The sequence below is a fragment of the Ottowia beijingensis genome (assembly GCF_013423955.1).
GTDB lineage: Bacteria > Pseudomonadota > Gammaproteobacteria > Burkholderiales > Burkholderiaceae_C > Ottowia > Ottowia beijingensis.
Window position 1 is genome coordinate 1,021,800 of the sequence record NZ_JACCKX010000001.1, and the last position, 115,343, is coordinate 1,137,142.

The 115,343-nt window shown below is 68.7% G+C and carries 79 protein-coding genes, 1 tRNA gene and 32 pseudogenes (2 of these 112 cut by a window edge); 46 read left to right on the plus strand and 66 right to left on the minus strand.

Annotation, left to right across the window (positions count from 1 at the left end; all coding sequences use genetic code 11):
- Nucleotides 1-664 carry the 5' portion of a sensor histidine kinase gene (locus tag H0I39_RS05160; protein WP_308645774.1) on the minus strand. The gene continues 593 nt to the left of window position 1, outside the view, so only the first 664 of its 1,257 coding nucleotides appear in the window; it begins with the start codon at nt 662-664; its stop codon lies off the left edge, out of view.
- A 413-nt stretch (nt 665-1,077) separates the two neighbouring features.
- On the opposite strand from H0I39_RS05160, the gene phnD reads away from it, so the two are divergent.
- The 5 genes and pseudogenes from phnD to H0I39_RS05185 all read left to right on the plus strand — a co-directional run bounded on the left by phnD (nt 1,078) and on the right by H0I39_RS05185 (nt 7,008).
- Nucleotides 1,078-2,133 (plus strand): phosphate/phosphite/phosphonate ABC transporter substrate-binding protein, encoded by a 1,056-nt coding sequence (gene phnD / locus H0I39_RS05165; protein ID WP_180549798.1) that lies wholly within the window; start codon nt 1,078-1,080, stop codon nt 2,131-2,133.
- A 68-nt stretch (nt 2,134-2,201) separates the two neighbouring features.
- Nucleotides 2,202-3,421, plus strand: a pseudogene (gene gspF, locus H0I39_RS05170) (type II secretion system inner membrane protein GspF).
- A 131-nt stretch (nt 3,422-3,552) separates the two neighbouring features.
- A pseudogene (locus H0I39_RS05175) lies at nt 3,553-4,499 on the plus strand (5'-nucleotidase).
- Nucleotides 4,496-4,909 carry an EF-hand domain-containing protein gene (locus tag H0I39_RS05180; RefSeq protein WP_180549799.1) on the plus strand — a complete coding sequence of 138 codons (414 nt, stop codon included), beginning with the start codon at nt 4,496-4,498 and terminating at the stop codon, nt 4,907-4,909. The pseudogene H0I39_RS05175 and the gene H0I39_RS05180 overlap by 4 nt, the downstream one beginning before the upstream one ends.
- A 267-nt stretch (nt 4,910-5,176) precedes the next feature.
- Nucleotides 5,177-7,008 (plus strand): annotated as a pseudogene (locus H0I39_RS05185) (ABC transporter ATP-binding protein/permease).
- A gap of 215 nt (nt 7,009-7,223) precedes the next feature.
- On the opposite strand, the pseudogene H0I39_RS23940 reads toward H0I39_RS05185, so the two are convergent.
- The 7 genes and pseudogenes from H0I39_RS23940 to H0I39_RS05220 all read right to left on the minus strand — a co-directional run bounded on the left by H0I39_RS23940 (nt 7,224) and on the right by H0I39_RS05220 (nt 13,978).
- A pseudogene (locus H0I39_RS23940) lies at nt 7,224-7,942 on the minus strand (acyloxyacyl hydrolase).
- Between the two features lie 90 nt (nt 7,943-8,032).
- Nucleotides 8,033-8,813 (minus strand): annotated as a pseudogene (locus H0I39_RS23945) (SDR family NAD(P)-dependent oxidoreductase).
- Between the two features lie 25 nt (nt 8,814-8,838).
- Nucleotides 8,839-9,582, minus strand: coding sequence for a 7-cyano-7-deazaguanine synthase QueC (gene queC / locus H0I39_RS05200; protein WP_180549801.1), 744 nt, complete (start codon nt 9,580-9,582; stop codon nt 8,839-8,841).
- Nucleotides 9,583-9,662: 80 nt separating this feature from the next.
- Nucleotides 9,663-10,241, minus strand: a complete 579-nt coding sequence (locus H0I39_RS05205) for a nitroreductase family protein (RefSeq protein ID WP_373368255.1) — start codon at nt 10,239-10,241, stop codon at nt 9,663-9,665.
- A gap of 35 nt (nt 10,242-10,276) precedes the next feature.
- Nucleotides 10,277-11,524, minus strand: coding sequence for an NnrS family protein (locus H0I39_RS05210; protein ID WP_308645776.1), 1,248 nt, complete (start codon nt 11,522-11,524; stop codon nt 10,277-10,279).
- Nucleotides 11,525-11,702: 178 nt separating this feature from the next.
- A pseudogene (locus tag H0I39_RS05215) lies at nt 11,703-12,703 on the minus strand (tripartite tricarboxylate transporter substrate binding protein).
- Nucleotides 12,704-12,721: 18 nt separating this feature from the next.
- Nucleotides 12,722-13,978: a glycoside hydrolase family 3 N-terminal domain-containing protein gene (locus H0I39_RS05220; protein WP_180549802.1), complete on the minus strand. Its 1,257-nt coding sequence runs from the start codon at nt 13,976-13,978 to the stop codon at nt 12,722-12,724.
- A 252-nt stretch (nt 13,979-14,230) separates the two neighbouring features.
- Between H0I39_RS05220 and H0I39_RS05225 the strand changes: the two are divergent.
- A pseudogene (locus tag H0I39_RS05225) lies at nt 14,231-15,501 on the plus strand (TIGR03862 family flavoprotein).
- A gap of 21 nt (nt 15,502-15,522) precedes the next feature.
- Here the strand turns inward: H0I39_RS05225 and H0I39_RS05230 are convergent.
- Together H0I39_RS05230 and H0I39_RS21695 are read right to left on the minus strand one after the other, a co-directional pair.
- Nucleotides 15,523-16,254 carry a hypothetical protein gene (locus H0I39_RS05230; RefSeq protein WP_180549803.1) on the minus strand — a complete coding sequence of 244 codons (732 nt, stop codon included), beginning with the start codon at nt 16,252-16,254 and terminating at the stop codon, nt 15,523-15,525.
- A gap of 114 nt (nt 16,255-16,368) precedes the next feature.
- Nucleotides 16,369-19,993: pseudogene (locus H0I39_RS21695) on the minus strand (ribonucleotide reductase barrel domain-containing protein).
- Between the two features lie 370 nt (nt 19,994-20,363).
- Here H0I39_RS21695 and H0I39_RS05245 point away from each other — a divergent pair.
- From H0I39_RS05245 to groL, 4 genes are all read left to right on the plus strand, one after another.
- The gene (locus tag H0I39_RS05245) at nt 20,364-20,714 is read left to right on the plus strand and encodes a hypothetical protein (RefSeq protein WP_180549805.1); all 351 of its coding nucleotides are present in this window, start codon (nt 20,364-20,366) and stop codon (nt 20,712-20,714) included.
- 91 nt (nt 20,715-20,805) lie between these two features.
- On the plus strand, nt 20,806-22,140 hold the full coding sequence (gene miaB / locus H0I39_RS05250) for a tRNA (N6-isopentenyl adenosine(37)-C2)-methylthiotransferase MiaB (protein WP_180549806.1): 1,335 nt from the start codon (nt 20,806-20,808) through the stop codon (nt 22,138-22,140).
- Between the two features lie 147 nt (nt 22,141-22,287).
- Nucleotides 22,288-22,578 (plus strand): co-chaperone GroES, encoded by a 291-nt coding sequence (gene groES / locus H0I39_RS05255; protein ID WP_180549807.1) that lies wholly within the window; start codon nt 22,288-22,290, stop codon nt 22,576-22,578.
- 101 nt (nt 22,579-22,679) lie between these two features.
- A complete protein-coding gene (gene groL, locus H0I39_RS05260) occupies nt 22,680-24,323 on the plus strand; it encodes a chaperonin GroEL (RefSeq protein ID WP_180549808.1) in 1,644 nt (547 codons plus the stop codon).
- An 89-nt stretch (nt 24,324-24,412) separates the two neighbouring features.
- Here the strand turns inward: groL and pgi are convergent.
- The 10 genes and pseudogenes from pgi to H0I39_RS05310 all read right to left on the minus strand — a co-directional run bounded on the left by pgi (nt 24,413) and on the right by H0I39_RS05310 (nt 36,007).
- Nucleotides 24,413-26,007 (minus strand): annotated as a pseudogene (gene pgi / locus H0I39_RS05265) (glucose-6-phosphate isomerase).
- Nucleotides 26,008-26,020: 13 nt separating this feature from the next.
- A pseudogene (tal, locus tag H0I39_RS05270) lies at nt 26,021-26,967 on the minus strand (transaldolase).
- Nucleotides 26,968-26,999: 32 nt separating this feature from the next.
- Entirely contained in the window at nt 27,000-27,557 is a 558-nt protein-coding gene (locus H0I39_RS05275) for a flavodoxin family protein (RefSeq protein ID WP_180549809.1), read from the minus strand.
- A gap of 61 nt (nt 27,558-27,618) precedes the next feature.
- Nucleotides 27,619-28,604, minus strand: a pseudogene (locus H0I39_RS05280) (ABC transporter ATP-binding protein).
- A gap of 151 nt (nt 28,605-28,755) precedes the next feature.
- Nucleotides 28,756-29,730: an ABC transporter ATP-binding protein gene (locus H0I39_RS05285; RefSeq protein ID WP_180549810.1), complete on the minus strand. Its 975-nt coding sequence runs from the start codon at nt 29,728-29,730 to the stop codon at nt 28,756-28,758.
- A gap of 204 nt (nt 29,731-29,934) precedes the next feature.
- Nucleotides 29,935-30,846, minus strand: coding sequence for an ABC transporter permease (locus H0I39_RS05290; RefSeq protein WP_180549811.1), 912 nt, complete (start codon nt 30,844-30,846; stop codon nt 29,935-29,937).
- Between the two features lie 76 nt (nt 30,847-30,922).
- Complete coding sequence (locus tag H0I39_RS05295; RefSeq protein WP_180549812.1) at nt 30,923-32,491, minus strand: ABC transporter substrate-binding protein; 1,569 nt, start codon at nt 32,489-32,491, stop codon at nt 30,923-30,925.
- A 52-nt stretch (nt 32,492-32,543) separates the two neighbouring features.
- Complete coding sequence (locus tag H0I39_RS05300) at nt 32,544-33,524, minus strand: ABC transporter permease (RefSeq protein WP_180549813.1); 981 nt, start codon at nt 33,522-33,524, stop codon at nt 32,544-32,546.
- Between the two features lie 207 nt (nt 33,525-33,731).
- Nucleotides 33,732-34,676, minus strand: coding sequence for a porin (locus tag H0I39_RS05305; RefSeq protein WP_180549814.1), 945 nt, complete (start codon nt 34,674-34,676; stop codon nt 33,732-33,734).
- 389 nt (nt 34,677-35,065) lie between these two features.
- Nucleotides 35,066-36,007 (minus strand): porin, encoded by a 942-nt coding sequence (locus H0I39_RS05310; protein WP_180549815.1) that lies wholly within the window; start codon nt 36,005-36,007, stop codon nt 35,066-35,068.
- Between the two features lie 248 nt (nt 36,008-36,255).
- On the opposite strand from H0I39_RS05310, the gene coq7 reads away from it, so the two are divergent.
- On the plus strand, nt 36,256-36,888 hold the full coding sequence (coq7, locus tag H0I39_RS05315) for a 2-polyprenyl-3-methyl-6-methoxy-1,4-benzoquinone monooxygenase (protein WP_180549816.1): 633 nt from the start codon (nt 36,256-36,258) through the stop codon (nt 36,886-36,888).
- A gap of 137 nt (nt 36,889-37,025) precedes the next feature.
- On the opposite strand, the gene H0I39_RS05320 is transcribed toward coq7, so the two are convergent.
- Nucleotides 37,026-37,475 (minus strand): OsmC family protein, encoded by a 450-nt coding sequence (locus tag H0I39_RS05320; protein ID WP_180549817.1) that lies wholly within the window; start codon nt 37,473-37,475, stop codon nt 37,026-37,028.
- A 340-nt stretch (nt 37,476-37,815) separates the two neighbouring features.
- Between H0I39_RS05320 and ilvA the strand changes: the two genes are divergently transcribed.
- Nucleotides 37,816-39,387 carry a threonine ammonia-lyase, biosynthetic gene (gene ilvA, locus H0I39_RS05325; protein ID WP_180549818.1) on the plus strand — a complete coding sequence of 524 codons (1,572 nt, stop codon included), beginning with the start codon at nt 37,816-37,818 and terminating at the stop codon, nt 39,385-39,387.
- A 115-nt stretch (nt 39,388-39,502) separates the two neighbouring features.
- Here the strand turns inward: ilvA and H0I39_RS05330 are convergent, their stop codons facing one another.
- Nucleotides 39,503-40,096: a type II secretion system protein N gene (locus H0I39_RS05330; RefSeq protein WP_180549819.1), complete on the minus strand. Its 594-nt coding sequence runs from the start codon at nt 40,094-40,096 to the stop codon at nt 39,503-39,505.
- 72 nt (nt 40,097-40,168) lie between these two features.
- Between H0I39_RS05330 and gspG the strand changes: the two genes are divergently transcribed.
- The 10 genes and pseudogenes from gspG to H0I39_RS05380 all read left to right on the plus strand — a co-directional run bounded on the left by gspG (nt 40,169) and on the right by H0I39_RS05380 (nt 50,113).
- Nucleotides 40,169-40,612, plus strand: coding sequence for a type II secretion system major pseudopilin GspG (gene gspG, locus H0I39_RS05335; RefSeq protein WP_180549820.1), 444 nt, complete (start codon nt 40,169-40,171; stop codon nt 40,610-40,612).
- Nucleotides 40,613-40,846: 234 nt separating this feature from the next.
- Nucleotides 40,847-41,239, plus strand: coding sequence for a type II secretion system protein GspH (locus H0I39_RS05340; protein WP_180549821.1), 393 nt, complete (start codon nt 40,847-40,849; stop codon nt 41,237-41,239).
- Nucleotides 41,236-41,592 carry a type II secretion system minor pseudopilin GspI gene (gene gspI, locus H0I39_RS05345; RefSeq protein WP_180549822.1) on the plus strand — a complete coding sequence of 119 codons (357 nt, stop codon included), beginning with the start codon at nt 41,236-41,238 and terminating at the stop codon, nt 41,590-41,592. Before H0I39_RS05340 ends, gspI begins: the two co-directional genes overlap by 4 nt.
- Nucleotides 41,593-41,659: 67 nt before the next feature.
- Complete coding sequence (locus H0I39_RS05350) at nt 41,660-42,343, plus strand: PulJ/GspJ family protein (protein WP_257645636.1); 684 nt, start codon at nt 41,660-41,662, stop codon at nt 42,341-42,343.
- Complete coding sequence (gene gspK, locus H0I39_RS05355) at nt 42,340-43,308, plus strand: type II secretion system minor pseudopilin GspK (protein WP_308645777.1); 969 nt, start codon at nt 42,340-42,342, stop codon at nt 43,306-43,308. Before H0I39_RS05350 ends, gspK begins: the two co-directional genes overlap by 4 nt.
- A gap of 249 nt (nt 43,309-43,557) precedes the next feature.
- Nucleotides 43,558-44,775 (plus strand): type II secretion system protein GspL, encoded by a 1,218-nt coding sequence (gene gspL, locus H0I39_RS05360; protein ID WP_180549824.1) that lies wholly within the window; start codon nt 43,558-43,560, stop codon nt 44,773-44,775.
- Complete coding sequence (locus tag H0I39_RS05365) at nt 44,772-45,284, plus strand: type II secretion system protein M (RefSeq protein WP_180549825.1); 513 nt, start codon at nt 44,772-44,774, stop codon at nt 45,282-45,284. The genes gspL and H0I39_RS05365 overlap by 4 nt, the downstream gene beginning before the upstream one ends.
- A 151-nt stretch (nt 45,285-45,435) precedes the next feature.
- Nucleotides 45,436-46,244, plus strand: a pseudogene (gene gspN, locus H0I39_RS05370) (type II secretion system protein N).
- A gap of 122 nt (nt 46,245-46,366) precedes the next feature.
- Nucleotides 46,367-48,712, plus strand: a complete 2,346-nt coding sequence (gspD, locus tag H0I39_RS05375; RefSeq protein ID WP_180549826.1) for a type II secretion system secretin GspD — start codon at nt 46,367-46,369, stop codon at nt 48,710-48,712.
- A gap of 2 nt (nt 48,713-48,714) precedes the next feature.
- Nucleotides 48,715-50,113: pseudogene (locus H0I39_RS05380) on the plus strand (GspE/PulE family protein).
- A 186-nt stretch (nt 50,114-50,299) separates the two neighbouring features.
- On the opposite strand, the gene H0I39_RS05385 reads toward H0I39_RS05380, so the two are convergent.
- A complete protein-coding gene (locus tag H0I39_RS05385; RefSeq protein ID WP_180549827.1) occupies nt 50,300-50,731 on the minus strand; it encodes a pyridoxamine 5'-phosphate oxidase family protein in 432 nt (143 codons plus the stop codon).
- A 69-nt stretch (nt 50,732-50,800) separates the two neighbouring features.
- A pseudogene (locus H0I39_RS05390) lies at nt 50,801-51,098 on the minus strand (DUF1010 domain-containing protein).
- A gap of 138 nt (nt 51,099-51,236) precedes the next feature.
- Between H0I39_RS05390 and H0I39_RS05395 the strand changes: the two are divergent.
- A pseudogene (locus H0I39_RS05395) lies at nt 51,237-52,267 on the plus strand (integron integrase).
- A 406-nt stretch (nt 52,268-52,673) separates the two neighbouring features.
- Here H0I39_RS05395 and soxB read toward each other — a convergent pair.
- The 10 genes and pseudogenes from soxB to H0I39_RS05450 form a co-directional block, all read right to left on the minus strand.
- Complete coding sequence (gene soxB / locus H0I39_RS05405; protein ID WP_180549829.1) at nt 52,674-54,407, minus strand: thiosulfohydrolase SoxB; 1,734 nt, start codon at nt 54,405-54,407, stop codon at nt 52,674-52,676.
- Nucleotides 54,408-54,470: 63 nt separating this feature from the next.
- Nucleotides 54,471-55,103 carry a sulfur oxidation c-type cytochrome SoxX gene (gene soxX / locus H0I39_RS05410; protein WP_180551693.1) on the minus strand — a complete coding sequence of 211 codons (633 nt, stop codon included), beginning with the start codon at nt 55,101-55,103 and terminating at the stop codon, nt 54,471-54,473.
- A 196-nt stretch (nt 55,104-55,299) separates the two neighbouring features.
- Nucleotides 55,300-55,992 (minus strand): annotated as a pseudogene (soxA, locus tag H0I39_RS05415) (sulfur oxidation c-type cytochrome SoxA); the annotation flags it as partial.
- A gap of 199 nt (nt 55,993-56,191) precedes the next feature.
- Nucleotides 56,192-56,503, minus strand: coding sequence for a thiosulfate oxidation carrier complex protein SoxZ (soxZ, locus tag H0I39_RS05420; protein ID WP_180549831.1), 312 nt, complete (start codon nt 56,501-56,503; stop codon nt 56,192-56,194).
- Between the two features lie 144 nt (nt 56,504-56,647).
- Nucleotides 56,648-57,105: pseudogene (gene soxY / locus H0I39_RS05425) on the minus strand (thiosulfate oxidation carrier protein SoxY).
- Nucleotides 57,106-57,197: 92 nt separating this feature from the next.
- Nucleotides 57,198-58,265, minus strand: coding sequence for a c-type cytochrome (locus tag H0I39_RS05430; RefSeq protein WP_180549832.1), 1,068 nt, complete (start codon nt 58,263-58,265; stop codon nt 57,198-57,200).
- On the minus strand, nt 58,249-59,625 hold the full coding sequence (gene soxC, locus H0I39_RS05435) for a sulfite dehydrogenase (RefSeq protein ID WP_180549833.1): 1,377 nt from the start codon (nt 59,623-59,625) through the stop codon (nt 58,249-58,251). The genes H0I39_RS05430 and soxC overlap by 17 nt, the downstream gene beginning before the upstream one ends.
- A 114-nt stretch (nt 59,626-59,739) precedes the next feature.
- A complete protein-coding gene (locus H0I39_RS05440; protein ID WP_257645638.1) occupies nt 59,740-60,075 on the minus strand; it encodes a hypothetical protein in 336 nt (111 codons plus the stop codon).
- A 285-nt stretch (nt 60,076-60,360) separates the two neighbouring features.
- Nucleotides 60,361-60,819 carry a thioredoxin domain-containing protein gene (locus H0I39_RS05445; RefSeq protein ID WP_257645639.1) on the minus strand — a complete coding sequence of 153 codons (459 nt, stop codon included), beginning with the start codon at nt 60,817-60,819 and terminating at the stop codon, nt 60,361-60,363.
- Between the two features lie 2 nt (nt 60,820-60,821).
- Nucleotides 60,822-61,802, minus strand: coding sequence for an MBL fold metallo-hydrolase (locus H0I39_RS05450; RefSeq protein WP_373368256.1), 981 nt, complete (start codon nt 61,800-61,802; stop codon nt 60,822-60,824).
- A 44-nt stretch (nt 61,803-61,846) separates the two neighbouring features.
- On the opposite strand from H0I39_RS05450, the gene H0I39_RS21705 reads away from it, so the two are divergent.
- From H0I39_RS21705 to H0I39_RS23955, 3 genes and pseudogenes are all read left to right on the plus strand, one after another.
- The gene (locus H0I39_RS21705) at nt 61,847-61,978 is read left to right on the plus strand and encodes a hypothetical protein (RefSeq protein WP_257645640.1); all 132 of its coding nucleotides are present in this window, start codon (nt 61,847-61,849) and stop codon (nt 61,976-61,978) included.
- A pseudogene (locus tag H0I39_RS23950) lies at nt 61,975-62,538 on the plus strand (YeeE/YedE thiosulfate transporter family protein); the annotation flags it as partial. The gene H0I39_RS21705 and the pseudogene H0I39_RS23950, both read left to right, overlap by 4 nt.
- Before the next feature lie 95 nt (nt 62,539-62,633).
- Nucleotides 62,634-62,954 (plus strand): YeeE/YedE thiosulfate transporter family protein, encoded by a 321-nt coding sequence (locus H0I39_RS23955; RefSeq protein WP_373368257.1) that lies wholly within the window; start codon nt 62,634-62,636, stop codon nt 62,952-62,954.
- A gap of 65 nt (nt 62,955-63,019) precedes the next feature.
- Here H0I39_RS23955 and H0I39_RS05460 read toward each other — a convergent pair whose 3' ends face one another.
- On the minus strand, nt 63,020-63,529 hold the full coding sequence (locus H0I39_RS05460; protein ID WP_308645912.1) for a c-type cytochrome: 510 nt from the start codon (nt 63,527-63,529) through the stop codon (nt 63,020-63,022).
- Between H0I39_RS05460 and H0I39_RS23710 the strand changes: the two genes are divergently transcribed.
- On the plus strand, nt 63,500-63,631 hold the full coding sequence (locus H0I39_RS23710) for a hypothetical protein (protein ID WP_308645779.1): 132 nt from the start codon (nt 63,500-63,502) through the stop codon (nt 63,629-63,631). The genes H0I39_RS05460 and H0I39_RS23710 overlap by 30 nt on opposite strands.
- 62 nt (nt 63,632-63,693) lie before the next feature.
- Here H0I39_RS23710 and H0I39_RS05465 read toward each other — a convergent pair whose 3' ends face one another.
- From H0I39_RS05465 to H0I39_RS05480, 4 genes and pseudogenes are all read right to left on the minus strand, one after another.
- Nucleotides 63,694-64,977, minus strand: a complete 1,284-nt coding sequence (locus H0I39_RS05465) for an NAD(P)/FAD-dependent oxidoreductase (protein ID WP_180549834.1) — start codon at nt 64,975-64,977, stop codon at nt 63,694-63,696.
- 11 nt (nt 64,978-64,988) lie between these two features.
- The gene (locus H0I39_RS05470) at nt 64,989-65,300 is read right to left on the minus strand and encodes a c-type cytochrome (RefSeq protein ID WP_180549835.1); all 312 of its coding nucleotides are present in this window, start codon (nt 65,298-65,300) and stop codon (nt 64,989-64,991) included.
- 154 nt (nt 65,301-65,454) lie between these two features.
- On the minus strand, nt 65,455-65,745 hold the full coding sequence (locus H0I39_RS05475) for an ArsR/SmtB family transcription factor (protein ID WP_308645780.1): 291 nt from the start codon (nt 65,743-65,745) through the stop codon (nt 65,455-65,457).
- Nucleotides 65,746-65,902: 157 nt separating this feature from the next.
- Nucleotides 65,903-67,580, minus strand: a pseudogene (locus H0I39_RS05480) (ABC transporter permease).
- Nucleotides 67,581-67,637: 57 nt separating this feature from the next.
- Between H0I39_RS05480 and H0I39_RS05485 the strand changes: the two are divergent.
- The 3 genes from H0I39_RS05485 (at nt 67,638) to H0I39_RS05495 (ending at nt 70,632) form a co-directional block, all read left to right on the plus strand.
- Nucleotides 67,638-68,723 (plus strand): ABC transporter ATP-binding protein, encoded by a 1,086-nt coding sequence (locus H0I39_RS05485; RefSeq protein ID WP_180549836.1) that lies wholly within the window; start codon nt 67,638-67,640, stop codon nt 68,721-68,723.
- A 194-nt stretch (nt 68,724-68,917) separates the two neighbouring features.
- A complete protein-coding gene (locus H0I39_RS05490) occupies nt 68,918-69,850 on the plus strand; it encodes a hypothetical protein (protein ID WP_180549837.1) in 933 nt (310 codons plus the stop codon).
- Nucleotides 69,814-70,632: an IPTL-CTERM sorting domain-containing protein gene (locus tag H0I39_RS05495; protein WP_180549838.1), complete on the plus strand. Its 819-nt coding sequence runs from the start codon at nt 69,814-69,816 to the stop codon at nt 70,630-70,632. The genes H0I39_RS05490 and H0I39_RS05495 overlap by 37 nt, the downstream gene beginning before the upstream one ends.
- 74 nt (nt 70,633-70,706) lie before the next feature.
- Here the strand turns inward: H0I39_RS05495 and H0I39_RS05500 are convergent, their stop codons facing one another.
- From H0I39_RS05500 to H0I39_RS05565, 14 genes and pseudogenes are all read right to left on the minus strand, one after another.
- Nucleotides 70,707-71,459 (minus strand): lysophospholipid acyltransferase family protein, encoded by a 753-nt coding sequence (locus tag H0I39_RS05500; RefSeq protein WP_180549839.1) that lies wholly within the window; start codon nt 71,457-71,459, stop codon nt 70,707-70,709.
- 22 nt (nt 71,460-71,481) lie between these two features.
- Nucleotides 71,482-72,791: pseudogene (locus H0I39_RS05505) on the minus strand (dihydroorotase).
- 73 nt (nt 72,792-72,864) lie between these two features.
- Nucleotides 72,865-73,826: pseudogene (locus H0I39_RS05510) on the minus strand (aspartate carbamoyltransferase catalytic subunit).
- 2 nt (nt 73,827-73,828) lie between these two features.
- Nucleotides 73,829-74,343 (minus strand): annotated as a pseudogene (gene pyrR / locus H0I39_RS05515) (bifunctional pyr operon transcriptional regulator/uracil phosphoribosyltransferase PyrR).
- A complete protein-coding gene (gene ruvX, locus H0I39_RS05520; protein WP_180549840.1) occupies nt 74,340-74,756 on the minus strand; it encodes a Holliday junction resolvase RuvX in 417 nt (138 codons plus the stop codon). The pseudogene pyrR and the gene ruvX overlap by 4 nt, the downstream one beginning before the upstream one ends.
- A gap of 119 nt (nt 74,757-74,875) precedes the next feature.
- On the minus strand, nt 74,876-75,478 hold the full coding sequence (locus H0I39_RS05525) for a YqgE/AlgH family protein (protein WP_180549841.1): 603 nt from the start codon (nt 75,476-75,478) through the stop codon (nt 74,876-74,878).
- Between the two features lie 145 nt (nt 75,479-75,623).
- A pseudogene (locus tag H0I39_RS05530) lies at nt 75,624-79,775 on the minus strand (hybrid sensor histidine kinase/response regulator); the annotation flags it as partial.
- Nucleotides 79,776-79,864: 89 nt separating this feature from the next.
- On the minus strand, nt 79,865-81,739 hold the full coding sequence (locus H0I39_RS05535; protein WP_180549843.1) for a FimL-related protein: 1,875 nt from the start codon (nt 81,737-81,739) through the stop codon (nt 79,865-79,867).
- A 243-nt stretch (nt 81,740-81,982) separates the two neighbouring features.
- Complete coding sequence (locus H0I39_RS05540; protein WP_180551698.1) at nt 81,983-83,944, minus strand: methyl-accepting chemotaxis protein; 1,962 nt, start codon at nt 83,942-83,944, stop codon at nt 81,983-81,985.
- Between the two features lie 14 nt (nt 83,945-83,958).
- The gene (locus tag H0I39_RS05545) at nt 83,959-84,222 is read right to left on the minus strand and encodes a hypothetical protein (RefSeq protein WP_180549844.1); all 264 of its coding nucleotides are present in this window, start codon (nt 84,220-84,222) and stop codon (nt 83,959-83,961) included.
- A 21-nt stretch (nt 84,223-84,243) separates the two neighbouring features.
- Nucleotides 84,244-84,774 (minus strand): annotated as a pseudogene (locus tag H0I39_RS05550) (chemotaxis protein CheW).
- Nucleotides 84,775-84,780: 6 nt separating this feature from the next.
- On the minus strand, nt 84,781-85,146 hold the full coding sequence (locus tag H0I39_RS05555; RefSeq protein WP_180549845.1) for a response regulator: 366 nt from the start codon (nt 85,144-85,146) through the stop codon (nt 84,781-84,783).
- Nucleotides 85,146-85,532, minus strand: a complete 387-nt coding sequence (locus H0I39_RS05560) for a response regulator (protein ID WP_180549846.1) — start codon at nt 85,530-85,532, stop codon at nt 85,146-85,148. The genes H0I39_RS05555 and H0I39_RS05560 overlap by 1 nt, the downstream gene beginning before the upstream one ends.
- Nucleotides 85,533-85,605: 73 nt before the next feature.
- A complete protein-coding gene (locus H0I39_RS05565) occupies nt 85,606-85,776 on the minus strand; it encodes a rubredoxin (protein ID WP_180549847.1) in 171 nt (56 codons plus the stop codon).
- A 100-nt stretch (nt 85,777-85,876) separates the two neighbouring features.
- Between H0I39_RS05565 and thiD the strand changes: the two genes are divergently transcribed.
- From thiD to H0I39_RS05580, 3 genes are all read left to right on the plus strand, one after another.
- Nucleotides 85,877-86,824 carry a bifunctional hydroxymethylpyrimidine kinase/phosphomethylpyrimidine kinase gene (gene thiD, locus H0I39_RS05570; protein ID WP_180549848.1) on the plus strand — a complete coding sequence of 316 codons (948 nt, stop codon included), beginning with the start codon at nt 85,877-85,879 and terminating at the stop codon, nt 86,822-86,824.
- Nucleotides 86,808-88,112, plus strand: a complete 1,305-nt coding sequence (hemL, locus tag H0I39_RS05575; protein WP_180549849.1) for a glutamate-1-semialdehyde 2,1-aminomutase — start codon at nt 86,808-86,810, stop codon at nt 88,110-88,112. The genes thiD and hemL overlap by 17 nt, the downstream gene beginning before the upstream one ends.
- Before the next feature lie 176 nt (nt 88,113-88,288).
- A complete protein-coding gene (locus H0I39_RS05580) occupies nt 88,289-88,540 on the plus strand; it encodes a hypothetical protein (protein ID WP_180549850.1) in 252 nt (83 codons plus the stop codon).
- A gap of 205 nt (nt 88,541-88,745) precedes the next feature.
- On the opposite strand, the pseudogene purH reads toward H0I39_RS05580, so the two are convergent.
- The 3 genes and pseudogenes from purH to dusB form a co-directional block, all read right to left on the minus strand.
- Nucleotides 88,746-90,348, minus strand: a pseudogene (purH, locus tag H0I39_RS05585) (bifunctional phosphoribosylaminoimidazolecarboxamide formyltransferase/IMP cyclohydrolase).
- Between the two features lie 204 nt (nt 90,349-90,552).
- Nucleotides 90,553-90,786 carry a Fis family transcriptional regulator gene (locus H0I39_RS05590; protein WP_180549851.1) on the minus strand — a complete coding sequence of 78 codons (234 nt, stop codon included), beginning with the start codon at nt 90,784-90,786 and terminating at the stop codon, nt 90,553-90,555.
- 2 nt (nt 90,787-90,788) lie between these two features.
- Nucleotides 90,789-91,825 (minus strand): annotated as a pseudogene (gene dusB, locus H0I39_RS05595) (tRNA dihydrouridine synthase DusB).
- A 130-nt stretch (nt 91,826-91,955) separates the two neighbouring features.
- On the opposite strand from dusB, the gene H0I39_RS05600 reads away from it, so the two are divergent.
- Together H0I39_RS05600 and alkB are read left to right on the plus strand one after the other, a co-directional pair.
- Nucleotides 91,956-92,444, plus strand: coding sequence for a YqaA family protein (locus H0I39_RS05600; protein WP_180549852.1), 489 nt, complete (start codon nt 91,956-91,958; stop codon nt 92,442-92,444).
- Between the two features lie 64 nt (nt 92,445-92,508).
- Nucleotides 92,509-93,159, plus strand: a complete 651-nt coding sequence (alkB, locus tag H0I39_RS05605) for a DNA oxidative demethylase AlkB (protein ID WP_180549853.1) — start codon at nt 92,509-92,511, stop codon at nt 93,157-93,159.
- Between the two features lie 202 nt (nt 93,160-93,361).
- On the opposite strand, the pseudogene ychF reads toward alkB, so the two are convergent.
- From ychF to H0I39_RS05620, 3 genes and pseudogenes are all read right to left on the minus strand, one after another.
- Nucleotides 93,362-94,455, minus strand: a pseudogene (gene ychF, locus H0I39_RS05610) (redox-regulated ATPase YchF).
- 133 nt (nt 94,456-94,588) lie between these two features.
- The gene (locus tag H0I39_RS05615; RefSeq protein WP_180549854.1) at nt 94,589-95,674 is read right to left on the minus strand and encodes a hypothetical protein; all 1,086 of its coding nucleotides are present in this window, start codon (nt 95,672-95,674) and stop codon (nt 94,589-94,591) included.
- 192 nt (nt 95,675-95,866) lie between these two features.
- Entirely contained in the window at nt 95,867-96,736 is an 870-nt protein-coding gene (locus tag H0I39_RS05620; RefSeq protein WP_180549855.1) for an MOSC domain-containing protein, read from the minus strand.
- A gap of 85 nt (nt 96,737-96,821) precedes the next feature.
- On the opposite strand from H0I39_RS05620, the pseudogene H0I39_RS05625 reads away from it, so the two are divergent.
- The 6 genes and pseudogenes from H0I39_RS05625 to H0I39_RS05650 all read left to right on the plus strand — a co-directional run bounded on the left by H0I39_RS05625 (nt 96,822) and on the right by H0I39_RS05650 (nt 102,244).
- Nucleotides 96,822-97,951 (plus strand): annotated as a pseudogene (locus H0I39_RS05625) (FAD-dependent monooxygenase).
- A gap of 44 nt (nt 97,952-97,995) precedes the next feature.
- Nucleotides 97,996-98,712, plus strand: coding sequence for a DsbC family protein (locus H0I39_RS05635; RefSeq protein ID WP_180549858.1), 717 nt, complete (start codon nt 97,996-97,998; stop codon nt 98,710-98,712).
- 13 nt (nt 98,713-98,725) lie between these two features.
- Entirely contained in the window at nt 98,726-99,226 is a 501-nt protein-coding gene (locus tag H0I39_RS05640) for a hypothetical protein (protein WP_180549859.1), read from the plus strand.
- Nucleotide 99,227: 1 nt separating this feature from the next.
- A complete protein-coding gene (locus H0I39_RS05645) occupies nt 99,228-100,901 on the plus strand; it encodes a M61 family metallopeptidase (RefSeq protein WP_308645782.1) in 1,674 nt (557 codons plus the stop codon).
- On the plus strand, nt 100,841-101,275 hold the full coding sequence (locus tag H0I39_RS24590; protein WP_307776777.1) for a hypothetical protein: 435 nt from the start codon (nt 100,841-100,843) through the stop codon (nt 101,273-101,275). The genes H0I39_RS05645 and H0I39_RS24590 overlap by 61 nt, the downstream gene beginning before the upstream one ends.
- 135 nt (nt 101,276-101,410) lie before the next feature.
- Nucleotides 101,411-102,244 carry a DUF3108 domain-containing protein gene (locus tag H0I39_RS05650; RefSeq protein ID WP_180549860.1) on the plus strand — a complete coding sequence of 278 codons (834 nt, stop codon included), beginning with the start codon at nt 101,411-101,413 and terminating at the stop codon, nt 102,242-102,244.
- On the opposite strand, the gene H0I39_RS05655 is transcribed toward H0I39_RS05650, so the two are convergent.
- The 4 genes and pseudogenes from H0I39_RS05655 to H0I39_RS05670 all read right to left on the minus strand — a co-directional run bounded on the left by H0I39_RS05655 (nt 102,241) and on the right by H0I39_RS05670 (nt 105,971).
- Nucleotides 102,241-103,128, minus strand: coding sequence for a GGDEF domain-containing protein (locus H0I39_RS05655; protein WP_180549861.1), 888 nt, complete (start codon nt 103,126-103,128; stop codon nt 102,241-102,243). The genes H0I39_RS05650 and H0I39_RS05655 overlap by 4 nt on opposite strands.
- 261 nt (nt 103,129-103,389) lie before the next feature.
- A complete protein-coding gene (gene paaK, locus H0I39_RS05660) occupies nt 103,390-104,691 on the minus strand; it encodes a phenylacetate--CoA ligase PaaK (RefSeq protein WP_180549862.1) in 1,302 nt (433 codons plus the stop codon).
- Nucleotides 104,688-105,155 carry a hydroxyphenylacetyl-CoA thioesterase PaaI gene (gene paaI / locus H0I39_RS05665; protein WP_180549863.1) on the minus strand — a complete coding sequence of 156 codons (468 nt, stop codon included), beginning with the start codon at nt 105,153-105,155 and terminating at the stop codon, nt 104,688-104,690. The genes paaK and paaI overlap by 4 nt, the downstream gene beginning before the upstream one ends.
- Nucleotides 105,155-105,971: pseudogene (locus tag H0I39_RS05670) on the minus strand (enoyl-CoA hydratase-related protein). Before H0I39_RS05670 ends, paaI begins: the two are co-directional and overlap by 1 nt.
- A 124-nt stretch (nt 105,972-106,095) precedes the next feature.
- Between H0I39_RS05670 and H0I39_RS05675 the strand changes: the two are divergent.
- Both H0I39_RS05675 and H0I39_RS05680 read left to right on the plus strand, forming a co-directional pair.
- On the plus strand, nt 106,096-106,875 hold the full coding sequence (locus H0I39_RS05675) for an enoyl-CoA hydratase (RefSeq protein ID WP_180549864.1): 780 nt from the start codon (nt 106,096-106,098) through the stop codon (nt 106,873-106,875).
- A gap of 49 nt (nt 106,876-106,924) precedes the next feature.
- A tRNA-Met gene (locus H0I39_RS05680) sits at nt 106,925-107,001 on the plus strand.
- Between the two features lie 48 nt (nt 107,002-107,049).
- On the opposite strand, the pseudogene H0I39_RS05685 reads toward H0I39_RS05680, so the two are convergent.
- The 3 genes and pseudogenes from H0I39_RS05685 to xdhA form a co-directional block, all read right to left on the minus strand.
- A pseudogene (locus H0I39_RS05685) lies at nt 107,050-108,183 on the minus strand (molybdopterin cofactor-binding domain-containing protein); the annotation flags it as partial.
- A gap of 320 nt (nt 108,184-108,503) precedes the next feature.
- A pseudogene (locus H0I39_RS05690) lies at nt 108,504-109,673 on the minus strand (molybdopterin cofactor-binding domain-containing protein); the annotation flags it as partial.
- Between the two features lie 272 nt (nt 109,674-109,945).
- The gene (gene xdhA, locus H0I39_RS05695) at nt 109,946-111,493 is read right to left on the minus strand and encodes a xanthine dehydrogenase small subunit (RefSeq protein WP_307776778.1); all 1,548 of its coding nucleotides are present in this window, start codon (nt 111,491-111,493) and stop codon (nt 109,946-109,948) included.
- A 210-nt stretch (nt 111,494-111,703) separates the two neighbouring features.
- Between xdhA and H0I39_RS05700 the strand changes: the two genes are divergently transcribed.
- From H0I39_RS05700 to H0I39_RS05710, 3 genes and pseudogenes are all read left to right on the plus strand, one after another.
- Nucleotides 111,704-113,257 carry an ABC transporter ATP-binding protein gene (locus tag H0I39_RS05700; RefSeq protein ID WP_180549865.1) on the plus strand — a complete coding sequence of 518 codons (1,554 nt, stop codon included), beginning with the start codon at nt 111,704-111,706 and terminating at the stop codon, nt 113,255-113,257.
- A gap of 183 nt (nt 113,258-113,440) precedes the next feature.
- Nucleotides 113,441-114,501 (plus strand): annotated as a pseudogene (locus H0I39_RS05705) (ABC transporter permease).
- Between the two features lie 171 nt (nt 114,502-114,672).
- Nucleotides 114,673-115,343, plus strand: partial view of an ABC transporter permease gene (locus H0I39_RS05710; protein ID WP_180549866.1) — the 5' portion only. 295 nt of this gene lie beyond the right edge of the window; only the first 671 of its 966 coding nucleotides appear in the window; the start codon lies at nt 114,673-114,675; the stop codon falls past the right edge of the window.

Genomic DNA, 115,343 nt, shown 5'->3' on the forward strand with positions numbered 1-115,343 from the left:
GGCGGAAGTTGCGGCTGACGTCGTCGAACAGGCGGTCCAGCGCGAAGTCCGAATGCCGCGGCTGCAGCACGCCGGCGTCGATCTGCGAGATGTTCAGCAGCTCGGCGAACAGATGGTCCAGCGAGGCCACGCATTCGCGCACATGGCGGATACGCTGCTGCCGCGCCGGGTCGGGCTCGTCCCTGGCCAGTCCTTCCGAGAACAGCGTCAGCGCGTGCAGCGGCTGGCGCAGGTCATGGCTGGCGGCGGCCAGCAGGCGCGTCTTGGCCTGGCTGGCCTGCTCGATGGCGCGGTTCTTCTCGGCCAGCTCGGCCGTGGCCTCGCGCACGCGCTGCTCCAGCAGCTGCCGGCCGTCGTGCAGGGCGGTGGCGGCGGCGTTGAAGCCTTGCTGCAGATGGCGCACTTCCGCGGTGCCCTCCAGCGTCACCTGCACCGGCTCGCCGGCGGCCAGCCGGTCGACGGCGCTGGCCAGCTTGAGCACCGGCGCGCTGATGCGACGCGCCGCCCACACGCCGGCCAGCAGCACGGCCGCCAGGCACGCCGCCACCGCCAGCAGCACGCCGGTCCAGGCGCGCGCCTCGGCGGCGCGCAACTCGTCCAGGCCGATGTCGATGCCGACCTGCCCCGGCACGCCGCCGCCCGCGCTGGCCACCGGCGCGCGCACCAGCAGGCCCTCCTAGCGCCGCAGGTCGGCGGTGTTGACGTTGGCCAGCAGTTCCCCTTCGGGCGACCACACCTGCACCTGCTGCACATGCGGTTGCGACATGGTGGCCTCGGCCAGCCGCAGCAGCGCGCGCCGGTCCTCGCGCGCCAGCGGCGCCTGCGCCGAGGCCGACAGCTGCTGCGCCAGCGTTTCCCTGCTGGCGGATGTGGTGCTCGATGCCCTGCAGGTACTGCCGCGTGGTCAGCACCAGCAGCGCCCCCACCGCCAGCACCGCCGGCACCACCGCCAGCAGCACCAGCTGCCACACCAGCGACAGCCCTGCCCGCCGATGCGATGGTGTCGATACCCCGTTCATGGCATGTAACCCAATGCGAAATGCGTGAGAATCAATGCATTGGACCGTGCCACAAACCATGAAGAATGTCCACATCACCGGCGGTACACCGTTGCCGCACACCGCCCGGGACGCTGGGCCCACGCGCCGCCAGGCGGTGCTGGCCGCCGCCGCGGTGGCCTGCTGGCCGCTGGCGCTGCGGGCCGGCGAGGACGCCCGTGCCCCGCTGCGCTTCGGCATCCTGCCGATCGGTGGCATGGTGGATTCACGCACCGGCTGGGAGCCGCTGCTGGACGAGCTGATGCAGGCGCTCGGCCGCCCCATCCACATGTTCTCGGCCACGTCCTACGAAGGACTGGGCGAGGCCGTGCGCCGCGGCGAGGTGGATCTGGCCTTCCTCTCCGGCAAGATGGCGCTGGACGCCGTGACCCAGCACGACATGCGCGCCATCGCCCAGGTGACGCGACACGACGGCCTGCCCGGCTACCGCGCGCTGCTGCTGGCGCGCGAAGGCGGCCCGGTGCGCGACCTGGAGGCGGTGCTGGTGGAGCCCGGCCGCTGGCGGCTGGCGCGCGGCGAAAAGCGCTCGATGTCGGGCTTCATCGTGCCCAAGCTGCAGCTGTTCCTGCCGCGCCAGATCGACATCGAGACCCGCTTTCAGGGCGACATCGTCGGCACGCACCAGCGCACCGCACTGGCTGTGGCCAATGGCGAGGCCGACCTGGCCACCAACAACAGCGCCGACTTCGAGCGCTTCCGCACGCAGTTCCCGGCCGAGACGGCGCGCCTGCGGGTGCTGTGGCAGTCCGAGCTGGTGCCGCACGGCTTCATCGTGCTGCGCAACGCCCACGGCGACGCCATGCGCGGCCGCGCCCAGCGCTTTCTGGCGCAATACGGGCGCGGCAGCGGCGCACAGGCCGAGCAGCAGCGCGCGGCGCTGAAAGGCCTGCACGACTTCGCCGGCTTCCTGCCCGCCGACAACCGCGCGCTGCTGCCGGTGGCCCGCCTCACGCGCCAGCTCGACCTGGACAGCGCGCACTCCGCCACCTGGATCAACGATGCGGCGCGCCAGGCCCGGCTGGCGCGCATCGAGAGCCAGTACGCCACGCAGGTGCAAATGCTGAGCGCAGACTGAGGGCGCGGGCAGCCAGCCGCTACCATTGGCGGCTTCGCGCCAGCATCGGCGCTCTGCACCACCGCGACGTGCCCGCCTACACCTTCGAAGCCCTGCAAGCCGACGGCAAGTCCCGCAAGGGCGTGATCGAGGCCGACACCGCCAAGGCTGCGCGCGCGTGCTGCGCGGGCAGGCGCTGGTGCCGCTGGCGGTGGAGCCGGTGGCGGGTGGCGCCGGCGGCTCGGTGCTGTCGCGCCCCATCGGCGGCGGCCGCGCCTTCAACAGCACGCAGCTGGCGATCTGGACGCGGCAGCTGGCCGGCCTGGTCGCATCGGGCCTGCCGCTGGAGCGCTCGCTCACTGCCCTGACCGACGAGGCCGAGGACGAACGCCAGCGCAACCTGATCGCCAGCCTGCGCTCGGAGGTCAACGCCGGCTCGCCGCTGGCCAAGGCCATGGCGCAGCAGCCGCGCGAGTTCAGCCCCGTCTACACCGCCGTCATCGCCGCCGGCGAGCAGGGCGGCCACCTGGGCACCGTGCTGGAGCGCCTGGCCGACGACCTGGAAGAGCGCCAGGCGCTGAAGGCCAAGCTGATCGGCGCTGCGCTGTACCCGGCCATCGTCACCCTGGTGGCCATCGTGATCGTGATCTTCCTGGTCAGCTACGTGGTGCCGCAGGTGGCCACGGTGTTCGCCGGCACGCAGCGCAGCCTGCCGTGGATCACGATCGCCATGCTGTCCTTGAGCGACTTCGTGCGCGGCTATGGCTGGTGGCTGCTGGGCGCTATGGTACTGATAGCTGTCGGCGCCCGCCTGGCGCTGAAAAACCCCGCTTTTCGCCAGAAGTTCGATGCCTTCTGGCTGCGCCTGCCGCTGGTGGGCCGGCTGGCGCGCGGCTACAACGCGGCGCGCTTCGGCAGCACGCTGGCCATGCTGGCCGGGGCTGGCGTGCCAATCCTGCGCGCGCTGCAGGCCGCGGCCGAAACCCTGCACAACACCGCCATGCGCGCCGACGCCGAGGACGCCCTGGTGATGGTGCGCGAAGGCGCGCCGCTGGCCAGCGCGCTGGCGCAGAAGAAGCGCTTTCCCGGCCTGCTGGCCATGTTCGCCCGCTTGGGCGAGCAGACCGGCCAGCTGCCGCTGATGCTGCAGCGCGCGGCCAACCAGCTCAGCGCCGAGGTGCAGCGCCGCGCCATGCAGCTGGCCACCGTGCTGGAGCCGCTGCTCATCGTCGCCATGGGCGTGATCGTGATGCTGATCGTGCTGGCGGTGATGCTGCCGATCATCCAGCTCAACCAGTGGGTGAAGTGATCCCCTGAGTCGCCTTCGGCGCCTTCCCCCAGGGGGACAACGCTGGTGCGCGGGGGACCCGCGCACGGCGTTCTGGCTTGGCCTGCTGCGCGGCCATGGGTTCCTCAAGCATCCACGCACTGACCTCCACCATGGCCACCACCTTGCACAACCAGCTCGTCGTCGCCATTTCCTCGCGCGCGCTGTTCGATTTCGAGGAGGAAAACCAGCTGTTCGAGGCCGGCGATGCCGAGGCCTACATGCGCCTGCAGTTCGAGCGCATCGACGTGCCGGCCAAGCCGGGCGTGGCGTTCTCGCTGGTGAAGAAGCTGCTGGCCTTCAACGAGCCAGGGCAGCAGCGCGTGGAGGTGGTGGTGCTGTCGCGCAATGATCCGGTGAGCGGCATGCGGGTGTTCCGCTCGGCGGCGGCGCACGGGCTGCGGCAGATTCAGCGCGGCGTGTTCACGCAGGGGCCGACCCGTTCCGCTACGTGCGGCCGCTGGGCGCACACCTGTTCCTGTCGGCCAACGGCGCCGACGTGCGCGAGGCGCTGGCGCTGGGCTACCCGGCGGCGCAGGTGGCCACGCAGTCGGCGCGCGCCGGCGACCGCCACCCCGACGAAGTGCGCATCGCCTTCGACGGCGACGCCGTGCTGTTCTCCGACGAGGCCGAGCGCGTGTTCCAGAGCGGCGGGCTGGACGCCTTCCAGTCGCACGAGATCGAGAAGGCCAACCTGCCGCTGCCGCCCGGCCCCTTCCAGCCCTTTCTGGCGGCGCTGCACCGGCTGCAGCACGGTGGCGCCGCGCGCATGCGCATCCGCACGGCGCTGGTCACGGCGCGCAGCGCGCCGGCGCACGAGCGCCCGATCCGCACCCTGATGCACTGGGGCGTGAGCGTGGACGAGGCCCTGTTCCTCGGCGGCCTGCCCAAGGGCGAGTTCCTGCGCGAGTTCGAGCCCGACTTCTTCTTCGACGACCAGACCGGCCACATCGAGCACGCCGCGCAGCACGTGCCGGCCGGCCACGTGGCCGCTGGTGTTACAAATTTGGCGGCGGCGCGCGAAACCCCGCGGCGCCGAGCGGACTCCAACCGGGCATGAGTGTTTCGCGCCTGCTTCTGTCGTTCGTTGTCATCGCCCTGCCCTTCGGCATGGCACCCGCCGTGGCGCAGCCTGCCGATGTGCCCGCCACCAGCCCCAAGAAACCCAGCAAGGGCGAACAGCAGGCGCTGAAGTGGTTCAGCATGCTGGATGCCAACCAGGACGGCCGCATCTCGCGCGACGAGGCCAAGGTGGCGTTCCGGCTCAGCCCGTCGCTGGCCGAGTATTTCCGCAACGCCGACCTGAACGGCGACGGCTACCTGACGCAGCAGGAAATCCGCACTGTGGCCGACCGCCGCCGCGCCGAACGGCAGGAGCGGCGCAAGCGCGAGGCCCTGCAGAAGCAGCAGGCGCAGGCGGCCGCGCTCGGGCGCGACAGCGCCACAGCGGCGCCCGACGCGCAGCGCTGAAGCGCCGCCACCGCCCGCGGCACGCTTCGCGCCGCAGCAGGACTGCCGCCGCACATGGCCCGCCGGATTGCCTGCAACAGGGGAGTATGCATCTCCAGCGCCTATCTGGCGGGCGCTTTCGCGGCGCATGCAGGGGAGTATATGAAACAGGGCGTTGGCATGGCGTGGCCACGCCCCTGATCACCCCACCCGGCGTGCCGCCCCACGCCCCCGCCCCGCCCGGGCCGCTAGCATGCGGCCTTCTTCGCCCCACAAGAAAGTCCAGTCATGGCCTGGTCCGACAAGCTCGCCCGTTTCGGGAATTTCCTGCGCCAGGTCTGGCACCTGTCCGCGCCCTACTTCCGCTCGTCCGACGAGCGCTGGAAGGCACGCGGCCTGCTGGCGGCCATCGTCGCGCTCAACCTGGGCGCGGTGTACATGCTGGTGCAGATCAACGAGTGGAACCGCGTGTTCTTCGACGCGCTGCAGAACAAGAACCAGGACGTGTTCTGGACCCAGCTGGGCCGCTTCACGTACCTGGCGATGATCTTCATCGTCATCGCCGTCTACCGCTTCTACCTCACGCAGCTGCTGCAGGTGCGCTGGCGCGCCTGGATGACGCGCGACCTGATGCACCGCTGGCTCAGCGGCCATGCCTTCTACCGCATGGAGCTGGCGCGCTACGCCGGCGCGCCCGAGCCCACCACCACCGAAGCCGGCCTGCCCCACCCCGGCCAGCGCGTGCCCGACAACCCCGACCAGCGCCTGCAGGAAGACGTGAACCTGTTCACCAGCCAGACCATCGGCCTGTCGATGGGCTTTCTGAACGCCGTGGTCACGCTGGTCAGCTTCGTCGGCGTGCTGTGGGCGCTGTCGGGCAGCTTCTCGTTCAATTTCAACGGCAGCACCACCACCACCATCCCCGGCTTCATGGTGTGGATGGCGGTGCTGTACTGCACCGTGGGCAGCGTGCTCACGCACTACATCGGCCGCCCCTGATCGGCCTGAACTTCGAGCAGCAGAAGCGCGAGGCCGACTTTCGCCACCACCTGGTGCGGGTGCGCGAATACAGCGAATCGATCGCGCTCGACCGCGGCGAGCAGGTCGAGGAGCGCAACCTGGACACGCGCTTCACGGCCGTGCTGTCCAACTACCTGCGGCTGATTGCCAAGCAGAAGCAGCTGGTCGGCTTCACCAACCTGTTCGGGCAGGCGGCGGCGGTGTTTCCCTTCATCATCGCGGCGCCGCGCTTTTTCAGCGGCGCCATCCAGCTGGGCCAGCTGATGCAGATTTCGAGCGCCTTCGACCGCGTGCAGGGCGCCCTGTCCTGGTTCGTCGACAACTACGACAGCCTGGCCGCCTGGCGCGCCACCACCGAACGCCTGACCAGCTTCGAAGCCGCGCTTTACAAGCAAAATCAGGCTTCAGCGCCCGTCCAGCAAGCGCCAGCAGCTATCAATTCAGAAGCAATCGAGACGCAGGGCCTGACGCTGCAACTGCCCACCGGCGCCACGCTGGTGCAAGGTGCCACGCTGCGCGCCGCGCCGGGCCAGCACACGCTGGTGCAGGGGCCGTCGGGCAGCGGCAAGAGCACGCTGTTCCGCGCGCTGGCCGGCATCTGGCCCTGGGCGCAAGGCCAGGTGGCGCTGCCGCAGCGCAGCATGTTCATCCCCCAGCGTCCGTACTTTCCGGACGGCGCGCTGCGCGACGCCCTGGCCTACCCCGAGCCGGCCAGCGACTACACCGACGAGCAGCTGAGGACCGCGCTGCAGGACGCGCTGCTGCCCGATCTGGCCAAACGGCTGAATGAGCGCGACAACTGGACGCAGAAGCTGAGCGGCGGCGAGCAGCAACGCCTGGCGATCGCGCGCGTGCTGCTGAAGCAACCGGCCTGGGTGCTGGCCGACGAAGCCACCAGCGCGCTCGACGTGCCGGCCGAGCAAGCCCTGTACACGCGGCTGAAGGCCATGACCGAGCGCGCCGGCGGCGCCCTGCTGTCGATCGCCCACCGGCCCAGCGTGGCGGCCTTTCATGCGCAGCGCTGGCAGCTGGAGCCCGCTGCGCCCGACGGCGCCGCGCGCTATCGCTTCAGCACCGGGTCGCTGGCCACGCCAGCTTGAATCAGAGGAAAACGGTGCAGTCGCGTGCGGACACTGCGCAATCAGCTATCCATGGCGCTGCCGCACCACCCGCGGCGCATGAAACGAAAGAGCCGAGAGGCCGCGGAGCAGGCCGGGCCAGCGACAGCCGTGCCCGGACCTGCGCCGGGCACTGGCTGTGTCCCCCTCCCGCAGGAGAGGGAAGACGCCGCAGGCGGCTCAGGGGGTGTTTCACTTCAGAAGCGGTGCGTGTAGTACAGCAGCACGAAATCCATGCCCGGGTTCGGCTTCTTGATGCCGGCGTTGGAGATGTGCTGGTAGCGCACGCCCAGCGTCGAACGCGCGTCGCGCCCCACTGCACGCCCAGCCCCAGCTGGTCGCTGAACTGGAAGGCGGTGCTGAGCGTGCGGGTGGGCGAAATGCGGGTGTGCGACAGCAGGCGCACGCCGATCGAGGCTTCGACAAAGAAGGCGATGGTGCCGCCCGAGAACGGACGCTCGATCCGGAACACGGGGAATAGCCGAATTCGATCAGGTCGCTGGCCTTGGGCACGTCCCAGGCGGACAGTTCGACCTCGTGCCGCAGCTTCAGGCGCCACTGCTGGCCCTGCCACAGCGGCTCGGCCCGCGTCCAGCCGGCGATGACGCCCAGCTTCTTGACGTCGCCCTTCTTCGCCTCGCCGCCGGTCAGCGTCCAGTCGACGCCTTGGGCCGCGGCGCCGCCGACGGCGCCAGCCCCCAGGGCCAGGGCCAGGGCCACTTGGACAAAGTGCCTGCTCGCCGGCAACGCGACCGGTACGGAAGAACGGAAGCGCGGGCCATGACCAGGCGCGCGGTGCGAATAAGAGCGCATATTGTGTTTGCGTTGTAGTGGTGGATCGTCGGCCGGCGGCTCCTCGCCGCCTTGTGCCCCGACCAATGAAGCCTTGCCCGGTGCACGGCCAGCATGATGGCATTTTTCACCCGCCGCGTCTGTCGGGCAATGACCACATGCGCGCGCAGCATTGGCCACGCACGTGCGCAGCCCGGCCGGCGCCGCAGGGCGATCAGGACTTGCCGGCCGCGTATCCGCCATCCACCAGCAGGTAGGCCCCGGTGACGAAGCTGGCCTCGTCGCTGCCCAGGAACAGCACGGCGTTGGCCACTTCTTCGTCGCGGCCCAGGCGACCGATGGGGTGCAGCCGGATCAGGGCCTGGCGCATCTCGTCCGGAAAATCCTTGAGCAGCGGCGTGTCGATGTAGCCGGGGCCGATGGAGTTGACACGCACGCCGCGCGGCGCCGCCTCGATGGCCAGCGTGCGCGTCATGTTAACCACGCCGCCCTTGGCCGCCGAATAGGCCACGGTGCCGCTCTGCCCCAGCGCGCCCAGGATCGACGCGCAGTTGATGATGCTGCCCGAGCCCTGGCGGTACATCTGTCGCAGCGCCGCGCGCGGTGCGGAACACGCCGTTCAGGTTGATGTCGATGGTGCGCAGGTAATCAGCGTCGGTGGTGTCGGCGGCATCGCCCGTGCCGCCGATGCCGGCGTTGGCGAACACGATGTCCACGCTGCCCCACTGTTCGACCGTGTTCGCCACCAGCGCATCGACCTGCTCGGTCGAGGTCACGTCGCAGGGCATGAACAGGCAGCGTGCGCCCATGGCGTCGAGCGCCTGGGCGCGCGCGGCGCCATCGCTGCCGGCCAGGTCGGACAGCACCACCTTGGCGCCCTCCTTCAGGCAGCGCTCCACCGTGGCCAGGCCGATGCCGCTGGCACCGCCGGTGACGATCATGGTCTTGCCTTGCAGTCGCATGGGTGTTCTCCTTTCGGTCAAAACGGCCAGCATAGCGCGCCGCCGAGACAGCGTGATTTCAATCGGATGACGGCGCCGCGCGCGATGGCCGCCAGCGCGCCCAGCCCTGCGCGCGCAGCTGGCACGCGGGGCAGGTGCCGCAGCCGTAGCCCCAGGCGTGGCGCCGGCTGCGGTCGCCGGTGTAGCAGGTGTGCGAGTGCTCCACGATCAGCTCGACCAGCGCATCGCCGCCGCCAGCCGCATCGCCCTGCTGGCCCAGGTCGTGCGCCAGCTGCCAGGTGGCGGCCTTGTCGATCCACATCAGTGGGGTGTCGACCAGGAAGCGCCGGTCCATGCCCAGCGACAGCGCGATCTGCATGGCCTTCATGGTGTCGTCGCGGCAGTCGGGGTAGCCGGAATAGTCGGTCTCGCACACGCCGGTGACCAGCGCCTGCAGGCCGCGCCGATAGGCCAGCGCGCCAGCGAAGGTCAGGAACACCAGGTTGCGGCCCGGCACGAAGGTGTTGGGCAGGCCGCTGCGCTCCAGCTCGATCGCCATGTCGCGCGTGAGCGAGGTCTCGCTGACCTGGCCCAGCACAGCCATGTCGATCACGTGGTCCTCGCCCAGGCGCTGGCGCCAGGCCGGAAAGCGCGCCCGCAGTGCGCGCAGCACCACCTGGCGCTGCTGCAGCTCGACGTGGTGGCGCTGGCCGTAGTCGAAGCCGATGGTCTCGACGCGCTGGTAGCGCGTCAGCGCGTGGGCCAGGCAGGTGGTCGAATCCTGCCCGCCAGAGAACAGCACGAGGGCGCTGGGGTGTGTCATGGATGCACGATGGTTTTATGAACAAAAACAGGCTTCAGCGCTTGTCTGACGGGCGCTGAAAGCTACTTTAATGATAGCAATCAACGATCCGGCAACGTGCTGACGTACTGCGCCGCCTGGGGCCGCAGGCGCACCGGCCTGGCCTTGACCACCGTGCCGATGTTGACGAAGCACAGCGCCTGCTCGTCGGGCTGCAGGCCGAACAGCGTGCGCAGCGGCGCCGACTGCAGCGCCTTGCCGCTGGTCAGCGCACCGCCAAAGCCCTGCGCGTGTGCCATCAGCAGCATGTTCTGCACCGCGCAGCCGGCCGAGACGATGCGCTCGTGCGGTTCGATCTCGGCATCGTCGTCGCGCAGGCGCACCACCGCCAGCAGCAGCAGGGGCGAGCGGTAGGCCTTCTCGCGCGCCTGCGCCACCTGCTGCGGCGTGGCGCTGGCGTCGCGTTCGAGCAGCGCCGTGGCGAACACCTCGGCCAGGCGATCGCGCGCCCCGGCCGGCACCAGCACGAAGCGCCAGGGCAGCAGCTCGTGGTGATCGGGCGCGCTGGCCGCCGCGCCCAGGATGGCCTGCAGCTGCGCGGCATCGGGGCCGGGCTCGGCCAGCCGCTTGGGCAAGATGGTCTGGCGCGTGTGGATCAGGGCGTGGGCCAGTTCCACCACCTCGGGCGGACGGGGGTGGCCCAGGGCGGGGGTTGTCAGCCGGCTTTGCCGTCGATGCGGGGTCTTCCATACCAGTTAGCGTAACGCAGCGCCCACGCGGTGAGAATCGCGGTCCACAGCAGTGCGGCCAGCGCCGTCAGCCACATGGGCATGCCCTGCACCGCCGCCAGCAGGCGCACGCCGACGGCCACCTGCAGCAGCCAGAACATGGCCCACACCGGGTTGTCGGCCACCAGCGCGCGCCCGCTGTGGCCGCACGACACGCGTGTGACCATGGCCACCATGATCGAGCCCAGGAAGCCCATCGACAGCGCATGCAGCGCGCCCAGCCCCAGCACCGGCTGCCCCGTGGCCAGCCACAGCGCCTGCGATGCCGCGCTGTACAACAGCGCCAGCCCCAGCCACACGAAGCCCACGTGCAGCATCGCCAGCAGGCGGATCTTCAGGCTCTGCACCAGGCCCCACACCACCGCCAGCCACAGCAGCACGCCGCCGGCAGCCAGCTCGACGGCGATGGCGAGCACCGTCCACGCCGGCCAGGCCTGCTGCGAGGGCGCGAAGAAGTCGACCCACAGCGCCAACACCTCGAACGCCGCCACGCCCAGCATCAGCCGCAGCACCCAGAACGGCCGCCACAGCTCGATCAGCGGCAGCACGTTGGAGGTGAAGAACGGAATCATGCGGTGCGCCACGCTGACGTACACCACCACGATGAAGCCCCACAGCGCCGTGCGCACCAGCACCAGGGCCAGCGCGTCGTGGCCGGCCAGCATGGCCAGCCCGGTGCCGGCCAGGCTGAGCACGCCGACGATGCCGCCCACGCCCACCGACTTGGCGTGCATGCGGTCTTCCGCCCGGCTGGCGCGCACCAGCTGCCAATACAGCATGAACATCCACGCCAGCCCCAGCCAGGCCAGCGCCAGCCCGGCCAGGGCCACACCCGCCTGCAGATGCGCGCCCGCCAGCCACAGCAGCCAGCCGCCCGCCTGCAGGAACAGCGGCCACTGCAGGCGCGGCACCGGCAGCGGCTCCACCCGCAGCCAGTTGGGCCCGGCGGTGAACAGAAAGCCGGCAAAGAACAGCGGCATGAAGCCGAACACCATGGCCGCCGCGTGCGTCAGCGTGGGCGACACGGCGTAGCCCAGGCCGAACCAGCCGTGCACGCGGTCTTCCTGCACCAGCAGCCACCAGCCGCTGGCCACCACCAGGATCAGCATGGCCAGCCAGAACGCCAGCCGGTGCGGCGCCACCATCAGCATCCACGGCCGCCACGGCCCAGTCACCGGCGCCGGCTTGCCGCTGCGCGCCGGGGCACCGGTGGCGCGGTGCGAACGGGAATGGTGCGGGCAGGCTGGGGCGGCGTCGGGTCGGTCATGGCACCCCTTGTACGCCGCAAGGCAAACCCCTGGCCATGACCGGGGTCAAGAGAACCGGGGGCGGCAGCCGCGCGCCAGGGTGGCGTCAGCCGTCGGCCGTCACGCCCGCGGCCTTGATCACCTTGGCCCACTTGGCGGTTTCGGCGTCGATGAAGCGGTTGAAATCCTCCGGCGTGCCGCCGCCGGGAACGGTGCCCATGGCATCCAGCCGGGCCTTGATCTCGTCGCTGGCCACCAGCTTGTTCAGCTCGGCGTTCAGGCGCTGCACGATCTCGCGCGGCGTGCCGGCGGGCGCCAGCACGCCGGCCCAGGTGCTGCCGGTGAAATCCTTGAAGCCCTGCTCGATGAAGGTGGGCGTGTCGGGCAGCGCCGCCAGGCGCTTGTCGCCGGCCACGCCGATCAGGCGCACGCGCCCGGCTTTGCCGGGCTGGATGAGGCCGGTGGCGGCATCGAAGAACAGCGGGATCTGGCCGCCCATCAGGTCGTTCAGCGCCGGTGCCGCGCCGCGGTACGGGATGTGCACCATGTGCGTCTTGGTCTGCAGCTTCCACAGCTCGGTCGTCAGGTGCGCCGACGAGCCGTTGCCCGATGAGCCGAAGCTGATCTTGCCCGGGTTGGCGCGCGCGTACTCGATCACCTCCTTGGCCGTCTTGTAGGGCGCGTTGTTGGCCACCGCCGCCACCAGCGGCGACACGCCCAGCAGTGCCACGCCGGTCAGGTCCTTGGCGGGGTGGTAGGGCAGCTTGGGATACAGCGTGGTGTTGGCCGCGTAGGCCGCGATGACGACGCCGAAGGTGTAGCCGTCGGGCGCCGACTTGGCCAGCTGGTCGACCCCCATGATGCTGTTGGCACCCGGTTTGTTCTCGATCACGATGGTCTGGCCCAGCGCCTTCTGCAGGCCCGGCTGCACCAGCCGCGCCATCTGGTCGGTGAAGCCGCCCGGCGTGTAGGGCACGATGATGCGGATCGGCTTGACGGCCAGGCGGCCTGGGCCCAGGCCGGTGCCGCAAGCGTGGCCGCGCCGGCGGCCAGGGCCAGGTTGAGGCGGCGGCGGTTCAGGTTGGGGGCAGGCAAGTGCGGGCTCATCGATGTCTCCAGTCGGGTTCAGGTCGCGCCATTGTGGGCGGGCTGCCCCGCCTTGTCCGCCCCTGGCGACACCGCGCACCGCGTGCGCTGTACCCCTAATCGCCCCCTGGCAGGTTGCCGGCCAGCGGCGGCGCCGGGTGCAGGCGCGCGCAGCCGCGCCAGGCGCTGCCACGAAGCCTCGATCTGCTGCGGCGTGAGTTCACCGCGCGCAATCGCATCCTGCACCAGCGCCGCCACGTGGGTGCCCATGTCGTAGCGCGGCGCGAAGCCCGGCACCTCGCGCGCGGCCACCGCGCTGTTGGAATACACCAGCAAATCGTTGCCAGCCTGGATGGCGCGCACCAGCGCCTCGCGCTCGCCGTGGTACTTCTGGATCGCGCCCATGTGCATATCGTCCGTCACCACCACGCCGCCGAAATGCAATCGCTCGCGCAGGTGCGGGCCGATCATCTTCTGCGACAGCGTGATCGGCCAGTCGGGGTCGATCCGGCGGTTGACCAGGTGCGCCGTCAGCACCGCGTCGGCCAGCCCGGCGCGGATGAGGTGGCGGAACGGGCGCAGCTCCATCGACTGCGCGGTGCCGGTCACGTCGACCAGGCCCAGGTGGCTGTCGTCGTGCGCCAGGCCGTGGCCGGGGTAGTGCTTAAGCGCCGTGAGCAGCCCTTCGTCGTGGTGCGCGCGGATGAAGGCGGTGGCGTAGCGCTCGGCCACCGCGGGCTCGTCGGCAAAACTGCGTCCCAGCACACCGATGACCGCCGACGCCGGCTGGTGCGTCTCGTCGTGCGGATCGCAGCGCAGGTCGACCACCGGGCCCAGGTTGAAGTTGAAACCCGCGTCCTTCACCATCGACGCCATGTGCCGGTAGGTGGCATAGGCCTGCTCGGGCGTCTGGCTGGCCGCCACCTGTTCGGGCGCCGGCGTGTCCTCGAAGCCGTTGCTGGCGCGCAGCCGCTGCACCAGGCCGCCCTCCTGGTCGAGCGCGATCAGCAGCGGCAGCGACGGCAGCGGGTTGGCCGCCTGCAGCGCCGCGTTCAGCGCCTGCACCTGCCCGGGGCTGGTGATGTTGTTGCGAAACAGGATCACGCCACCCAGTTGCCCGGCGCGGATCTGCGCCAGCGCCTGCTGCACGGCGGGCGACGCCGCATCGGTGCCGTCGATGCCCATCATCACCATCTGGCCGGCCTTCTGCGTCAACGTCAACGGCGGCTGGCCGGGCCAGGTCTGGCAGCCGGCCAGCGCGAGGCCCGCCAGGCCCAGGGCAAGGATCTTCGCCACGCGGGGCAGGCTTGGCGACGGCCACGAACGCATCATTTTCGACAGGGTCATCCGGTCATTCTGCGCGGCGCCCATCGCGCGCCGCTTGCGCCTGGTCAGCCCGCCGGCACGGGCGGTTACCATGGCCCGCCGCCGCCCCTGCCCCTGGATTGATCCGTGTCCCCAGCGCCTGAACCCCTGCCCCCTGCCGTGCCAATCAACCCCGTCCTGGCGGTCGACGTGGCCATCATCGGCGCCGGCCCGGCGGGCCTGATGGCGGCCGAGGTGCTGTCGGCCGCCGGCGTGGCCGTGCACGTGTTCGACGCCATGCCCTCGGTCGGCCGCAAGTTCCTGCTGGCCGGCAAGGGCGGGCTGAACCTGACGCACGCCGAACCCTTCGACCGCTTCGTCACCCGCTACGGCGCGGCGCAGGGCCGCGTCGAGCCCTGGCTGCGCGACTGGGGCCCGCAGCAGGTGCGCGACTGGGCGGCCGGGCTGGGCATCGACACCTTCGTCGGCACCTCGCAGCGCGTGTTCCCGGCCGGGATGAAGGCCGCGCCGCTGCTGCGCGCCTGGCTGCAGCGCCTGCGCCACCCGGCTGCGGGCGGCGCGCCGGTGTGCTTTCACATGCGGCATCGGTGGGTGGGCTGGGCCCCGCCGCCGGATACTACTGAAAACATAGCTGCCAGCGCCCGCCCCACAAGCGCTGAAGGCCTTTTTGGCTTTGAATCGCCCACTGGCGCTGTGACGGTACAGGTACGTGCCGCCGTGCTGGCGCTGGGCGGTGCCAGCTGGCCGCGCCTGGGTTCGGACGGCGCCTGGCAGGCCTGGCTGGCGGCACGCGGCGTTCAGGTGGCGCCGCTGGTGGCCGCCAACAGCGGCTTCGACGTGGTGGGGCGCGGCGGCGCGGGCTGGTCCGACTTCTTCCGCCAGCGCTTTGCCGGCCAGCCCTTCAAGTCGGTCGCCCTCACCGTGCGCGATGCATGCGGCGCTACGCTGTTCCAGCGCCCCGGCGAATTCGTCGCCACCGACACCGGCATCGAAGGCAGCCTGGTCTACGCCGCCAGCGCCCTGCTGCGCGAGCAGATCGCCGCACAGGGCCGCACCACCGTCTGGCTCGACCTGCTGCCGGCGCGCTCACCGCAGCAGGTGCTGGTGGCGCTGAAGGCGCCCCGCGGCACGCAAAGCCTGTCGAACCACCTGCGCCGCCAGCTGGGGCTGGACGGCATCAAGACGGCCTTGCTGAACGAACTGCTGCCGCGCGAAACGCTACAAAATCCTGAGCTGCTTGCGCCGATCCTGAAAGCGCTGCCGCTCGATTTGCATCGCACCCGCCCGGTGGCCGAAGCCATCAGCAGCGCCGGCGGCGTGCGCCTTGACGAGCTGGACGACGACCTGCAACTGCGCCGTCTGCCCGGCGTGTTCTGCGCCGGCGAGATGCTGGACTGGGAAGCCCCGACCGGGGCTACCTGCTCACGGCGTGCCTCGCCAGTGGCGTGCGCGCCGGGCGCGGCGTGCGGCAGTGGCTAAAGGGCGGCAGCTGAAGCCGACTGGCGGCGCGTGCTTCAGCCGCGCGAGAAGCGGCGACGCGCCAGCCAGCCCACGCCCAACGCCGCCAGCAGCAGTGCCCAGGGCGCATTGGCCGGCACCGCGACCGGCGCCGGAGGCACTGCCGGGCACGGGGTCAGGCTGACCACGGCGTTGTCGAAGTTGGTCGGGTTGGTGAAGGTGCTGACGTAGCTGTAGTCGCCCGGCGCCAGGGCCACCGTGCCGCTGAGAGTGGTCCACCCCTGGTAGCTGGCACCGGTGGCGGACTGGCTGGCCATGACGGCACCACCCACGCCAGTACCCTGCACGATCTGGATCGTGCCGGTGCCGGCGGCGCCACCGTCGCGGCCCGAGAAGGCGCCGGAGTATTGCGCGGTGCGCGGCACCGTGCTGCCCGGACAGGCAGCGACGGTGAAACCCTGGTAGACCACGCCATCGGCCAGCAGATCCAGGTAATGCTGCCGCGTGCCGGCGGGCGTGCCCTCGGCGTCGGTGGCGGGGCCGCTGTTGCCGTAATTGCAGGTGACGTTGCCGTCCACCGCCACGAGGTTGGTGGAGTTGCCGCTGGTCATCACCCACGGCGAGATCGGATAGCCGCCCGCAGGCCATGGCGGCACCGTGTAGTTGTTGCCGCACGTGGTCGGCGGCGTGGCGGCAAGCACCTCGAAACCGCCGTTGACCAGCAGGTTGGCCGGCGGCGTCTGGGCCAGCGCCGGGGCCGCCAGCGCGGCCAGGCCGAGGGCGTGCATCAGCGCAAGGCATGTGCGCAGTGCGCCACGCGCGGTGGCTGTGCTTTCATTCGGCCGCATGTTCATTTCCCACCTGACCAAGAATTACCCTCCTCGAAGGAAGGGCCAGCGATTTTAGCCGCAGCTCCCCATGTACCCGCACTGCGTGCAATAGTCGCACCCATCCTTGCGAATCATGGCGTGGGCGCCGCACTCGGGGCATTTCTTGCCGGCCATGACCGTGGTGGACACCATGGCGGCGGGCTCCACCCGGGGCTCCACGGCGGGCAGTTCGTCCGGGTCGAACAGCGAGCCCTGCGCCGCCAGCGCGCGCTGGGCGATCAGGTTCTCGATGGCGTAGCCGATCGCCGCCACTTCGCTGTCGTGCCAGCGGGGCACGTGCGTGCCGTCGGCCTTCTCGTAAGTGCCCAGGCGCACCGGGCCGCGGTCCCAGGTGACCTTGCGCATGTCGGACAGCGCGCGATCGAGGAAGCCGCCGCGCGCCGCCAGGCTGAGCATGCGCATGGTGGCGGTGATCCACTGCTGCGACTCGCCGCTCTGGCCCACGGGCATGAAGAACTCGATGGCGCGCTCGACTTCGCCCTTGCCGTCGGCCGTGGGCACGGCCAGAAAGGAGACGATCAGGTACAGGCGCTGCTGGCCTTCGTGCGTCCAGTACTCAATCTTCTCGGTGACGGAAGGCAGGCCGCCCGAGGGGCGCTTCTCGATCACCGTGCGCATCGGGTCGTAGGCCACGGGCGGCATCATGGGGCACCCGCCGGCGGCTGCGGTGCCGGCTCTTCCTTCTTGGCCGGCGTGGTTTCCAGCACGGCACCCAGGATGCTGTTGGGGCGGTAGGTGGCCAGGCCCTTCAGGCCGGCTTCCCAGGCCTGGCGATACAGGTTCTTGAAATCCTCGTAGGGGTAGTCTTCGGGGATGTTGACCGTCTTGCTGATGCTGGTGTCCACGTAGGGCTGCACGGCCTGCATCATGGCCACGTGCTCCTGCGCGGTCATCTCCAGCGCGTTGACGAAATACTCGGGCAGCGACGCCGCGTTGTCCGGCGTCACCTGGCTGTCGATCAGCGAGCGGTACAGACGGAAGGCGTGGTCTTCCACCGTGTAGGCGCTCTTGCTGCCGTCGGCCTCGCGCTTGTTGCGCTGGTAGCCCCAGCTGAACGCCGGCTCGATGCCATTGCTGGCGTTGTCGGCAAAGGCCAGGCTGACGGTGCCCGTGGGCGCGATCGACAGCAGGTGGCTGTTACGGATGCCGTGCTGGCGGATGTCGGCCTGGATGTCGGCTGGCAGGCGGCTGGCGAAGGTGCCCTTGGCCAGGTAACCGTCGGCCTTGAACTTCGGGAAGGCGCCCTTTTCCTTGGCCAGTTCCACCGAGGCGCGGTAGGCGGCGTCGCGCATGCGGCGCGCGATCTGCGTTGCCATGTCGCGGCCCTCGGCGCGGTCGTAGCGCAGTTTGAGCATGGTCAGCGCGTTGCCCAGGCCGGTGAAGCCGACGCCGATGCGGCGCTTGGCCGCGCTTTCAGCGCGCTGCTGCTCCAGCGGCCAGAAGGTGACGTCGAGCACGTTGTCGAGCGCGCGCACCTGGGTGGCGACGACCTGCTCGAAGGCGTCGAAATCGAACGTTGCATCCCCGCCGGCACCGAACGGGTGGCGCACGAAGTTGGTCAGGATGATGGGCCCCAGATCGCAGCAGCCGTAGGGCGGCAGCGGCTGCTCGCCGCAGTTGTGGACGTACAGACCATTGGCATCGAAAGCATGGACTTCGGCCACGGTCACGTCGTATACGTCTTCGTAGCCATCGGGTGTCAGCCCTTCGACAGTGGCGACGAACCGTTCACGATTCAGCCGGCGCTGGTATCCGCGCAGCGCGCGCTCAAGGGCATCGGCTTTCGCCTCGTCGGAAAAGCCGACGCGCTCAGCAACTCCGCCAGGTTGTCACCGCTGATGACCAGCTCATGCTGCGCCGCCACGACGTAGAGCCCCTGGCTGCCTTGCCCGTTGGGAAGCATGCGGGTGCCACTCGGGCGACGCTGGTCATGGAGCTTGCTGGCGATGCCCATGCGCAGCAGCATCCGTTGAACCGCTTGCAAATTGGCCAGGTCGCTCTGCGCCAGACGCACGCTGACGCCCTTGCTCTGCGTGCCCTGCACCGAACCGTCGCTGTCGAACAGGCCACGCAGCAATCCGGCATGAAACGCGCTGCTGGTGCACTCCAGCGCCGGCGTCAGCCCTTTCGCGCCCGGCGCCATGCCGTAGCGCACTGCCAAATCGCGCAGGGGCGCCGATGCCATGCGCACTTCGCCACGGTCGGCCAACGGGCGCTGCCATCCGGCGAAGTCCACCCGGTGCGGCAAGGTCTGGGCAGCGGCCAGGGCAGCAACCATCACGCCCGTGGGCGTCGGTGACGAGGCGCCATTGGCGACGGACTTAAAGCGTTCGTCCCATACGGACAGAACCGCCCTGTCAGCCTTCAGAACGCCGTCGCCGACCAGCAGGCCCAGCAGGTAACCTTCGGCCTCTGTGCCTTCGCCGTCCCAGCCATCCATCGTTCGATGGTTGTGGAGCGCCACTTCGTCACCAGGCTGAAGATCCTGCGCCTGCACCCACTCGGTGCGCATGATGTAGCGCGTGCGCGTGGCTACGCGGCGAACCTTGTGGTCGCAGGTCAGGCGCATGGCATGGCCTTCGACCGTGCGCAGTTCCAGCACAGGCCTGTGACCCGTGCGGAAGAAGCCTCGGCTCAGCACCGGATAGGCGGCCCCGTCCACGACGGCCTCGAAGGTTTTGCCAATCAGTTGCGCGACCTGGGCCGGCCCTTCCGATGTCATCACCCAGGTGTCGGCCGTCACGCAAGGGTTGGTGGCTTCGATCTTCTCGGTGTAGTTGAGGTTGTTGTCGCGGCCGATCTGGTCGAGGAACAGGATGCCCGGCTCGGCGAAGTCGTAGGTCGACTTCATGATGGTGTCCCACAGCTCGCGCGCGGGCAGCTTGCGGTACACCCACTGGCCGTCGGCGCGCTGGTAGGCGCCCTTGTCCATCACCTTGGGGCCGGGCATGGCCTTGTGCACCAGTTCCCAGTCGCTGCCGTCGGCCACGGCCTGCATGAAGGCATCGCTGACGCCGACCGAGACGTTGAAGTTGTTCCAGCGCCCCGGCGTGCGCTTGGCGGTGATGAACTCCAGCACGTCCGGGTGGTCGATGCGCAGCACGCCCATCTGCGCGCCGCGGCGTGCGCCGGCGCTTTCCACCGTGGAGCAGCTCTGGTCGAACACGTTCATGTAGCTGCACGGCCCGCTGGCCATGCTGGCGGTGCCTTTCACATACGCGCCCTTGGGGCGGATGCGGCTGAAGTCGTAGCCCACGCCGCCGCCGCGGCGCATGGTCTCGGCGGCCTCGCGCAGCGCCTCGTAGATGCCCGGATAGCCCTCGTCGTCGTGGCCCTGGATGGCGTCGCCCACCGGCTGCACGAAACAGTTGATCAGCGTGGCCTGGATGTCGGTGCCCGCCGCGCTCATGATGCGGCCGGCGCCGATGGCGCCGGCATACAGGTTGGCGAGGAACTTGCGCTCCCACTCGGCGCGCAGCTCGGGCTTCTCGACGCTGGCCAGCGCGCGCGCCACGCGGCCGTAGAGCTGGTCCAGGCTGGTTTCGCCGGGCTTGAAGTACTTCTCGGCCAGCACGTCGCGGCTGATGGGCTGCACGTCCAGCTGGTGCTCGGTGGCGGGCAGGGAATCGCGTTTCATGTTGTCTCTCCGGGGTCGATACACGGCCTGCCGGCGCGTGATCGTGCACCGGGCAGCCAAGCCCCTCATTCTTGCACCTGGCGACTTCGGCATGCGGGATGTTGGTGTGATAGCTGCCTGCGGCTGCTATCGAACCAGAAGCGTGCAGCGCTTTAAACATGGGTTCCCGATGCACTTTTGAACCCCCATGAAACGACATGTACGCGCTCCGCTGCCCACCGTCCGCACGCTGGGGCCTTGACTTCGCCGCGGCGTCAGGCCTCGTAGAATCGCCCCTTCGCCCACCGTTTTCACCAGCCTCTGGACAGACACCATGAACCGCTGCACAAAACCCCTCATTGCTTCTTTATTCATAGCTGTCAGCGCCCTGATGACGGTCGCTTTGGCCGTCTTTCCTTCAGAAGCGCAAGCCCAGCGCCTGTTCCCGCAGAAGGTGCAGCGCGGCAAGATCACTTTCGTCAATACACGCGAGGTGATGCTGAACGACCGCCCCGAGCGCCTGGCGCCCGGCGTGGTGGTGCGCAACGAGCGCAACACCATCGCCCTCACCGGCAGCCTGCGCGGCAACTCGTACACCGTCAATTACCTGCGCGACCCGATGGGCCTGGTGCGCGAGGTCTGGATCCTGTCGCCCGCCGAGGCCGAGCGCCCGGTGCGCCCCGCCTACCGCGGTCAGCCGGCTGTGCCCGCCGAAGCGGACCCGACCGTCTACGCCAACTGACGGCCCGCGCCGCGCGGCGGTCACTCGCCGCCACGGCCACGCCCTGCCGGCGCCGGCCGGCATCCCTTTTCCGTATTTCCAGGAGACGTCCATGTCTCGCAAAGTCTTCATCAAAACCTTCGGCTGCCAGATGAACGAGTACGACTCGGACAAGATGGCCGACGTGCTGGGCGCTGCCCAGGGCTACGAGCCCACCGACAACGTCGACGAGGCCGACCTGATCCTGTTCAACACCTGTTCGGTGCGCGAGAAGGCGCAGGAGAAGGTGTTCAGCGACCTGGGCCGCGTGAAGCACCTCAAGCAGAAAGGCGTGCTGATCGGCGTCGGCGGCTGCGTGGCCAGCCAGGAGGGTGAAGCCATCATCGCCCGCGCGCCCTACGTCGACGTGGTGTTCGGCCCGCAGACCCTGCACCGCCTGCCCGAGCTGCTGTCGCAACGCGCGCAGCAGCAGCAACCGCAGGTGGACATCCGCTTTCCCGAGATCGAGAAGTTCGACCACCTGCCCCCGGCGCGCGTGGAGGGCGCCAGCGCCTTCGTCTCGATCATGGAAGGTTGCTCCAAATACTGTAGCTACTGCGTGGTGCCGTACACGCGCGGCGAAGAGTTCAGCCGCCCGTTCGACGACGTGCTGACCGAAGTCGCCGGCCTGGCCGACCAGGGCGTGAAGGAGGTGACGCTGCTGGGCCAGAACGTGAACGCCTACCGCGGCAAGATGGGCGACACGGACGAGATTGCTGACTTCGCCCTGCTGATCGAGTACGTGGCCGAGATCCCCGGCATCGAGCGCATCCGCTACACCACCAGCCACCCGAACGAATTCACGCAGCGGCTGATCGACGTCTACGCCAGGGTGCCGCAGCTGGTCAGCCACCTGCACCTGCCGGTGCAGCACGGCTCAGACCGCATCCTGATGGCGATGAAGCGCGGCTACACCGCCATGGAATACAAGAGCATCATCCGCAAGCTGCGCGCGGTGCGGCCCGATTTGAGCCTGTCGAGCGACTTCATCGTCGGCTTTCCGGGCGAGACCGAGGACGACTTCGGCAAGATGATGAAGCTGATCGACGACGTGGGTTACGACGCCAGCTTCAGCTTCATCTTCAGCCCCCGCCCCGGCACGCCGGCCGCCAACCTGCACGACGACACGCCGCACGCGGTGAAGCTGAAGCGCCTGCAGCACCTGCAGGCCACCATCGAGCAGAACGTGCGCGCCATCGGCGCCAGCCGCGTGGGCACGGTGCAGCGCATCCTGGTCGAAGGGCCGTCGCGCAAGAACCCGGCCGAGCTGATGGGCCGCACCTTCTGCAACCGCATCGTCAACTTCGACGGCGGCCCGCACCGCGCGCGCTTGGTGGGCCAGATGATCGACGTGACCATCACCGAGGCGCTGCCGCATTCGCTGCGGGGGCGGGTGCTGACCGCTTGAAATCGCTCAAAACGCCTTTATCATTAGCACTCGCTGGGGTTGAGTGCTAACAGCACCTGCTCCATCGCCTTCCGGTTGCTCGACGATCCCTGCGGATGTCTGGTGAGCAGCCAAAAACCGTTGCATACCTTGAACTTAGGAGAACCCATGAAACTGCGCCCTCTCGCCGATCGCGTGATCGTCAAGCGCCTGGAGAACGAAACCAAGACCGCCTCCGGCATCGTGATTCCCGACAACGCCGCCGAAAAGCCCGACCAGGGTGAAGTGCTGGCCGTCGGCCCCGGCAAGAAGAACGACAAGGGCGAAGTCTCCGCCATGAACGTGAAGGTGGGCGACCGCGTGCTGTTCGGCAAGTACAGCGGCCAGACCGTCAAGGTCGATGGCGACGAACTGCTGGTGATGAAGGAAGACGACCTGTTCGCCGTGGTCGAGCAGTAAGTTCTCGCCAGTTTCCCGCATACTCTTATTTTTATAGCTTCTCGCGCTTGCTACACCTGCGCTAGAGCCATTTTTCATTCATATTTTCAGGAGCCACCCAAATGGCAGCAAAAGACGTTGTTTTCGGTTCTGACGCCCGTCACCGCATGGTCGAGGGCGTGAACATCCTGGCCAACGCGGTCAAGACCACCCTGGGCCCCAAGGGCCGCAACGTGGTGCTGGAGCGCAGCTTCGGCGCCCCCACGGTGACCAAGGACGGCGTGTCGGTCGCCAAGGAAATCGAGCTGAAGGACAAGCTGCAGAACATGGGCGCGCAGATGGTCAAGGAAGTCGCTTCCAAGACCAGCGACAACGCCGGTGACGGCACCACCACCGCCACCGTGCTGGCCCAGGCCATCGTGCGCGAAGGCATGAAGTACGTGGCCGCCGGCATGAACCCGATGGATCTGAAGCGCGGCATCGACAAGGCCGTGGCGCAGCTGGTCGAGCAGCTGAAGAAGGCCAGCAAGGCCACCACCACCAGCAAGGAAATCGCCCAGGTCGGCTCCATCTCCGCCAACTCCGATGAGTCGATCGGCAAGATCATTGCCGACGCCATGGACAAGGTGGGCAAGGAAGGCGTGATCACCGTCGAAGACGGCAAGAGCCTGGACAACGAGCTGGACGTGGTCGAAGGCATGCAGTTCGACCGCGGCTACCTGTCGCCCTACTTCATCAACAACCCCGAGAAGCAGGCCGCGCTGCTGGACAACCCCTACGTGCTGCTGTTCGACAAGAAGATCAGCAACATCCGCGAACTGCTGCCCACGCTGGAAGCCGTGGCCAAGGCTGGCCGTCCGCTGCTGATCATTGCCGAAGAGGTCGAGGGCGAAGCCCTGGCCACGCTGGTGGTCAACACCATCCGCGGCATCCTGAAAGTGGTGGCCGTCAAGGCGCCGGGCTTCGGCGACCGCCGCAAGGCCATGCTGGAAGACATCGCCATCCTGACCGGCGGCAAGGTGATCGCTGAAGAAGTGGGCCTGAGCCTGGAGAAAGTCACCCTGGCCGACCTGGGCCAGGCCAAGACCATCGAAGTGGGCAAGGAAAACACCACCATCATCGACGGCGCCGGCAAGGCCGAGGACATCGAGGCGCGCGTCAAGCAGATCCGCGTACAGATCGAGGAAGCCACCAGCGACTACGACCGCGAGAAGCTGCAGGAGCGCGTGGCCAAGCTGGCCGGCGGCGTGGCCGTCATCAAGGTCGGTGCCGCGACTGAAGTGGAAATGAAGGAGAAGAAGGCCCGCGTGGAAGACGCCCTGCACGCCACGCGCGCTGCGGTGGAAGAAGGCATCGTGGCCGGCGGTGGCGTGGCGCTGCTGCGCGCGCGCCAGGCCGTGGGCGACATCAAGGGCGACAACCACGACCAGGACGCCGGCATCAAGATCGTGCTGCGTGCCGTCGAGCAGCCCCTGCGCGAGATCGTCATCAACGCCGGCGACGAAGCCAGCGTGGTGGTGAACAAGGTGCTGGAAGGCAAGGGCAACTTCGGCTTCAACGCCGCCAACGGCGAGTACGGCGACATGATCGAGATGGGCATTCTGGACCCGACCAAGGTCACGCGCACCGCGCTGCAGAACGCCGCTTCCGTCGCCAGCCTGATGCTGACGACCGAAGTGATGGTCGCCGAGGCACCGAAGGACGACGCCCCGGCCGGCATGCCCGCGGGCATGGGCGGCATGGGTGGCATGGACGGGATGATGTAATCCCGCGCTGCTGGTCAGCCGACCGCTGAAGCAAAAGAGCCGCTGGAGACAGCGGCTCTTTTTGTCCGCGCCGACAAAGCGCGCGACGCTCATCGCAACTGCTTGAGCAGACCGGCTGTGGAGACATCCAGGGCCGTCACGTCACCCGAGTGCAAGGCGGCCTCGATCTCGCCCGCATGCTGTTTGCCCAGCTCCACCCCCACTGGTCGAAGGGGTTGATGCCCCACAACGCACCCAGGACAATCGTGCGATGCTCATAGAGCGATAGCAGCGCCCCCAGGCTGTGCGGCGACAAATCGGGCAGCAGCAGCACGGTGGAGGGGCGGTTGCCGGGGAAGTGGCGCTCGGGCGCATCGCCCGCCTGCCCCATCATCAGCGCGCGGGCCTGGGCCAGAGCGTTGGCGAGCAGCTTGGTGTGGTGGCCGGGCAAGGCGTGCGCGGGGTTGCGCACCAGCACGAATTCGACCGGCACCGGCTGCGTGCCCTGGTGCAGCATCTGGAAGAAGGCGTGCTGGCCGTTGCTGCCGACCTCGCCCCAGGTGACGGGCGCGGTGTGCAGCGACAAGGCACGGCCGCGCGTGTCGACGCGCTTGCCGTTGCTTTCCATCTCCAGTTGCTGCAGATAGGCCGGCAGCCGGCGCAGGCCATGGTGGTAGGGCGCCACGCAGCGGCTGCCGAAGCCGTGGAAGTGGCGGCACCAAAGGTCGAGCAGCGCCAGCTGCACCGGCAGGTTGCGCGCCAACGGCGTCTGGGCAAAGTGCGCATCCATGGCACGCGCACCCGCCAGCAGATCACGGAACGCCGCTGACCCGATGGCGATGGCGATGGGCAGGCCGATGGGCGACCACAGCGAATAGCGCCCGCCCACGCCTCCGTCGAAGGCGAAGCAGCGCCCGGCGCCAAAGGCTTCGGCGGCGGCGGTGTTCGAGCTGACAGCGACGAAGTGTCGCGCCACGTCGGTGCCGCCCTGCGCGGCGAACCAGGCGCGCGCTGAGGCAGCGTTTTGCATCGTCTCGGCCGTGCCGAAGCTCTTGGAGGCGACGATGAACAGCGTGCTGTCGACCCGCAGTTCCGGCAGCAGTTCGGCCAGTTCGTGGCCGTCCATGTTGGCCACGAAGTGCACGCGCGGGCCATTGGCCACGCCGCTGGCGCGCAGCGCCTGCACCACCAGGCGCGGCCCCAGGTCGGAGCCGCCGACGCCCAGGTTGACGACGTCGGTGAAGGCGCTGTCAGCGCGCACGGCGTCGGCGTAGGCCAGCATGGCCGACTGCGTGGCGGTGATTTCGCGCCGCAGATTGACTATGTTTTCAGGAGCTGCTGGCGCTTGCCTGTCGGGCTCTGTAGCGTCTTTTGATTCAGAACGCCAGTGCACGTGCGTGACGGCGCGCTGTTCGCTGGTGTTGATGCGCTCGCCGGCCAGCATGGCGTCGCGCAGCGATTCCACGCCGCACTCGCGCGCCAGTTGGGTCAGCAAGCGTTGCGCTTCGTCGTCGATCAGGTTCTTCGACAGGTCGGAGTGCACCTCGGCGGCATCGAAACTGAAGCGCGCGGCGCGGTCTGCGTCCTGCGCGAAAGCCTGGCGCAGGTCGAACGCAGCGGTGCCGCTGAATTGCTGCGTGAAGTGCTGCTGCAACGCCGCCCAGGCGGGCGTTTCGTCGCAGCGCGGTCGGTGGCGCCAATCCATCGGCTGGCGCGGCTCAGGCCGCCTGCATCAGGGCTTCGAGCTTTTCGGCGTCGGCGATGAAGGCGCGGATGCCCTCGGCCAGCTTCTCGGTGGCCATGGCGTCCTGGTTCAGGGCCAGGCGGAAGGCCGGCTCGTCGTACTGCACGGCGGGCAGGTCGAGCGCCCTGGCCGCGGCCGCATCCAGCGCGCGCGGCAGCGGGCCTCGGTGGCGGCCAGTTGCGCCAGCAGTTCGGGGCTGATGGTGAGCAGGTCGCAGCCGGCCAGCGCGGTGATCTGGCCCGCGTTGCGGAAGCTCGCGCCCATCACCTCGGTGGCGATGCCGTGGCGCTTGTAGTGGTTGAAGATGCGGGTGACGGACTGCACGCCAGGGTCGTTGGCACCGGCCATGGCGGCCTCGTCCCAGCCCGCGCCGGCCTGCTTCTTGTACCAGTCGTAGATGCGGCCCACGAACGGCGAGATGAGCTGCACCCTGGCCTGCCCGCAGGCCACCGCCTGGCAGAAGCTGAACAGCAGCGTGAGGTTGCAGTTGATGCCGCGCTGCTGCAGGCGCTCGGCGGCGCGGATGCCTTCCCAGGTGCTGGCAATCTTGATCAGCACGCGGTCGGTGGGCACGCCAGCGGCCTGGTACAGCTCGATCAGGCGTTCGGCGCGGGTGTAGGTGGCGTCTTCGTCGAAGGACAGGCGCGCGTCCACCTCGGTCGACACGCGGCCGGGAATGATCGACAGGATCTCGGTGCCGAAGCGCACCAGCAGGCGGTCGACCACCTCGTCCAGCGGCTTGCCGCGGTGCGCCGCCACGGTCTCCTTCAGCAGCGGCGCGTACTCGGGCTTCTGCACCGCCTTGAGGATGAGCGAGGGGTTGGTGGTGGCGTCCTGTGGCTGGAACGCCGCCAACTGCTTGAAGTCGCCGGTGTCGGCGACGACGGTGGTGAATGCCTTGAGCGCTTCGAGCTGGTTCATGAGGGGCGATTATCCCCGCCCCCGCAGCGCCTTCAGCGGCGCATGAGAAAGCCGCTGGCCACGGCCACCGCCTCGTCGTCGGCCTGCACGGCGCCGGGCGGGCCGCCCTTGCCCCACAGCACGCCGCCCCAGCCCATCGACAGGAACTCGGCGCACAGGCGCACCGAGTCGATCATGGGCTGCGCCTTGGCGCGGTCGCCGCTGGTGGTGATGAGGTGCAGGCGCTTGGCCGCCATCTGCTCCTTGAACGGCACGCCGGGCGTGCGCATCCAGCCGCTCCAGTGGTCGATGTAGGTCTTCAACTGGCTGGGGATGCTGTACCAGTACACCGGCGAGACGAACACCAGGTCGGTGCAGGCCAGTGTGGCGTCCAGCAGGGCTTTCAGATCGCCCTCGGGCGGCGCATAGGTACCGGTGGTGTGACGGCGGTCCACAAAGGACGGCAGCGCCATGCCGGCCAGGTGCAGCCATTGCTGCTGCACCTCGGGCGCCAGCGTGGCGGCGGCCTGCCGGGCCAGCCATTCGGTGTTGCCGGTGTGGCCGGGCTCGCGCGTGGAAGCCACCAGGAAAAGAAAGCGACGATCGTTCATGGTCAAAATGGCCTGCAGCGCCCGTCTGGAAGGCGCAAGCAGCTATTGAAACAATAGTAATTCAGATACGGCCTTCTTCCACCGCATGGCAGGCCACTTCGATGCCGTGCAGGCGCAGCATGGCCGGACGCTCGGTCTTGCAGCGTGCGTTGGCATGCGGGCAGCGCGGGTGGAAGGTGCAGCCCGCGGGCGGGTTCAGCGGGTTGGGCACCTCCCCTGCACAGGCGTGCGGGCACGGCCGGTGTCGTGCATCTTGGGGATCGCATCGAGCAGCATGCGCGTATACGGGTGGCGCGGCGTGCTGAAGAGCAGCGACTTGGGCGCCAGCTCGACGATGCGACCCAGGTACATCACGCCCACGTGGTCGCTCACGTGGCGCACCACGGCCAGGTTGTGGCTGATGAACAGGTAGGTCAGGCCCTGCTCGCGCTGCAGGTTCTTCATGATGTTGAGCACTTGCGCCTGCACCGAGACGTCAAGCGCGCTGGTCGGTTCGTCGCACACCAGAAACTCGGGGCTGGTGGCCAGTGCGCGCGCAATCGAGATGCGCTGGCGCTGCCCGCCCGAGAACTGGTGCGGGTACTTCACCATGTCTGCCGCCGACAGGCCCACCGACTGCAGCAGTTCGCCCACGCGCTGCTCCTGCGCCGCGCGGCCCTGCACCGTGCGGTGCTCGCGCATCGGCTCGGCAATGATGTCGCCCACCTTCCAGCGCGGGTTGAGGCTGGCGTACGGGTCCTGAAAGATCATCTGGATGCGCTCGCGCAGCTTCAGCGCGCGCTGGCCGCCGGCCTTGAAGACGGCGTGCGCGTCCTGCCCGTCGAAGTGGAAGCTGCCGCGCGTGGGCTCGTACAGGCCCACCAGCAGGCGCGCGGCGGTGCTCTTGCCACAGCCCGACTCGCCCACCAGCGCCAGCGTCTGGCCCTTCTGGATGGTGAAGGTGGCATCGTCCACCGCGTGCAGCAGCTGGCGCGGCTTGCGCTCCAGAATGCGGTTGAGCAGCGGCGGCGATACGTCGAAGGTCTTGGCCAGGCCGGCGGCGCGCACCAGCGGCTCACCCGCCGCAGGGCGCCCGGCATTGGCCCTCTCCCCGCTGGGGGAGGGCTGGGGTGGGGCCGGCCGCGCCCTGCTCGATCAGCGAAGCCCCCATCCCGGCCTTCCCCAGCGGGGAAGGAGAAAATGCCACGACGCTCGCTGTTCATGCCATCACCTCCTGCTGTACATGCAACCAACAGGCAGCACGCGTCGGGCCGGCGTCCATCAACTCGGGCCGCTCGACGCGGCAACGGTCGAACACCTTCGGGCAGCGCGGATTGAAAGCGCAGCCGCGCGGGATGGCGTTCAGGCGCGGCATGGCGCCGTCGATCTGGTTGAGCTGCTCGCGGTCGACTTCCATGTCGGGAATGGCGGCCATCAGGCCCGCCGTGTACGGGTGCGCCGGGTGGTTGATGACCTCGTGCACCGGGCCGATCTCGGCAATGCGGCCGGCGTACATCACGGCCACGCGGTCGCAGGTCTCGGCGATCACGCCCATGTCGTGCGTGATCAGCATCACCGCCGCGCCGCGCTCCTGGCACACCTTCTTCAGGAGCTGGATGATCTGAGCCTGGATCGACACGTCGAGCGCGGTGGTCGGCTCGTCGGCCACGATCAGCTTGGGCTCGGCCGCCAGGGCCAGCGCAATCACCACGCGCTGGCGCATGCCGCCGCTGAACTGGTGCGGGTAGTGGTCGATGCGCTGCTCGGCGGCGGGGATGCCGGTGTCCTTCAGCAGGTCGATGGCGCGCTGGCGCGCTTCGGCGGCGTTCATCGGCAGATGCGTCTGGATCGTTTCAACCAGTTGCCGGCCCACGCTGTAGAGCGGGTTGAGAGAGGTGAGCGGATCCTGGAAGATGGCACCGATGTGCCGGCCGCGCACGTGGCGCATCTGCTCGTGCGGCAGGTTGTCGATGCGGCGGCCTTCCAGAATGATCTCGCCACCCGCCACGCGGCCCGGTGGCTCCAGCAGGCCGATGATGGACGCGCCGGTGAGCGACTTGCCCGCGCCCGATTCGCCCACCACGCCGAGGATTTCACCGGGCGCGATGTCGAAGGAGATGTCGTCCAGCGCCCGCAGCGTGCCGCGGCGGTGTGGGAATTCGACAATGAGGTTCTTGACTTGCAGAAGCGACATGAGGCGGTTGAGGCTACAAGGTTGATAGCTGCCTGCGCTGGATGGATCGGGCATCAGGTGCAAGAACACATGAATACCGGGCGCAGAGCACGCAGAAACTACGCAGAGGACGCAAAAGATTCAAAGAAACTTTGATGGCTTTTTCTGCGTTCTCTGCGAAATCTTTGCGTCCTCTGCGTTCGGTTGTTGGTCTTCATGAGGCGGTCACCGCAGCCTGGGGTTGAGAGCATCGCGCAGCCAGTCGCCCAGCAGGTTCACCGACAGCGCAATCAGCACCAGCATGACACCGGGGAAAATGGTGATCCACCACTCGCCCGAAAACAGGTAGTCGTTGCCGACGCGGATCAGCGTGCCGAGCGACGGCGAGGTGGGCGGCACGCCCACACCGAGGAAGGACAGCGTCGCCTCGGTGATGATGGCCGTGGCCACGTGGATGGTGGCCAGCACCAGCACCGGCCCGGTCACGTTGGGCAGCACGTGCTTGAGCATGATGCGCCACGGCGCCACGCCGGTCACGCGGGCGGCCTGCACGTATTCCTTGCCGCGCTCGACCATGGTGGAGCCGCGCACCGTGCGGGCGTACTGAACCCAGCCGGTGAGCGAGATGGCGACGATCAGCACGCCGAAGGCCAGCGACTCGTTGGCGTTGGGGAACATCGCGCGCCCCACGCCGGCAATGAGCAGCGCCACCAGGATGGCCGGGAACGACAGCATCACGTCGCACAGCCTCATCAGGAAGGCATCGATCCAGCCGCCCTTGAAGCCCGCGATGAGGCCCAGCAGCACGCCCACCACCACCGAGATCAGCACCGACACGATGCCGACCACCAGCGAGATGCGCGCGCCGTACATCAGCGCCGACAGGATGTCTCGCCCCTGGTCGTCGGTGCCCAGCAGGTACCTGGCGCTGCCGTTTTCCATCCAGGCGGGCGGCAGGCGCGCGTCGGACAACTCCAGCGTGGTCAGGTCCAGCGGGTTGTGCGGCGCCACCCAGTGGGCGAACAGGGCGCAGAAGACGCAGACGAAGGCAATGGCCGCCGCCACGATGGCCGTGGGCGAGGTGCGAAAACTGTGGCCGACATCGCTGTCCCACCAACGGGCGAGTACGGTGCTCATGTATTGATAGCTGTTAGCGCAGGCTGGATGGGCGCCAGGCATGCATTCGACGCCCATCCCTGAATGATGAAAGCCGTCACTTCCGGACGGTGATCCACTTGAACGGCATGTAGTTGTCGGCGCGCTGCGTCAGCTCCACCTTCTTGTTCACGCCCCAGGCCAGCGCCTGCTGGTGCAACGGCAGGTGGCCCACGTCGTCGGTGTGGATCTTGAACGCCTCGCGGATCATGGCGTCGCGCGCGGTCTTGTCGGCCTCGGCGCCGATCTTCACCGTCAGCTCGTCCAGCCTGGCGTTGCAGTAGCTGCCCAGGTTGAACTGGCCTGCACCGGTCTTGTCATCGGGGCAGCGCATCAGCGCATTCAGCGGGTTGTGCGCGTCGTAGGTCGAGGGCGTCCAGCCCAGCATGTAGAAGCTGGTGTCGCGGCGCAGGATCTTGGGGAAATAGGTGCCTTTGGTCTCGGCCTGCAGGTTGATCTTGACGTTGATGCGCGCCAGATTGGCGGCCACGGCCTGGCAGATCTGCGCGTCGTTGACGTAGCGGTCGTTCGGGCAGTTCATGGCCACTTCGAAGCCGTTGGGGTAGCCGGCCTCGGCCATCAGCTTCTTGGCGGTTTCCACGTCGTAGGGCAGGCGCTTGTCCTGCGCCTCGCTCCAGCCGTTGATGCCGGGGCCGATCATCAGCGCCGTCGGGCGCGCGGCATCGCGCATCACCGTCTTCTTGATGCCCTCGATGTCGATGGCCTGGAAGAAGGCCTGGCGCACGCGCTTGTCCTTGAACGGGTTCTTGCCCTTCACGTTGGAGAACTGCAGCTCGTCGCGCTTCTGGTCCATGCCCAGGAAGATGGTGCGCAGCTCGGGGCCGGTCAGCACGCGCGTGGCAGCGTTGTTGTTGACGCGTGCGATGTCCTGCACCGGCACCGGTTCCATCACGTCGACCTGGCCCGACAGCAGGGCCGCGACGCGTGTGGCCGGGCTGGCGATGGGCGTGAAGATGACTTCCTGCACGTTGCCTTCGACCTTGCCCCAGTAATTGGGGTTGCGCACGAACACGGTGCGCACGTTGGGCTGGCGCTCGCGCACGTGGAAGGGGCCGGTGCCGTTGGTCTTGAACGAGGCCGTGTTCTCCACGCCCTTGCGGCGGTCGACCGGGCGCGTGGCGTTGTTGTCCTCGCACCATTTCTTGCTCATGATCATCACCTGCGTGAGGATCTGCGGCAGGATGGCCAGCGGGGTCTTGGTCTCGATCTCGATGGTGTGGCTGTCGATCTTGCGCACTTCCTTGAAGTCGTTGACGTAGGCCTTCATGTCCGAGCCGTCGCCGGCCACGCGGCCCATGGTGAACACCACGTCATCGGCCGTGAACGGCGTGCCGTCGTAGAACTTGACGTTCTTGCGCAGATCGAAGCGCCACACCGTGGGCGAGGTCTGCTTCCAGGCTGTGGCCAGGCCGGGTACCACGTTCAGCTTCTTGTCCAGATCGACCAGCGGCTCGTAGGCGTTGCCGTCGATCGACAGCTGCAGCGATTCGTTGAGCGAGTGCGGATCGAGCGACAGCGCATCACCCTGGTTGGCAATGCGCACCGTCTGCGCCGATGCTATTGAAGAAATAGCTAGCAGCGCAGTGGCGGCAAGGGCAAAAGGCATTTTTTCTTGAAACTCATGAATGTCTCCTCCGACAGGGTTGGCAGGCAAGAAATCAGTGGCCACCGGCCTTGGCCACGCGCAGGCGCGGATCGACCACGGCGTACAGCATGTCGACGACCAGGTTGATGACGACGAAGATCAGCGCGATCAGGCACAGGTAGGCCGCCATCACCGGCACATCGGCAAAGGTGACCGCCTGGATGAACAGCAGGCCCATGCCGGGCCACTGGAACACCGTCTCGGTGATGATGGCGAAGGCGATCAGGCCGCCGAGTTGCAGGCCGGTGATCGTCATCACCGGCACCAGCGTGTTCTTCAGGGCATGGCCGAAATAGATGGCGCGATCGGTCAAACCACGGGCACGCGCGAACTTGATGTAGTCGGTGCGCAGCACTTCCAGCATCTCGGCGCGCACCAGGCGCATGATCAGCGTGAGCTGGAAGATGGCCAGTGTGATGGCCGGCAGGATCAGGTGCAGCCAGCCATTCATGGTGAACAGGCCGGAACTCCACCAGCCGAACTGCACCGTCTCGCCGCGCCCGAAGCTGGGCAGCCAGCCAAGCCAGACGGAGAAGATCAGGATCAGCAGGATGCCGATCAGGAAGGTGGGCAGCGACACGCCGAGCAGCGATGCCGTCATGAACACCTGGCTCAGGAAGGTGCCGCGCTTCAGCGCGGCGTAGACACCCATCGGAATGCCGATCAACAAGGCCAGCAGGGCGGCGATCATGGCCAGCTCGAACGTGGCGGGAAAACGCTCGCCCAGCAGGCGCGACACCTTGGCACCCTGGCGCAGGCTGAGGCCGAACTCGCCCTGCGCCGCGTTCACCAGGAAATGCCAGAACTGCACGAAGAAGGGCTGGTCGAGCCCGAGGTCGGCGCGCAACTGGCGAATCTGCTCCGGCGTCGCGTCCTGCCCCAGCAGGAACACCACCGGGTCACCCACGTACTGGAACAGCAGGAAGGCAATGAAGGCCACCGACACCATCACGATGATGGCCTGGATCAGGCGGCGGAGAATGAAGGCACCCATGCGTCAAAAAATGTAGCGATCGGGCGATGCTATCAGAGGCATGGGGCGGTGCGGCATAGGTAATACGATTACATCCGGCGCGGAAAAGAGTCGTCGCAGCGCCACGGATCAACCGCGGCGGCGCTTTGATCATTCAGCCATGAAAAAGCCGCCCGAAGGCGGCTTTTTGGCTTCGATCATCGGCTGCCCATTCAGGCAGCGTCATGATCAGAAGTTGTGGCGAACACCGATACCGTAGTTGTTGGTGTCGTCGAAGCGCAGGAACGCGCCGTAGACGAAGGTGCGCTTGGACAGGGCGTACTTGGCTTCGACCAGGCCGTTGGTGTACTTGTCGCCGGTCAGCTCGTTCTTGGTGTCGCGGGTCAGGTCCAGCGTCAGAGCGAAGGCGCCGAAGGTGGCGGTGCCACCCAGGCTGAAGCCGCGGCGGCGCAGATCGCCGACGGAAGCCTGGCTGTACGACGCGGCGACCACGAAGTTGCCGAAGTTGTACTTGCCGCCCAGACCGTAGTTGGTCTTGCCATCCTTGACCTTGTTCACGGCCAGGCCGGCACCGATCGGGCCGTTGGCGTAAATCACGTTCATGTCCCACTTGGCGCGGTCGCCATTGTCGGGCTTCAGGATGTAGCCGATCTCAGCGCTCAGGCCGCCGAAGTCGGGCGTCTTGTAGCTGAACTGGCTGTTGTTACGCGGGCCGCTGCCAGCGAAGTTGTAGGTATTGCCGACCACCGAGTAGTTGGCCGCGCCGGTCAGTTCCCAGGCAGTGGTGCCGTAGAACGACGGGTTCAGGGTACGGCCCATCTTGAAGGTACCCCAGTTGCCACCCAGCCACAGGTTGGCGGCACGGCCCCAGAAGCCACCACCGGAACCCAGGTTGTTACCGTTGTCCAGGTCCAGGCCCGACTCGAAGTTGAAGCCAGCCTTCAGGCCACCACCCAGGTCTTCGACACCGCGCACGCCGATACGGCTGTTGCCGTTGTTCATCAGGCTGCCGCTGATGAATTCGGTCTTGTCGGAAGCGTCGTTGCCGGCGGGCGAGCCAGCTTCGATCTTGCCCACGCCAGCGTCGGCCACGCCGTACAGGGTCACGGAAGATTGAGCCATCGCGAAGCCGGAGGCACCCAGCACGGCCAGGGCGATCAGAGATTTTTTCATTGCAAGTTCTCCAAGGTTAAACATAGGGCTCCGGTGCGAAGGGTCCGTCTGCGATTCCCGCCGGTTCCCGGGCCAACCTCCCTACCGGGAAGTTGTTGTTATTGCACCAGACCCGTCATCAACTTGCAAAGAATTCAGTGCACGAACCGACACCCCACAGCCAATCCGTTGCAACAGGGCAACAGGACACTCTTCGTTGTTGGAAATAAGAGACAGCGACGCCAGCCACGCTGAGACACCATCTTCTGCCCCGGAATCCGCCTGCCGGCGGTGGAGGCTGCTGGGCTGATCAGGTTTTTGTGCCTGAAACAGATATCGGACCCTGAGGTCCGATATCTGACTGCTCAGGAATCGCGCGCCAGCGTGCGCGATTCCTGAGTCCGTCGTCATCAGAAGTTGTGACGGACGCCGATACCGTAGTTGTTGGTGTCGTCCAAGCGCAGGAAGGCGCCGTAAACGAAGGTGCGCTTCGACAGGGCGTACTTCAACTCGGCCACGCCGTTGGTGTACTTCTTGCCGGTCCACTCGTTCTTGGTGTCGCGGGTCAGATCCAGCGTGGCGGTAAAAGCGCCGAAGTTGGCCGAGCCGCCCAGACCGAAGCCGCGGCGGACGTTCTTGGCAACGTCAGAAGCCTGCGTGTAGGAAGCAGCCAGGGCGAAGTTGCCCAGGTTGTACTTGGCACCGACTTGGTAGTTGGTCTTGCTGGTGCTGAACTTGTTGGCCGACACGCCGACGCCGATCGGGCCGTTCTTGTACATCAGGCCCAGGTCCCAGGCAGCCTTGTCAGCACCCAGATCGGTCTTGGTCACATAGGCCAGAGCGGCGCTGAAACCGCCGAAGTTCGGGGTCACGTAGGCGAAGGCGCTGTTGGCGCGCGAGCCGATGCCGGCCCAGTTGTAGGTGTTGGACAGCACCGAGTAGTTGGCGGCGCCAGTCAGTTCATAGGTCGAACCAGCCAGGTAGCTCGGCGTGAACTGGCGGCCCAGCTTGACGGTACCCCAGTTGCCACCCAGCCACACGTTGGCTTGGCGAGCCCAGAAGTTGGAAGCGGCGGCGCCATTGTCCAGATCCAGCTGCGACTCGAACTGGAAGCCAGCCTTCAGGCCACCACCCAGGTCTTCAACGCCACGCACGCCCAGACGGCTGGTGCCGTTGTTCATGGTGCTGCCGCTGATGAACTCGGTCTTGTCGGAAGCGTCGTTGCCACCGGGCGACTTGTATTCGATCTTGCCGATACCGGCGTCGGCCACGCCGTACAGCGTGACGGAGGATTGGGCGAAAGCGACGCCGGAAGCGGCCAGAGCGGCCAGGGCGATGAGGGATTTTTTCATTGCAGGTTCTCCAAGGTGATTTGAGACACGGAAGACAGGCTTCGAAGCAACGAGGGAATCAGCACCGTGCCGCCCAAACGTCACCTCACCGGAAGCTGAAACCAATTGAACTCCCGAGGCTTTTCAATTCTATGACACTGGCGTCATAAAACCCGCGGGTTAACCCCGATTTGTTGCCAAATCGCAACGCAAAGCCAGCCTGAAACCCGGCTATCGCCGGCGCGGCCACTTGCCCTACCATCGGCATCATGAACCTGACAGACCGTCTGCTGTCGGCAGCCGACAGCACCCTGCGCACCCTGCTGGCCGCGCCACAGGCCTCCCGTCCCAGCCCGGCTGCCGGGGCCGCGCCCACCACCATGCTGACGGAGGCCGAGCGGCGCCTGTCCGGTGCGTTGATGCGCGTGAACCACGTGGGCGAAGTCTGTGCGCAGGCGCTTTACACGGCGCAGGCGCTCAGCACGCCCGACCCGACGCTGCGGCGCCAGCTGGATGCCGCAGCGCGCGAAGAAACCGACCATCTGGCCTGGACCAGGGAGCGCCTGGATGAACTGGGCGACCGCGTGTCCTGGCTGAACCCGCTGTGGTACGCCGGGGCCTTCGGCATCGGCCTGCTGGCGGGGCGGCTGGGCGGGGATGCCGTGAGCCTGGGCTTCGTGGTGGAGACCGAGCGCCAAGTCGAGGCGCACCTGGCCAGCCACATGGAGCGCCTGCCCTCCGGTGACACGCGCTCACGCGCCATCGTCGAGCAGATGAAGGTCGATGAGGCGCGCCACGCCGACGACGCGCTGCACGCTGGCGCCACACCGCTGCCGGCGCCTGTGCGCGGGCTGATGCGGCTGGCGGCCAAGGTGATGACGACCACGGCGCACCGCATCTAAACGCCTTCGCCCCGTCGAATGCTCTTATATTGAGAGCTGCTCGCGCCTATCAGACGATGATTTCAGATAGATTTTTCTCTGAAATCCTTATACAACAAGCGCAAACAGCTACTGTTAAGAGTGCAATCTGCCCGCCTTCACACCTCGACCAGCTCGAACGAGGTCGTGATCTCCGCCGTCTTGCCCAGCATGATCGAGGCCGAGCAGTACTTGTCGTGGCTCAGCTGAATCGCCCGCTCCACCGCGCTGGCGGGCACGCCCTGGCCGGTCACGGTGAAGTGCATGTGGATCTTGGTAAACACCTTCGGGTCCTCGGCCGCGCGCTCGCTGGTCAGCTTGACCGAGCAGCCGCGCACATCGTGCCGACCGCGCTTGAGGATCAGCACCACGTCGTAGGCCGTGCAGCCGCCGGTGCCGGCCAGCACCGTCTCCATGGGGCGCGGCGCCAGATTCTGGCCCCCGTTCTCGGGTTTGGCGGCGTCGGGCGCGCCGTCCATGGCGATCACGTGACCCGAACCCGTTTCGGCCACGAAACCCATGCCCGAGCGCGTGCCCGCCCCGCCCGTCCAACTCACTGTGCATTCCATGGCCACGCCCTCCGCCTGTGACAAAACAGACGCTAGCGTAGCGGATTCGGCACGCCCGCCTGCCCGGTTTGCCAACTAAATCCCGGATACCCCCGCGGGCAGTGTTGCGTTGCAGCAAAAGCTGGCGAACGAGCGTGCTTTTCGCGTACACTCCGTCCCAAGCAAGTGATTCTTCACCTGCACTGTTTGTCTCCTCCACCCCTTCAACAAGGTGGATTAAGCCCCGAACCGCAAGGTCCGGGGCTTTTTTGCTGCGCCGCCGCATTCCGGCCGCCCAGACCGCGCTGCCCGGCCAGCGGCTCTTTATGATGCCCGTCTTGCCCGCTCTCACCCGCCAGCCATGACCACCCAGACCGCCGCCCGGCGCCCCGAGCCCCTGACCGCCACCGATTACCTCAAGCAGGTACTGACGGCCCGCGTGTACGACGTCGCCATCGAGTCCGACCTGGACCCGGCACGCAACCTGGGCCGCCGCCTGCACAACAAGGTCTTCTTGAAGCGCGAGGACCAGCAGCCGGTGTTCAGCTTCAAGCTGCGCGGTGCCTACAACAAGATGGCGCACCTGACGCCCGAGCAGCTGAAGGCCGGCGTGATCTGCGCCAGCGCCGGCAACCACGCCCAGGGCGTGGCACTGGGCGGGCACAAGCTGGGCGCGCGCGCCGTTATCGTGATGCCGACCACCACGCCGCAGGTCAAGGTGGATGCCGTCAAGGCGCTGGGCGGCGAGGTGGTGCTGGCCGGCGACAGCTATTCCGACGCTTACGAGCACGCCGTCAAGCTGCAGGCCGAGGAGGGGCTGACCTTCATCCACCCGTTCGACGACCCGCTGGTCATCGCCGGGCAGGGCACCATCGGCATGGAGATCCTGCGCCAGCACCAGGGGCCGCTGCACGCGGTGTTCGTGGCCATCGGCGGCGGCGGGCTGATCAGCGGCGTGGGCGCGTACATCAAGGCCATCCGGCCCGAGGTCAAGGTGATCGGCGTGCAGATGCGCGACTCCGACGCCATGGCGCAGTCGGTGGGCCGGGGCCAGCACGTGACGCTGCCGGACGTGGGCCTGTTCGCCGACGGCACCGCCGTGAAGCGCGTGGGCGACGAGACCTTCCGCGTTGCCAGCACGGTGGTGGACGAGTTCATCACCGTCGACACCGACGCCGTCTGCGCCGCCATCAAGGACGTGTTCATCGACACGCGCAGCATCGTCGAGCCCTCGGGCGCCATGGCGGTGGCCGCCGTCAAGCAGTATGTGGCCAAGCACAAGACCAAGGGCGAGAGCTACGTCGCCATCCTCTCGGGCGCCAACATGAACTTCGACCGCCTGCGCTTCGTCGCCGAGCGCGCCGAGGTGGGCGAGGAGCGCGAGGCGCTGTTCGCGGTGACGATCCCCGAGGAGCGCGGCAGCTTCCGCCGCTTCCTGGAGGTGATCGGCAGCCTGCCCGGCGGGCAGCGCAACGTGACCGAGTTCAACTACCGCATCAGCGATGCCGCGCAGGCGCACGTGTTCGTCGGCCTCACCACCGCCGGCAAGGGCGAATCGCCGCGCATCGCCGCCGCGTTCCAGAAAGCCGGCTTCGGCGCGCTGGACCTGACGCACAACGAACTGGCCAAGGAGCACGTGCGCTACATGGTGGGTGGCCATTCCACGCTGTCCAAGGACGAGCGCCTGCTGCGCTTCGTGTTCCCCGAGCGGCCGGGCGCGCTGATGAAGTTCCTCAGCCTGATGCGCCCGAGCTGGAACATCAGCCTGTTCAACTACCGCCACGAGGGCGCCGACTACGGCCACATCCTGGTCGGCATGCAGGTGCCCAAGGCCGACGATGCGGCGTTCCGGCGCTTTCTGGGCGAGCTGGGCTACCCGTGGGTCGAGGAAACCGACAACCCGGCATACCAGCTGTTCCTGCAGGGGCGTTGACCGGCCTGGTTCGCTTCTCTATTGATAGCTGTCAGCGCCCGTCCACACTGCGCTGAAGGCCGATTTGACCTAAAACCCTTGAGCCCGCTCAGCCACCCGGCGGCGCCGGCATGGCCTACGGCTGCGGTGGCCGGGGTGTGGGCGCGATCGCGCCGGGCGGCACGCCCGGTGGCGGCAGGGTGCCGATGGCCGGCGTGAACGGCACCGCCCCCGGCGCCGGGCGCGCCGGCGCCACCGCATCGCCGGCCGACGAGCGCTGCGACAGCGGCGGCATCTCCAGCCGCGCCTCGCGGCCGTCGGCGGCAATCACCACCGCCTGCGGCGATACCGAGCGCACCGTCCAGCCGCCCTCCACCCCGTCCAGCGTGGCGCCCACGCGCACCGGCCTGGGCGGCTTGCCGTCCACAGCGATCAGCGCCGCGCCGCGCCCGTCGTGCGTCACGATGCCACGCAGCGCCAGGCGCCCCACCACATCGGGCGCCGGCGCCGCGCTGGCTGCCGGGGCCTCGGTGGCGCCCAGCGCACGCGCCACGGTGCGCGTGTCCACCGTCACGCCACCGGGCGGCGGGCCGCCGGCCACGGCCGCATCGGGCCGCATCGGGCCGCTGCCCAGGCGCAGCCCCCAGAACAGCGCGCTGCCCGCGGCCAGGGCCCAGATGGCCAGCGTCAGCAGGCCGGCCGTCAGACGGGGAGACAGGCGCCCTTTCATGGGCGTTTCGGCAGGCTGCGTGTCATGATGCGGCGATTATCATTGAAGCGAATTCGCTCCCAGGCCGTACCCATGACCGTTTCGCGCCCCTTCGTTGCCCGCCTGCGCCGCGCCGCCGGCTTCACCCTGATCGAGCTGATGGTGGTGCTGGTCATCATCGGCGTGCTGGCGGCGCTGATCGTGCCCAACGTGCTGGACCGCACCGACGACGCCCGCGCCACCGCCGCCCGCACCGACGTGCACAACATCATGCAGGCGCTCAAGCTGTACAAGCTCGACAACCAGCGCTTCCCCACCGCCGAGCAGGGCCTGCAGGCGCTCATCGCCCGGCCCACCACGGCACCGGCACCGATCAACTGGAAGCCCTACCTGGAAAAGCTGCCCAACGACCCCTGGGGCCGCCCCTACCAGTACCTCAACCCCGGCATCAAGGGCGAGGTGGATGTGATGAGCTTCGGCGCCGACGGCGCCAGCGGCGGCGACGGCAAGAACGCCGATATCGGCAGCTGGCAGTGATCCCGCGCGCGCCTTGCGCGCGCGGCTACGACTCCCCATGACCGCGAACGCGCGCCCTGTCCCAAGTCCGGCGTGCAGCGTCTGCCCGTGCCACGGCATGCCGCGGCCTGGTCGAGCGGCCGCGGAGCAGGCCATTCCAGCGGTCGCCGCGGAGCGGGCTTGGCCCGGCCGCTGGCGGCGTCCCCCTGGGGGAAGGCGCGCAGCGCCTCAGGGGGATTCACCTTGATTGAATTGATGGTTGTCGTGGCCATCATCGCGCTGGGCACGGCCGTCGCCTCGCTGGCGCTGCGCGACAACGAGGGCGCAGTGCTGGCGCGCGATGCCGAACGGCTGGCGGCCCTGCTCGAGACGGCCCGCGCACAGTCGCGCGCCGCCGGCGTGCCGGTGCGCTGGCGCAGCACAGCCAGCGGCTTCACGTTCGACGGCCTGCCGGCCAGCGCCGCGCCGCTGCCCACGCACTGGCTGGATGCGCAAACGGCCGCCATCGGCAACGCCCCGCTGATGCTGGGGCCAGACCCGATCATCGCCGCGCAGGCCGTGGTGCTGCACCGCGCCGGCACCAGCCAGCCACTGCTGCGCGTGGCCACCGATGGGCTGCGACCGTTCAGCGTGGAGCAGATCCAGTGAGCCCGGCGCGCGGCTTCACCCTGGTGGAGGTGCTGGTGGCGCTGGCCATCACCGCTATCGCCCTGGTCGCCGGCCTGAAGGCCACCGCCGCGCTGACCGACAACGCCGACCGCCAGGGCGCCGTGCTGCTGGCCCAACTGTGCGCCGAAAACACCCTGACCGAGCTGCGCCTGGCGCGCCAATTGCCCGGCGTGGGCGATTTCAACAGCGACTGCACGCAGGCCGGGCGCAGCCTGCAGGTGACCCAGACCGTGCGGCCCACGCCCAACCCGCGCTTTCGCCGCGTCGACGTGACGGTGAACGAGCGTGGCCATTCCGTGGTGCGCGTGACCACCATCGTGGGCAACAACTGAGATGCGGAGCACTTGCTTTTTGATAGCTACCTGCGCTCGCCAGACGGGCGCTGGAGCCCGATTTGGCTTGAAATCCCGTGGCTTCACCCTGATCGAGGTGCTGGTGGCCCTGAGCATCATGGCCGTGATGGCCGCGCTAACCTGGCGCGGCATCGACGGCATGGCCCGCGCGCAGGCCGCCACGCAGCGCTACACCGACGACGTGCTGACCTTGCAGGCCGGGCTGACGCAGTGGCGCGCCGACCTTGACGCCATGATGACCTGGCCCAACACCGACGGCAGCAACCCTGCGGGCCCGGCCGGCCAGCGCAGCCTGGCCTGGGACGGCAGCGTGCTGCGCATCACCCGCATGCTGACCGACACGCCCGCCGCCGGACTGCGCGTGGCGGCCTGGTCGCGCCGCGCCGGCGACGGCCAGTGGCTGCGCTGGCAGTCGGCGCCGGTGCGCTCGCACCATGCCTGGCTCGACGCCTGGGACGCCGCCGCGCGCTGGGCGCAGAACGGCGCACCGCCCGGCCCGCAGCCCGGCGGTGCGCAGGCCGTGGCGCTGCTGGCGGCGCTGGACTGGCAGCTGCACTACTACCGCGCCAACGCCTGGACCAACCCGCTGTCCAGTGCCTCGGCCGGCTTGGGCGACACCCACGCCCTGCCCGACGGCGTGCGCCTGATGATCACCCTGGCGCCGGGCCAGAGCCTGGCCGGGCCGATGGTGGTCGACTGGGTGCGGCCCGACTTCGGAGGCCGGCGGTGAAGCGCGCAACCCATGCCCAGCGCGGCGCCGCCCTGCTGGCCGCCATGATCACCGTGACGCTGGTCGCCACCCTGGCCGCCGCGGCGCTGTGGCGCCAGTGGCGCGGCGTCGAGGTCGAGGCCGCCGAGCGCGCCCGCGTGCAGTCGGCCTGGCTGCTCACCGGCGCGCTGGACTGGAGCCGGCTGATCCTGTCGGGCGACTACAGCGAGGACGAGCGCAAGCGCCAGATGGTCGATCACCTGGGCGAGCCCTGGGCCGTGCCGCTGGCCGAGGCGCGCCTGTCCACCTTTCTGGCCGCGGGCGAAAGCAGCAGCGACACCCACCGCGACGCCTTCCTCTCGGGCGAGGTGACCGACCTGCAATCGCGCCTGAACGTGATGAACCTGGCGGTCGGCGATGCCAACGGGCGGCAGGAGGCCTACCTGCGCTTCCAGCGCCTGTTCGAGCTGCTGAACCTGCGCAACGCCGAACTGGCGCTGCTGCGCGACAACCTGCAGCGCGCCGCCGACGCCATGAAGGCCGCCGCCCCCGACGGCAACGACGCCCCGCTGCTGCCGCGCCGCTTCGACCAGCTGGCCTGGCTGGGCCTGTCGCCCGAGTCGCTGCAGGTGCTGCGTCCCTACCTGACCGTGCTGCCGCTGGAAGGCAGCGCCGCCACCAAGGTCAACGTCAACACCGCGCCCGCGCCCGTGCTGGTGGCCGCGCTGGGGCTGAACCCGGCCGACGCGCAGCGCCTGGTGGGCGAGCGCGAGCGTGACTTCTTCAAGGACCTGGCCGACGCCCGCCTGCAGCGTGCCGACACCGCCTGGGCCGGCGTCAACTCCAGCTTCTTCGAGGTGCGCGGCCGCCTGCGGCTGGACGACGTGGCGCTGGAAGAGGTGTCGGTGGTGCGCCGCACCGGGCGCAACCGGGTCAGCACCCTGTGGCGCGAACGCGCGGCGCTGAGCGTGCCGGTGGCGCGCTGATACCGTTTGGCGTTCAAAACGATGGCAAATGACAAATGACCGCGTCTGGCGGCGCATGACCTGGCCGCTGGCGCGGCTCGATGACGCGCGCTGCGCGCGCATGACAAAAGCGTCATGGCGCCCTCATCGAAGGCGAAGCCAAGGTCATTTGTCATTTGTCATTCGTCATTTTTGAAAGCGCCTAGGCATCAGGAGTCACCGGCGCCCCGTGGCGCCGTCACACACGCCACCTACAATCGCGCGACCCCCATGAGCCTGCTGCTGATCACCCTGCCGCCCGGCCCGCCGGGCAGCTACGCCTTCGCCACGTCGACCGACGGCCAGACCCTGTCCGGCCACGGCAGCGCCGCGGCGTCGCTGCTGCCCGCGGCGGGGCGCGGTGTCGAGGTGGTGGCCGTGGTGCCGGCGGCGCAGCTGTCGTGGCACCGGGTCGATCTGCCCAAGGGCGCCGGGCCCGGGGCACCGCGCCTGCGCGCCATCCTGGTCGGCCTGCTCGAAGACCACCTGCTGGACGATGCCGACCAGCTGCACTTCGCCGTCGACCCCGACGCCGCGGCCGGCGGCTCGGCCTGGGTGGCGGTGTGCAGCAAACCCTGGCTGACCGCCCACCTGCAGGCACTGGACGCCGCCCAGCGCCCGGTGGCCCGCATCGTGCCCGAGCTGCACCCGCGCGCCGGCGCGCCGCACCTCACCATCACCGGCGAGCCCGAGCGCCCCACGGTGCTGATGAGCGGCGACACCGTGCCCGGCAGCGCGCAGGCGCTGCCGCTCGGCCCCGGCGCACTGGCGCTGCTGGCCGACGCCGACGCCGACGCTGCCGAACCCGAGGTGCTGGCCGAACCCGCCGTGGCCGAACTGGCCGAGCAGACGCTGGGCCGGCGCGTCACCATCGCGGCGCCCGCCCAGCGCCTGTTGGCCGCCAGCCGCACGCGCTGGGATCTGGCCCAACTCGACCTGGCCCGCACCGGCCGCGCCCGCGCCGCCAAGCGCGCCGGGGCGGCGTGGCGCGACTTCCTCTACGCCCCGCTGTGGCGCCCCGCCCGCTGGGGCCTGGCGCTGCTGCTGCTGGCGCACCTGGTGGGGCTGAACCTGTGGGCCTGGCGCACGCAGCAGGAACTGCAGGTGCGCCGCGGCCAGATCAGCCAGGCGCTGACCGAGACCTTTCCGAACGTGAAGGTGGTCGTCGACGCCCCCGTGCAGATGAGCCGCGAGGTGGCCGCGCTGCGCCAGGCCACCGGCGCCGCCTCGGCCCGCGACCTGGAACCGATGCTAGAGGCTTTTGGGCAATCAGCGCCCGCCGGCACAGCGCCGACAGCTATTGAATTTGCAGCGGGCGAGCTGCGCGCCAAGGGCGTGCAGGTGGCCGCCAGCCAGCTGGCCGAGGCCAACCAGCGCCTGCGCCCGCTGGGTTACCAGTTGCAGTCCGACGCCGACGCGCTGGTGCTGCGCGAAGGGGCCGCACCATGAGCCGGCCGCCGCGTTCGCCCAACCCATTGGCCGCCGCCTGGGCCCGGCTGGGCGCGCGCGAGCGCCGGCTGGCGGCGCTGGCCGCCACCGTCGTCGGCCTGGCGCTGCTGTGGTGGCTGGGCCTGGCGCCGGCGCTGCGCACCCTGCGCGAGGCCGACAGCCAGCGCGCCGCCCTGCAGGTGCAGGCGCAGCAGATGCAGCGCCTGAAGACCGAGGCCGAGGCGCTGAAGGCGCTGCCGCGCCTGTCGCGCGACGAGGCGCTGCGCGCGCTGGAAGCGGCCGTCAAGCAGCGGCTGGGCGCCACCGGGCAGTTGAGCGTGGTGGGCGACCGCGCCAACGTGGCGCTCAAGGAAACGCCTGCCGACGCGCTGGCCCAGTGGCTGGCCGATGCGCGCATCAACGCCCGCGCCACCCCGGTCGACGCGCGCCTGACCCGCGGCGCCAACACGGCGCCCGGCGCGCCGGTGCTGTGGAGCGGCACGCTGTCGCTGAGCTTGCCGGGCCAATGAAACACCCCTGAGTCGCCTGCGGCGCCTTCCCCTCAAGGGGACAACGCCAGTGGCCGGCGCAGGTCCGGCCACGGCGTTTCGCGCATGGCCTGCTCCGCGGCCTTTCGAAAGTTGACGTTGCCAGCGCAGCAGCGCGCGTGGAGCAGTCTGCATGACCGCCCTGCGTCGGCGCCCCGCTGCTGCGCCCGCGGTCCGCGCACCGTGGGGTTGGGCGGTGGCGGGCGTGCTGATCGGTGCGGCTTTCATGCTGGTCACCCAGGCGCCGGCGCGCTGGCTGGCTGCGGGCTGGCGCGCGCCACGGGCGGCATGCTGCTGCTGACGGAGCCGCAGGGCAGCGTGTGGTCGGGCTCGGCCCGGCTGGTGCTGACGGGCGGCGCCGGCAGCCAGGACAGCGCCGCCCTGCCCGGCCGCGTGCAATGGCGGCTGACGCCCGCGCTGCCGGGCGTTCAGGCCCAGGTGACGGCCGATTGCTGCACAGCCGGTGCGCCGCTGCGCCTGCGCGTGGCGCCGCGCTGGGGCGGCGCGCGCGTGGCGCTGGCCGATGGCCAGTCGCAATGGCCGTCGGCCCTGCTCACTGGCCTGGGCACGCCGTGGAACACCCTGCAGCCCGAAGGTGAACTGAGCCTGAGCACCCAGGGCCTGGCTGCCGAATGGCTGGCCGGCCGGCTGCAGGTGGACGGCCGCGCGGAGGTCACGGCGCGCCACGTGTCGTCGCGCCTGTCCACGCTGCGGCCCATCGGTTCGTACCAGCTCAAGCTGAGCGGCGGCCAGGCCGTGGCGCTGGATCTGTCCACGCTCGAAGGCAGCCTGCGCCTGTCAGGCAGCGGCCAGTGGGTGGGCGGGCGCCTGCGCTTCAACGGCGAGGCCAGCGCCGCGCCGGGGCTGGAGGCGCAACTGGCCAACCTGCTCAACATCATCGGCCGCCGCCAGGGCGACCGTGCCATCATTTCATTCGGCTGAGCACCCCCTAAGCGCCGCCCCGTCTCTCCTGTATGGCTTTTTTACATCAATCCAGACGCCTGCGCCCCGTGCAGGATGACCCAACTGCTACAGTCGCCATAGCTTGCCAGGCTGCTGACCCGATGCTCCGTGCTCCTCATCACCCCCACCCGCCGGCGCCTGCGCGCTGGGGCGTGGCCGTGGCCGCCGCGCTGGCGCTCGCGCTGGCGGGCCCTGCGCAGGCGCAAACCACCGCCTCCGACAGCGCGCCCGCGGCGCGCAGCGGCGGTAATGTCACGCTGGATTTCGCCAACGCCGAGATCGACGCCGTGGCGCGCACCATGGCCACCATCACCGGCCGCAACGTGGTGGTCGACCCGCGCGTGAAGGGCACCATGACGCTGACCAGCACCGCGCCGGTCAGCCCGGCCGAGGCCATGCGCCTGTTTGGCGCCCAATTGCGCACGCAAGGCTTTGCGCTGGTGGACAACCGCGGCATGGTGCTGGTGGTGCCCGAGTCCGAGGCCAAGCTGCAATCCGCCGCCGTGTCGGCCGGCGCGGTGCGCGGCGGCGGCCAGATCCAGACGCAGATCTTTCGCCTGACGCACGAGAACGCCAACAACCTGGTGCCGATCCTGCGCCCGCTGATCAGCCCCAACAACACCATCAACGTCAACCCCGGCACCAACGCGCTGGTCATCACCGACTACGGCGACAACCTGCAGCGCCTGGGCCGCATCATCGCGGCGCTGGATGTGTCCAACGCCACCGGCGTCGAGATCGTGCGCCTGCGCCACGCGGTGGCGTCCGACCTGGCGCCGCTGGTGGCGCGCCTGATTGAATCCGGTGGCGGCGGCACGTCCGCGGTGGCGCAGGGCGTGCCGGGCCAGCCCGGCGTGCCGCCCGCGGCCATGGGCGTGGCCACGGGCAGCGGCGACGGCTACCGCACCACGCTGGTGCCCGAGCCGCGCAGCAACGCCATCATCGTGCGCGCCGCCAACCCGGCGCGGCTGGCGCTGGCCAAGACGCTGATCCAGCAGCTCGACCAGGCGCCGCAGGCGCGCCCCGACGGCGGCAGCGGCAACATCCACGTCGTCTACCTGAAAAACGCCGACGCCACCAAGCTGGCCGTCACCTTGCGCGCGGCAATGGCGGCGCTGCCGGGGCAGAACAACACGGCGGGCGGCGGCGCGGCCGGGGCAGGCGGTGGCGCGTCCGGCACCGGCGGCCTGACGGCCAGCCAGCCATCCCAGAACCTGGGCAACACGAGCAACAGCGGCCGCGGCACCGGCATGGGTGGCCTCAACAGCGGCCCCAGCATCAACGCCGCTGGCGGCAACCAGCCTTCCACCGGCGGCCAGATCCAGGCCGACCCGGCGACCAATTCGCTGATCATCAGCGCCCCCGAGCCGGTGTACCGCGAGCTGCGCGCCGTCATCGACCAGCTCGACCAGCGCCGCGCGCAGGTGTTCATCGAAAGCCTGATCGCCGAAGTCAACATGGACCGCGCGGCCGACTTCGGCGTGCAGTGGCAGGCGTTTGGCCAAAGCGGCAGCACGGTCGGCGTCATTGGCACCAACTACTCGACCGGCCGGGGCAGCGGAACCGGCAACTCGACCAACATCTTCGACATCGCGGCGGCGGCGCTGGGCTACCAGAACACCGGCAACGTCAGCAGCCTGGCGACGGGCCGGCCCAATACCGGCTTCAACCTCGGGCTGGCCACGCGCGCGCTGGGCGTGCTGGCCAACTTCATCCAGAGCACCGGCGCCGGCAACGTGCTGTCCACCCCCACGCTGCTGACGCTCGACAACGAAGAGGCCAAGATCATCGTTGGCCAGAACATGCCCTTCGTCACCGGCAGCTTCACCAACACCGGGGCCACGGGCGGCACCACGATCAACCCGTTCCAGACGTATGAGCGGCAGGACGTCGGCCTGACCTTGCGCGTGCGCCCGCAGATCAGCGAAGACGGCACCATCAAGATGGTGATCTACCAGGAATCGTCCAACCTTCAGGCCACCACCGAGGCCGGGCCCATCACGCGCAAGCGCGCCATCGAATCGAGCGTGCTGGTCAACGACGGCGCCGTCGTCGTGCTGGGCGGCCTGCTGGAAGACCAGTACACCTCCAGCGTCGACAAGGTGCCGGGACTGGGCGACGTGCCGGTCATCGGCAACCTGTTCAAGAGCCAGAACCGCAAGCTCACCAAGACCAACCTGATGGTCTTTCTGCGCCCGGTGATCGTGCGCGATGCCGCCTCCACCGAGAGTTATTCGCTCGACCGCTACGAGCTGATGCGCTCGGCACAGCAGGGCAACCAGCCCCAGCCCAGCAGCGTGCTGCAGATCAACCAGGCGCCGGTGATGCCGCCCGTGGTGCCCGCCAGCCCCGATGCTTGGTCGCGCCCGGCGCCGCCGCCGCCGCTGATCAACCCCGCCGCGGGCGAGGGCAACTACTACGGCGGCACCACCATCACCAAGCCGTAGCCATGCGCTACCCGCTGCCCTACGCCTTTGCGCGCACCGCGCGGCTGCTGCTGGAAGACGATGGCCAGGCGCTGACGCTATGGCACGACGGCCGCCCCGACGCCGGCCATTTGAGCGAAGTCATGCGCCGCTTTGGCGCCGCGCAGCAACCGCTGTCGCTGCAACAATCCGACCCGCACACGCTGGCGCAGCGCATCAGCACCGCCTATTCGCAAAGCGAATCCAGCGCCGCCGCCGTGGTGAGCGAGGTCGAATCCGACGCCGACCTGTCGCGCATCATGCAGGAGCTGCCGGCCGTCGAAGACCTGCTGGAATCGGCCGACGACGCGCCCATCATCCGCATGCTCAATGCCCTGCTCACGCAGGCCGCACGCGACGGCGCCAGCGACATCCACATCGAGCCGTATGAGCGCCACAGCAGCGTGCGCTTTCGCGTCGACGGCGCGCTGCGCGAGGTGGTGCAGCCCAACCGCGCACTGCACGCCGCGCTGATCAGCCGGCTGAAGATCATGGCCGACCTGGACATCGCCGAAAAGCGCCTGCCGCAGGACGGCCGCATCAGCCTGCGCCTGGGCACCCGCGCCATCGACGTGCGCGTGTCCACCATCCCCAGCGCGCACGGCGAGCGCGCGGTGCTGCGCCTGCTCGACAAGAGTGAGAGCAAGCTGAGCCTGGAAGCGGTGGGCATGCAGGGCGCGGTGCTGCAAAGTTCGAGCGCCTGATCGCCCAGCCGCACGGCATCATCCTGGTCACCGGCCCCACCGGCAGCGGCAAGACCACCACGCTGTACGCCAGCCTGGCGCGGCTGGACGCGCACCGCAACAACATCATGACGGTGGAGGACCCGATCGAATACGACCTGCCCGGCGTCGGCCAGACGCAGGTCAACCCCAAGATCGAACTGGACTTCGCCCGCGCCCTGCGCGCCATCCTGCGGCAAGACCCCGACATTGTGATGATCGGCGAGATCCGCGACATCGAGACGGCGCAGATCGCCATCCAGGCCAGCCTGACCGGCCACCTGGTGCTGGCCACCCTGCACACCAACGACGCCGCCAGCGCCGTCACCCGGCTCATCGACATGGGCGTGGAGCCTTTCCTGCTCAGCTCATCCCTGCTTGGCGTGCTGGCGCAGCGGCTGGTGCGCAAGTACTGCACCACCTGCGGGGGCAGGGCTGCGACGCCTGCGGCGGCACCGGCTACGCGGGCCGCACCGGCGTGTTCGAACTGCTGGTGGTCGACGACGACATCCGCGCCCAGGTGCACGGCCAGGCCCCCGAGGCCGACATCCGCGCCGCCGCCCTGGCCAAGGGCATGCAACTGATGCGCGACGATGGCGAGCGCCTGATCCAGCAGGGCATCACCAGCCGCGAGGAAGTGCTGCGGGTGACGCGGGATTAGAGGCCTTTTGGCCTTCAGCGCCCGTCTGACGTGCGCAAGAAGCTATTATTTTTGTAGCAAACTGCGGGCCGGAATCAGGGGCGGAGGCTGCGTGCTCCCGCGAACTCCTGCGCTGGCACCGCAACTGCGCGTTGATGCGAACGTTTGAATGAAGCGGCCGGTACTCCGGTCCGCTTGCATGCTGGGTTAGACATCGCTGCTCCTCTGAACGCCATACGTTTGCATAGCAGACGCTACCTGCGATTTCTCTGTTGTTTCGGCGGTATAGAGGCGATAACTCGGGGCAATGATTGGCTCCACTGAGACGGCCTGAATGACGAAGACGGAGCGAATAGGAAACTTCGCACCGGCCATAGCTTCCAGCGGCGTAGACCACTTAGAGAAATCGGCGTCGGATCTTCTTATATTCCGCGCGGTACCGATGACCTTGAATCCCTTTTGAACAAAGATATCGACGAAGCTGATGCAAACACGAGAATTGACTTCGATGTTGCGTTCACTCGTTGGCGATGCAATGTTTGCAACTACGATGTGCTGAGAGTCGAAGGCAGCAAATATCTCCTTCGGGGAGACGTTCGGCTGACCCGTTTCGTCGACGGTGGCAAGCCAGCACAGCACGCTGCGACTGGTTTAATCCAGGACTTCAGAGGTGAGCATGAGGCGGCCGGATGTTTGGATTTGTGATGTCTAACGGCCAAAGTAAGCGGCTGGCCGTAGGCCAGTCCGCTTGACTGCAGAGTTAGACCCGAAGGCCAAAAGGGAGCGCCTGGATTTGAAGACGGGCGCGACCCACAAAAACGCTGGGCCACGGAAGCGGCGCAGCGCTGCAAAAATAATAGCTACTGGCGCTTGAGTGGCAAGCGCTAGAGGCCAAAAAGGCTACAACCTGACGCAGCGAATGCGCGCGAAGCCCGGCGCAGCACCCAAACCCCAAAGGAGAAACTTTTGAGAAAGGCGAAGCGCTGGAATGAATAGCGGCCTGCATAAATTGGGGTGTCTGCGGGACTAACTTGATTTATACAGCGAATCCGCGTCATATCGGTTAACCCGACACGCTTCAGCGGAGCCTGAACGCCATCGTACATCCTTGCTGCACCGGCGCGCAAGCATTTATACTGTAAAAATGACCAGTTTAACTACATCTCCGCCGAAGTTGCTTGACCAGTTGCGTTCGGCGGCGCGTTATCGGCACTTTGCGCTGGCGACGGAGAAAGCCTATGCGCATTGGGTGAGGGCGTATGTTCGCTTCCATGGGTTGCGGCATCCGCGCGAGATGGGGGCGCCAGAGGTTGAGGCGTTTCTCACGCACCTGGCTGAAGTCCGACAGGTGTCTCCGTCCACTCACAAGCAAGCCTTGGCGGCGCTGCTGTTTTTGTATCGCGAAGTGCTGAAGATGGATTTGCCGTGGATGGCCGAGGTGGGCCGGCCACGGGCGGTGCGGCGCTTGCCGGTGGTGCTGACCACCGACGAATTGCAGCGCACGCTGGCGGGGCTGGAGGGCAGCCCGCTGCTGCTGGCGCAGTTGCTGTACGGCACCGGCATGCGGGTGATGGAGGGCTTGCGGCTGCGCGTGAAGGACGTGGATTTTGACCACGGCGCCATCGTGGTGCGCGAGGCCAAGGGCGGCAAGGACCGGGTGGTGATGTTGCCCGTGACGCTGCGCGAGCCGCTGCGCCTGCACATGGCGCGGGCGCACGCGCTGTGGGCGCAAGACCGGGCAGACGGCGTGCCGGGGTGGAGCTGCCGCATGCACTGGCCGCCAAGTACCCGCGCGCCGGGGAGAGCTGGGCATGGTTCTGGGTGTTTCCGCAAGCCGTGCTGTCCACCGACCCGCGCAGCGGCGTGCGTCGGCGCCACCACGGCTATGCCGACACCTTCAGGCGCCAGTTGAACCGCGCCATGCGTGCGGCGGGCATCACCAAGCCGGCCAGCCCGCACACCCTGCGGCACAGCTTTGCCACGCACCTGCTGCAGCGCGGGGCCGATATCCGCACGGTGCAGGAGCTGCTGGGACACGCGGATGTGAGCACGACGATGGTCTACACCCACGTGCTGAAGGTGGCGGGCGGCGTGCCGAGCCCACTCGACACCCTGATGGACAGCCGGCCGCCGCCTGCGGTGACGGTGCAGCAGCTGAACGAGATGCCGCTTTAGCTACTGTTTCAATAGCTGCTCGCGCTTGCTGTTTGGCCGCTATGGAGGGTTTTGAGCATGAATGCATGCGATGGCAGGACAGCCCGGTGGCCCGGGCAAGCCAGCGCCGTTGGTGCGGCGGCTGGCAGCGCTGGCGGGTGTCAAGGGAGATGCATGTCTGCGCATGCAGGCGAATCCATATAGGAGTATATGGCTTTAGCGCCCGTCAATAGAGCGCTGGCAGCCACCTATGCAGGGAGTATATGAAAACGTCGCGACAACGAAGACCCGCTTGCGGGGCCAGCCCGGAAGCTGGGCTTCGCTGCGCTCAACGCCAGCCTACCGGACACGTTCTGCCCCAACAAAAACCCCGCAGCGCTTGTGCACGCTGCGGGGTCAGCTATTCAAAGAATAGCGTTCAGGCGCTTCAGCCAGCGTAGCCCGGGTTGGGCAGGCCGCCGGTCAGCTTGGGCTGGTTGAGCTGGCGCGGCGATACCTTGCCGCCGCGGGCCTTCAGCCATTTCTCGACCAGCTCCCACACCATGGGGTTGCCGGCCTTGGCGGCGTCTTCGGCCACGGGGGCCCAGCCGGCGACCTTGTAGGTCTTGTCGGCGTCGATGAGCTGGCCCTTCAGGCGCATGTCGCTGATGCGCTTGCCGGCGCCGGCGGTGGGGTCGCACGCATAGGTGAGGCCGCCCACGCGCACCATGTCGCCGCCCTGCTGGTAGTACGGGTCGGGGTTGAACAGGTTGTCGGCCACGTCTTCCAGCACGGTCTTGATCATGTCGCCCTTCATGTCGGTCAGGGTGGCATAGCTGTAGGTGGTGGCGGTCATGTCGAGCAGCCATTCGCGCGTGATGGGCTGGCCGGGCAGCAGCGTGGTGCCCCAGCGGAAGCCGGGCGAGAAGGCCAGGTCGGCGCCCTGCACGTCCATCAGCGCGTCGACGATGAGCTGGTCGCCGGTGCCGTTGAAGTTGCCGCGGCGGTACAGCGTGCCTTCGGTGACGGCCAGTTGCTCGGCCAGCTTGGCCTCGTAGGGGCCGCGGATCTTGGTGATCAGCGTGTCCATGTCCTTGTCGGCCGGCAGCATGTTGGCGAACACGGGCAGCAGCTTGTAGCGGTAGTCGGCTACCTTGCCGTTCTTGACGTCGAAGTCGAGCACGCCGAGGAACTTGCCGTTGCTGCCGGCGTTGGTCACCAGCGTCTGGCCCCCGGCGTTCTTGACCACTGTGGCCACGGGCATGCCGTCGTGCGTGTGGCCGCCCATGATGGCGTCGATGCCGCGCACGCGGCTGGCCATCTTCAGGTCCACGTCCATGCCGTTGTGGCTGACGACGACGACGACCTGCGCGCCCTTGGCGCGCGCTTCGTCGACCACCTTCTGCATGTTTTCGTCCTGGATGCCGAACTCCCACTCGGACACCATGTAGCGCGGGTTGGCAATCGGCGTGTAGGGGAAGGCCTGGCCGACGATGGCCACGGGCACGCCGTTCATCTGCTTGATGACGTAGGGCTTGAACACCGGGTCGCCGAAGTCCAGCGTCTTGATGTTCTGCGCCACGAAGTCGACCTTGCCGGCGAAGTCCTTCTCGACGATTTCCTTCACGCGGTCCATGCCCAGGGTGAATTCCCAGTGGCCGGTCATCACGTCGACGCCCAGCAGTTTGCAGGCGTCGACCATGTCCTGGCCGTTGGTCCACAGCGAGGTGCCGCTGCCCTGCCAGGTGTCGCCGCCGTCCAGCAGCAGCGCGCCGGGGCGGCTGGCGCGCATGCGCTTGACCAGCGTGGCCAGGTGCGCAAAGCCGCCCACCTTGCCGTAGCGCTGGGCGGCCTGCTCGAAGTCGAGGTAGGTCAGCGCGTGCGCCTCGGCGGTGCCGAGCTTCACGCCGGCGGCCTTCAGCAGGTGCTCGCCCACCAAGTGCGGCAGCTTGCCGTTCATCTCGGCGATGCCCAGGTTCACACTCGGCTCGCGGAAGTAGATGGGCTTGAGCTGCGCGTGGCAGTCGGTGATGTGCAGGAAGGACACGTTGCCGAATTTGGGGATGTCGTACAGGCCTTCGGCGGCCGTCTGGGCGCTGGCGTTGGCAAAGTGGCCCAGGCCCATGCCGGCGGCGCTGGCGGCGCTGAGCACTTGCAGGAATTCGCGTTTGGTGAGGTTCATATCAGCACTTACTGATGTATGTGAGACAAAAAGCCCGGCCTGGCCGGGCTGAAGGGACAGGGTTTACTGGTTGACCGGCGACTTGGGATCGAGCAGCAGGGCCACCAGGTGGCGCACCTGATCTTCGTTGAGGATACCCATGTGGCCGGCGCGCGGCATGTTGGAGCAGGCGTTGTAGGCCTTGCTATTCCAGATCTTGCCCCAGGTGTACTTCACCATTTCCTGCGCAGCGGGGCTGTTCGGGTCGGTCACGCCGCGAATCTTGCCGAAGTTGTACAGGCTGGTGCCGATGGTGCCGAAGGAGATTTCCTCCTTGGTGATCTGGTGGCAGTTGTAGCAGTTGCCGCCGTTCACGGTCTTGGCCGTGTCGGTCCAGGTCATGCCGCGGCCGCTCTGGGCAATCTTCTCGCCCTCGCGCCAGTCGCCCAGGAACTTGCCGTCGGAAGGCCACTTGATGGCCTTCATGTTCAGCTCTTCGATGCGCTTGGCGGTGTCCCCGTCCAGCGGCTTGCCGGCCACGTCGGCGGCGTTGCACAGGCGCGTGGTCTCGTCGTCGCGGAACACGTCGGCCACCTTGACGATGCCTTTGTCGTGGAAGGATTGCTTGACGATCTGCTGCGTCAGCGCGTCGAGTTCGGCTGCCGACTGCGTGCTGCCGCCCGCCGAACCGCCACTGCCGGCGCAGCCGGCCACCAGGCCGCCGCGGCGACCAGCGCCAGAATGTGTTTGCTCTTGCTCATGACGACATATTCCTTTCAGAGATCCGTTGCGCTTTCAACCAATACCGATGGCCGCGGAGCAGGCCACGCCAGAACGCCGTGGAGCGGGCTTGGCCCGGCCACAGGCGTTGTCCCCTTGGGGGAAGACGCCGAAGGCGGCTCAGGGGGTCATCTTTGATGGTGGGAACGGCGGACTTGTCGCCCTTGGCGTTCACGCCCAGGTACACACCCAGCGCCACGGTCACGTCGCTGGCGAAGTCGGGCTCGGGAAAGCGCTGCTGGCGGTAGCAGTCGTTCAGGCGGTGCTGCATGCTCCACATCTGCCCGTTGGACACGCGGTAGGCCGGCCAGGCGGCAAAGCCCACGCCGTCGCCGGGCGCCTTGGTCAGCAGCGGCAGATCCTGCAGGCGGATGCGCTTGCCCTCTTCGCCGTGGCACGAGGCGCAGGCAAAGTCGTGCGGGCCGCCGCGCTGGAAGAACAGGCGCTTGCCCACCTCGTACATGGTGCGCTCCTGCGCATGCGACTGCGGCAGGTTGAAGGCCATGCCCTTGGACTGCGCGGCAATCCAGGTAGCCAGCGCGGTGGTGTTGGCGCGCTCGCCACGGCCCCACTGGCCCTTGATGATTTCCTTGGGGTCGATGCCCTGCAGCGTCTGCATGCAGGTGATCAGGCGCGACTCCAGATCCTGCACCTTGTTGGTGTCCTTGAAGTGGCGCGGCAGCTCGACGAAGGCGCCCTTCACCACGCCCGGGCCCTTGCCCAGGTCGCATTTCTCCAGCGAGGCGTTCTTGGGGCCGCGCGGTTTCTTCCACAGCTCTTCGCCCTTGGCCTCGAACAGCTCGGCCGGGTTGCCGTCCTGCAGCATCTCGCGGTATTCCTCGATCGCCTGGATCGAGGTCTTCTCTGCGCCAGTACGGCGCCACTGGACGCCATCAGGCCGAGTGCGGCGACCGCCAGAGAGAGCTTTCGTATTTGCATCCTGCTTGTCTCCTCGTGATGCAGAAAAAGGAAAGGCGGGCGTGGGGCCTGTTCACGCCCGCCTTGTGGGGACGAAGATGAAGCGCTTACGACACCGTGGCTTCGTCGGTGCGGGATTCGCCCTTGTTGTCCTTCCAGGTCACGGCGATCTTGTCGCCAGCCTTGGCGCCCTTGATGGCGAACTGCAGGAAGGGGTTCTTGGACACTGCGGGGCCCCACTCGCAGGAGAACACGGGCTTGCCGTTCAGGCTGGCCGTGACGTCCTGGATGTGCCATGCGGGCACCAGCTTGCCGGAAGCGTCCTTGCGCTGGCCGGACTCCATCTCGTGGCTCATGAGCACGCGCACCGTGGCCTTGTCGCCAGCGGCCTGAGCGCGGATTCGCATCGGATCTGCCATGTCTTTTCTCCTAATTCAATCTGTGATCAAAAACGTTCAAGAGGCCGCGGAGCAGGCCGCCCGGAAGCGCCGTGGAGCGGGCTTGGCCCGGCCACTGGCGTTGTCCCCTGGGGAAGGCGCCGCAGGCGACTCAGGGGGCATCATCTAGCCGCCGCAGCCGCCCAGGGTGACCTTGACTTCCTTCTTGGCGTAGTGCGCCTTGCCGTCGGCGGTGATGGCCACGGCGTAGACGTCGGAAGACTCGCCCATCTTGGCGCGGGTGGCAAAGCTGGCGTCCACCTCGGGCGTCACGTTGAACACGGCGACCAGCGCGTTGGGGTTCTTTTCGACCAGCAGCAGCAGCTGCTTGACGTTGGGCAGCGTGCTGGCCACGGCCAGCGGCACGACGGCGCCGTTCTCGGCGATGTCGGGCGCGGTCAGCGTCACGCCGGCGTCAGCCGCGGGGCGCCGCTGGCGCCCAGTGCCTTGAGGGCGTCGTTCAGGCTCTTGGCATCGAAAGCGGCCTTGTTGAAGGCCAGCGCGTATTGCGGGAACAGGCCGGTGCCGGCCAGCAGACCCGCCACCACGGCGCTCTGCTTGAGGGTTTGTCGACGTGTCTGCATCGTACTTCTCCTGTAAATAAGTGAATGCTAATGCTTGAGCGGAAAGCGCACATGGGGAAAATCCCCAGCACACCCCGAAGGGTGTGCGGTCGTCACCGGCTGGCGCCGGCCGCCAGCCAGGCGGCCATGGCCTTGGTGTCCTCGTCCGGCAGGGTCTGCGGCGGCATGGGGATTTCGCCCCAGACGCCGGAACCACCGGCCTTGATCTTGCCCGCGAGGTAGTCGGTCTTGCCGTTGTACTTCTTGGCGATCTCGACGAAGCTCGGGCCCACCAGCTTGCCGTCGATGTTATGACAGGCGGTGCAGGCGTGCTTTTGCGTCAGCGCAATGGCGGCGGCGTTCGGGCTGGCGGCGCCACCCACGGGGCCGACCACCTTGACCGGGCCGGCGGCATCGCCCAGCTTGCCCTCGGCCTTGCTGGTGTCGGAGCCGCGCTGCGGGCCCACGGTGCGGTTCTGCTCGCGCAGGTTGCCGTGGGCGTCGCGGGCGTGCTCGGGCAGGCGCGAGGAGATCTTCAGCTCGGGGCAATTGGTCATGCAGGCGGTGCCCACCACGTCGGGCTTGGCGGTGCCGTTCAGTTCCTTGCCCGGCCACATGGCGTGCGCGGTGGTCATGCCGTTGCGGTTGGGCATCTTCTGCTGCACTTCGGCGATGTTCTTGTCGGACAGCGTGAAGTTCTCGGGCACCACATGGGCCAGGTTCAGCAGGAAGGCCGTGACGGCGTACACCTCGTCGGGCTTGAGCGACTTGGGCCGATCCCAGGGCATGGCGCGGTTGATGTAGTCCCACAGCGTCGAGACGGTGGGCACCTTCATCAGGCTGGTGCGGCCGGGGTAGTCGGTGCGCGTCAGGTTGGCCACGCGGCCGGTCTTCACGTCCTCGGCCGTGGTGCCGCCCACCAGCGGGGTGAACACCGAGTTGGATTCGGCGAAGAAGCCGTGGCAGCTGGCGCACTTGCTTTCCCAGATGTCCTGGCCGGCGGCGACCGAGCCGCTGCCGGGCGGCAGGCCCTTGAAGTCGGGGCGCACGTCGATGTCCCAGGCCGCCACTTCCTTGGGCGTGGCGGCGCGGCCGATGCCGGGGAACTTGTCCTGCGCCAGCGCCGGCAGGGCAAAGGCGGCCAGCAGCAGCGTGGCGAGCGCTTTACGAGAGCTGGACATTCTTCACCTCGCCGTTTTCCTGCACCAACCACGACTGGATGGCATTGTTGTGATAGATGGAGCGGTTGCCGCGCACGTCGCGCAGCTGCTTGTAGTTGGGTTGCACGTAGCCGGTGTCGTCCATCGCGCGGCTCTGCACGATGGTGGGCTTGCCGTCCCACACCCAGTCGAGGTTGAAGCGCGTGAGGCACTTGTCAAGCACCGGCGTCTCGAGCCGCGCATTGCGCCAGCTGCGCCCGCCGTCGACGGACACGTCGACGCGCTTGATCTTGCCGCGGCCCGACCAGGCCAGGCCGCTGATGTTGTAGAAGCCCTTGTCGAGCAGCACCTGGCCGCCCGAGGGCGTGGTGATGACGCTCTTGCACTCCTGGATGCTGGTGTACTGGCGGTGCGTGCCGTCGGGCATCAGGTCGACGTAGTGGATGGCCTCGTCCTTCGTCGCCCAGGGCTGGTCGCCCACTTCGACGCGGCGCAGGTATTTCACCCAGCTCACGCCCTGCACGCCCGGCACCACCAGGCGCAGCGGGTAGCCGTTCTCGGGGCGCAGCATCTCGCCGTTCTGGCCGTAGGCGACCAGCACCTGGCCGCTGGTGACCAGACTCATGGGGATGGTGCGCGTCATGCTGGAGCCGTCGGCGCCTTCGGCCAGCACGAATTTGCCGCCCTTGAGGTCGGCGCCGGCCAGCTCCAGCAGCGTGATCAGCGGCACGCCGGTGAACTCGCTGCACGACAGCATGCCGTGCGTGTACTGGCAGGTGGGCACGGCCACGTTGCCCCACTCCATGCCGGTGTTGGCACCGCACTCGATGAAGTAGAAGCGGCTGACGCTGGGCAGGCGCATCAGTTCGTCCATGGTGAACACCTTGGGCGTCTTGACCATGCCATTGACCATGAAGCGGTGCTGCGCCGGATCGACGTCCCACCAGCCCTGGTGGTGGCGCTCGAAGTGCAGGCCGCTGGGCGTGACGATGCCGAACAGCGACTGCAGCGGCGCGAACGACACCGACGACTGGGTGGATTGCGTCAGGCCGGGGCTCTGGCGGCGCTGCACGTTGCCCTCGAACTTCGAGGGCAGGCCGTAGCCGTCGGTCACCACGGGCTGGCCCAGGCCGGTGCTGTGCGCCGGCAGGTTCAGGATGGCCGGGTCGCCGTCGGCGGCCGCGGTCTGCGCCGTGGCGCGTGCGGCAGCACCACCGGCCAGTGCGGCGGCAAAGGCACCGCGGATGAAGTCACGCCGGCCGCGCTTGCCCTCGGCAAACACGGTGCGGACACCGGTCTGGTCGAGAAAGCTCTCGGGCGCCTTGCGCAGGCGCCCGCGGTCCAGGCTGGCTGGAGCGGGTTGAAGTTGGTCGTCTGCCATGGGTTTGAAAATTTGTATATGCGCAAGCGCTGATATTAACGCTGATTGACCCTGCCACGGGCCGGGGTTATCCCGAGGGCGACAGCACTTGACGGCGCGGCAGAACGGCAGCAGTCAATCCGCGAAGCGGTAGTGGTCGCGGTTGAGCACGGCGGCGACCGAGGTCACCTCTTCGGGGAACAGGCCCAGGTTCAGCTCGGTGTTGCACTGCTCGACCATGCCGCGCAGCAGGCCCGCGGTGTTGATGCGCCCCTTGGGCCGGTAGATGGCGTTGCCGGCGTCGGCCCACTTCTTGGCGTGGCACTCGCTGCACTTGTTCTCGGCGATCAGCTTTTCGCCCAGCTTCAGGTCGGCCTCCTTGAAGATGGCCGGGCCTTGCGCGGCAGCGCCCAGGCTGACGCCAGCCAGCGCGGCCAGTGCCAGGGTGCGGATGCGGGGAAGGTGCTTCATGCTGGTCTCCTTGGTGCAGCTTGCGGGGCAGCCCGCTTCAGGGCCGGACTCTGTTTTTATAGTGGCCTGCGCTTGTCTGCAAACAATTTCAAGACAAAAGTATCTGAAATCGTTGTATATCAAGCGCTGGCAGCTATCTTTTTGCTTGATCATCACCAAGTCTCAGAGGGGCGCGGACCGCATCCGCTGTGTGGGAGCGGGCTTGCCCGCTCCACAACACGGTCTGAGACTTGTTTTCAATGTACCCAACCCATCAACCGGCCGCCACCGCCTTGCGCGCCTGCGTCAGCCGGTTGTCCAGGTAGGCGGCGTAGAAGTCGGGCGAGCCGCCCACCAGGCGCTCGGCCACTTCCTTGCCGCCGGGGCCAGGAACAGCACCGTCGGCGCGATCTTCACGTCCCAGCCGCTCACCAGCGAGTTGTGCGTGATGGGCTCGCCCTGCAGGGTGCGCGTGCCCGCGGGGCTGAGCATGTCGACCTGCACCACGTGCAGCCCCTCCTGCGCGCGCATCGGCGCCAGGTAGTTGTTGCGCACCTCGTCGCACCACGGGCAGCGGTGCAGGCTGACCATGACGACCAGTGGCTGCCGCGCCTTCAGCGCACGGGCCAGTTCGTCCTTCAGCGAGGTGGACAGCGGCAGCTTGCCCGCCGCCTGCACGCTGCCCGCGCCGGCGCCCAGCACCAGCGCGCCCAGCGCCTGCAAACCCCGGCGGCGCGAGCAGCGCAGGTGATCGTCGGCGTTCACGTTCATTCCGGGTCGTGCTCCATCAGCAGGTAGGTGTTGTAGGCGTTCATGCGGTTGGCGGGGCCGAACAGCGGCAGGTGCTCGTACTGGCTCCAGTCGGTGGCCTTGTAGGCTTCGTCGAAGGGCGTCATGTCGCGCGCGGCGGCGCCCATGGTCTTGCGCAGGTAGATGAGGTAGTCGCGCGTGAGCTGCATGTCCTTGCGCGCCTCGGTGGAGACCGGGCCGTGGCCGGGGATGATGACGCTGGTGTCGAAGGCCAGCAGCTTGTCGAGCGAGACGATCCAGTTGCGGCTGTCGGCCTGGCCGACAAACGGGATGCGGCTGCGGAACACCAGGTCGCCCGCGTACAGCACCTTGCGGCCCGGCAGGTACACCGCCAGGTCTTCGGGCGTGTGGGCGGGGCCCACGGGCTGCAGCACCAGTTGCGTGTCGCCCAGCGCCAGCTCGCGGCGGCTGTCGATCCACTCGGTGGCGGCGACCAGGCGGGTCTTGTCGTCGATCCACGGCGCCAGCTCGTCGCGCGAAGCCTGCAGGCGCAGGCGCGCGGTGTCGGCGTGCAGGTATTCGCGCCCGGCCTGGTGCGCGATGATCTTGGCGCCGGCCTGCTCGAACACCTGCAGGCCGTACACGTGGTCGGCGTGGTAGTGCGTGACGATCACGTGCGTCACCTTCTGCGGCGTGACCTTCCTGATCTCGGCCAGCAGGCGCTCGGCCAGCGCGGGCGAGCCCAGCGCGTCGACCACCACCACGCCGGCCGAGGTGACGATGAAGCCCGCGTTGGAGATGAAGTTGGCATTGGCCGGCGAGCCCAGCGCCGACAGGCCCTCGACATACCAGCAGCCGGGCGCGGCCTCGCGCGCCGTCATCTCGGGCGGAGCGGCCTGCGCGCCGGCGTCCGAGTAGCGCGCCCACGCCATGCCACCGAAGGCCACGCAGGCGCAGCGCTGAAGAAGTTGACGGCGATCAATCACAGGCTGCATCATCCGCTCTTACTATTCATAAGTTATTGCTGAATTAATTATTGGCCATGGTGACGGAACTGGCAAGCTGGGTGGAAACCTATGGCACCGCTTCGGTGCTGGCAGTGGGCGGCGCCTTCATCGGCGTGCTGTTCGGCTTCTTCGCGCAGCGCTCGCGCTTTGCCTGCGCGCGGCGGTGATCGAGTTCTGGCACGGCAAGTTCGGCGAGAAACTCTCGGTCTGGCTGCTGGCGTTTTCCAGCGCGCTGATCCTGGTGCAGGGCTTGATCCTGCTGGGCTGGCTGGACGTGAGCAGCGCGCGCCAGCTGGCCAACCGCGGCAGCCTGTCGGGGGCGCTGGTGGGCGGGCTGCTGTTCGGCGTCGGCATGATCATGACGCGCGGCTGCGCCAGCCGGCTGCTGGTGCTGTCGGCCAACGGCAACCTGCGCGCGCTGCTGTCGGGGCTGGTGTTCGCCGTCACCGCGCAGGCCGCGCTGGCGGGCAGCCTGGCGCCGCTGCGCACCGAAATCTCCGGCTGGTGGACGGTGGACGGCGGCGCCGCACGCGACGTGCTGGCGCGCGTGGGCGCCGGCAACGTCGACGGCCTGGTGTTCGGCCTGCTGTGGCTGGTGGTGGCCATCATCTTCTCGGTGCGCAGCGGCAACCGGCTGTGGATGTGGATCGGCGGCCTGGGCACCGGCCTGGCCGTGGCAGCCGCCTGGTGGTTCAGCTACGCGGTGTCGCAGGCCAGCTTCGACGCGGTGCAGATCCAAGGCCTCACCTTCAGCGGCCCCTCGGCCGAGTGGCTGATGCGCGTGCTGGCAGCCCGGCGCCGGCCTTCGGCTTCGACGCCGGCATGCTGCCGGGCGTATTCGTGGGCTCGTTCATCGGCGCGCTGGTGGGGCGCGAGTTCAAGGTCGAGGGCTTCAAGGACGGCTACAGCATGGCGCGCTACATCGTCGGCGCCATGGCCATGGGCTTCGGCAGCATGCTGGCCGGCGGCTGCGCCGTGGGTGCGGGCATGACGGGCGGCGCCATCTTCGCCCTCACCGCCTGGCTCACGCTGCTGGGCATGTGGGCCGGCGCCGGGCTGATGGACCGCGTGCTGGCCGAGCCGGTGCACACCGCGCAACCGGCCACGCAACAGGCGCCGGTGGTGGTGCCGGTGGCCCCTTGAAGATTACTGGTCAAATCGGCCTTCAGCGCTTATCCAGCAAGCGCTGGCAGCTATCGATTCAGTAGCTACTTGCCGGTCAGGTATTCCGCCACGGCGGCCATCTCGAGCGCGGTCATCTTCTCGACCACGGTGTGCATCACCGCGTTGTCGTTGTTGCGCTCGCGCTTGTTGAACTGCTTGAGCTGGTTGTCCAGGTACGCCGCGTGCTGCCCGGCCAGGCGCGGCAGCGCGTTGCTGCCGGCACCTTCAGGGCCGTGGCAGCTGGCGCACGAGGGCACGCCGCTGAACTTGTTGCCCTGGTGGTAGATGTACTGGCCGACGGCGGCGAGCTGCGTGTCCTTGGCCGCCTCCTTGTGCGCCGGCCGGCTGGCGTAGAACTGGCCCAGCGCCGCCATGTCCTCGGGCGAGAGATCGGTCACCATGTTGGCCATGGCGCTGCTCTTGCGCTTGCCGCTCTTGAAGTTTTCGAGCTGCTTGGCGATGTACTCGGCGTTCTGCCCCGCCAGGCGCGGAAACACCTCGCTGGCCGATTCGCCCTCGGCGCCGTGGCACAGGAAGCACGAGCCGCCGATGATCTTCTTGGCGCGCGCCTCGTCGGCGTGGGCGGGCGCCAGCTCGCCACCATCAATGCCGCCAGAACCAGAACGGGGCCGAAGGGCTGTGTGCGCATGAAGTGAACCTCGAAAAGTCTTTCATCAAAAAGGGGCGCCATGCGCCCCGGTTGCAGTGCCGCCCGGCATCAGGCCAAGGTATCAGCCCAGATGTTGCGTGCCCAGGCCATGGCGTACTTGCCCTCCAGCTCGCTGGCGGCCACCGACACGCCGCCCGAGCCCGGCACGGCCAGCATGGTCTGCTTCTCGGCGTCGTAGCGGTGCACGCTGGCCACGTGCACCACGTCGGTGTCGCTCACGAAGCTGTAGCAGGTGTTGTTGTAGATCGGCAGCGCGTTGGGCGCGCGGCCGGCCAGCAGCGCCACGATGGCGGCCGCCGCCACCTTGCCGTGCTGGTTGGCCATGTGGCCCGACTTGGGCATGCCGGGTGCGATCTGCAGCGCATCGCCCAGGATGTGGATGTTCTTGGCGGCCTTGGATTCCATGGTCAGCCAGTCGACCTCGCACCAGCGCTTGTTGGCGGTGGTCAGGCCGGCGTTGTGGGCGATGTCGCCCGCGCGCTGCGGCGGCACCACGTTCAGCACCTGGGCCTTGATGTCGTCGTTGAACTCGAACTTGAGCGTGCCGGTGGCGGCATCGACGTCGGTCAGCGCGTGCTTGGGCCGGTAGTCGATGATGCCCTTGTAGCGGTCGGCCCAGGCTTTCTTGAACAGTGCGCCCTTGGAGGTCACGTCGTCGTTGGCGTCGAGGATCAGCACCTTGGACTTGGGCTTGGCCTTGCTGAAGTAATACGCCACCTGGCAGGCGCGCTCGTACGGGCCGGGCGGGCAGCGGTAGGGTGCCAGCGGAATGGCCAGCGCGTACACGCCGCCGTCGGGCATGGCCTCGAGCTGCTGGCGCAGCGCCACGGTCTGCGCGCCGGCCTTCCAGGAGTGCAGCACCCTGTCCTGCGCGCCGGGCTTCTTCAGGCCGGGCAGCGCATCGGGCATGAAGTCGATGCCGGGCGACAGCACCAGGCGGTCGTAGCTCAGCGTGGTGCCGCCGGCCAGGCGCACCTGGCGCTTGTCGGCGTCGATGGCGACGGCGCGGTCCTTGACGATCTTCACGCCATGGCGCCTGGCCAGGTTGTCGTAGGGCGTGGTGATGTCGGCCATCTGCTTGCTGCCGCCCAGCACCAGGTTGGAGATGGGGCAGGAAACGAAGGCATCGCCCGGTTCGACCAGCGTGACGTTGACCTTGCCATCCGACCACATGCGGATGTACTTGGCGGCGGTGGCACCGCCATAGCCGCCGCCGACGACCACGACATGGCCGCCCGCACCACTGCTGGTGGAGGCACAGCCGGCGGAAAGGCCCAGCACCGATGCGGCCGAGGCGGCGGAACCCGCCTGAATGAATTGACGACGATCCATGGTGTGCCTCCTCACTTCTTCTGCGCCGCGAACCAGGCGCTGATGGCGGCCAGTTGCTCGTCGGTGTAGCCCTTGCTGAGCTGGTGCATGATGGTCGCGGGCTTGGCGCCGCTCTTGAAGTCCATCAGCTTCTTCATCATTTCGTCCTTGTTGGCGCCCGCCAGCACCTCGTTGCCGGTCTGCGCGTGGCCGTTGGTGCCGTGGCAGGCGGCGCAGCTGGCGGCCCAGCTGCGCACCTGCAGGGGATCGACCTGCGCCTGCGCGCTGCCGGCCGCCAGGCACAGGGCCGCGGCGGCCAGGCCCGAAAACACGAAAGGTTTCATGGATGCGCTCCTCCTGGGAAATGGGTGGTGTGGGTGCGAGCGGGCGCAAGATTCGCCGCCGCTTATATGTAAACGAATGATAGGGCGGCCCCCGCGCGGGCAGACTCGGGAATAACCCCAGCGCAACGCCACGGCGACCGCGCGTCGGCGCGCCTCAGCGCGGCTCGCCCACGGTTTCGATGGCGATCTGCGTGCACACGGCGCGGCACAGCGTGACCACGCGCTCGTTGATGATGCGGTAGTAGATCTGCACGCCATCGCGCCGCTTGCCCAGCACACCGGCCTTGTAGAGCGTGTTCAGGTGCTGGCTCATGTTGGGCTGGGTGGCGTGGATCTCGGTCAGCAGTTCGCCGACGTTCTTCTCCCCGTTGCACAGCGCGCTGATGATCTTCAGTCGCATCGGCGCCGACATGACGCGGAACACCTCGGCCGCCAGCTCGAACACCTCGTCGGATTCGAGTTCGCCGTCGGGGTGGTCACGGAAGCGGCGGCTTTTCTTTGCATGGCGGAAGGCAACGGCGGGCGGTTGGCCAAACTATACGCGTCGGCGTCGGCGCTGCGCGCCCCTTTTCCCATGGAGAAGGGGCAAGCGACGAACGCGCTCAGGAGGGAGGTGCCCTCAAGGTGCGGCTGAGCAGGATGACCGGCACCAGGCCCACCAGCACCAGCGCCAGCGAGGGCAGCGCGGCCTCGCCCAGGCGCTCGTCGCGCGCCAGCTGGTTGGCCACCACGGCCAGCGTGTCGGTGTTGAAGGGGCGCAGCACGATGGTGGCCGGCAGCTCCTTCATCACATCCACGAACACCAGCAGCCCCGCCGCGAAGCCGGCGCGCCGCAGCAGCGGCCAGTGCACGCGCGCGGCCAGCTCCACCCCGGTGGCGCCCAGCATGCGGGCCGATTCGTCCAGGCTGCGCGGCACGCGGGCGTAGCCGCTCTGCATCGACTGCAGCGCCACCGACACGAAGCGCACCAGGTACGCCCACACCAGCCCCCAGATGGTGACGGTGACCACCGCGCCCACGCCGCTTTCGGGCCAGCGCGCCTGCAGCCAGCCCACCGGCAGCAGCAGGCCGACCACGATCACCGCGCCCGGCACCGCATAGCCCAGCGACACGATCTGCACCGCCCAGCGGCGCAGCAGCGTGGGCGCGCGGCGCAGGCTGTAGGCCAGGAACCAGGCCGCCAGCACGGCCAGCACGGCGGTGATGCTTCCTAAGCGCACGCTGTTCCAGGTCCAGATGAGGAAGCGGTCCCACGGCAGCACCGACCAGTCGGCCGACAGCGGGCGCAGCATGAAGCCCACCGGCAGCACGAAGCCCATCAGCACCGGCAGCAGGCACAGCACCCAGGCGATGGCCCCGCGCATGCCCCGCAGCGGAATCGGCCGTGCCTCACTGCTGCTGGCGCGCGCCGTGGCACTGCCGACGAAGCGCAGGCGGCGCTGGGCGCGCTGCTCCAGCCACAGCAGCACCATCACCAGCGCCAGCAGCACCGTGGCCAGCTGGGCGGCGGCGATGCGGTTGTCCATCGACAGCCAGGCCTTGTAGATGCCGGCGGTGAAGGTCTGGATGCCGAAGTACACCGATACGCCGTAGTCGGCCAGCACCTCCATCAGCGCCAGCGCGGTGCCCGCGGCCACGGCGGGCCGCGCCATGGGCAGCGCCACCTCGCGCAGGCGGCGTGGCAGCGAGGCGCCCATCAGCCGCGCAGCCTCCATCAGCTGCGGCGCGCGCTCGGCCAGCGCGGTGCGCGCGAGCAGGTAGACATACGGGTAGAGCGAGAACGAGAACACCCAGGCCGCGCCCCACACACTGCGCACCTCGGGAATCAGCCTCCTCCAGCCCGAAGGCGGCGCGCAACCCTGTCTGCAGCGGGCCGGAGAACTGCAGGAAGTCGGTGTACGCATAGGCCGTCACGTAGGCCGGCATGGCCAGCGGCAGCAGCAGCAGCCATTCAAAGGCGCGCCGGCCGCGGAAGTCGAACACCGTCACCAGCACCGCCGCCGGCACGCCCATGGCCACCACGCCGATGCCCACCATCACCACCAGTTGCAGCGTCACCCACAGGTATTCGGGCAGCACGGTGGCCGCCATCTCGCGCAGGATGTCGGCGGTCTGCGCGTCCCATTGCGTCCACTGGCCGATCACGGCCAGCACCGGCAGCGCCAGCACACAGGCCACCAGCAGCAGGATCAGCGTGGGAAGGGCGCGCAAGACGGGGTTTTTGCTATTTAAATAAGAGCTGCTTGCGCAGATGGGTAGCCGAATGCAGCCCGATTTCATTCAAAACCCAGGCAGCGTGTGGCAAATGAGAATTGTACGCATCTAGAATCTGCTTCCATGTTCCTCAAGATCGATCAGGTCGACGTTCGCTACCCCGGCCAGGCGCGCCCCGCGGTGCAGGACGCCTCGCTCGGCCTGCGCGCCGGCGACATCGGCGTGCTGATCGGCCCCTCGGGCTGCGGCAAGACCACGCTGCTGCGCGCCGTGGCCGGGCTGGAGCATGTGAGCGCTGGCGAAATCCGCCTGGGCGGCGAACTGGTGAGCAGCGCCCGCCAGCACGTGCCGCCCGAGGCGCGGCGCATCGGCATGGTGTTTCAGGACTACGCGCTGTTCCCGCACCTCGACGTGGGGCGCAACGTCGCTTTCGGCCTCAAGCACCTGCCCGCGGCCGAGCGCGACCGCCGCGTGGCCGAGGTGCTGGCGCTGGTCGACCTGACGGGCAGCGAGCGGCGCTACCCGCACGAACTCTCCGGCGGCCAGCAGCAGCGCGTGGCGCTGGCCCGCGCGATGGCGCCGGCGCCGCGCCTGCTGCTGCTGGACGAGCCCTTCTCCAACCTCGACGTCGACCTGCGCGAACGCCTGGCGCACGAGCTGCGCGGCATCCTGAAAAGCGCCGGGGCCACCGCCCTGTTCGTCACCCACGACCAACTGGAGGCGTTTGCCATCGGCGACCAGATCGGCGTGATGCACGAGGGCCACCTGCACCAGTGGGACGACGCCTACACCCTGTACCACCGCCCGGCCACGCGCTTCGTGGCCGACTTCATCGGCCACGGCGTGTTCGTGCCGGCGCGCATCGTGGCCAACGAGCACGGCGGCGGCGCCCGGCTCGACACGCCGCTCGGCCCGCTCGATCACCTCACCGACTGCCCGCTGCCCGGCGCCTATCCCGGCGGCCAGTGCGAGCTGCTGCTGCGCGCCGACGACATCGTGCACGACGACCAGGCGCCGGTGCGCGCGCAGGTCGTGCGCAAGGCGTTCCGCGGCTCCGAGTTCCTCTACACGCTCAGGCTCGCCAGCGGCGAGACCCTGATGGTCCACGTTCCCAGCCACCACAACCACCGCGTCGGCGAATGGATCGGCATCCGGCCGGAGGTGGACCATGTGGTGACGTTTGCGATGGCGCAGCGCGCACCGGCCTGAGGCGCACCCGGGCACACAGAACGCATCGGGGCCATGCCGTGGGCCTGAGCGCGGGTCCACCCGACGCATATTGTTTTGATACCGAGTTCCTTCGTCGTCATGTGTCCATGCATCAAGCCAACTCATCCACCGCGCGTGCCGCACTCTTGGCCACGCTTTTCCTTGCCGTCTGGCCGGCCCATGCAGCCGATCCCGTGCTGATCGACCTGTTTCGCGGAGAGCCCTCGCAGTACCAACCGCCGTACCCCAACCCGAATCCCTACACCTACTACCAGAACCTGGTGGTCGCTGGGACAACCCATCGCTATGACGCAGTGCGCCGCCTGATCACCTTCGCCAATGAGGGTGCCAACCGGGCCGTGGCGGTCAGCGGCACCACGCTGAAGTCCTCGTGGCCCAATCTCACGTTCGCCGGCACCAGCAACCCGGCAACACAGCCGTCGATCGATGTCCTGTGCGAGTACCCCATAGGCGACGCCGCGCTCGCCGGTCAGACCAACGCCTGCCGGAACTGGATTCAGGGCGCCTTCCTTTACACGGCCGTGCTGATGCCGGCCCAGGGCAATTACGCGATCAGCTGCGTGGGCAACGACGGTGCGGTGCTTGATGCCTCGAGCAGCCAGGGCACGGATTACCGGAATCTCGGCTACAGCACCAAGGTGGCCTCGTTCTGCCTTGCCGAAGCGACGGATGGCTATACAGGCAATGGTTCGCTGCCCAGTCCCGCGCCCAACACGTTGGTCAATATCCGCGTGGCCTGGAACAATTGGGGCAACGATGCCGCACTCACCATCCGCTGGACAACACCTGGCGCTTCAGCACCCGTCGCCATTCCGGCCAGCCAGCTGTTCGACCCCAGCGACCCCGCCACCTACCTGGCGGCGAGCAATGACGACTTCACGGGCACACCGCTGACCGCCGGCACGGCGGGCACCACCGCCTCGGTGTTCAGCAACGACCGCGTCAACGTCGCCACGCCGGTCAGCACCGGCGCCGGCGGCAACGTGCGGACCTACGCCCTGATCGACGACCCCGTTACCAGCGCGCCGCCCCCGCGGGCATCACCCTCAACGCCGACGGCACGCTGTCGGTGGCTGGCACCGTGGCGCCCGGCAGCCACACGGTGACCTACCGGATCTGCCGCACCGACACCTTGCCGCAGCCGCTGTGCGCCACCGCCCAGGCCACACTGCAGGTCAACGCCAGCATCGTCCCCACCGTGGACAACGCACCCGGCCCGCTGCCGGCCGGCACCGCCGGCACGCCGATCGCCAACGTGGCGGTCAACGACCAGGTCAACGGCGCGCCCGCCACGCTAGGCACCGGCGGCAATGCCACCGTGGCGCCTTCGGGCGCGTGGCCGGGCGGCATCTCGCTCGATGCCGACACCGGAGCGGTCAGCGTGCTGCCCACCGTGCCGGCCGGCAACTACAGCCTGCCGTACACCCTGTGCGACCGTTTCGGCCACTGTGCCGACAGCACGGTCAACTTCACGCTGACCGCGGCCACGCTGGCCGCCGGCGGCGACAGCGGCAGTGCGACGGCGGGCCAGGACAGCACGCCGGTGGCCAACGTGGCGGCCAACGACACCATCAACGGCCAGCCGGTGCAGCTGGGCGCGGGTGGCAACGCCACCGTCGCAACTTCGGGCACCTGGCCGGCGGGCATCACGCTCGACCCCGCCACCGGCGCCGTGCAGGTGGCCGCCAGCGTGCCGCCGGGCCAGCACACGCTCAGCTACCAGCTGTGCCCGCTCAATGGCGACCCCTGCGTCACTGCCACCGTCACCCTGCAGGTGGTCGGCGCGGCCGGCACGGTGGCCGTGCCCACGGTGAGCCAGTGGGGCCTGATGCTGCTGGGCAGCCTGCTGCTGCTGCCGGGGCTGCGCCGCCTGCGCCAGCGGCCCTGAGCGCCCAGCTTTACGCACCAGGATTTTGCATGAAATAGCCCTCCAGCGCCCGTCCGACGGGCGCTTACAGCTATTTATTCAGGAGCATCCACGCCGTTGCGCAGGCCGTCCACCTGACGGCGCAGCTCTGCCGCCCATTCGCGTCGCTCGCGCCCCTCGGGCGACTGTGCCTGGCCGTAGCTGACGACGGCGCGCAGGCCGGGCGTGGTGAGCGTGCGCCACACCGATTCGAGCAGGGTCTGGTCGCCGATGTACATGGGCGCCGTGCTCATGGCGCCGTTGCGGCCGTCGATGAACTGCAGGGCCACCGGCAGCGCCGGCGCATGGGCCGAGATGGCCGCCTGGATCAGGTTGGCGTGGAACGGCAGCAGCGTGATGCCGTTGCTGGTGGTGCCCTCGGGGAACACCGCCACCACCTCGCCGCGCACCAGCGCATCCCGCATGTGGTGCACCACGCGCAGCGCGTCGCGGCGCGAGTCGCGCTCGATGTACAGCGTGCCGGCGCCGGTGGCCATCATGCCGATCATGGGCCAGCGCTTGACGTCCGACTTCGAGACAAAACGGCAATAGCCCGCCGCGTGCATGACCAGGATGTCGAGCCAGGAGATGTGGTTGACGACCATCAGCAGCGGGCCGTCCTTGGGCGGCGCGCCACGCACGTCAAGGTCGATGCGCCACACGCGCAGGAAGTTGCGCGCCCAGCGCTGCACCTCGGCCTCGCGCTCGGCCTGCGAGAGCTTGGGAAAGCGCGTGCGGATGGTCCACCAGCCGCCCGCGATGTGCGCTCCACCGCGCAGCAGCAGCCAGAACGCCGTCAGCGATTTCATGCGAATGCTCCGCCGGCGTCTTTCAGTCGGCGTGTGCCAGGTGGCCGCCAACCAGCGTGGTGCGCACGCGGCCCGTCAGCTCCAGCCCGGCAAAGGGTGTGGCCTTGCCCTGGCTGCGCAACGCGGCAGGCTCGACCTGCCAGTGCGCCTGCGGGTCGAACACGCACAGGTCGGCCGCGCCGCCTTCGGCCAAGCGCCCGCAACTGGCCTGGAAGGTGCCCAGCGCGCCGCCGAGTACCTGGGCCGGTGCGCTGGTCACCACTTCCAGCGCGCGCATCAGGCCGGGGCCGCCGGGCTCGGTCCCCCACTTCAGCGCCAATGGCAACAGCAACTCCAGCCCCGTGGCGCCGGGCTCGGCTTCGGCGAAGGGCAACTGCTTGGCATCGGCCTCGACCGGGGTGTGGTCGGACACCAGCGCGTCGAGGGTGCCGTCGGCCAGCGCGGCGCGCAGGGCGTCGCGGTCGCGCTGCTGGCGCAGCGGCGGGTTAAGGCGGGCGGCGCTGTCGTAGTAGCCGATGTCCAGGTCGGTCAGGTGCAGGCTGTTGATGCTGACGTCGGCCGTCACGTTGAGGCCGTCGGCCTTGGCCTGGCGCAGCAGTTCGACCCCGCCGCGCTGGACAGGCGGCACAGATGCAGGCGCGGGCCGGCGCCGCCGCCGCGCATGGCGCGCAGCAGCTCGAACAGCGTGTGCAGGCGAATGGTTTCGGCCGCCGCGGGCACGCCCGACAGGCCCATGCGCATGGCCAGCGGCCCGCTGGCGGCCACGCCGCCGCCCAGCCATGGATCGACAGGGCGCAGCCACACGGCGTGGCCGAAGGTGCTGGCGTACAGCAGCGCGCGCTGCAGCACCTGGGTGTTGACGATGGGCGCCTCGGCCTGGCCGAAGGCCACGCAGCCGGCGTCGGTGAGCTGACCCATCTCGGTCAGCACCTCGCCCTTCAGCCCGCGCGTGAGCGCGCCTTGCGGAAACACGCGCGCCTGGTGCAGGCGCTCGGCGCGGGTCTTGAGCATTTCGACCAGGCCGGGCTCGTCGAGCACCGGGTCGGTGTCGGGCGGGCAGACCAGACTGGTCACGCCGCCGGCCACCGCCGCGGCCATCTCGCTTTCGAGCATGCGGGCGTGCTCGTGGCCCGGCTCGCGCAGGCGCGCCGTCAGGTCCACCAGGCCGGGCAGCACCCAGCAGCCTTGGGCATCGATGGTGCGGCTGGGCGTGAAGTCGGCCGGCGGTTGGCCGATGCTGAGGATGCGGCCCGCGGCAATCGCCACGTCCGCCGTCTCGTCGCGGCCCGTGGCGGGGTCGATCACGCGGCCATGCTGGATGAGGATCTTCATGGTTTCAAGCCAAATCGGGCTCCAGCGCTTGATGGACGAGCGCCAGCAGCTATCATTTTCATACCAAACAACATCAGGCCTCGTTGCCCGCCACGATGCTCAGCACCGCCATGCGCACGCCGATGCCGAAGGTGACCTGCGGCAAGATCACGCTCTGCTGGCCATCGACCACCTGCGAATCGATCTCGACGCCGCGGTTGATGGGGCCGGGGTGCATCACGATGGCATCCGGCTTGGCCCAGCGCAGCCGCTCGGGCGTGAGGCCGAAGCTCTGGAAGAACTCCTGGCTGCTGGGCAGCAGCGCGCCGCTCATGCGCTCGTTCTGCAGGCGCAGCATGATGACGACGTCGGCGTCCTGGATGCCCTCCTGCAGCGTGTGGCACACGCGCACGCCCATGGGGCCGAAGTCGCCCGGCACCAGCGTCTTGGGGCCGACCACGCGCACCTCGGCGGCGCCCAGCGTGGTCAGCGCATGGATGTCCGACCGCGCCACGCGCGAATGCAGCACGTCGCCCACAATGGCCACCACCAGGTTGCTGAAGTCCTTCTTGTAGTGGCGGATGGTGTACATGTCGAGCAGCCCCTGCGTGGGTGCGCGTGCCGGCCGTCGCCGGCGTTGACCACGTGCACGTGCGGCGCCACGTGCTGCGACAGCAGGTAGGGCGCGCCGCTTTCGCTGTGCCGTACGACGAAGATGTCGGCCGCCATGGCGCTGAGGTTGGCCACGGTGTCGAGCAGCGATTCGCCCTTGGCGGTGGACGAGCGCGCGATGTCGAGCGTGTACACGTCGGCCGACAGGCGCGTGGCGGCGATGTCGAAGGTGGTGCGGGTGCGCGTGCTGTTCTCGAAGAACAAGTTGAACACGCTCTTGCCGCGCAGCAGGGGCACCTTCTTCACCTCGCGGTCGCTCACGCTGACGAACTGCTGCGCGGTGTCGAGGATGTGGATGAGGATGTCGCGCGACAGGCCTTCGGTGGAGAGCAGGTGGATCAGCTCGCCGTGCTGGTTGAGTTGGGGGTTGCGTCGGGCCAGCATGGTCAGCTCTTGGTGGTGATGCTGAAGGTGAAGGCGCCATCGTCGCCGCGCGCCAGCCGCAGCGTCTGCGTGGCCGGCAGCGTGACGCGGGCGGCAGCCACTTCGGCCGCCACCGGCAGCTGGCGCCCGCCGCGGTCGACCAGCACGGCCAGCCGCACGCGGGCGGGGCGGCCGTAGTCGAACAGCTCGTTGAGCACGGCGCGGATGGTGCGGCCGGTGTGCAGCACGTCGTCGAGCAGCAGGATGTCGGCGCCGTCGATCTCGAACGGCAGCGTGGTCTGGCCGCTGGCCGACAGGCCGCGCTTGGCGAAATCGTCGCGGTGCATGGTGGACGAGATGGCGCCGGCCTGGCCGGGCAAGCCCAGGTCGGCCTGCAGGCGCTCGGCCAGCCACTGGCCGCCCGAGACGATGCCGACCAGCCGCGTATCGGCCGTCAGCAGGGGCGCAGGCTGCGCAGCAGCTCGGCATACAGCGCCTCGGCGTCGAGCGCCAGCGTGCTGCCCGTGGTGGAACTCATGGAAGACTCCTCAGAAACTGTTCCAGGATGATGGCGGCCGACGCCGCGTCGGCATCCCGTGCGCCGGCCGCCTGGGCCTCGGTGGTGCTGTAGCGCTCGTCCACCTCGTAAACCGGCAGCTTGAAGCGGCCGCGCAGCTGGCGCGCGAACTTGCGTGCGCGCACGGTGTTCTCGTGCTCGGCGCCATCGGGGTGAAAGGGCACGCCCACCACCAGCGCATCGGGCTGCCATTCGGCCAGCCGGCTGGCGATGGGCGCCCAGCGCGCCTCGCCCTCGGCACGGATGGTGGGCTGCGGCGTGGCGCTGCGCGTGAGCCGGTTGCCCACGGCCACACCGGTGCGCTTGAGGCCGAAGTCGAACGCCAGGAAGCTCGCCTGGGTGGCGGGCACGTCGCTGCCGGAATCAGACACCATCTCGCCTACCAAATCCAATGGCCGCGGAGCAGGCCGTGCGGGAACGCCGTGGACCGGGCTTCGCCCGGCCGCTGGCGTTGTCCCTTGGGGAAGGCGCCGCAGGTGACTCTGGGGGACTGTCACGCGTGCCCCACGTCGGGCGACAGCATCCAGGCCTGCAGACCCAGCAGGCCCAGGGCGCGGTCGTAGCGCTGGTCGACCGGGGCGTCGAAGATCACGTCGGCATCGGCATCCACGGTGAGCCAGCTGTTGCCGGCGATCTCGGATTCGAGCTGGCCCTCGCCCCACGACGAATAACCCAGCGTGACCAGCACGCGGCGCGGGCCGCCGCCGGACGACAGGGCCTCCAGCACGTCCTTGGAGGTCGTCATCTCCAGCCCGCCGGGCACGGTGAGCGTGGAGGCGTAGATCGACTCGTCGGGCTTCAGCCCCTCGGCGACGATGGGCTCGTGCAGCACGAAGCCGCGCTCGGTCTGCAGCGGACCGCCGTGGAACACCGGCTGCCCGCCCAGCTCGGGCCGCTCCAGCGGCAGGTCGACACGCTCGAACAGGTCGGCCAGGCTGATGTCGCCGGGCTTGTTGATGATCAGCCCCAGCGCGCCGCGCTCGCTGTGCTCGCAGACGTAGATCACGCTGCGCGTGAAGGTGCCATCCTCCATGCCGGGCATGGCGATGAGAAAGTGATTCGTCAGGTTGATCGGCTGCTGCGCGTCATCGGCCATGCGGACGATTCTAGTCCGCCTTGCGCCGTGCGGCCGGATACGCTTCTACAAAAAATGAGCTGCTGGCGCCCGTCACACAAAGATTTCAGATACAAATCGATCCAAAAACCAATGGCAACAAGCGCAAGCAGCTATTGTTTTTAACTCAACCTTGTGCCGTCGCGGCGGCGCGGGCGTATTCCTTGATCAGGCCCAGCAGTTCCTCTTCGGAGTACGGCTTGCCCAGGTAGTGGTTCACGCCCAGTTCGCGCGCGTGTTTGCGGTGCTTCTCGGCGATGCGCGAGGTGATCATGATCACCGGCAGATCACGCAAGTGCTCGTCGGCGCGGATGTTGCGCACGAAGTCGAAGCCGTCCATGCGCGGCATCTCGATGTCGGACAGCACCACCGCCGGGCGCTCGCCCTGCAGCCGCTCCAGGCCCTGCAGGCCGTCGGCCGCCAGTGCCACGCGGTAGCCCTCGCGCTGCAGCAGGCGCTGCGTGACGCGGCGCACGGTGATCGAGTCGTCCACCACCAGCACCAGCGGGATGTCGGAGTGGATCGACGCCGTCTCGGGCGCGGCGGGCAGGCCAGCGGCGGGGGCGGCCTCGGCCTGCGCGGCGCTGGCGCTCAGGGCACGCGCCTGCTCGCCGTACACCGCGGCCAGCGCCACCGGGTTGTAGATCAGCGCCACGGCACCCGAGGCCAGCGCCGTGATGGCCACCAGGCCGGGCAGGCGCGACAGCTGCGGCCCCAGTGCCTTCACCACCACTTCCTGGTTGCCCAGCACTTCGTCGACGTGCACGGCCACGCGCTGCTCGGCCGAGCGGAACACCACCACCGGGGTGGAGCGCGCGGGCGGCTCGGTGGTACGCGCCGAGCTTTGCAGCAGCGCGCCCGACCAGAAGAAGGGCAGATCCTCGCCGCCGAAACGGTAGGTGCCGGTCTCGTAGGCCTGCTGCAGGTCCTTGGCGCTCGCGCGCTGCACGATCTCCACCAGGTTCGACGGCACGCCCACCGACAGCTTGCCGGCGCGCACCATCACCACGTGCGTCACCGCCGTCGTCAGCGGCAGCACCAGGCGGAAGCTGGAGCCCTGGCCCTCACGCGTGTGCGTCTCGATGCGGCCACCCAGCGCCTGCACCTCGGTGCGCACCACGTCCATGCCGACGCCGCGGCCGGCCAGCTCGGTCACCTCGGTGGCGGTGGAGAAGCCGGGCGCGAACACCAGGTTGGCCACCTCGGCGTCGCTCAGCGGCTGGTCGGCCGTGATCAGGCCCTGCTGCTGCGCGCGCTCGCGGATGCGCGGCAGGTTCAGGCCCGCGCCGTCGTCGCGGAACTGCACCGACACGTCGTTTCCGGCCTGCTGCACCTCGATGCTGATCAGGCCCACCGGGTCCTTGCTGCGGGCTGAGCGCGCGGCGGCGTTCTCGATGCCGTGCACCACGCAGTTGCGCAGCAGGTGCTCGAAGGCGGGCGTCATGCGCTCCAGGATGCCGCGGTCCATCTCGATCGAACCGCCGACGATGTCCAGGCGCACCTGCTTGCCGGTTTCCTTGGAGGCCTGGCGTACCACGCGGTACAGGCGCTCGGAGATGCCCTCGAACTCCACCATGCGCGTGCGCAGCAGGTCGCGCTGCAGTTCGCGCGACTGGCGCGCCTGCGCGGCCAGGTCGTCCTCGCTGGCATCGACCGCGCGCTGCAGGCTGCGCTGCACCGTGGCCACGTCGTTCACCGACTCGGCCATGATGCGCGTCAGCTCCTGCATGCGCGTGAAGCGGTCGAACTCCAGCGGGTCGAAGTTCTGCTGCGCGTCCTTCGACAGCGCCAGGCGCGACTGCATCTGCGTTTCGGCCTGCAGTTCCACGTCGCGCAGTTGCTGGCGCAGGCGCTCCAGGTTGCTCGTCAGGTCGGTCAGCGAACTGCGCAGCTGGCCCACCTCGGCCTCCAGCCGCGCGCGCGAGGTGACCACCTCACCGGCCTGGCTGACCAGGCGGTCCAGCAACTGCGAGCGCACACGCACCGCCTGGCTGGCAGAGGCGCGCGCCGACACCAGCGACAGGGCCGCCGGCAGCGCCACGTCGCCGCGCGCCACGGGCGCCACCGGCGCCACGCGCTCGGCGGTGGCCTGCTGGGGCTGCGCCACGGGTACGGCGGGCACCGGATGTGCGACCGGAGCCGCCGGCACATCGACCGCCGGCTCGCCCGTCTGCAGACGGCGGAACGCGGCCAGCAGTTCGTCCAGGTGGTCAAGCAGCGGCTCGACGTCCTGGCTGCCGATGTTCTCGGTGCCGATGGTTTCGATGGCGGACTCGGTGCGGTGCGCCATCTCGCCCAGGCGCAGCGCGCCGGCCAGGCGCGCACTGCCCTTCAGCGTGTGCAGGGCGCGCAGCACCTGGGCGCGCGCGCCGTTGTCGGCCGGGTGCTCGGCCCATTGGCGCAGCGAAGCGCTCAGCTGGGGCAGCAGTTCCTCGGCCTCTTCCTCGAAGATCGGGAACAGGTCGGGGTCGACCGCATCCAGCACGTCGATGTCGTCGGCAATGGTGTGGCGGCCCACATCGGTGGCCGTGACCGTCGGCACGGGGGCAGCCACCGCAGCGACCGCGGGCAGCGCCTGCGCAAAACCCAGCGAGGCGGAGGTGCCGTCTTGCACCGCTGGCGCCACGGCGTCCGCGGCTTCGTCGCCATCGGTGGGCTCCAGCGCATGGACCGCCGCGAGGATGTCGGCGCTGGGGGTCTTCAGCACACCGACCGCGAACTGGTGCAGCACCCGGCGAATGTCTTCCGAGGCATCGCCCAGCACGCGCGCCTGTTCAGCGGTGCCGCGCAGCTGACCGTGCAGGCGCTGCAGCGCGTGCTCGACGGCGCGCGCCAGCTCCGACAGGGCCGTGAAGCCCACCGTGGCCGAACTGCCGGCCAGCGAATGCGCGCGCGCAATGGCCGCCTCGGGCACCGGCTGGTCCAGTTCGAGCGCCCACTCGGACAGCTGGGTGATGAGCTGGCGCGACCATTCATCGGCCTCGTTCAGGTAAACGTTGTACAGCGGGGTGCTGATGCGCAGATCGCCGATCTGCTTGTACATGTCGTCGTCCGACAGCACCTCGTCATCGACGTGCGAGCCGGCGTCGGGCGCTGCATCGCTCGGCGCCTGGTGTTCGGTGGCGAAGTCCAGTTCGCCCAGCTCCAGCGCCAGCATCTCGTCGGCCGCCCCGGCAGCCGCTTCGGCCGGCGCGTCCTCGGGCTCGGCCGCCGGCATCTCCAGTGCCGCCATGGGCAGATCCACGCTGGCTTCACCCTCTTGGTCGACCACCTGCACCACTTCGGTTGGCGCAGGCGGTGTCTCGGCGGTGGCGAAGTCCAGTTCGGCCAGATCCAGCGCGAGCATCGGCGCCTCGGAGTCGATGGCCTCCGGGGTCTCCGCTTCAGGCGCTTCCATCGCGGGCAACTCGGCGGCTGGCTCGACCTCGTCAGTCGGGTTAGACGCCAACGCGGCGGCTTCCACGGTCTCCACGGGGCCGTCCCAGATGGGGTCGGATGCCGGCGCGAAGTCGGCCTCCAGCAACGCGTCCTGGTCGGCCGCATCGACCTCGACCACCTCGATCGCCGGTGCAACATCCGCCGCCTCTGCCGCCAGATCGAATTCCAGCATGTCGACGGCAGCCGATGCAGCGGTCTGCACGGGTGTCGACGCATCGATCTCCAGGTCGGCTGCGCCCAGCTCGAGATCGGGCAGTTCGAACGCGGCCAGTGGCTCGGGCACCGGCGGCGCGGCAACTTCGGCAAGCGTGGCGTCGTCCAGCGACACCTCCACGGTCAGGTCTTCGGCATCGTCGGCGCCCATGCTCGCCGGCGCCGCCTGAACATCAGGCGCGGCCTCGGCCACCACCACGGGCTCGGGGAGCACGTCGGACTGGCCGAATTGCAGCGGAATGCGGCGGCCTTCGAGCCGCATGGCATCGGCTGCGGCGCTAAAGGGCGCGCTGCTCCAGCCCGCGTCCCGCTTGATGGCGATGTCTTCCACCCAGGCACCGAAGCCCTGCATGGCCTCGCCAGTCAGCGTGCGCAGGTCGTCCGATACCGGCTTCTGCTCGGACAGCCAGGCATTGAGCAACTGCTCCATCGACCAGGCGGCCTCGCCGAACTCCGACAGGCCGACCATGCGCGAGCTGCCCTTCAGGGTATGGAACGCGCGGCGCAGCGTTGTCTGCTGCTCGATGTCGCCCGGCGCCGAGGACAGGGCTTCGATGGCATCGCCGCCGGTCTGCACCACCTCGCGCGCCTCTTCCAGGAAGATGTCGAGCAGGTCGTCGTCTTCGAAGGCGTCGTCGTCCGACACCGCCACCGGCTCGGGCGGCACCTGGGGCGCCTGCGCCGATGCGACCGCCTGCAGCGCTTCGAGCGCGCCGCTCAGCTCGGCCTCGTCCTGCTGCCGCGCCGCCTCGGCGGCACGGTGCGCGGCATTGGCCAGGGCCGGCTTTTCGTCCAGCGCGGCCATGGCGGCGATCTGGTCGAGCTGGCCCGGAATCGTCTCGGGGGCAGGCTGGCGTCCAGCAACTGGCCGGGCGCCGTCACCGGGCCGGCGGGCGCTGCGGGCTCGAAGTCCAGCTCGATGTCGACGCCAGCGCCAGGCTGGAACGCCTCAGCGTGCAGCGCCTCTTCGTGCTCGTCGGCCAGGCGGCCGGCAACGTGTTTCAGCTCGCCGGCTTCGGCGTCATAGACGAACAGCTTGCGCGCCAGCAGCGGCTGGTAGCCCAGCATGTCGACTTGGAAGCCCAGCGCGCCCAGGCTGTTGCCCAGCTTCTCGAAGGTGTCACCGGCTTTGATCTGCTCGGGCTCCTGCTCGGTGATCAGCCATTCGTCGACCGTGTCGCGCATGCGCCCGACCGCCAGCGCCGCCTGGTCCAGCCCCAGCACGGACAGCACGCCACGCATCTGGCCCATCAGGCTGGGCACCGGGCCCAGCACGCTCTTGTCGGCGGGATTGCGGAAGAACTGGTCAAGGTGCTGCTCGACCTCGCCCAGCGTGGTGCGCAACTCGCCCACCACCGTGCCCATGGTCTGCCGGTCGCTGACGCTGCGGTAAAGCTGCTCCATCCAGCCCTCGAGCGGTGGCGCCATGGCGCCGCCACGCACGGCATCGAGTCGCTCGGCCAGCTGCTGGATGCGGGCCGCGAACGTGGCGTCACTCGGATGGAAGTCCTCGAACGACGCCTCGAGGAACAGCACCGCGGTGGCCGTTTCCATGGCCAGTTCGGGGCTGGGCGGCTTGCCGGCCTGGGCGGTCTGCTGTGCCACGCGATTCAGCGCCTGGCCCAGCGGGCGGCCTTTTTCGTGCAGCTTGTCGAGCGATTCCGCCACCAGGCCGAACTGGTCCACGCACGCCTTCATGCGTGCCATGTCGCCACCCGCCAGCGCCGACCAGTTCTCCTTGACGGACTCGATGCGGCGGCGCGCCTGCGCCAGAACAGCCGGGTCGTACAGACCGAAGGTGGACTGGTCGTAAGGCTGCGCCACGTGGCGGCCCAGCGACCACGCTTTGCGCACCGCGTCCAGCGCGGGCGCATCGGCAGCCTGCTTCGGCACGGCCTGGGCGCAGAAGAACAGCAGATCCTGCGCCAGGCGCTCGGACACGCTCTGGTCGCCTCGGGCCAGCGTCGTGTACTGCAGCAGGATCCGTGACGCCGCCCGCTTGGCATAGACGTCCATCGGGACCAGCGCCTTGGCCATGGCCTCGAAGAAGGCCGCGGAAAGCTTCCAGAAGATGGCCGGCTGCCGGTGGTTCTCGCCCTGCGCCAGGCCGAGGCTGATGACGCCGATCTCGGCCGCCGCATTGTGGTCGGCGTGCTTCATGATCTTGAGCACGCGCTGGTCCAGACGGCTGCGCACCTCCGGCCCGTAAGCCAGCGGCTGGGCCGCGGGCGGCGTGGCCGGGTCCACCCAGCGCCACGGCCAGGTCCACAGGTCGGCCGGGTGGATGCGATCCGCACCCGCCATTTCCTGCACCTGCTTGAACTGCGGGAACAAGCCCAGCGCCGAACGCGGGCGCTCGCCCAGTTGCGACTCCAGGTATTCGACCAGTGCAAAACCGGCCCGCTCGAGCGTCTGTGCGGTCGCCTCGGTGCACTTCTCCGGATGCAGCACGAACTGCTGGACCGCCGCCTCCATGCCGCGCACCATGTGCGCCGACACGCCCTGCCCCACCATGTCCAGCGCGCCCACCACCTGGTGAAGCTGCTGGCGCGCCATGCGCAACTGGCTGGCGTCCACGGAAGCCAGGTCCACGCCTCTGGCCGCCTCGGCGTCGTGCGCGAAGCGCTTCAGGGAGCGGGTCGCCGACTCGATCGATTTGCGCGTCTCATCCAGAACCCAAGCCAGTGGCCCCAGGTCTCCCGCAACGGGCGCGCCTTGGGCGCGAATTTCGGCTTGGTGGCTCGTCACCATGACTTCATGCTCTCCAGAAGCTGTCTTCTCAAGTGAAGGCGTGCGGTCTCTTCGCGGCAGCAGCGCCTCGTTTTTCTGGCGCTATCAGGCGATCTTGAATCGGGCCACGGATTGGCGCAGTTCGTCGGCCATGCGCGCCAAGTCACGCACCTGGTTCGCCGTGGAGCGCGTGCTCTCGCCGGTCTGCTCGGTCACGGCAAAGATGTGCTGGATGTTGCTGGCCACCTCGTTGGCCTGATCTGCTTCCTTGGAGGCTGCCGAGGAAATCTGCTCGATCAGATCGGCCAGTCGGCGTGACACGCTGTCGATCTCGGACAGCGCGGTACCGGCGTTGTCGGACAGTCGCGCACCTTCCACCACGCCCTGCGTCGAACGCTCCATGGCGGCCACGGCATCCTGGGTGTCGGTCTGAATGGCCTTCACCAGCGCCGCGATCTGCCGCGTCGCGTCACCGGAGCGCTCGGCCAGCCGCTGCACTTCTTCCGCCACCACCGAGAAGCCGCGACCGGCTTCACCGGCGGACGCTGCCTGAATGGCGGCGTTCAGCGCCAGCACGTTGGTCTGTTCCGTAATGTCAGCAATCAGTTCGGTGATCTCACCAATCTCCTGCGACGACTCGCCCAGACGCTTGATCCGCTTGGAGGTTTCCTGAATCTGGTCACGGATGGAGTTCATGCCGCCGATGGCGTTCTGCACAGCGGTCAGGCCGGATTCGGCCGCCTGCAGCGACTGGCGCGCCACCGAGGCCGACTCCTGCGCCTGCGCCGACACGTCGTTGATTCGCGCCGCCATGTCCAGCACGGACTGGCCGGTTTCGCGGATCTCGCGCAGCTGTTCGGTCGACGTGGCCAGCAGCTCGGTCGACGTGGTTTCCACCTTCGACGTCGTCTGCGCCACGCGCGTCGCCGTGCTCTGCACGTTGGCGACCAGCGAGCGCAATTCTTCCACCGTGTAGTTCACCGAGTCGGCGATCGCGCCGGTGATGTCCTCGGTCACCGTGGCTTCCTGCGTCAGGTCGCCCTCGGCCACCGTCTGCAGTTCGTTCATCAGTCGCAGAATCGCGGCCTGGTTGGCGTCGTTAACGCGCTTGCCTTCCTGCTGCTGCAGTTCGGCCGAGTGGCGCTGCTGCTCAGCCAGCATCTGGCGCTGGCGGCTGTCACGCAGCTGCACATAGGCCAGGCCGAGTGCGGCCAGCAGCGCGAGCGCGGCCGGGATCAACAGCAGCAACAGGCCAGTCAAGCCCAGACCCGACACCGAGGACAGCTTGTCCTGCAGGCCTTCCAGTTCCTTGCGCAGCGGTTCGCTCTCGGCCACGATGGCCGTCTGCGCCTCGCGCGCCGACACCAGGCCCTGCAGGTTGCCCAGAATGCCGCCCGCCTGGGCGCGCGTTTCCTCGTACATCTTCAGCAGGGCCGTCAGGCGCTCGCGCGTCTGCTCGTCGCGCGCGGGCGCAAGTCGCAGTTCCTGGCTGCCGTCGAGCAGGCCTTCACCGATCTCCTTGAACGAGTTCAGGTCCTTGCCCAGCAGGAAGACGGCCTCGGGGCTCACACCCTCCATCGTCAGGAATTCGTTGGCCGACTTGCCGATGCGCTGGGTCAGCATCACCAGCTGGCCCGCGGCCGAAATCTCAGCCGGCGGCGCGTTCTGCTGCAGCTTGAGGGACGAAATGGTTTCAGCCACTTCCAGCAGGTCGGAGGACTGGCGGCTGACCGAGCGCAGTGCCGTGCCCACCTCGGTCAGCGTCTTCTGCTCGCCCAGCACCGTGGCCGCGTTCTTCTCGGCGCGCTCCATCAGCGGCACGATCTTGCCGACCTCGGCGCTGTAGGCTTCGCCCAGCGCGGGCACTGTGGCGCTGCCGCTCTGCAGGCCGCGCACGTTGCTCGCCAGCGCGGTCGAGCTTTCCTTCAGCTCAGGGAAGGCCTCGGGACTGCCGATCAGCGCCTGAGACACCGACTTGGCGAGACGCTGCGACTGCATCAGCGACTGGCCGATGGCACCCACCTGCTGGGCGCCGCGGTCGGTTTGCGACACCGTCCAGTACACCATGGCCGCCAGCGCAATCAGCGACAGGGCCAGCAGTATCGACAGCACCCGCTGGTGCGCCGCCGCCGAACGGGTGCCCAGCAGGGAACGGCGAACGCCTCTTCGGCAGGCAGCGCCTGCTCTTCCGGCTCATCGATGGTGGACACCATGACCGTGCTGTCGGTGGGGCCGTGCGAATCGAATGCCATCGACTGCCCATCAAGCCGCTCCTGGGCAATGGTTTCGCCCTCGTCCAGGGCAGGATCCTGGGGCTTCTTCTTGAACAGGTTGGAAAGTGCCATGTTGCGACCTTGACAAACGAACTACGCACCAATGCCCAGAAAGGCCTGGTGTTGGGAAAGGGCTTGCAGGTTGAGTTCCTGCCATTGCCGACCTTCGAGGTCGGTGTAAACGTGACCGAAATACGGCGCAGCCGACTGGTCGGGCGGGGCCGACGAGGCGAACGCGTCGGTGGTCCGCAGGCCCAGCAGGCGATCCACCAGCAGGGCACAGTTGGTTTCCAGCAGGGGTTCAGCGCCACCAGCCGGCACTGGGCCAGTTCGCTCTCGCTGCGCACCCGGCGCGCGCCATCGCCCCTGACGAAAGCCGCCAGGTCGATGACCGCCGACAGGCCGCCGCGCAGGTTGGCCACACCCATGAACCACGGTTGCACGTATGGCACCCGCTGCACATCGGTCCAGGAAAAGATTTCGCCCGCGTGGCTGAGGGGAACAGCAGCCGCAGGTCCCCGTCTCGACCGCCAGCCAGGACGCGGCCACGCCCGTGGTGCGGGCCGACTGCAGCCGTTCGGCCAGCCGGCTCTGAAACTCGCGAAGCGCTTGCTTGTTGGACATGCGCTTTTAGCCGAGAGCCTTGATCTTGCCCATCAGCTCAGCCTGGTCGACCGGCTTGGTGATGTAGTCGCGCGCGCCCTGGCGCATGCCCCACACACGATCCGTCTCCTGGTTCTTGCTGGTGCACATGATGATGGGAATGTCGGTGTAGCGCGGGTCGCGCGAGATGGCGCGCGTCAGCTGGAAGCCGTTCTGGCCCGGCATCACCACATCCATCAGAATCAGGTCGGGCTTGGCCTGCTCGAGGCGGCGCTGCGCGTCCTCGGCGTTCTCCGCCGTGGTCACGGCAAAGCCGGCCTTCTTGAGCATTTCGCTCAGAAACATCAATTCCGTCTTGGAATCGTCCACGATCAGCACGTTGCGGATCGACATCACACAGCTCCTTTGTTGGTGGCACCGAATTCCTGCACGGCCTGCAGCAACTGGTCCTTGGTGAAAGGCTTGGTCAGGTATTCCTGCGAGCCGACCATGCGGCCACGCGCCTTGTCGAACACGCCGTCCTTGGACGACAGCATGACCACCGGCGTGTCGGCGAATTTCTCGTTGCGCTTGATGATCGCGCAGGTCTGGTAGCCATCCAGACGCGGCATCAGGATGTCGCAGAAGATCAGGTCGGGCTGGGCGTCGTTGACCTTGGCCAGGGCGTCGAAACCGTCCTCGGCCAGCATGACCTCGTGCCCTCCCTGCTTGAGGAAGATTTCGGCGCTGCGCCGAATCGTGTTGCTGTCGTCAATGACGAGCACGCGCTTTGATGCCATCGAACCCTCGCGACTCTCCAAAGAGGCCGCTGGGGCGGCCAATCCAAAAAGCCAGACCGATCCGCCTAGCGAATCAGATCTGCACCATTTCGAAGTCTTCCTTCCTTGCCCCGCATTCCGGGCAGGTCCAGTTCATGGGAACCTGCTCCCAGGGAGTGCCCGGCGCGATACCATGGTCGGGTGCGCCTTCGGCCTCGTCATAGAGCCAGCCGCAGATCAGACACATCCAAGTCTTCGTATTCATTACAGCTTAAGTTGCACTTGCTTAGAATGCAATTGATTGTATCGACGGGGTTCCAGACGGAGTGGCACTATGTCGCACCAAACCGCCCTATTTGTGCCTCATGACCCGCACCAGTGCGACCGATGCGTCGCGGGATAACGACATTTCCGACGCGTTGGCTGAACACGACACTTTGCCGTGCGTGCTCAGCTTCAATGCCAGCGACCCCACCGGCGCCTGCGGATCCAGCAGCGATGCGCTGGTGATCGGCTCCATCGGCGCGCATGCGCTGCCGGTGGTCACCGGCGTGTATGTGCGCGACACGCGCGAAACGCTCGGCCACACCGTCATCGACGACACCACGGTGGCCGAACAGGCCCACGCCGTGGCCGAGGATATTCCGATCCTCACCATCAAGGTGGGCTTCCTCGGCAGCGCCGAGGTGGTGGCGGCCGTCGCGGCGTTCGCGTCCGACTACGCGTCGGTGCCACTCATCGCCTACATGCCCGACCTGTCCTGGTGGTCCGAGCAGGAAATCGACGACTACTTGGACGCCTTCCGCGAGTTGCTGCTGCCGCAGACCGCCGTGCTGGTGGGCAACAACGCCACCCTGCGGCACTGGCTGCTGCCCGAATCGACCACCGACCGCCATGCCCGCGCCGCCGACCTGGCACGCGCCGCCGCGGAGTACGGCGTGTCCTATGTGGTCGTCACGGGCGTGCCCATGGCGGGCGACCAGCTGGGCAACGTGCTGGCCAGCCCGCAGGCCGAACTGCACAGCCAGAGCTTCGAGCGCATCGACGCCGGCTTTCTGGGCGCTGGCGACATCCTCTCTGCGGCCCTGGCGGCGCTGCTGGCCACCGGCTCCGACCTGACCGAGGCCGTGGGCGAAGCCCTGCTGTACCTGGACCAGGCCCTGGACCATGGTTTTCGCCCCGGCATGGGCCGCGCAGTGGCCGATCGGCTGTTCTGGGCCAGCGCCGAGGCCGACGACGACGGCGCGGACGATGCTGCCAGTCCCGATCCCTTGATCGACATACCTCACCCCTTCAATGAAACCAAGCACTGACCTCAATGACGCGCTGATGGCGCGCGCCCGCCAGGTGATCCCCGGCGGCGTCAACTCGCCCGTGCGCGCCTTCCGCGCCGTGGGCGGCACGCCGCGCTTCGTGCAGCGCGCGCACGGCGCCTACTTCTGGGACGCCAACGACCAGCGCTACATCGACTACATCGGCTCCTGGGGCCCGATGATCCTGGGCCACGGCCACCCCGCCGTGTTGGAGGCCGTCCAGAAGGCCGCCACCGAAGGCTTCTCGTTCGGCGCGCCGACCGAGCGCGAGATCGAGCTGGCCGAGGAAATCCTCTCGCTCGTGCCCAGCATGGAGATGCTGCGCCTGGTCAGCAGCGGCACCGAGGCCGGCATGACCGCCATCCGCCTGGCGCGCGGCGCCACGGGGCGCAGCAAGATCCTCAAGTTCGAAGGCTGCTACCACGGCCATGCCGACGCGCTGCTGGTCAAGGCCGGTTCGGGCCTGGCCACCTTCGGCAACCCCACCAGCGCCGGCGTGCCGCCCGAGGTGGTGCAGCACACCCTGGTGCTCGAATACAACAACGTGGCGCAACTCGAGGAAGCCTTCGCCCTGCACGGCGCCGACATCGCGGGCCTGATCATCGAGCCCATCGCCGGCAACATGAACTTCGTGCGCGCCACGCCCGAGTTCACCCGCCGTGCGCGCGAGCTGTGCACGCAGCACGGCGCGCTGCTGATCTACGACGAGGTGATGACCGGCTGCCGCGTCGCGCTGGGCAGCGCGCAAAGCGTGTACGCCAGGCTCATTCCCGGCTTCGAGCCCGACATCACGGTGATGGGCAAGGTCATCGGCGGCGGCATGCCGCTGGCGGCCTTCGGCGGCAAGCGCGCGGTGATGGAACAGCTGGCACCGCTCGGCCCGGTGTACCAGGCCGGCACGCTGAGCGGCAACCCGGTGGCCACCGCCTGCGGCCTGGCCACATTGCGCGAGATCAAGCAACCCGGCTTCTTCGACGAGCTGTCGCGCAAGACGCGCCGCCTGGTCGACGGCCTGGGCGCCGCGGCACAGGCGGCCGGCGTGCCCTTCTCGGCCGATTGCGAAGGCGGCATGTTCGGCTTCTTCCTGCTGCCCGAATTGCCGCAGAACTATGGCCAGGTGATGAAGACCGACGGCGAGCGTTTCAACCGCCTGTTCCACGGCCTGCTGCAGCGCGGCGTCTACATCGCGCCGGCGCTGTACGAGGCGGGCTTCGTCAGCGCGGCCCACACCGATGCGGACATCTACGCCACCATCGCCGCGGCGGCCGAGGTGTTCAAGTCGCTCTGATGCTCGCCGCCTCCGTGGCGGCGCCGACCCATCCCAGCGCCCGCCGTGGGCAAGAAAACGCGCGGCCGTCAACTTCGACACGAGCCTGCCCGCGCGGCATGCGCCGTGGCCGACTACCGGGGGCTAAGCTTGGCGCATCTGTATTGAATGCACTGAGAACCACCCCCATGACGACGATGCCCCGACTCCTCGCCCTGACCTTGCTGGCGGGCGCCGCCCTCAGCGCCCAGGCCAACACGCCGCAAGCCGCTGCAGCAAGCGCACCGGCGCAGAAGGCCACCGCACAGGCCGGTGCCAGGCTCGCCGACCTGTCGCACCTGGCACCGCGCGATGCGGCCAAGAAAGACCCGCGCGCCGAGCGCCGCGACGACCACCGCTACGACGCGCGCGGCGTCAACTGCTCGCTGTACCCGGCGCGCTGCCGCTGATCAGCACTTCGCGCACCCATGAAAAAGCGGCCCGCGGGCCGCTTTGCTTTCGGCGCGGCCTTGCGCCGCGGGCTCATACCGTTTCGCGTTCAAAACGATGATAAATGACCACGGCTGGCGCCGCATGACAAATGACGAATGCCTTTTTGTCATTGAAGCGCAGCGAAGTCATTTGTCATTCGTCATTTTTGAAAGCGCATGGGTATCAGTGCCTGAAGTGGCGCACGCCGCTGAACACCATCGCCACGCCGCGCTCGTCGGCCGCGTCGATCACCTCCTGATCGCGCATCGAGCCGCCCGGCTGGATCACGCAAGTGGCGCCATGGTCGATCACCACGTCCAGCCCGTCGCGGAACGGGAAGAAGGCATCGCTGGCCACCGCACTGCCCTGCAGCGACAGCCCCGCGTGCTCGGCCTTGATGCTGGCGATGCGGGCTGAATCGAGCCGGCTCATCTGGCCGGCGCCCACGCCCAGTGTCATGCCGCCGCCGCAGAACACGATGGCGTTGCTCTTGACGAACTGCGCCACCTTCCAGGCGAACAGCAGGTCGGCGATCTGCTCGGGCGTCGGCTGCCTCTTGGTCACCACCTTCAGATCGCTGGCCTTCAGGTCGTGGAAGTCGGCGGTCTGGATCAGCAGGCCCGAGCCGACGCGCTTGATGTCCATGGCGTTCTGGCCGCGCTCGAAAGCCGTGGCGCCGTCGCGCTTCACGCCGTCCAGCGGGATGCGCAGCACGCGCACGTTGGCCTTGGCCTTGAACACGGCCAGCGCCTCGGGCGTGAAGTCGGGCGCCATCAGCACCTCGACGAACTGCTTCGACACGGCTTCCGCCGCCGCGCCGTCTACCGGCACGTTGAAGGCGATGATGCCGCCGAAGGCGCTGGTGGGGTCGGTCTTGAAGGCTTTCGAATAAGCCTCCAGCGCGTTGGCGCCGATGGCCACGCCGCAGGGGTTGGCGTGCTTGACGATGACGCACGCGGGCTCGACCCATTGCTTCACGCATTCCCACGCCGCATCGGCGTCGGCGATGTTGTTGTAGCTCAGCTCCTTGCCCTGCAGCTGCTCGGCCGTGACCAGCGAGCCGGGCGCGGGATAAAGGTCGCGGTAGAAGGCGGCCTGCTGGTGCGGGTTCTCGCCGTAGCGCAGGTCCTGCAGCTTGACGAAGCGGCCGTTGCTTTGCGAGGCGAAAAGGCTCATAGACGGCACCCCGTCTGCGCCGGCAGCATCGAAATCTATAGCAGACAGGTAATCGCTGATGGCCGCGTCGTAGTTGCTGATGCGGTTGAACGCCGCCACCGCCAGGCCGAAGCGCGTCTTGTCCGACAGCTTGCCCTGGTTGGCCTTCAGCTCTGCCAGCACCGGTGCGTACTGATCGGCGTCGGTCAGCACGGCCACGTCCTTCCAGTTCTTGGCGGCGCTGCGCACCATCGCCGGCCCGCCGATGTCGATGTTCTCGATGGCGTCGGCCAGCGTGCAGCCGGCCTGGGCCACCGTGGCCTCGAACGGGTACAGGTTGACCACCAGCACGTCGATGGTGCCGATGCCGTGGTCGGCCAGCGCCTGCATGTGGGCCGGCACATCGCGCCGCGCCAGCAGGCCGCCGTGCACCTTGGGTGCAGCGTCTTCACGCGCCCATCCAGCATCTCGGGAACTGCGTCACCTCGGCCACCTCGGTCACGGGCAGCCCGGCGTCCTGCAGCAGCTTTGCCGTGCCGCCGGTGGACAGCAGGTTGACGCCCAGCGCCACCAGCGCGGCGGCCAAGTCGGCCACGCCGGTCTTGTCGGAAACGGAGATCAGTGCATTCATGTCAAAGCTCAAAGATCAACAATAAAAACGACCTGCAGCGCCCAATACGCCAGCGCCAACAGCTATCAAAAATCAAGCACCTTCACACTGGTGGCCGCGGAGCAGGCCATGCCAGCGATCGCCGCGGAAGGGCTTGGCCCGCCCGCTGGCGATGTCCTCCTTGCGGAGCAGAAGGAGGAAGCGCCGTCAGGCGCTCAGGGAGGTTCATATCAGCTTATGTTCCACCAGCTTTTTGCGCAGCGTGTTGCGGTTCATGCCCAGCCACTCGGCGGCGCGGCTCTGATTGTGGCCGGCGTGCTGCATCACCACGTCCAGCAGCGGCTTCTCGACCGCGCGCACCACCATGTCGTACAGCGCGCCCGGCTCGGTGCCGCGCAGATCGCGGAAGTACGCCTCCAGGTTGTCGCGCACACACTCCTCAATGTTCTTCTTGCTCATGGTCAGCGGGCCTCCAATGCTTCCGCAGGCTGGGCGGCGGGCGCCGGGGACAGGCGCTCGTGGCTGTCAGCCAGTTCCTCGAAATAGTCGGCCACCAGCTGCCACTGCACGGCAGCGCTGTCGACCAGGTTCATGCGGCGGCGGAAGTCCTCGCCGCCGGGCAGCGCGCGCACGTACCAGCCGATGTGCTTGCGCGCCGAGCGCACGCCGCTGAATTCGCCATACAGGCCGTAGTGGTCGTGCAGGTGATCGAGCAGCGCGCGCCGCACTTCCAGCACCAGCGGCGGCGCCAGGTGCTGGCCGGTGGCCAGAAAGTGCGCGACCTCGCGAAAGATCCACGGCCGGCCCTGCGCGGCGCGGCCGATCATCAGCGCGTCGGCGCCGGTGGCGCGCAGCACGGCGTTCGCCTTCTCAGGTGAATCGATGTCGCCGTTGGCCACCACCGGAATCTTCAGCGCGGCCTTGACGGCAGCGATGGTGTCGTACTCCGCCACGCCCTTGTAACCCTGTTCGCGCGTGCGGCCGTGCACCGTCACCATCTGCACGCCGGCGCTTTCGGCCGCACGGGCGATGCCGAGGGCGTTCTTCACCCGCGCGCACCAGCCGGTGCGCATCTTCAGCGTCACCGGCACGCCGTGCGGCGCGCAGGCGGCCACCACGGCCTCGACGATCGAGAGCGCCAGCGCCTCGTCCTGCATCAGCGCGCTGCCGGCCCACTTGTTGCACACCTTCTTGGCCGGGCAGCCCATGTTGATGTCGATGATCTGCGCGCCGCGGTCGATGTTGTGGCGCGCTGCCTCGGCCATCATGGCGGCGTCGGTGCCGGCGATCTGCACGGCGATGGGGCCCGGCTCGCCCGCGTGGTCGGCGCGGCGCGAGGTCTTGAGCGTGTGCCACAAATCCTTGCGCGAGGTCACCATCTCGCTCACCGCGTAGCCGGCGCCGAAGCCGCGGCACAGCTGGCGGAACGGCCGATCCGTCACCCCGCCATGGGGGCGACGAACAGGCGGTTGGGCAGGGAATGGGGACCGATCTGCATGGCGGTGGCTGCGCGGCGGCATCGGCACGGCGGTGCGGGGCGCGCGGCAAGGGAGCGGATTCTACCTGCCCAAATTTTCAGCAATTGAAATGCCGGCCCGCTTTTTGCGACTGCCTACACTCGGCCCCTGATGGACGCCTGGTTGCAACAACTCCTCGCCGCGCTGGCGCTGCCCGAATACGGGCTGTCCACGCTGTTCGTGGTGGCCTTCGTGGCCGCCACGCTGTTGCCGATGGGCTCGGAGCCGGTGCTGTTCGGCTTGATCAAGCTCAATCCGGAGCTGTTCTGGCCCGCCATCGCGGTGGCCACCGCCGGCAACACGCTGGGCGGCGTGGTGACCTGGTGGATGGGCCTGGGCGCACACCACGTGGTCGACCAATGGCGCGACTCGCCCACCCACCTGCGCGCGCTGACCTGGCTGCAACGCATCGGCCCGCCGGCGTGCTTCCTGTCCTTCCTGCCCGTCATCGGCGACCCGCTGTGCGCCGTGGCCGGCTGGCTGCGCATGCCGCTGGCGCCCTGCACCGCCTGGATGGCGGCGGGCAAGTTCACGCGCTATGTGGCGATGACGCTGGCGCTGCTCTATGTGTGGCCCGAAAAGCTCGCGTTTGCTCATTGATTCATAGCTGCCAGCGCTTGTCACGCCTGCGCTGGCGGCCGATTTGGCTTGAAACCCGCTGCCCATGACCACCGACCTGTTCACCGACGACACACCGCAGACCGGCGCGACGCGGCTCGGCCCGCAGGCGCAGGTGCTGCGCGGCTTTGCGCTGCCGTGGGTCGATGTGCTGTGGCCCGCGCTGCAGACCGTGGTGGCGCAGGCACCGTGGCGCCACATGCAGACCCCGGGCGGCCAGCGCATGTCGGTGGCGCTCACCAACTGCGGCGCGCTCGGCTGGGTGAGCGACCGGCGCGGCTACCGCTACAGCGCGCTCGACCCCGACAGCGGCCAACCGTGGCCACCACTGCCCGCGCCTTTCGCCGATCTCGCCACCCAGGCGGCGGCGGCTGCCGGCTTCGACGGCTTCACGCCCGACGCCTGCCTCATCAACCGCTACGCCCCCGGCGCCCGCATGGGCCTGCACCAGGACCGCGACGAGCGCGACCTGGCGCAACCCATCGTCTCCGTCTCGCTCGGCCTGCCGGCGGTGTTCCTATGGGGCGGCCTGCGCCGTGCCGACCGCACCGTGCGCGTGCCCCTGCTGCACGGCGACGTGGTGGTGTGGGGTGGTGTGGATCGCCTGCGCTTTCACGGCATCGCGCCGCTGCCCGAAGGCCATCACCCGCTGACGGGGGCGCAGCGCATCAACTTCACGCTGCGGCGGGCGGGGTAGCGGGCTTGAAGGCAAGGCGGTGTTGCCACCATGTGCAGCAGGCCCTCACCCCAACCCTCTCCCGCCCGCGGGAGAGGGAGAAAGCCCGAACGGCCGCGGAGCAGGCCACGTCAGCGACAGCCGTGCCCGGACCTGCGCCGGGCACTGGCTGTGTCCCCCTCGCGCAGCAGAGGGGAAGCGCCGTCAGGCGCTCAGGGGGTGCTCACACGTTAAACAGGAAGTTCATCACGTCCCCATCCTTGACGACGTATTCCTTGCCTTCGCTGCGCATCTTGCCCGCGTCCTTGGCGCCCTGCTCGCCCTTGAAGGCGATGTAGTCGTCGAACGCGATGGTCTGGGCGCGGATGAAGCCGCGCTCGAAGTCGCCGTGGATCACGCCGGCCGCCTGCGGCGCGGTGTCGCCGATGTGGATGGTCCAGGCGCGCACCTCCTTCACACCGGCGGTGAAGTAGGTCTGCAGGCCCAGCAGCTTGAAGGCGGCGCGGATCAGGCGGTTCAGGCCCGGCTCGTCCTGCCCCATCTCGGCCAGGAAGAGTTCCTTGTCCTCGTCGCTCATGTCCGCCATGTCGGCTTCCATCTTGGCGCAGATGGCCACCACGGGCGCGTTCTGGCCGGCGGCGTACTCTTTCAGGCGATCCAGCAGCGGGTTGTTGTCGAACCCGTCCTCGCTCACGTTGCCGACGAACATGGCCGGTTTGGCGGTGATCAGGCACAGCGGCTTGAGCAGCGCCTGCTCTTCTTTGAGAGCTGCAGCGTGCGCACCGGCTTGCCCTCGTTCAGCGCTGCCTGCACGGTCCCCAGCAGCTTGACCATGGCGGCGGCTTCCTTGTCGTTGCCGCTCTTGCTGGCCTTGGTGTAGCGCTGCAGGGCTTTCTCGACGGTGCCCAGGTCGGCCAGGCACAGCTCGGTCTGGATCACCTCGATGTCGGAGATCGGGTCCACCTTGCCGGCCACGTGCACCACGTTCTCGTCCTCGAAGCAGCGCACCACGTTGACGATGGCGTCGGTCTCGCGGATGTGCGCCAGAAACTGGTTGCCCAGCCCCTCGCCCTGGCTGGCACCGGCCACCAGGCCGGCGATGTCGACGAATTCGACGATGGCCGGCAGCACGCGCTCCGGCTTCACGATCTCGGCCAGCTGCGCCAGGCGCGGATCGGGCACCTCCACCACGCCGGTGTTCGGCTCGATGGTGCAGAAGGGGTAGTTTTCCGCAGCGATGCCCGCTTTGGTCAGGGCGTTGAAAAGCGTGGACTTGCCCACGTTGGGCAGGCCCACGATGCCGCATTGCAGGCTCATGTCGGGGCTTTCGGTGGATTCAGGGGAAGCCGTTGATTCTAGCGGCGGCACGATTCGGGCACTGGCAGAGGATTACAAGCCAAATTGGCATCCAGCGCTTATTTGAAAAGCGCCGATAGCTATCAAAATGATATCAACCAAACTCCTGATTGGTTGCCACGCCGTCACTCATGCGGGGCCTTGCGTCGAGGGCTCCGGGGGTGTTTCGTGATCCATCCGTATCGAACAGGATCGATGCGAAGCAGTTCGGTTTCGGCTGCCCGGCGTTTCTCTTCGGGCATGCCGCGCAACAACGAGCGAATTTCCGAATCATTGCCGGCAGCAGGCGCACCACGTTCTTCGGCCTTGCAATACCAATCGTGCCCCAGCCCGTATTGGCCTTGCTGGATATGCACGGCGCCAAGCAAGGTGCACGGACGATAGTCTTGCGGAAGTAGTTCATGGGCGGTCTCGCCCGCTTGCTGAGCGTCGGAAAAACGCTCCAAATCGCGCATGGCACCCCTTGCGTGGTAAGCATCGCCGACTTGAGCTTGTCCTGTTTCAGCCGCTGCGCAGGAATCGTGGCAAGGAGATCAATGGCTTCCTGCGAGGCATCGCATTTGCGCAGGTGGCCACTGGCACTGATGGCCTGCCAAGGGTCACCGCCGCGCCTGAATTCAGCCAGGAAGCCGTCTGCCTCGCGACGATGATGGGCAGCCAAAACACCAGCCAAACGGTAACGATTGGCGTGAACCTTGAGCCAGACGACATCCTCTTTTGAGAGCCGTCTGCCGGCGTCCAACTCGTGCAGGATCGGCATCAAGCGTTTGAAATCCCCTGCTGCGACGAATTCGTCGACGCCGTACTTGTGGAGCAGTTCCCTGGTTTTCTGCTTGGCGATGAACTCCGGACTGCTTTCGTATCGGATACGGGCTGCTCGTTGTTGCTCCGCTTCCTCCTTGAGTCGAGCCTGCAGGGCGGCATCACGCTCGGCGGTCAAGGCGGCCTCCAGGCGCCGTGCGGCAGCCGCTTCTTCCTCGCGTTGGCGGGCGACTTCTTGACGTGTCTTGCGCTCGAGTTGTGCCCGTGCGGCGTAGTCGGCTTCGGAGATCGCGCCGTCGATCAAGTCCACCAGTGCATGAGCGCCTTGACTGCGCAAGAACGCCTTGTGGCTGGGATGAACAGTCTGCTTGCCTGCGAGCGCGGTCAGGATGTTGTTCAGTCGAGATCCGATGACCATGGCCCCACTCAAATCGTCCGCCAGAAAGCGTACAGAAAGCGCCGATGGCTGGGGCACCGCAGGCGTGCGGATGAGCCGTCTCTCGTCGCGCCGCCTCATTGCCTCTCCGTTTTTTATTTTTCATTGCATTAAAGGCTAGAGCGCTTATCCAGCAAGCGCAATCAGCTATGAAAACAGGAGTTTTCGATCCCATCAATCGAAGCGCCAGTCGGCCGCCACCGCATCGCCCACGCGCAGGGTGGCGCCGGCACCCTGCACAATGACGCAGTTTAAGCCGAAGGTGATGGCGCCGCCAAGCAGCGCGTTGGCGCGGTAGCTGGAGAGCGCGGCCAGTACCTCGGGGCTGGTCTCGCCCGTGGCCGGATCGACGTTGGGAATGGGGCAGCGCGGGCAGGGCTTGACCAGGCGCAGCACCACCTCGCCCTCGGCCGTGGCGATGCGCAACTCGTGCAGCCGGTCCTCGTCGTGCGCCTGCAGGCCGGCCAGCACGATGTTCGGCCGGAAACGCTCGATGCCCACGGCCGCGTGGCCGGCCGCCGCCAGGCGCTGGTTCAACTCGGCCAGCGAGGCCTCGCCCACCACCAGCAGCGGAAAGCCGTCGGCAAACTCGATGGGCGCCTCGACCTCGCCCGTCCACTGTTTGGAGGCGAGACGCGTGGCCTCGGGGTCGAAGCGCGCCAGCCGCAGGCCGGGCCGGCCGAGGAAGTCGCTGAACCACTGGCCCGCCACGTCGCCCATGTCCCAGGCGTCCAGGGCGTCGCCCCACACCTGCACCCGCGCGGGCTTCTCGACCTCGTTGATGCCCAGGTGCAGCGCCAGCATGCCGGGCGCGCGCAGCACCACCTCCAGCACCTTGATCTGCGGGCGCACCAGCGCCATGCGCGGCAGTTCGCGCTGGGTGACGAAGCGGCCTTCGGCATCCACCACCATCCAGGCGCGGTCGAGATCGAGGCCGGTGTCCATCAGCCGCGCCTCGCGCAGCGCCACGCCGGCGCAGGACTTGACGGGGTGCACGAACAGGCCGGACACGGTGGCCTGCACATCGGGAGAATCGTTGGTCATCGGCGGGCGGCCATGCTGAGAAAGATGGCGCGATTCTGCGCCATGCGCGGGCCGGGCCGCGCGGGGCGCCGCCTACAATGAACCCATGTCCGCCTCACACGACATCTGCATCCGCGGCGCCGGCATCGTGGGCCGCACGCTGGCGCTGCTGCTGGCGCGCGAGCGCCTGCGCGTGGCCCTGGTGGCGCCGCCGGCCGACCCGGCCAGCGGCCACGGCGACGTGCGCGCCTACGCGCTCAGCCCCGCCGCGCGCAAGCTGCTGGAAGGGCTGCGCTGCTGGCCGCCCGAGCGCGCCGCCACGCCGGTGCTGGCCATGGAAGTGCATGGCGACGGCGACGGCGCGGTGCAGTTCAGCGCCACGGCGCAGGGCGTGCCGGCGCTGAACTGGATCGTCGACGTGCCGGCGCTGGAGCGCCTGCTGGCCGAGGCGGTGAATTACCAGAGCGGTATCGACGTGGTGACCGCGCCGGTGGCCGCCCCGCTGACGGTGGTGTGCGAAGGCCGCGCCAGCGCCACGCGCGCCGAACTGGGCGTGGCGTTCGAGACCACGCGCTACCCGCAGCACGCCATCGCCACGCGGCTGGATTGCGAGCGCCCGCACGGGCAGGTGGCGCGCCAGTGGTTCACGGCCGAGGGCGACATCGTGGCCTTTCTGCCGCTGGATGGCGCGCAGGGCCGGCAGGTGGCGGTGGTGTGGTCGGTGCGCAGCGAGCGCCTGGCCGATTTGCAGGCACTGGACGACGCGGCCTTTGCCGCGCGTCTGTTCGACCTGAGCGGCGGCGTACTGGGCGCCCTGGCGCAGACCGGCCCGCGCGCCAGCTGGCCGCTGCTGCTGGCGCGCGCCACGCGCTGGGTCGGCCCCTGCCTGGCTGCCCGGGCGAAAGCTTTGCGCTGGCCGGCGACGCCGCCCACGCCATGCACCCGCTGGCCGGCCAGGGCCTGAACGTGGGCCTGGGCGACGCCGCCGAGTTGGCGCGCGTGCTGGCCGCGCGCGAGCCCTGGCGCCCGCTGAATGATTTGAAGCTGCTGCGCCGCTACGAGCGCGCCCGCCAGGGCGACTGGCTGCGCATGAGCCTGGCCACCGACGGCCTGCAGCAGCTGTTCGGCCGGCCCGAGCCCGCCGCCGCGCTGCTGCGCAACTGGGGCATGGCCGCGTTCGACGCCAGCGGCCCCATCAAGCGCCGCATTGCCCGGCTGGCCATGGGAACCGCCTGACGGCCCGCGGCTCTGATCTTTTCATCTTTTCAAGACCGTTCCCCATGAAGTTGACTGCTTTTCTGCGCACCGGCCTGAGCGCCCTGATCCTGGCGCTGCCCCTGGCCGCCGCGGCCCAGGAGGCCACCATCCGCAAGAACCTGGCCGAGCGCGTGCCGGGCCTGACCGACATCGACGAGGTGAGCAAGACGCCGATGGACGGCCTGTACGAAGTGCGTGTGGGCACCGACATCCTGTACACCGATGCCGAGGGCAACTTCCTGCTGCACGGCAGCCTGCTCGACACCAAGGCGCGCAAGAACCTGACCGAAGAGCGCGTGGCCAAGCTCACGGCCATCGACTTCAAGGAGCTGCAGCTGAAGAACGCCTTCAGCATCACGCGCGGCAACGGCAAGCGCAAGCTGGCGGTGTTCGAGGACCCGAACTGCGGCTACTGCAAGCGCTTCGAGAAGGACCTGGCCAAGGTCGACAACATCACCGTGCACTTCTTCCTGATCCCGATCCTGGGCGCCGATTCGGTCGAGAAGTCGCGCCAGATCTGGTGCAGCGCCGACAAGGCCAAGGCCTGGGTCGACTGGATGCAGCGCGACATCGCCCCCAAGGGCAGCGGCAAGTGCAACACCGACGCGCTGACGGCCAACCTGGACTTCGCCAAGAAGTACCGCATCACCGGCACGCCGACCCTGGTGTTTGCCGACGGCACGCGCGTGCCGGGCGCCATCAACACGCAGCAGATCGAAGAGCTGCTGAACCAGCGCTGACCGCCGCGCCGCCTTGCCCCGCCGCCTCGTGACCGAACCCCAGCGCCTGCCCCGGACCGCCTACCGCAGCGCACCGCGCTGGCGGCTGATCTATGTCATCGCCTACGGCGCGCTGGTGCCGATGGCGCTGCTCACGCTGGCGATAGTGGGTGCCGGGCCTCGGTTCGCAAGCCTGGCTGGGCTGGGCGGTGTGCAGCGCGGCCGCGCTGTTCGCCTCCTTCATCGGTGGCATCCACTGGGGCATCGGGCTGCGCTACATGGCCACGCACTCGGACGTGCCCACGTTCCATTTCGTCTGGGGGCCGGTGCCCCCTACCTGGCCTGGGGCACGCTGCTGCTGCCGGTCGACATCGCGCTGTGGCTGCTGGTGGCCGTGTTCGTGCTGGCCTACGTGGTGGATGGCCGCACCTGGCCCGGCGCAGGGCTCGGCCCCTGGCTGAGCCTGCGGCGCCAGATCACGGCCATGGTGGTGGCCTGCTGCGTGCTGGCGGCCCTTGCCCTGAAGGTGGCATGACGTGACGAAGCGCGCACGCCCCGCCCCTGCCGCCCGCACCGGCCGCGCCCGCGAGCCCGCCCAGGCGACGCCGGCGCCCGTGCACTATGACGTGCGCGCGGCCAGCCTGCACGGCCACCGCTTCGCGGTGCAGATCACCATCGACCGGCCGGCCGCCGTGCAGCGCGTGTCGCTGCCGGCGTGGATTCCGGGCAGCTACCTGATTCGCGAGTTCGCGCGCCATCTGCAGCCGCTGCAGGCCACGCAGGGCCGCACGGCCTGCGCCTGCGTGCAGATCGACAAGGCCAGTTGGGACATCGAATGCGACCCGCGCCGCCCGCTGGTGCTGCGCTACGAGGTCTATGCCTTCGACAATTCGGTGCGCACCGCCTGGCTGGACGCCGAGCGCGGCTTCTTCAACGGCACCAGCCTGCTGCTGCGCGTGCACGGGCACGAGCGCCAGCCGCACGAGCTGACGGTGCACCCGGTGCGCCAGCGGCGCGACTGGCAACTGGCCACGGCCATGGCGCCCGTCGCCGTCGACGCGCAGGGCTTTGGCCGCTACCGCGCCGCCGACTACGACGAGCTGGTCGACCACCCGGTGGAGATGGGCACGCTGTGGAGCGGCACGTTCACCGCCGCCGGCGTGCCGCACCGCTTCGTGGTGGCGGGGGCGCCCGCGGCGTTCGACGGCGAGCGGCTGCTGCGCGACACGCAGAAGATCTGCGAAACCGCCATCCGCTTCTGGCACGGCGCCCGCCGCCCGCCGCACGATCGCTACCTGTTCATGCTGAACGTGGTGCACGAGGGCTATGGCGGGCTGGAGCACCGCGCCAGCACCGCGCTGATCTGCGGCCGCGCCGACCTGCCGCGCCACGATGCGCCCGCCGACGCGGCGCGCGTGGGCGACGGCTACGTCACGCTGCTGGGCCTGATCAGCCACGAGTACTTCCACACCTGGAACGTCAAGCGCCTGCGCCCGGCCGAGTTCGAACGCTACGATTACCAGAGCGAGAATTACACCCGCCTGCTGTGGTTCTTCGAGGGCTTCACCAGCTACTACGACGACCTGCTGCTGCGCCGCGCCGGCCTGCTGGACGACGCCGGCTACCTGAAGCTGCTGACCAAGACCGCCAACCAGGTGCTGCAGGCGCCGGGGCGGCAGGTGCAGTCGGTGGCGCAGGCCAGCTTCGACGCCTGGCTGCGCTACTACCGCCCGGACGAGAACACGCCCAACAGCACCGTCAGCTACTACACCAAGGGCGCGCTGGTGGCGCTGTGCTTCGACCTCACGCTGCGCCACGAGACCGAGCACACGCTGGACGACGCGATGCGCGCGCTGTGGCGGCGCTGCCGGGGCGGGCCGATGACCGAGGGCGACTTCGCCGCCGTGATGGCCGAGCTGGGCGGCCGGTCCTTCGCGCGCGAGATCGCCGACTGGGTGCACGGCACGGCCGAGCTGCCGCTGAAGGCGCAGCTCGAATCGCAGGGCGTGAAGGTGCTCGAAGAGCCCTCGCAACTGGCGCAGACCCTGGGCCTGCGCGTGGCCGAGAACGGCGGCATCACGCTGAAGGTGGTGCTGGATGGCGGCCCTGCCGCCGAGGCCGGCATGGCGGCCGGTGACGAATGGCTGGGGTGCAACTGCCCGCTGCCAGGACGAAGGGCAGCGCCACGCACACCGCCGGCTGGCGCCTGACGCGCCTGGACGAGCTGCCCCTGTTCGCCGGCAAGGCCCGGCGGGTCGTCGCGCTGGTGGCACGCGACAAGCGCCTGCTGCGCCTGCCCCTGGTCTTGCCCGAGAAGTCCACCACATGGCGCCTGGCCCCGAAGAACGGCAGCGACGCGCACCCTGGCCGGGCCGCTGAAGCCGCTGCGCACGGCGCGCCACCGCCGTGCGTTGCTGGCCAGCACGGCGCTGGTGCTGCTGCTGCACGCGCTGGCGCTGAGCTGGCTGTCGGCGCTGCTGCGGCCGCCCAGCATCCTGAAGGACGTGGCGCCGCCCTTCTACACCCGCAGCATCACGCCCGAGGCGCCGGCGGCGCTGCTGGCCGCCGCGCCCGCGACGGCTGAAACCAAGCCAAATCGGCCCTCAGCGCTCATCCGCCCTGCGCAGACAGCTCCTAAAAAGAAGCACGCCAGCCAGCCCCACCGAAGCCGCAGTCCGCAGCGAGCGCGCCCGAATCCGCAGCCCTGCCTCCCGAGGACGTGCCCGAGCCCGTCGCCGAGGCTCCGGAAGAGCCGGCCAGCACGGCCTCCGCGCCGCTGCTGGCCGAAGCACCGCAACCCACGGCATCGCGCGAAGCCGCCCCGGCCCCTGAGCCTTCCGACACCGTCGCCAGTGCCGCTGCCGCGCCCGCGTCGGCGCCCGCATCGGCCGCCAGCGCGGCCGAGCCCGCCTTCCTGGCCAGCTGGCCCACCGACACGCGCCTGACCTACAAGCTGGGCGGCCACTACCGTGGCGAGTTGCACGGCGACGCGCGCGTGCTGTGGCAGCGCGATGGCACGCGCTACCACACGGCGGTGGAGATGAGCGCCGGGTTGCTGGCCTCGCTCAGCTTCACCAGCCAGGGCGACATCACCGCCGGCGGCCTGCGGCCCGAGGTGTACGAGGAGAACGTGCGCGGCCGCCGCCGCGGCGTGCGCCTGGGCGACGACGTGCGGCTGAACAACGGCACCCGCGTGCCGCGCCCCGACGCGGTGCAGGACACCGCCAGCCAGTTCGTCGAGCTGGGCCACCGCTTTGCCACCGGCCAGGTGCAGCTGGTGCCGGGTGCGCGCATCGACTTCGCCATGGCGCGGCCCGGCGGCATCGACGACTGGACCTACGACGTGATCGGCGAGGAGACCCTGCACCTGCCGCGCCTGGGGCCGGTGCCCACCTACCACCTCAAGCCGCGCCCGCTGAACAAGCCGCGCGGGCCGATCAGCGCCGAGATCTGGTACGCGCCCAGCCTGCAGTACCTGCCGGTGCGCATCCGCATCACGCAGGGGCCGGACACCTACATCGACCTGATGGTGGACACCATCGAGCAGCGCTAACGCGCGGGCGCGCCAGCGGGCGCCGGGGGCGCCGGTGGCTCGAACCGCTCGAGCACCACGCGGTTCTTGCCGCTGTGCTTGACGCGGTACATCAGGTCATCGGCGCTGCGCACCGCGTCGCCCAGGCGTTCGGGGGCGCGCGCAAAGCTCGCCACGCCGATGCTGAAGCCGATCTCCCAGCCCTGTGCCCGGGCGGCAGCGTTCAGGCGCTGGTGCAAGTCGTCGAACACGCGCGCGGCTCCGCGCGCATCGGTTTCGGGGCACAGCACGGCGAACTCGTCGCCGCCCAGGCGGGCCAGCAGGTCGCTGGTGCGCAGCCGCTCGGCCAGCACCTGGGCCACGCCGCTCAGCACCGCATCGCCGCGCAGGTGGCCGTGGCGGTCGTTCACGCCCTTGAAGCCGTCCAGGTCGATGTAGCCGATGGCCAGCGGGCGCTGGTGGCGGCGCGCCAGCTGCACCATGTGCTCGCCCCGCGCCATGAAGGTGCGCGCGTTCAGCAATCCGGTCAGCCCGTCGTGCTGCGCCAGCCGGGCCTGCTGGTCCAGCGCGCCGCGCAGCCGCAGCAGCAGGCTGGCCGTGATGAGGAAGAAGCCCAGCCGCACCACCGTGTTCCACACCGGGATCGAGGCGTGGCTGTACGGGTGGCCGGCACCCAGGTCGGCGCCGTACCAGCTCAGCGCCGACAGCACGCACAGCAGGTAGCCCATGCGCCGGCCCAGGTACCAGGTGGCCAGCACGATGGGCATCAGGTAGAACACCGAGAACGACAGTTCGTAGCCCGTCGCCACGTCGAGCGCGCCGACCAGCACGAGCAGCGCCATCACCACCACGCCCCGGGCGAGGGGTGGCAGCGCGCTCATGAAGCGGTGGAAGGCGGAGATCACGCGCCCACTGTAGGGCGTTGCCGCGGCGCGGTGGTGCGTGCCGGCACACCGGGGCGGCGCGATTCGCCAAATGTCTCACGCAGCGCCGGCGTGCAGCGCGGCGCGGTGCCTGAAGCGGCTGTGTGAGCGGCGCACTTGCTCACATAAAAATAGCTGTTTACGCACGATACAATCCAATTTCAGATATAAAACAACCTGAAAACGGCTTATGACAGGCGCAAGCAGCTATCAAATCAATAACAACCAGCCTGGTGACCGCGGTCACTTCGGCCGCAGGTCCACCACCCGCCTGGCCTTGCCCACGCTGCGCTCGATGCCGCCCTCGCCCTTCAGCTCGACCTCGACGCTGCTGCCCACGTACACCTTGATCTCGTGCTGCAGCAGCTTGGCGGCGGCGCGGGCCTGGATGCCCTCAGGGTCGACGCCCGGCGCGCATTCCACCGCCACCTTCAGGTTGTCCATCGGGCCTTCGCGCGTCAGCACGCACTGGTAGTGCGGCGACAGCTCGGGGCGCTTGAGCAACAGTTCCTCGATCTGCGTCGGGAACACGTTCACGCCGCGGATGATCATCATGTCGTCCGAGCGGCCGGTGATCTTCTGCATGCGGCGCATGGTGCGCGCGGTGCCGGGCAGCAGGCGCGTGAGGTCGCGCGTGCGGTAGCGGATGATGGGCAGCGCCTCTTTCGTCAGGCTGGTGAAGACGAGTTCGCCCTCCTGCCCGTCGGGCACCGGCTCGCCGGTGTCGGGGTCGATGATCTCGGGGTAGAAATGGTCTTCCCAGATCGTCGGGCCGTCCTTGGTTTCGACGCATTCGTTGGCCACGCCGGGGCCCATCACTTCCGACAGGCCGTAGATGTCGACCGCGTCGATATTCATGCGCGCCTCGATGGCGGTGCGCATCTCGTTGGTCCACGGCTCGGCGCCGAAGATGCCCAGGCGCAGGCTCAAGGCCTTGGGGTCCAGCCCCATCCGCTCCACCTCGTCGGCAATGGCCAGCATGTAGCTGGGCGTGACCATGATGATGTCGGGCCGGAAGTCCTGGATCAGCTGGATCTGCCGCTCGGTCTGGCCGCCGCCGAAGGGCACCACCGTCAGGCCCAGCTTCTCGGCGCCATAGTGCGCGCCCAGGCCGCCGGTGAACAGGCCGTAGCCGTAGCTGATGTGCACCAGGTCACCCGGCCGCGCGCCGCTGGCGCGAATGCTGCGCGCCACCACGCCGGCCCAGGTGTCGATGTCCTTGAGCGTGTAGCCGACCACCGTGGGCTTGCCCGTGGTGCCGCTGGACGCGTGGATGCGCGCCAGTTGATCGCGCGGCACGGCGAACATGCCGAAGGGGTAGCTGTCGCGCAGGTCCTTCTTGGTGGTGAAGGGGAACTTGGCCAGGTCGGACAGCTGCTTCAGGTCGTCGGGGTGCACGCCCGCCGCGTCGAACTTGGCCTTGTAGACCGGCGAGTTGGCGTAGGCGTGGGCCAGCGACCACTTCAGCCGCTGCAGCTGCAGCGCGCGCAACTCGTCGACGCTGGCCTTCTCGATCGGCTCCAGCGCAAAGGTCTTGTCGGTCATGAAGAGGCTCCTGCGGGCTCGGGGATCACGGTGCCGCTGATCTGCGTGCTCTTGCCGCGGAACAGCGCCACCGCCTGGCCCTTCTGGTTGCTGACGCGGATGTCGTAGATGCCGTGGCGGCCGGAGAGCGTCTGCTCCACGCCCTCGGCCGTCAGCACGTCGCCTTCGTGCGCGGGGCGCAGAAACTCGATGCTGCAGCCGTTGGCCACGGTGGCGTGGTTGCGGCTGTTGCAGGCGTAGGCGAAGGTGGAATCGGCCAGCGTGAAGATGAAGCCGCCGTGGCAGATCTTGTGGCCGTTCAGGTGCAGCGGCCTGACCACCATGCGCATGCTGGCGCGGCCGGGCTGGCAGGCCAGCAGCTCCATGCCCATGGTGTCTTTCGAGGCCTCGTCGGCCGCGTACATGGATTCGCCCACGCGGCGCGCCAGATCGGCGGCTTCGGCCTCAGTCAAATGTGCAGTCATCATTCGCCCTTGAACTGCGCTGGGCGCTTCTGCAAAAGGCCGACACACCCTCGATGTAGTCGTGCGTGAAGCCCAGGCGCGACTGCACATCGCGCTCCAGATCCAACTGCTCGTCCAGGCTGTGCGTGTGCGCGTTGCGCAGCAGGTGGCGCGTGGCAATCAGCGCCTTGGTCGGCATGGCGGCCAGGCGCTCAGCCATTTTTTCGCCGCATCGACGGAGTCGTCGGCCACGTCCCAGATCATGCCCATGGCCTTGGCTTCTAGAGCACCGAGCTTGTCGCCCGTCATCGCCAGCGCCATGGCGCGCGCCAGGCCCACGCGCTGCGGCAGCAGCCAGGTGGCACCGCTGTCGGGCACCAGGCCGATCTTGCTGAAGGCCTGGATGAAGCTGGCGCCCGGCGCCGCGATGGCGATGTCGCAGGCCATGGCCACCGACGCGCCCGCGCCCGCCGCCACGCCGTTGACGGCGCACACGGTGGGCACGCGCACGTTGATCAGGCGCCGCGTGGTGGGGTTGAAGGCCTGGTCGATCACCGGGCCGGGATCGGCGCGGAACATGAGGTCGTCGCCCGGCCGGAAGTCGAACTCCGACAGGTCGGCACCGGCGCAGAAGCCGCGGCCGGCGCCGGTGAGCACCAGCGCACGGATCGACTTGTCGGCCTCGATCTGGTCGAGCGCTGCCCACAGGTCGCGGTGCATCTGCCGCGTGAAGCTGTTGAGCGAGGCGGGGCGGTTCAGCGTCAGGACGGCGACGGGGCCCTCCTGCGCAAACAGGACGGCGGGCTCGGCGGCCGCGCCGGGTGCGGGGGTGGTCATGCGGTGTTGTCTCCTCGGGGCGCAATTTACCATTAACCGACCCATCGGTCGGTTAACTGTGCGCGTTCATGGTGGCTGGTTATAGTGCCACTCAACCCGACACCATCACACAAGGAGAACCCCCATGGCCTACGAATTCATCACCACCCGCACCGAGGGCGAGAAGGTCGGCATCATCACGCTGAACCGGCCCAAGCAGCTCAACGCCCTCAGCCCGCAGCTGATGGTGGAACTGGGCCAGGCGCTCAAGGCTTTCGACGCCGACGCCGCCATCGGCTGCATCGTCATCACCGGCAACGAGAAGGCCTTTGCCGCCGGCGCCGACATCGGCGCCATGGCCACCTACACCTTCGCCGACGTGTACGGCGACGACTACATCACGCGCGACTGGGAAACCATCCGCAGCATCCGCAAGCCCGTCATCGCCGCCGTCAGCGGCTTCGCCCTGGGTGGTGGCTGCGAGTTGGCCATGATGTGCGACTTCATCATCGCCGCCGACAACGCCAAGTTCGGCCAGCCCGAGATCAAGCTCGGCATCATCCCCGGCGCCGGCGGCACGCAGCGCCTGCCGCGTGCCGTGGGCAAGGCCAAGGCCATGGACCTGGCCCTCACCGGCCGCATGATGGACGCCACCGAGGCCGAGCGCGCCGGCCTCGTCAGCCGCATCGTGCCGCTGGACAAGCTGATGGAGGAAACGCTGGCCGCCGCCCTGATGATCAGCGGCTACGGTCGCATGGCCGTGATGGCGGCCAAGGAGAGCGTCAACAAGGCCTTCGAAGGCACGCTGGCCGATGGCGTGATGTTCGAGCGCCGCCTGTTCCACGCGCTGTTCGCCACCGCCGACCAGAAGGAAGGCATGGACGCCTTCGTCAACAAGCGTGCGGCGGTGTTCAAGAACCAGTGACCGATTTCCGCCGCCGGCGCGGTGCATTTCCCTATAATGCGCGGTTGCCGGTGGTATAGCTCAGTCGGTTAGAGCGTGGGATTCATAACCCCAAGGTCGGTGGTTCGATTCCACCTACCACCACCACATCAGAAAGCCCCGATTGGTCATGCCAGTCGGGGCTTTTTCCTGGGCTCAGGCCACGCTGCGGAGCGCGCGCAGCACGCGCTCGGCCGTGGCGGGGGCGTCCATGCGCACCGGCTGCCCGTCGGCGCGCGCGGCGGCCACCGCGTTGCGCAGGGCTTCCCACACGCTGACGGCGAGCATGAAGGGTGGCTCGCCCACGGCCTTGCTGCGGAAGATGGTGTCCTCGGCGTTCGGCTCGGGCCACAGGTGGACCTTGAAGTGCGCGGGCAGGTCGGCGGCGGTGGGGATCTTGTAGGTGCTGGGCGCCTTCGTGGTGAGCGCGCCGTGCTCGTTCCACACCAGCTCCTCGGTGGTCAGCCAGCCCATGCCCTGGATGAAGCCGCCCTCGATCTGGCCGATGTCGATGGCCGGGTTGATGCTGCGGCCCACGTCGTGCAGGATGTCCACGGCCAGCACGCGGTATTCGCCGGTGAGGGTGTCGATGGCGACCTCGCTGCACGCGGCGCCGTAGGCGAAGTAGAAGAAGGGCCGGCCGGTGAGCGTGGCCTTGTCGTAGTGGATCCTGGGCGTGCGGTAGAAGCCGTCGCTCCACAGCTGGATGCGGTTGGCGTAGGCGGCCTTCACCACCTCGGCAAAGGCGCGCGTGACGCTGGGGCTGATGACCTGGCCGGCGCGGAACTCGACCGCGCCCGCGCCGCAGCCGTCCAGCCCGCTCACGAAGGCGGCCAGGTTGTCGCGCACGGTGCGGGCGGCGGCCTGCGCGGCCTTGCCGTTCAGGTCGGTGCCGCTGCTGGCGGCGGTGGCGCTGGCGTTGGGCACCTTGTCGGTGGCACTGGCGGTGACCAGCACCCGCGCCAGCGGCACGCCCAGTTCGTCGGCCACCACCTGCGCCACCTTGGTGTGCAGGCCCTGGCCCATCTCGGTGCCGCCGTGGTTCACCTGCACGCTGCCGTCGGTGTAGACGTGCACCAGCGCGCCGGCCTGGTTGAACAGCGTGGCGGTGAAGCTGATACCGAACTTGACGGGGGTGATGGCGATGCCGCGCTTGAGGTAAGCGTTTTGCGCGTTCCAGGCCAAAACAGCCTCTTGTCGCCGCCGATACTGCGCAAGGTGCTCCAGTTCTGGGAGCAATTCGTGGAGGATGTTGTCTTCCACCCGCATCTGGTAGTGGGTGGTGTCGCGGGGGTGGGCGCGGTGCCCTCACCCCGGCCCTCTTCCGCAGGCGGGAGAGGGAGTGAAGTCGCGGTAGCCGGGGTTTGGCTCCCTCTCCCCTGGGGAGAGGGTGGGGTGAGGGCGCAGCGGCGGCAGCGGTTACGGCGCGGCCCCCACCCCGGCCCTCCCCAGCGGGGAGGGAGTGGCGTGGCGGGGTGACTCCCTCGCCCCTCTGGGGAGAGCCTGCCCCGGACTCGATCCGGGGGCTGGGGTGAGGGGCGCAGCGGTGCTGGCAGGCGCGGTCTGCCCCCACCCCAACCCTGCCCCAGCGGGGAGGGAGGCCTGCCGTCGTACAGATTGGCCATGCGCACGTCCAGCGCGTCCTGGCCCAGCACCCGGGCGATGTCGCCCAGGATGGTCTCGATGGCGATCACGCCCTGCGGGCCGCCGAAGCCGCGGAAAGCGGTGTGGCTCTGCAGATTGGTCTTGCAGCGGAAGCTGCGGATCACCACGTCGCCCAGGTAATAAGCGTTGTCGGCGTGGAACACGGCGCGGTCGCACACCGGGCCGCTCAGGTCGGCGCTGAAGCCGCAGTTGGCCATCATGTCGAGCGTCAGGCCCGTCATGCGGCCGTCGTCGCCAAAGCCCACGTCGTAGTCGAAGGCGAAGGGGTGCCGCTTGCCGGTGGTCATGAAGTCGTCGTCGCGGTCCAGCCGCAGCTTGACGGGCGCTTTGGTTTTCAGTGCAGCCAGCGCCGCCCACACGGCCATGTGGCCGGCCTGCGTCTCCTTGCCACCGAAGCCGCCGCCCATGCGCCGGCATTCGACGGTGACGCGGTGGCTGGCGATGCCCAGCGCGTGCGCCACCCAGTGCTGCACCTCGCCCGGGTGCTGCGTGCTGCTGTGGATGTGCCACTGCTGCTGCTCGCCGGGCACGGCCAGGGCGATCTGGCCTTCGAGGTAGAAGTGCTCCTGCCCGCCGACGGCAAAGCGGCCTTGCAGCCGGTGCGATGCGGCGGCCAGCGCACCGGCGGCATCGCCGCGCGCCACCGTCACCGTGGGCAGCACGAAGCTCTCGGCCGCCATGGCCTGCTCGATGGTGAGGATGGCGGGCAGCGGCGCGATGTCGAGCCTGACCTGGCGCGCCGCGTGACGCGCGGCCTGCACCGTGTCGGCCACCACCAGCCCGACCACCTGGCCGACGTGCTGCACCACATCGGTGGCGAAGATGGGCTCGTCGTGCACAAAGGTGGCCAGCACCGGGTCGCCCGGGATGTCGGCCGCGGTGACGAGAGCACGCACGCCGGGCAGTGCCAGCGCAGCCGTGGCGTCGATGCCCAGCAGCCTGCCGTGCGCGACCGGCGACAGGATGGGCGCCGCGTGCAGCGTGCCGCGTGGCTCGGGCAGGTCGTCGACATACGGCGCCAGGCCCTGCACCTGCGCGTGGGCGCTTTCGTGCGGGTGCGGCGTGCCGCAGGCGGCTTCGGCCGTTGGAGCGGTGGCCGGCGCGGCGTGCGGCATCGCGGCCACGTCTTCGGGGGCGGTGGCGGGCAGCGCCGCGCTGCCGGCATCGCGGCTCACCGGCGCATCGTCCGCGTGCGCCGTGCCGTAATGGGGCGATGCCGGCCGCTCGCTCATGGCTTCGGCTCGGGGTCTTGCACGGGCGGTGCGTCGCCCGGGTCGCGCCGCGGCAGCGGCGGCGTGGCGGGGTCTTCCACGGGCCGGCGGCGCGAACGGATCGGGGTCTTGCACCGGCGGTTCTTCGCCAGGCAGGGGCATGGGCTTGTGCTGGGTCATGGCAGGGTCTCCGGTTGCAGCGTGGCCAGTGTGGCCGCGCCAGGCTGCGATTGCGCCCAGGCGCGGCGCAGCAGGTTGCCCAGCACCGTGCGGCGGTAGGCGCTGCTGGCGCGCATGTCGCTGATGGGTTCGAACTCGGCCGCCAGCACGGTGGCGGCGGCGTCGAAGACGGCCTGCGTTGCCGGCTTTCCAGCCAACGCCGCTTCGGTCTGGATGGCACGCGCCGGCACGGCCGCCACGCCGCCGGCGCCAATGCGGGCGCTGCGGATCACGCCGCCGTCGATCTGAAGCGCCACCGCCAGGCAGACGGCGCTGATGTCGTCCTCCAGGCGCTTGCTGATCTTGTCGGCGCGCAGCCATTCATGCGGCGTGGGCAGCGGCACGTCGATGCGCGCCAGCACCTCGTCGGGCGCCAGCGCGGTCTTCCGGTAGGCGAGGTAGAAGTCCGCGATGGGCAGGCTGCGCTCACCGCGCGTGCTGGCCAGCACCAGCGTGGCGCCCAGGGCAATGAGCAGCGGCATGCTGTCGCCGATGGGCGAGCCGTTGGCCACGTTGCCGCCCAGCGTGCCGCTGACGCGTACCGGCAGGCCGGCGAAGCGGTCGAGGAAGGGGGCGAGCTGCGGCCGATCCTGCGCCAGCGCGGCGAAGGCGTCGACCAGCGTGGCGGCGGCGCCGATGCGCAGCGTGTCGCCTGCGCGCTCGATGCGCCGCAGTTCGGCCACGCGGGTGAGGTCGATGATCTGCGCGAAGCGCTGGTGCTGCTTGGTGACCCACAGCCCCACGTCGGTGGTGCCGGCGGCCAGCAGCGCCCGCGGGTGCGCAGCACGCAGCGCCAGCAGCTCGGCCAGCGTGCGCGGCGTGGCGTAGAAGTTTTCCGCCGAATCGGCCTCTGGCGCCCGACCATCGGGCGCGAGCAGCTCCAATTTTGAAGCAACGCCGCTTCGTCCAGCGGCACGTCGGGCCAGTGGTGCATGGTCTGCGCGGCGTCCAGAATCGGCCGGTAGCCGGTGCAGCGGCACAGGTTGCCCGACAGCGCGTGCAGCGCCTCGTCGCGCGAGACGGCCCCGCCGCCGGGCCGCGCCAAGGCGAGGCCAGCCCCTCGGGGGCAGCGAACCGCGCGCAGCGGGGAGCGTGGGGGCTACATGACCGCCGCCGGGCTGGCGGTGCAGCACGAACAGGCTCATCACGAAGCCCGGCGTGCAGAAGCCGCATTGCGAGCCGTGGCACTCGACCATCGCGCGCTGCGCCGGGTGCAGCGTGCCGTCAGCACCCGCGATGTCGGCGGCGGTGAACACGGCCATGCCCTGCACGCTGTGCGCCAGGCGGATGCAGCTGTTGATGGCGCGGTAGCTGAGTTGGCCGTCGCTGCCCCGCTCGGCCAGCGCCACGGTGCAGGCGCCGCAGTCGCCGCTGGCGCAGCCCTCCTTGACGGCGGTGCAGTGCAGGTAGTCACGCAGCACGTTGAGCAGCGTGCGGTCGGGCGGCACGTTGGCCAGCGTCTGCGGCTGGCGGCCCAGGACGAAGCGCAGGACGGGTGGACTCATGCGCGGCAGTATGGCGCGAAAACCGCCGCGCGGCCCCCGCATCAACGCCTGCCCCTTCTGCGGCCATGGCAGGGCGCGCGGGTGCCGAAGGGCGCACACGGGTGCTACATTGCGTCACCCCCGCGATCAACGTCACACCGGATAACTACAATTTCAATAGCTGCTCGCGCTTGATGCAAGGCAACGAGCGGCCTGTTTGACCCGATAACCATGACGGCCCGCCTGCAGCTCACCGGCATCACCAAGCGCTACCCCGGCTTGGTGGCCAACGACGGCGTGTCGCTGACGGTGCAGCCGGGCGAGATCCACGCCGTGCTGGGCGAGAACGGCGCCGGCAAGAGCACGCTGATGAAGATCATCTACGGCGCCACCAAGCCCGACGCGGGCGAGGTGCGCTTCGACGGCCAGCCGGTGCACATCGCCAACCCGCAGCAGGCGCGCGCGCTGGGCATTGCCATGGTGTTCCAGCACTTCAGCCTGTTCGAGACACTCAGCGTGGCCGAGAACGTGTGGCTGGGATTGGACAAGTCGCTTAGCCTGGCCGAGGTCACGCGCCGCATCGAGCAGACCGCCGCCGCCTACGGCCTCGACACCGACCCCGCGCGCCCGGTGCACACCCTGGGCGTGGGCGAGATGCAGCGGGTGGAGATCATCCGCGCGCTGCTCACCCACCCGAAGCTGCTGATCCTGGACGAGCCGACCTCGGTACTGACGCCGCAGGCGGTGGACAAGCTGTTCGTCACGCTGCGGCAGCTGGCGGCCGAGGGTTGCAGCATCCTCTACATCAGCCACAAGCTGCACGAGATTCGCGCGCTGTGCACCGCCTGCACGGTGATGCGCGCCGGCCGCGTGACGGGCGTGTGCGACCCGCGCGAGGAAAGCAACGCATCCTTGAGCCGCATGATGATCGGCGCCGAGCCGCCCGCGCTGGCGCACCACGCCCGCGCGCCGGGCGCGGTGGTGCTGGCGGTGGACGGCCTGAGCCTGAAGCGCGAATCGCCCTTCGGCGTGGATCTGATCGACGTGTCGCTGCAGGTGCGCGCGGGCGAGGTGGTGGGCATTGCCGGCGTCTCGGGCAATGGCCAGCGCGAGCTGCTGTTTGCGCTGTCGGGCGAGGACCGGCGGGCGCCGACAGCTTCCATTTCAATAGCGAACCAGCCTGTGGGCCACCGCTCGCCCGGCCAGCGCCGCGCGCTGGGCTTGCACTTCGTGCCCGAGGAGCGCCTGGGCCGCGGCGCCGTGCCCGAGATGGGCCTGGCGCACAACCTGCTGCTGACGCGGCGCGAGGCCGTGGGCGCCTTCGGCTGGCTGCGCACCGGCGTGCTGCGCGATCAGGCGGCGGGCATCATCGATCGCTTCAAGGTCAAGGCCGCGGGCCCGCAGGCGCTGGCGCGCTCGCTGTCGGGCGGCAACCTGCAGAAGTTCATCATGGGGCGCGAGATCGACGCCAACCCCACGCTGCTGATCGTGTCGCAACCGACCTGGGGCGTGGACGTGGGCGCGTCGGCCCAGATCCGCGCCGAGATCCTGGCGCTGCGCGACGCCGGCTGCGCCGTGCTGGTGGTGAGCGAGGAGCTGGACGAGCTGTTCGAGCTGTGCGACCGCCTGCACGTGATGGCCAAGGGGCAGCTGTCGCCGGCCGTGGAGCGGCGCGATGCCACGGTGGAGCAGATCGGGGCGTGGATGAGCGGCTTGTGGCATGGCGATGTGCAGCAGCACCTGGCGGACATGGAGCGTGGCGGGGAGGTGGCGCATGCGCATTGAAGCCACTCCCCACCAGGCTTGCTCCCTCTCCCGCCTGCGGGAGAGGGCTGGGGTGAGGGCCCTCCCTCCCCCGCTGGGGAGGGCTGGGGTGGGGGCCAGCCACGCACCCCACTGGCACGCCGCCAGCCCTCACCCCTACCCTCTCCCCAGAGGGGCGAGGGAGCAACAGCCAAGGAGCAAGCCATGCTGCGCCTTGAGCCCCGCCCCGCCCCTCGCGCGCGTGGACCTGGGCCTCTTCGCTGCTGGCACTGGCGATCACGGTGGTGATCGGCGTGGCCCTGTTCAGCGTGATGGGCAAGGACCCGGTGCGCGGGCTGCAGGTCTTTTTCTGGGAGCCGATCAAGTCCGCCTACGCGCTGGGCGAGCTGGGCGTGAAGGCCACGCCGCTGCTGCTGATCGCCCTCGGCCTGGCCGTGTGCTTCCGCTCCAACGTGTGGAACATCGGCGCCGAGGGGCAGTTCGTCATCGGCGCCATCGCGGCCGGCGGCGTGGCGCTGCTGGCGGGCAAGGAGACGGGGCGCTGGATCGTGCTGGCCGTACTGCTGGCCGGCGTGCTGGGCGGCATGGCGTGGGCGGGCATCACGGCCTTCTTGCGCGACCGCTTCAACGCGGGCGAAATCCTGGTCAGCCTGATGCTGGTGTACGTGGCCATCCAGGTGCTGGGCTACCTGGTCTACGGGCCGTGGAAGGACCCGGCGGGCTACAACTTTCCGCAGACGCGCACCTTCGACGCCGTGACGCGCATCCCGCGGCTGATGGCCGGCTCGCGCGTGAATATCGGTGCGCTGATCGCGCTGGCCGGCGCGGCGCTGCTGTGGGTGTACTTGTTCCGCACGCGCAGCGGCTTCGCGCAGCAGGTGGGCGGGCTGGCGCCAGCGGCGGCGCGCTATGCGGGCTTCTCGTCGCGCCGCGCGCTGTGGACGGCGCTGCTGATCTCGGGCGGCACGGCCGGACTGGCCGGCGCGCTGGAGGTGGCGGGGCCAATCGGGCAACTGACGCCCTACGTGCCGGCGGGCTACGGCTTCGCCGCCATCATCGTCGCCTTCGTCGGGCGGCTGCACCCGCTGGGCATGGTGCTGGCGGCGATCTTGATGAGCATGTTCTACATCGGCGGCGAGCTGGCGCAGTCGCGCCTGGGGCTGCCGAAGTCGTTGACGGGGGTATTCCAGGGCCTGCTGCTGTTCACGCTGCTGGCGTGTGACACGCTGGTGAATTACCGGGTGCGCTGGGGGAAAGGCAATTGATGGTCATGGCGCTGTGCTCCAGGTGTTCACCCCTCTCCCGCGTGCGGGAGAGGGCGGGGGTGAAGGTGGACAGCGTCTGAACAAAAGCCGTGCCGCCTGGTGCGCCGACGGCCCTCACCCCAACCCTCTCCCGCAGGCGGGAGAGGGCGCAAGACCGGGGAGGCGCTGCTGATGGACCAATACGCCCTGCTCTTCGCCGCCACGCTGAACGCCGGCACGGTGCTGGCCATTGCCGCGCTGGGCCTGCTGATCAACGAGAAGGCGGGCATCGTCAACCTGGGGGCCGAGGGGATGATGCTGTGCGCCGCCATCGCCGGCTTCGCCGCCGTGGTGCACACGGGCAATGACTGGGCGGGCTTTGCCGCCGGCATGGCGGCGGGGGCACTGCTGGCGGCCGTCTTCGGCTGGCTGGTGATCTGGCTGAACACCAACCAATACGCCACCGGGCTGGCGCTGAGCCTGTTCGGCGTCGGCTTTTCGGCCTTCGTGGGCATCGGCTACGTGCAGGCCAAGCTGCCCGAGCGGCCGCAGTTCAACTGGCTGGGGCTGGGCGACGTGCCGCTGATCGGGCCGGCGCTGCTGCGCCACCACCCGCTGGTGTACGGCGCCATGCTGATCGCCGCCGGGCTGATCTGGTTCCTGTACCGCACGCGCGGCGGGCTGGTGCTGCGCTCGGTGGGCGAATCGCCGCAGTCGGCGCACGCGCTGGGCTACCACGTGCGCGGCATCCGGCTGGCGGCGGTGGTGGCGGGCGGCGCGCTGTGCGGGCTGGCGGGGGCGTACATCTCGGTCATCTACACGCCGCTGTGGGTGGAGGGCATGGTGGCCGGCAAGGGCTGGAT

Bases quoted from the DNA above. Each gene is read 5' to 3' on its own strand.
- phnD (WP_180549798.1), top strand. From the start codon at position 1,078: ATGAAGAATGTCCACATCACCGGCGGTACACCGTTGCCGCACACCGCC.
- H0I39_RS05180 (WP_180549799.1), top strand. From the start codon at position 4,496: ATGAGTGTTTCGCGCCTGCTTCTGTCGTTCGTTGTCATCGCCCTGCCC.
- queC (WP_180549801.1), bottom strand. From the start codon at position 9,582: ATGACACACCCCAGCGCCCTCGTGCTGTTCTCTGGCGGGCAGGATTCG.
- H0I39_RS05230 (WP_180549803.1), bottom strand. From the start codon at position 16,254: ATGCACGCCCTCGGCCTGGCCGCGCTGGCGGCCCCGGCGCTGGCCCAG.
- H0I39_RS05245 (WP_180549805.1), top strand. From the start codon at position 20,364: ATGACGGTCGCTTTGGCCGTCTTTCCTTCAGAAGCGCAAGCCCAGCGC.
- miaB (WP_180549806.1), top strand. From the start codon at position 20,806: ATGTCTCGCAAAGTCTTCATCAAAACCTTCGGCTGCCAGATGAACGAG.
- groES (WP_180549807.1), top strand. From the start codon at position 22,288: ATGAAACTGCGCCCTCTCGCCGATCGCGTGATCGTCAAGCGCCTGGAG.
- groL (WP_180549808.1), top strand. From the start codon at position 22,680: ATGGCAGCAAAAGACGTTGTTTTCGGTTCTGACGCCCGTCACCGCATG.
- H0I39_RS05275 (WP_180549809.1), bottom strand. From the start codon at position 27,557: ATGAACGATCGTCGCTTTCTTTTCCTGGTGGCTTCCACGCGCGAGCCC.
- H0I39_RS05285 (WP_180549810.1), bottom strand. From the start codon at position 29,730: ATGTCGCTTCTGCAAGTCAAGAACCTCATTGTCGAATTCCCACACCGC.
- H0I39_RS05290 (WP_180549811.1), bottom strand. From the start codon at position 30,846: ATGAGCACCGTACTCGCCCGTTGGTGGGACAGCGATGTCGGCCACAGT.
- H0I39_RS05295 (WP_180549812.1), bottom strand. From the start codon at position 32,491: ATGCCTTTTGCCCTTGCCGCCACTGCGCTGCTAGCTATTTCTTCAATA.
- H0I39_RS05300 (WP_180549813.1), bottom strand. From the start codon at position 33,524: ATGGGTGCCTTCATTCTCCGCCGCCTGATCCAGGCCATCATCGTGATG.
- H0I39_RS05305 (WP_180549814.1), bottom strand. From the start codon at position 34,676: ATGAAAAAATCTCTGATCGCCCTGGCCGTGCTGGGTGCCTCCGGCTTC.
- H0I39_RS05310 (WP_180549815.1), bottom strand. From the start codon at position 36,007: ATGAAAAAATCCCTCATCGCCCTGGCCGCTCTGGCCGCTTCCGGCGTC.
- coq7 (WP_180549816.1), top strand. From the start codon at position 36,256: ATGAACCTGACAGACCGTCTGCTGTCGGCAGCCGACAGCACCCTGCGC.
- H0I39_RS05320 (WP_180549817.1), bottom strand. From the start codon at position 37,475: ATGGAATGCACAGTGAGTTGGACGGGCGGGGCGGGCACGCGCTCGGGC.
- ilvA (WP_180549818.1), top strand. From the start codon at position 37,816: ATGACCACCCAGACCGCCGCCCGGCGCCCCGAGCCCCTGACCGCCACC.
- H0I39_RS05330 (WP_180549819.1), bottom strand. From the start codon at position 40,096: ATGAAAGGGCGCCTGTCTCCCCGTCTGACGGCCGGCCTGCTGACGCTG.
- gspG (WP_180549820.1), top strand. From the start codon at position 40,169: ATGACCGTTTCGCGCCCCTTCGTTGCCCGCCTGCGCCGCGCCGCCGGC.
- H0I39_RS05340 (WP_180549821.1), top strand. From the start codon at position 40,847: ATGGTTGTCGTGGCCATCATCGCGCTGGGCACGGCCGTCGCCTCGCTG.
- gspL (WP_180549824.1), top strand. From the start codon at position 43,558: ATGAGCCTGCTGCTGATCACCCTGCCGCCCGGCCCGCCGGGCAGCTAC.
- H0I39_RS05365 (WP_180549825.1), top strand. From the start codon at position 44,772: ATGAGCCGGCCGCCGCGTTCGCCCAACCCATTGGCCGCCGCCTGGGCC.
- gspD (WP_180549826.1), top strand. From the start codon at position 46,367: ATGCTCCGTGCTCCTCATCACCCCCACCCGCCGGCGCCTGCGCGCTGG.
- soxB (WP_180549829.1), bottom strand. From the start codon at position 54,407: ATGAACCTCACCAAACGCGAATTCCTGCAAGTGCTCAGCGCCGCCAGC.
- soxZ (WP_180549831.1), bottom strand. From the start codon at position 56,503: ATGGCAGATCCGATGCGAATCCGCGCTCAGGCCGCTGGCGACAAGGCC.
- H0I39_RS05430 (WP_180549832.1), bottom strand. From the start codon at position 58,265: ATGTCCAGCTCTCGTAAAGCGCTCGCCACGCTGCTGCTGGCCGCCTTT.
- soxC (WP_180549833.1), bottom strand. From the start codon at position 59,625: ATGGCAGACGACCAACTTCAACCCGCTCCAGCCAGCCTGGACCGCGGG.
- H0I39_RS05440 (WP_257645638.1), bottom strand. From the start codon at position 60,075: ATGAAGCACCTTCCCCGCATCCGCACCCTGGCACTGGCCGCGCTGGCT.
- H0I39_RS05450 (WP_373368256.1), bottom strand. From the start codon at position 61,802: ATGATGCAGCCTGTGATTGATCGCCGTCAACTTCTTCAGCGCTGCGCC.
- H0I39_RS21705 (WP_257645640.1), top strand. From the start codon at position 61,847: ATGGTGACGGAACTGGCAAGCTGGGTGGAAACCTATGGCACCGCTTCG.
- H0I39_RS23955 (WP_373368257.1), top strand. From the start codon at position 62,634: ATGCTGCCGGGCGTATTCGTGGGCTCGTTCATCGGCGCGCTGGTGGGG.
- H0I39_RS05465 (WP_180549834.1), bottom strand. From the start codon at position 64,977: ATGGATCGTCGTCAATTCATTCAGGCGGGTTCCGCCGCCTCGGCCGCA.
- H0I39_RS05470 (WP_180549835.1), bottom strand. From the start codon at position 65,300: ATGAAACCTTTCGTGTTTTCGGGCCTGGCCGCCGCGGCCCTGTGCCTG.
- H0I39_RS05485 (WP_180549836.1), top strand. From the start codon at position 67,638: ATGTTCCTCAAGATCGATCAGGTCGACGTTCGCTACCCCGGCCAGGCG.
- H0I39_RS05500 (WP_180549839.1), bottom strand. From the start codon at position 71,459: ATGAAATCGCTGACGGCGTTCTGGCTGCTGCTGCGCGGTGGAGCGCAC.
- ruvX (WP_180549840.1), bottom strand. From the start codon at position 74,756: ATGGTGTCTGATTCCGGCAGCGACGTGCCCGCCACCCAGGCGAGCTTC.
- H0I39_RS05525 (WP_180549841.1), bottom strand. From the start codon at position 75,478: ATGGCCGATGACGCGCAGCAGCCGATCAACCTGACGAATCACTTTCTC.
- H0I39_RS05540 (WP_180551698.1), bottom strand. From the start codon at position 83,944: ATGGTGTACTGGACGGTGTCGCAAACCGACCGCGGCGCCCAGCAGGTG.
- H0I39_RS05545 (WP_180549844.1), bottom strand. From the start codon at position 84,222: ATGGCACTTTCCAACCTGTTCAAGAAGAAGCCCCAGGATCCTGCCCTG.
- H0I39_RS05555 (WP_180549845.1), bottom strand. From the start codon at position 85,146: ATGTCGATCCGCAACGTGCTGATCGTGGACGATTCCAAGACGGAATTG.
- H0I39_RS05560 (WP_180549846.1), bottom strand. From the start codon at position 85,532: ATGGCATCAAAGCGCGTGCTCGTCATTGACGACAGCAACACGATTCGG.
- H0I39_RS05565 (WP_180549847.1), bottom strand. From the start codon at position 85,776: ATGAATACGAAGACTTGGATGTGTCTGATCTGCGGCTGGCTCTATGAC.
- thiD (WP_180549848.1), top strand. From the start codon at position 85,877: ATGACCCGCACCAGTGCGACCGATGCGTCGCGGGATAACGACATTTCC.
- hemL (WP_180549849.1), top strand. From the start codon at position 86,808: ATGAAACCAAGCACTGACCTCAATGACGCGCTGATGGCGCGCGCCCGC.
- H0I39_RS05580 (WP_180549850.1), top strand. From the start codon at position 88,289: ATGCCCCGACTCCTCGCCCTGACCTTGCTGGCGGGCGCCGCCCTCAGC.
- H0I39_RS05590 (WP_180549851.1), bottom strand. From the start codon at position 90,786: ATGAGCAAGAAGAACATTGAGGAGTGTGTGCGCGACAACCTGGAGGCG.
- H0I39_RS05600 (WP_180549852.1), top strand. From the start codon at position 91,956: ATGGACGCCTGGTTGCAACAACTCCTCGCCGCGCTGGCGCTGCCCGAA.
- alkB (WP_180549853.1), top strand. From the start codon at position 92,509: ATGACCACCGACCTGTTCACCGACGACACACCGCAGACCGGCGCGACG.
- H0I39_RS05615 (WP_180549854.1), bottom strand. From the start codon at position 95,674: ATGGTCATCGGATCTCGACTGAACAACATCCTGACCGCGCTCGCAGGC.
- H0I39_RS05620 (WP_180549855.1), bottom strand. From the start codon at position 96,736: ATGACCAACGATTCTCCCGATGTGCAGGCCACCGTGTCCGGCCTGTTC.
- H0I39_RS05635 (WP_180549858.1), top strand. From the start codon at position 97,996: ATGAAGTTGACTGCTTTTCTGCGCACCGGCCTGAGCGCCCTGATCCTG.
- paaK (WP_180549862.1), bottom strand. From the start codon at position 104,691: ATGACCGACAAGACCTTTGCGCTGGAGCCGATCGAGAAGGCCAGCGTC.
- paaI (WP_180549863.1), bottom strand. From the start codon at position 105,155: ATGACTGCACATTTGACTGAGGCCGAAGCCGCCGATCTGGCGCGCCGC.
- H0I39_RS05675 (WP_180549864.1), top strand. From the start codon at position 106,096: ATGGCCTACGAATTCATCACCACCCGCACCGAGGGCGAGAAGGTCGGC.
- xdhA (WP_307776778.1), bottom strand. From the start codon at position 111,493: ATGAGTCCACCCGTCCTGCGCTTCGTCCTGGGCCGCCAGCCGCAGACG.
- H0I39_RS05700 (WP_180549865.1), top strand. From the start codon at position 111,704: ATGACGGCCCGCCTGCAGCTCACCGGCATCACCAAGCGCTACCCCGGC.